Below are 114,168 nucleotides of genomic sequence, written 5' to 3' on the forward strand. Positions count from 1 at the left end.
CGGTCCTTGTAGGCCAGGCCGGTGACCTTCTGGCCGTCGCCTTTGACTTCACTGGTCAGCGCGCTGGTGATCACATCAACGTTAGGCAGGCTGTACAACTTGCGCTGCAATACCGCGTCGGCGCGCAACTTGCTGTCGAACTCCAGCAAGGTCACATGGCTGACGATACCGGCCAGGTCGATGGCCGCTTCAACGCCGGAGTTACCGCCGCCGATTACCGCCACACGCTTGCCCTTGAACAACGGACCATCGCAGTGCGGGCAGAAGCACACGCCCTTGGCCTTGTATTCCTGCTCGCCCGGTACACCCATTTCGCGCCAGCGGGCGCCGGTGGCCAGGATCACGGTCTTGGACTTGAGGGTCGCGCCGCTTTCAAAGCGAATTTCATGCAAGTCACCGGCGTTTTTCGCTGGGCTCAGGCTGCTGGCGCGCTGCAGGTTCATGATGTCCACGTCGTACTGGCGTACGTGGGCTTCCAAGGCGCTGGCCAGTTTCGGCCCTTCGGTTTCCTGTACCGAGATAAAGTTCTCGATGGACATGGTGTCCAGCACCTGGCCGCCAAAGCGTTCGGCGGCAACACCGGTGCGAATACCTTTACGTGCGGCGTAGATGGCCGCTGCGGAACCGGCCGGGCCACCGCCGACGACAAGCACATCAAAGGCATCTTTGGCGCTGATTTTCTCGGCGGCTTTTTCAATGCCGCTGGTGTCGAGCTTGGCGAGGATTTCCTCCAGGCCCATGCGGCCCTGGCCGAAGTTCACGCCATTCAAGTAAACGCTCGGCACTGCCATGATCTGACGTTCGTCGACTTCAGCCTGGAACAGCGCGCCGTCGATGGCGACGTGGCGGATGTTCGGGTTGAGCACGGCCATCAGGTTCAGCGCCTGGACCACGTCCGGGCAGTTCTGGCAGGACAGCGAGAAGTACGTCTCGAAGCTGAACTCGCCTTTAAGGGCGCGGATCTGTTCGATCACTTCGATACTGGCCTTCGACGGGTGGCCACCGACTTGCAGCAGGGCCAGCACCAACGAAGTGAATTCATGGCCCATGGGGATGCCGGCGAAACGCAGGCTGATATCGGCACCCGGGCGGTTGATGGAGAACGATGGCTTACGTGCATCATCGCCATCGGTCTTCAGGGTAATCAGCGTGGTGAGGCTGGTTACGTCCTGCAAAAGGGCAAGCATTTCCTGGGATTTCGCGCCGTCGTCGAGGGAGGCGACGATCTCGATCGGCTGGGTGACCCGTTCCAGGTATGACTTCAACTGAGCTTTAAGATTGGCGTCCAACATACGGGCGATTTCCTATTAATTCGGTTTATTGCAGACAAAAAAACGCCCGAGCGACTCTCGCCCGGGCGTTTTGAGGGCGGATGCAGCTTACTTAAGTGCGGAGTTCCGCCCTTGAGACGTCTTCACAGACTTAGATCTTGCCGACCAGGTCCAGGGACGGAGCCAGAGTAGCCTCGCCTTCTTTCCACTTGGCTGGGCACACTTCGCCTGGGTGGGCAGCTACGTATTGAGCGGCCTTGATTTTGCGCAGCAGCTCGGAAGCGTCACGGCCAACACCGCCGTCGTTCAGTTCAACGATCTTGATCTGACCTTCCGGGTTGATCACGAAGGTACCGCGGTCAGCGAGGCCAGCTTCTTCGATCAGTACGTCGAAGTTGCGGGAGATGGTCAGGGTCGGGTCGCCGATCATGGTGTACTGGATTTTACCGATGGCTGGCGAAGTGTTGTGCCAGGCAGCGTGGGCAAAGTGGGTGTCGGTGGAAACGCTGTAGATTTCGACGCCCAGTTTCTGGAATTCGGCGTAGTTGTCAGCCAGGTCTTCCAGCTCGGTTGGGCAAACGAAGGTGAAGTCGGCTGGGTAGAAGAACACTACCGACCATTTGCCTTTCAGGTCAGCGTCGGTCACATCTACGAAGTTGCCGTTTTTGTATGCAGTCGCTTTGAACGGTTTTACTTGGCTGTTGATGATAGGCATCGTTGACTCTCCGTCAGGGGTTAAGAAGTTGATGAAGTGAATCCTACCCACTCTCTCGGCGGATGGCTCATTGGCAAACCTGATGCTGACGATTGGTTTTCCCTATCAGGTGACGGTATTAATAGAAGAAATCTCAAAGCAGCGGTTGAGTGGCCAATGTCATGCCGAGAAAGGGCGTTGCTTCAACATAGCGCATGGCGGATTTCATGTCGCTCCAGCCGACGTAACTCATCAGCGACTTCAAGTCCCAGCCGCTGCGATGGGCCCAGGTGGCAAACCCCCGGCGCAACGAGTGGCTGGTGTATTGCTCGGCGGCGATGCCCGCACGCTCAAGCGCCTGGCGCAGCAGCGGGATCACGCTGTTGGGGTGCAAGCCCTCCTCCCCCAGATTTCCCCAGCGGTCGATGCCCCGGAATACCGGACCGCGCACCAGGGCCGACGCGCTGAGCCATTCGCTGTAGGCCTGCACCGGACATAGGCGCAGCAACGCCGGGGTGTGATAGGTCTTGCCGAGGTTGTCGCGGTCACTTTTGCTGCGCGGCAGATACAGGCTGATGCCGGCACCGGGTGTGGCCTGCACGTGTTCGATACTTAATCGGCACAACTCATCGCTACGAAAACCGCGCCAGAAGCCCAGCAGGATGAGCGCAGTGTCACGCTTGGCGCGCAGCAATCGCGGTGGATCCTGCGCCTCACTGGCCTCTCGCGCTTCAGCCTCAAGGGAGGCCACTACCTGCTCCAGATGCCTGAGCTGCAATGGCTCGGCCTGCTTCTCCTGCGCCGGGTGCACGGCGCGAATCCCCTTGAGCACCTTGCGCACCACCGGCGCTTTCGTCGGGTCGGGAAAGCCCTGGCTGGTATGCCATTGCGCCAGTGCCGAGAGCCGCAGCTTCAGGGTGTTGACCGCCAGCACACCCGCATGCGCCACCAGATAACGCGCCACGCTGTCGCTGGTAGCGGGCAGAAATCCGCCCCAACTGACTTCGAAGTGTTCGATGGCCGCGCGATAGCTGCGGCGCGTGTTATCGCGGGTGGCGGCGTTGAGGTAACGATCCAGATCGCTCATGGGAGGCCTATTCGTACTGCTGGCAGACATATAAGCGTTCCAGACGCCAATGACACGGGATAATACGCCAATATCCCATCTGTTAAATCATGAATTTAAACGGATTTTTATTCGTGATATGGTATGTATCTACATAATACATACCACAGTACTAAATCGACGGAGACCCCATGGCTCGCGGCGGCATTAATAAAGCAGTAGTTCAAACGGCACGCCTGGCGATCCTTGCCCGTGGCGAGAACCCCAGCATCGACGCGGTACGCATCGAGATGGGTAATACCGGCTCGAAGACCACGATCCACCGCTATTTGAAGGAGCTGGACGACAGCGAAGCCCGCCTGACCATTACCGAAGCCCCGATTGACGACGAGTTGGGTGAACTGGTTGCACGGTTGGCGCTGCGCTTGAAGGAGAAAGCTCAAGAGCCGATTGACCTGGCCCTGGCGCAGTTCGAACAGCAAAAAGCCGCCCTGCTCGCCCAGATCGAGGCGCTTGAAGAAGCTCACGCCGAACTCAAGCAGCAATTCGATATTCAAGCGGCCGCCCTGGCAGAAGAAAGCGCCGCCCTGCAAACCACCAGTACCAGCCTGCAAACCGAGCAAACCCGCAACGCTGGGCTCAGCCAGGCCTGCAGTGATTACGAACTGCGGATCAGCGACAAGGACGAGCAGATTCGCTCGCTGGAAGAAAAGCACCTGCACGCCCGCGAGGCGCTGGAGCACTACCGCAATGCGATCAAAGAGCAGCGCGAGCAGGAACAGCGGCGCCACGAAGGCCAGCTGCAGCAAGTACAGGCAGAACTGCGCCAAGCCCAGCAAAGCGCAATGGTTCGCCAAGATGAGATCACCCAGCTGCATCGCGACAATGAGCGCTTGCTGATCGAGCACCGAGTGACGACAAAGGAATTGGCTGCGCTGCTGGAAGAAACCCGCAAAGGCCAGGCCCAGCAACTGAAACTGAACGAACACGTGAACCAGATCGACAGCGAGCGCACCCTGCTTCAGGAACGCCTGCGGGTGGCCTTGCTTGAAAGCGAGTCACGCCAACAAGCGCTGGCTGAGCACGGGCACACCAACAAGCACCTGGAACTGGAGCTTATGAAGGCCCACGCCACTATCGAAGCGTTGCGCCTGGCGGCCGCCGTTGCAGCGACGCCAGAGGCAACACCACCCACCTGATCAGTCCGCCACAGGCGTGCGCATGGTGACGAACTCTTCCGCCGCCGTGGGATGCACGCCGATGGTTTCATCGAAGTGCTGCTTGGTCGCGCCCGCCTTGAGCGCGATCGCCAGGCCCTGGACGATCTCGCCCGCGTCCGGACCGACCATGTGGCAGCCCAACACCCTGTCGGTGTCGGCATCGACCACCAGCTTCATCAAGGTTTTTTCCTGGCACTCGGTCAAGGTCAGCTTCATCGGGCGGAAACGGCTTTCGAAGATCTGCACCCGGTGCCCATTCTTCTTCGCCTCCTCCTCCGTCAGGCCGACCGTGCCGATATTCGGCAGGCTGAATACCGCTGTCGGGATCATTGCGTAATCCACCGGACGGTATTGCTCGGGCTTGAACAAGCGACGCGCTACTGCCATGCCTTCGGCAAGCGCCACCGGCGTCAGCTGCACACGGCCGATCACATCGCCGATTGCCAGGATCGACGCTTCGGTGGTCTCGTACTGGTCGTTCACCTGGACGAAACCTCGCTCATCCAGTTTGACACCGGTATTTTCCAAGCCCAGGTTATCCAGCATCGGCCGCCGGCCGGTGGCATAGAACACGCAATCGGCCTCCAGCACGCGACCGTCTTTCAAGGTTGCCTTAAGGCTGCCATCGGCTTGTTTGTCGATACGTTCGATATCGGCATTAAATTGCAGGTCCAGGCCACGCTTGGTCAGTTCCTCTTTAAGGTGCGTGCGCACTGAACCATCAAAGCCGCGCAGGAACAGATCGCCGCGATACAGCAATGACGTCTGCGCGCCCAAGCCATGGAAAATCCCGGCGAACTCAACCGCGATATAACCGCCACCTACCACCAGCACACGCTTGGGCAACTCTTTGAGGAAGAACGCCTCATTGGAGCCTATCGCGTGCTCACGTCCCGGAATATCCGGAATCTGCGGCCAGCCCCCGGTAGCGATCAGGATGTGCCTGGCTGTAAAACGCTCGCCATTGATTTCCACCTGGTGCGGATCAACCAGGCGCGCATGGCCTTCATGCAGGGTCACGCCACTGTTGACCAACAGGTTGCGGTAGATGCCATTGAGGCGATTGATCTCGCGATCCTTGTTGGCGATCAGGGTCGCCCAATCAAAATTCGCTTCCCCCAGGGACCAGCCAAAGCCACTGGCTTGCTCGAAGTCTTCGGCAAAATGTGCGCCGTACACCAATAGTTTCTTCGGCACGCAGCCAACGTTTACGCAGGTGCCACCCAGGTAGCGACTTTCCGCCACGGCCACCTTGGCCCCAAAGCCTGCAGCAAAGCGCGCCGCGCGAACACCGCCGGAACCGGCGCCAATTACATACAGGTCAAAATCGTAGGCCATTTCATTCTCCTCGGCAGGACATCAGCATACCGACTTACATGGGGCTGAAAAACGAAAAAGCCACCCGAAGGTGGCTTTTCAAAGGCAGGTCAGCGTGAATCAGTAAGCTTTGCCTGTCTTGTAGAAGTGCTCGTAGCAGAAGTTGGTGGCTTCGATGTAGCCTTCGGCGCCACCGCAGTCAAAACGACGACCCTTAAACTTGTAGGCGATCACGCAACCGTCTTTGGCCTGCTTCAACAGGGCGTCGGTGATCTGGATCTCGCCACCCTTGCCTGGCTCGGTTTCTTCGATCAGCTTGAAGATGTCCGGAGTCAGAATGTAACGACCGATGATCGCCAGGTTAGACGGTGCATCTTCAGGCGCCGGTTTTTCAACCATGTCACGTACGCGGATCAGACCATCACCAATGTCGTCACCGGCAATCACGCCGTACTTGTTGGTCTCTTGAGGATCAACCTCTTGAACCGCAACGATGGTGCAACGGTATTTCTGGTACAGCTTGACCATCTGGGTCAGTACGCCGTCGCCTTCCAGGTTCACACACAGGTCGTCCGCGAGTACGACGGCGAACGGCTCGTCACCAATCAACGGGCGGCCGGTCAGGATGGCGTGGCCCAGACCTTTCATTTGGGTCTGACGGGTGTAGGAGAACGAGCACTCGTCCAGCAGCTTGCGGATGCCGACCAGGTATTTTTCCTTGTCGGTGCCCTTGATTTGGTTTTCCAGCTCGTAGCTGATGTCGAAATGGTCTTCCAGTGCGCGCTTACCGCGACCGGTGACGATAGAGATTTCGTTCAAACCGGCATCCAGTGCCTCTTCGACGCCGTACTGAATCAGTGGCTTGTTTACCACCGGCAGCATCTCTTTGGGCATGGCCTTGGTCGCTGGCAAGAAGCGAGTGCCGTAACCGGCTGCTGGGAACAAGCATTTCTTGATCATATAAGTCCTTACAAAGGGCTGTGCGTACGGAGTTCGGCGCAGTCTAATCAGGCCGCAGTCACCTTACAATGGGTTCTGCTGGCGTTGCGATGTCATCATAGAGAAAAAATGTCGGCGTAAGTTCCGCTGATCTTACAAAGAGCGACTCTGCCGTCACGGTAAAAAAACCCGTTTCCTCATGTTTAAAGGGGCTGCAACCCTTTTAGCACGCTTTTCAGCCCAGAACACTGACCTGGAATAACTTGCGCGGCATTGGGACATTTGGCGCTATCATTACGCCCTTGAATCAGACCACGAGATTGTTAATAGATGTCAGAACCAAAAGGCGTGAACGGCTACCTGATCACCAAGCGAGCGGACGGCTGGCACCTGATCAACTTCCACGGAGACAGCGTCGCGGGCGTGTTCGAGAGCGAAAGCATGGCGATCGCGGTCGCCGAAGTATTTGTGGATGAAGCGGGCCACGCATCGAGCAAAAGGCCGAAGGGCAAGTAAGCCTGCAGGCCTGTGCAAAAAGCCCCGAACCAGGGGCTTTTTTGGGTTTTGCCTGTACCTAGATGGCAGTTCGCTATAATCTTTCAAAAACGCCCCACGACAGTGTCAGCGCCCCTCCCACACCCTCGACGACGAACACACATGAACAAATTTCTGGCACTGACTGCGGTACTGGCACTTGCCGGCTGCACCACCACTTCCGATGTCTACCTCAAAAACGGCGAGCAAGGCCTGACCATCGACTGTTCAGGTGAAGCCAACTCCTGGGCCAGTTGCTACGAAAAAGCCGATGCCTCCTGCGCAGGCACCGGCTATCGCATTGTCGGCACCGAGGGCACGCCATCGCTGAAAGAAAGCGACAAGACCCTGGGCCAGGATGTGGGCAACTACAAAAGTCGCAGTGTGGTGGTGGTCTGCAAGTAACCCCGAGGGTTATAGGTGGATCTCGGCAAATTTGATGCCCAGCTCCCGAAGGATCTCGCTGAGTTCGTCAAGACTGGCAAAGGACTCGACTTCATCCTGATCATCCACCAGAAAAAAGCTGCGACCGCCGCTTTTCTTGAAGAAGACGATCCACTCGCCCAGATCGGCGGGGTTCTGGATGACATGGGTGGCCGAGATTTCACCCTCGGCATGACGGGCTTTGACGTGTTCACGCTTCATATCGGCTTTCCCCAGCGGCATCAACCGGAAATGCACTCTTCACCGGCCTTTTTCACGTCACCCGGGCGGATAGGCACGTTGGACATGCTCTCGTAGAGCTTGATGCTGCTACCGCTGGAGCGCTCTTCAATATCGAAAATTGCCGAAGGATCGGCGGAAAGTTTCTGCGGCACGATGACTTGGACACCGTCTTTATGCGGTTCAATCTGCGGCGGCCGACGGGTGGCCGACAATTTTCTTACCACACACGCGGCGTACTCCTGGGGTTTTTTCCCGGAGATGACGGCCAACGTCGGCGGGGTCTGCTTGATATCTGCAACCGAAGCACACCCACCTATCGCCAAGGCCAGAACCAACACACTCCACTTCATACAAATCCTCCATTAAAGACCCTACGACAGCGGAGATAGTAATTTTCTCCCGCCCACGTAGGATTTATCTCTTATAACTCGGTAAATAACTGTTTTAAATTGTCGACGCCGTTGAAGACGGGCCGATAATAAACGCGCTGGGGCTGATAAACTCCATCTTAACCTACGTATCATTCTGATTTTTCAGAAAAAGCCCTTCTGGAGACACCCTCATGAAATTTATCCACCAGCGCGAGCACCTCAACGAGGGGGACATTGTCGTCATCGAATGCTCGCAGACTTGTAATATTCGCCTGATGAGTGACGCAAATTTTCGCAGTTTCAAGAATGGCGGCCGCCACACGTACCACGGCGGCGCGTTCGACAAGTTCCCCGCCAAGATCACTGCACCCAGCACCGGGTTCTGGAATATCACCCTGGACGTGGTGACACGCCGCGCAATCAGCGTCACGCGCAAGCCTGCGTTGTCCCACAAGATTCGCATCGTACGTCGCACCAGCACCAAGCTGAGCTGACTCGAACAGCCACAGGAAATCACCGTGACCACCACTACCAAATACGTGATCAAGTACAAGCTCAATGGCGAACGCCGCTTTGAGTTCGCCCAACTTACCACCAACAGCGTAGAAGAGGCCCTGCAAGCCCTGGCGAAAATCCACGATACCAGCGATGAAATCACCGACATCAACGTGAGCAAGGCGCTGTAAGGCAATGCCCGGGCCCACAGATGACTTGTTCGCCGATGACGCCCTGCAACAACCAGCAGCACGTGAGCAGATCGGCGAACAGTCCTACGTGCTTAGGGGATATGCCCTGCCCTGGATTGAGCGCCTTCTACCAGAACTGCGCCGTGTGCTGGCGCAATCGCCGTTTCGGCAAATGGTTACGCCCGGTGGCTTTACCATGTCGGCAGCCTTGAGCAGTTGCGGCGCGCTGGGCTGGACCAGCGACACCAGCGGCTACCGCTATACGCCCCTGGACCCTCGCACCCGGCAGCCCTGGCCAGCGCTGCCGGACACCTTGCGCCAACTGGCCATAGAAGCCGCAGCAGACGCTGGGTTTGTCGACTTTGCCCCCGACGCCTGCTTGATCAATCGTTATGTTCCGGGCGCGAAAATGTCCTTGCACCAGGACAAGAATGAACGTCGCTACAGCGAGCCCGTCGTGTCGATATCCCTTGGACTGCCGGCAGTTTTCCTGTTTGGTGGTCACGCGCGTAGTGACAAGACCCGCAAGGTCTCGCTGTTCCATGGTGATGTGGTGGTCTGGGGCGGGGTCGATCGGCTGCGCTTTCATGGGGTGACGCCGATCAAGGAAGGCGTGCACCCGATCATGGGCCCGCAACGTATCAACCTCACTTTTCGCACCGCCGGCTGATTTGACCGCAAGCTTCGGAGTGCCAGGCCACTGCGGCACGGCTAATCTGGCCAGGATCCGTCAAGAGTGCCAACTATGACTACCGAACAAGATCTGCGCTGGGCTGCGATTCTTGCCCGCGATCCGAAAGCCGACGGGCTGTTCGTCTACGGCGTAAAAACCACTGGTGTGTATTGCCGCCCGAGCAGCGCCTCGCGATTGCCCCGCCCGGAAAATATCGAGTTTTTCGACACCCCGGCACAGGCCGAGGCCGCCGGTTATCGCGCCAGTAAACGCGCAGCCGGTGACCAGACGCAGCTGGCTGCGCAGCATGCGCAACTGGTGGCTGACGCGTGCCGGCAGATCGAACACGCCGACACCGCGCCCAGCCTCAACACGCTGGCGAGCCGGGCCGGACTGAGCCCGTTCCATTTCCACCGCGTGTTCAAAGGCGTGACCGGCCTGACGCCCAAGGGTTACGCCAGCGCCCATCGCTCACGCAAGGTGCGCCAGGGGCTCAAGGGCCCGCATTCGGTAACCGATGCGCTGTATGAAGCCGGCTTCAATTCCAACAGCCGCTTTTATGAGTCGGCCAACCAATTGCTCGGCATGACGCCCAGCGACTACAAGGCCGGCGGCACCAACAACCAAATTCTATTTGCCGTCGGGCAATGCTCGTTGGGTGCGATCCTGGTGGCGCAGAGTGCCCGAGGTGTGTGTGCGATTCTATTGGGGGATGACCCGGACAAACTGGTGCGCGACCTGCAGGACCAATTCCCCAAGGCCAACCTCGTGGGCGCCGACCGTCGTTTCGAACAGCTGATCGCCCAAGTGGTGGGGTTTATCGAGGCTCCCGCCCTGGGCCTGGACCTGCCGCTGGACCTGCGCGGCACGGCGTTTCAGGAGCGGGTATGGCAGGCCTTGCGCGAAATCCCGGTGGGCAGCACGGCCAGCTACGCGCAGATCGCCCAGCGTATCGGCGCACCCACGTCTTTTCGCGCGGTGGCCCAAGCCTGCGGAGCGAACAGCCTGGCGGTGGCGATTCCCTGTCATCGGGTGGTGCGCAGCAATGGTGATTTATCCGGCTATCGCTGGGGGGTTGAGCGCAAGCGGCAGCTGCTCGATCGCGAAAAAGACCACTGACGCGCACGAAAAGCCCACCTCGTCCAGTGAATAAAACAGACTGGCCGGGTGCCAGGTACCCTGCTAAAACAGCGAAAAAACCGACTGACGCTGGAGACGCATCCCATGAGCACCTGGCCAGACACCCGCATTCTCGACCTGCTCGGCATCGACGTGCCTATCATCCAGGCGCCGATGGCCGGTGCCACGACCGCCGCCATGGTCATCGCCACCAACGAAGCGGGCGCCCTGGGATCGATGCCGGCGGCCACACTGAGCATCGAGCAACTGCGCGCCGCGCTGACCAGCATTCGCCAGGCGAGTACGCGCCCCATCAACGTCAACTTTTTTTGCCACCAGCCCCCTGCCGCCGACGAAGAACGTGATCGACGCTGGAAGGCTCTGCTGGAGCCCTACTACCGCGAGCTGGGTGCCGATTTTGAGGCGCCAACGCCGGTTTCCGATCGCGCACCGTTCAACGACGCGGCTTGCCAGGTGGTTGAAGCGTTCCGGCCCGAGGTCGTCAGTTTTCACTTTGGCCTGCCGGAAAAATCCCTGCTGGATCGGGTAAAAGCCACCGGCGCCAAGGTGCTGTCGTCAGCCACCACCGTTGAAGAGGCGATCTGGCTGGAGCAGCACGGTTGCGACGCGATTATTGCCATGGGCATTGAAGCCGGGGGGCATCGCGGGATGTTCCTGAGCGACGACCTCAACAGCCAGATAGGCCTGATGGCATTGGTGCCGCAGATCGTCGACGCGGTGACCGTACCAGTGATTGCGGCCGGTGGTATTGGCGATGCACGTGGCATCGTCGCAGCCTTGGCGTTGGGCGCTTCAGCGGTACAGATCGGTACGGCGTATCTGTTCACCCCCGAAGCCACGATCACAGCCTCCCATCACCATGCGCTGCGCCATGCACAGGCCAGCGAAACCGCCCTGACCAACCTGTTCACCGGGCGCCCGGCACGGGGCATCATTAACCGGGCAATGCGTGAGCTGGGAGCGATCAACCCCACGGCACCCGCGTTTCCCAGGTCCGGCGGCGCATTAATACCACTCAAGGCCAAGGACGAAGCAGACTTCAGCAACCTGTGGTCCGGCCAGGCGCTACGCCTGGGTAAAGACACAAGCACCTATGAACTGACCCGCGAATTGGCCGAGCAGGCTTTAGCAAAGCTCAAATAGCGCCTTCACCTGCGGCAACTTTGCACTGTACCGGCAATGGCCAACCGCTATATATTCCCATACACAGCGGTTACATTTTCTACCTATAACAGGCCGTACAGTCCCCAAGGAGCTGCTTCATGAAGATTCACGCCTTACGCCTGACCATGCTGGCCGCCGCGTTCGCTGTCGGTTCGGCCCATGCCGATGAGGTCCAGGTAGCCGTAGCGGCCAACTTCACCGCACCGATCCAGGCGATTGCCGCCGACTTCGAAAAAGACACCGGCCATAAGCTGGTCGCGGCCTACGGCGCCACCGGGCAGTTCTACACCCAGATCAAGAACGGCGCGCCGTTCGAAGTATTCCTGAGTGCCGACGACACCACCCCGCAGAAACTCGAAAGCGAAGGCGACACCGTCAAAGGCTCGCGCTTCACCTACGCCGTGGGCACCCTGGCGCTGTGGTCGGCCAAGGAAGGGTATGTGGACGCCAAGGGTGAGGTCTTGAAGAGAAACGAATTCAAGCACCTGTCCATCGCCAACCCGAAAGCCGCGCCTTATGGCCTCGCCGCTACCCAGGTGCTGGCCAAGGAAGGGTTGACCGAGAAGGTCAAGGACAAGCTCGTCGAAGGCCAGAACATCACTCAGGCCTTTCAGTTTGTCTCCACCGGCAATGCCGAGTTGGGTTTCGTCGCCTTGTCGCAGATCTATAAAGACGGCAAAGTCACCAGCGGTTCGGCCTGGATCGTCCCTGCCACCCTGCACGACCCGATCAAACAAGACGCGGTGATCCTCAACAAGGGCAAAGACAGCGCCGCAGCCAAGGCCCTGGTCGAGTACCTCAAGGGGCCGAAAGCCGCTGCCGTTATCAAGTCCTACGGTTATGAGCTGGCCAAATAAATGCCCCTGTCGAGTGCCGATTTTTCCGCAATCTGGTTGACCCTCAAACTGGCGTCACTGACCACGGTGATCCTGCTGGTCATCGGCACTCCGATCGCCTTGTGGCTGTCGCGCACCCGTTCATGGTGGCGCGGCCCTATCGGCGCGGTGGTGGCCCTGCCGTTGGTACTGCCGCCCACGGTAATCGGTTTCTACCTGCTGTTGACCATGGGGCCCCATGGCTACGTTGGCCAGTTCACCCAATGGCTCGGCCTGGGCACCCTCACCTTCAGCTTCGCCGGGCTGGTGATTGGTTCGGTGATCTATTCCATGCCGTTCGTGGTGCAGCCGTTGCAAAACGCCTTCTCCGCCATCGGCACTCGCCCATTGGAAGTGGCCGCGACCCTACGCGCCAATCCCTGGGACACCTTCTTCACCGTGATCCTGCCCCTGGCGCGCCCGGGATTTGTTACCGCGGCCATTCTGGGCTTTGCGCATACCGTCGGCGAATTCGGCGTGGTGCTGATGATCGGCGGCAATATCCCGGACAAAACCCGTGTGGTCTCGGTGCAGATCTACGATCACGTCGAAGCCATGGAGTATGCCCAGGCCCATTGGCTGGCGGGCGCCATGGTGGTATTCGCGTTCCTCGTGTTGCTGGCGCTCTACTCCAGCCGTAAAACCAAGATGGGCTGGAGCTGATGTCGATGATCAATGTGCGCCTGAACGTGAAGTACCCAGGCTTTGCCCTGGACGTGGACCTGCAGTTGCCCGGCCGTGGGGTGACTGCGCTGTACGGGCACTCGGGCTCCGGCAAGACCACCTGCCTGCGCTGCATCGCCGGGCTGGAGCGCGCCGAAGACGGGTTTATCCAGATCAACGATGAAGTCTGGCAAGACAGCCGCAACGGGCTATTCGTGCCGCCGCACAAGCGCGCGCTCGGCTACGTGTTCCAGGAGCCGAGCCTGTTCCCCCATCTGTCGGTGCGGGCCAACCTGGAGTTCGGTCTCAAACGCATCGCGCGCCCGCAACGCCGGGTGGATATGCTTCAGGCTACGGAGTTGCTGGGGATCGGCCATCTGCTTGAGCGTCACCCCCAACACTTGTCCGGCGGTGAACGCCAGCGTATCGGTATCGCCCGTGCCCTGCTCACCAGCCCAAAACTACTGTTGATGGATGAGCCCCTGGCCGCTCTCGACAGCAAGCGCAAAGGTGAAATCCTGCCCTACCTGGAACGCCTGCACGACGAACTGGACATCCCCATGCTGTACGTCAGCCATGCCCAGGATGAGGTGGCACGCCTGGCCGATCACATCGTGTTGCTCAGCGACGGCAAGGCGCTGGCCAGTGGTCCCATCGGCGAAACCCTGGCGCGGCTCGACCTGCCCCTGGCGTTGGGGGACGACGCGGGCGTGGTGATCAACGGCAGCGTCAGCGCCTACGACGATCACTACCAACTGCTCACGCTGCAACTGCCCGACAGTGCCCAGCATCTGCGCGTGGCCCATGCACCGCTGGCGTTGGGCAAGGCGTTGCGGGTCAAGGTACAGGCGCGCGACGTCAGCCTCAGCCTGCACGCCGGAGAGCACAGCAGCATCCTCAACCGCCTGCCGGTGACGGTTACCCAAGAGATTGCAGCGGATAACAGCGCCCATGTGCTCGTGCGCCTGGACGCGGATGGCACGCCGTTGCTGGCGCGTATCACGCGGTTCTCCCGTGACCAGTTGCAACTGCATCCCGGCCAATCGATGTGGGCACAAATCAAAGCGGTCGCTGTACTGGCGTAAGAAACCTTTTTGGCACGACCGCACACAGCTGCGGTCAATCAGGCATACCGGCCTGTTCTGCTTCCAAGGAAACCGCACCATGCCCGACTCCGCGCTGCCCGCCGACCTGCCCCGCGACCTGCATTACGTTGACGACACCCAGCCCGGCATCCGCCGCAAGAAGCTGCGCGGCAAATTCCAGTACTTCGACGCCAAGGGCGAGCGCATCCAGGACGCCGATGAGATCAAGCGCCTGAACGCCCTCGCCGTCCCTCCGGCCTATACCGACGTGTGGATCTGCGCCGACCCGCGCGGCCACCTGCAAGCCACCGGCCGCGACGCCCGTGGGCGCAAACAGTACCGCTATCACGCGCGCTGGCGCGAGGTGCGTGACAGTGACAAGTACGCTCGGCTGCAGGAATTCGGCAACGCCCTGCCGAAACTGCGCAGACAGCTGGAAGCGCAGATCGCCGAACCCGGCTTCACCCGCGAAAAAGTCCTGGCCACGGTGGTGATGCTGCTGGACGCCACGCTGATCCGTGTCGGCAATACCCAATATGCACGCGACAACAAATCCTACGGGCTGACCACCCTGCGCAACCGCCATGTGGATGTGAAAGGCAGCGAAATCCAGTTCCAGTTTCGCGGCAAGAGTGGCGTGGAGCACCAGGTCAGCGTCAAGGACCGGCGCCTGGCCACAGTGGTCAAGCGCTGCCTGGAGTTACCAGGGCAAAATCTTTTCCAGTACCTGGACGAGGACGGCGAGCGGCACACCGTCAGTTCCCATGACGTCAACGCCTACCTGCACGACCTTACCGGTGCCGACTTCACCGCCAAGGATTACCGCACCTGGGCTGGCACCGCCATGGCGCTGGCGGTGCTGCGGGAGTTGGAATGGCAACCGGAATCCGACGCCAAGCGACATGTGGTGGCGATGGTCAAGGATGTCGCCAAACAGTTGGGCAACACGCCCGCCGTGTGTCGCAAGTGTTATATCCACCCGGCCGTGCTGGAGCATTTCAGCCTGGGTGAATTGTCCAAGCTGCCCAAGCCACGGCTGCGCAAAGGCCTGAAGGCCGAGGAAGTCGCCTTGGCGATGTTCCTTGAGCAACTGGCCGCCGACTTGCCCCAGAAAGCCAAGGCGGGTTAGGCTCTGCCTCCCTTCTGACTCCCGGGACGACCGCCGACGTGAACCACTAAGCCTTCCAAAATGTATCTGCAACAAGCCGCAAGGCGCGCTTGTTGGCCTGTTCGACATTTTTTTGGAGGTGCTGATGACTGACGTCAACCGGCTGCCCGTATTGGTTTCCCTGCAACACCTGTGCTTCGAGTTCGCCAACGGCGAGACCTTGCTGGACGACCTGAGCCTGTCCATCGACCACACACCCACCGGCATAGTGGGGCGCAATGGACGGGGCAAAAGTATCCTCGCCAAACTCATCGCCGGAGTGCTGCTACCCACCAGCGGCTCACTCGATTGCGCGGCCAGCGTGGCCTATGTGCCGCAGTACCTGGCGGTGACCGCAGGGGGAACCGTCGCCCACATTGCCGGGGTCGCCGAGGCATTGGCGGCCCTTGAACGCATGGCCCGGGGCGAAGCGCAGGTCGACGACCTGGCGCTGATCGACGATCGCTGGGACCTTACCGATCGTTTGCGCCGGGCCCTGGATGCAGCAGGTCTGGAACAACTCGGTTTTGCAGCGCCGGCCGAGCGACTCAGTGGCGGCCAATTGGCTCGAGTCGCGGTAATCGGTGCGCTGTTGGCCGCCCCCCAACTGCTGGTGCTGGATGAACCCACCAACCACCTCGACAGGGCTGGCCGCACCTGGTTACTGCGTGTGCTGAAGGATTGGCGCGGCGGCCTGGTGGTGGTCAGCCATGATCGGCAATTGCTCGACACCATGGGCCGCATCGTCGAACTATCGCCCCTCGGACCACAGGTGTATGGCGGTAACTACCAGGCTTATCGCACCCAACACGACGGGCAGCAACAGGCCGCCATCGCTGCGTTGGAACACGCTCGCCAGGCACGCAGCCGCGAACGTCGGCGCCTGCAAATGGACCACGATAACCTGCAACGTAACGCCGCCCAATCGCGCAAACACGCAGAGACCGCCAACGTGGACCGGTTTACCAGGGCTCGGTGGAAAAACGCCGCCACCGAGGTCGTCGACACACGGCACCGCGCACACCTCGCCGACAAAGCCCGGTTGGATGACCTGGTGCGCCAGGCCTATGCGCGCGTCATCGATGAATCCCCCACCTTGTTGGCTTTGCCAGGCTCAGCGGTACCCAATGGCCGACAGGTGTTGGCCCTGGTCAATGCCCGGTTACCGTGGCTGGACCACCCAGCGCTCACCCTTAACCTGATGGGCCCGGTGCGCGTTGCCGTGCGTGGGCCAAACGGCTGCGGAAAATCCACCTTGCTCAAGCTGCTGGCAGGCCAATGGCAGCCGCTCAGCGGTGAATGCCACGTGTTTGTGCCCAGTGCCTATATCGATCAGCACCTGGCGCTGCTGGACGACCGGCGCTCCGTCGTCGAGCAGCTCAACCTGCTCGACACACCACTGGCCGAAGCCGAACTGCGTACGCGCCTGGCGTTGCTGCAACTGGATGCCCTGCGGGTGACACAACCGGCCGCGCACCTCAGCGGCGGCGAGCGTTTGAAAGCCGCGATGGCGATTGCGCTGTGGCGTGAGACACCCGCGCAACTGCTGTTGCTCGACGAGCCAACCAACCACCTGGACCTGGAATCGGTGAACGCTTTCGAGCAGGCGTTGCGAGGTTTTACCGGGGCGATGGTGGCGGTCTCCCATGACGAAGCATTCGTTCAGGCGATCAAGCCGACTCACCTTTTGACGTGGGAGACTGAGGGTTGGCGCCTGGAGAGTGTCTGAGGTCATTGCGCGCGCAATCAAAGCGTCCTAGGGTAGTGGCCGGATAATCTCACCGAGGAAGCCGGCCCTATGTTGCCTTCGCCCCACAAGCCGTATGCCAACGCCGCACTGGCCCATCAAAAGCGCTGGCGGGGCCGCGTCGGCCTGATGCTGGTGGCCAGCCTTTCGGTATTGGCGGGCATGACTGACGCCATCGGCTTTATGGCCAGCGGCGACTTTGTTTCGTTCATGAGCGGCAACACCACGCGCCTGGCAGTGGCCATCAGTGTTGGGGATCTCGGCTTGACCGCACGCCTGCTGTTGCTGGTCGCCACATTCGTCGCCGGTAACGCCTTGGGTGTAGTGGTCAGCCGTCTCAGCCGGCGCCATGCCCTGCCCCTGCTGCTGTGTATTGCAACGTTGCTCTGCGGCGCAGCCTTGTTGCCCTTCGCCGATACATTGCCCGCGCTGCTGGCGGCGATTATCGCGATGGGCATGCTCAACGCAGCCGTGGAAGAGGTCAACGGCTTGCCGGTGGGTCTTACCTACGTCACTGGCGCGCTGTCACGCTTCGGGCGCGGACTGGGACGCTGGATGCTGGGGGAGCGCCGTAATGGCTGGCGGGTGCAACTGATTCCTTGGGCGGGAATGTTTGTAGGCGCGGTGATCGGCGCGTTGCTGGAGCAGCACATGGGGCTGAGGGCGCTGGTGGTCAGCGGTGTATTGGCGGGGGTGTTGGGGCTGGTGTCGCTGAAGATTCCCCGGCGCTGGCATTTGGGTTTTATGCCGCGATAAGGAACAAAGGTGCCCGCCCGACGGTTAGGCCTCGACGTCCGTGTACTGGTAAAGAGCCATTATGTCGGGCGGGCGGATTGAATCATAAGCGAATGTCCAACGGCTGTCCCGCCGGGCGTTTCCCAAAATGACTAAGGCAACGGACTACAGACAAGTCGCGAGTGCGGCCAAACGACGTTTGGCCGGCATCGTATCTTCAACGGCGTAGTACTTGACGGACGAACCGGCGCCGGCGCTTTGCACGTCGACGAAGTAATCGCCACCCGTGGTGTAGACGGTGAAGCCACCGGCGCCGTTCGGCTCTTTGAAGCCTCCGGCGTCGACGCCAAACACGCTTTCGTCCTGCCAGCCAAACTGAATGCACTCGGCAACCACCAGCGTGGCCTTGTCCGATGCCATGGCCTTGTACGGAGCACCCAAGCGCGCCTCGTTCATCTTCGATCCCGCGCAACCGGCCAGTGCTACCAATACCAATGCGCCCATTACCACCTTGTGCATGCCATTGCCTCGTTGGAAAAAACGCGACTGTACCATTGCCGCAAGGCTGACTGACGCCGCCATGAATTTTGTTTCACTGTGGAGCGAGAATGTGCCGCCTATAGTGGCCTGGCTCATTTTCAGAAGCCTTCCTTCTGCCCGCCCTCCCGCGGGCTTTTTTTCGCCTGCGCTTCAGAGCCACCAGCGAAACAGGTAGAACAGCGCCATGCTCAGCAGCACGGTAATCAATACGTTGCGCGTCCAGAACATCAGCGCCACCGCGCAGATACCTGCCAGAAAATACGGATTGGCCGGGCTGAGGTTGAGCTGGTGGTCGGCGAGGAAAATAATCGGCCCGCAGATCGCCGTGAGCATGCCCGGCACCGCAAACCCGAGAAACTCCCGTGCCCCACGGTTGAGGCGCACCGGCAGGCGCGGCTCGATAAACAAATAGCGGTTGAAAAAAACCACCAGGCCCATAGCCACAATCATCAGGTAAATCATCGCTGCCCAACCCCCAGCCGTTTGCAGAAAAAACCTGCGCTCATGCCCAGCACGCCCGACACCACCACGGCCGACTCCCAGTGCAGGAAGCTCAGCCATACGGAAAACAGCAGCGACACCGCCACGCAGACCACCGTCGGCACGTCGCGCACCACCGGGGTGATCAGCGCAATAAAGGTGGCGGCAATCGAGAACTCCAGGCCCAACTGATCGAGGCCGGGGATGCTTTTGCCCAGCACGATACCGGCCAGGGTGAACAGGTTCCAGATGATGTAAAACGTCAAGCCGACGCCCAGGGCATACCAGCGATTAAAGGTTTCGCGGTCATAGTGGCTGACCAGCGCAAAGAACTCATCGGTCATCAGAAAGCCCAGGCTGATGCGCCAGCGCGTCTTGAGCGGCGAAAGAATCGGGCGCAGGTGCATGCCATACAGCAGGTGTTGGGAGGTCAGCAGCAAGGTAGTCAGCACAATGGAAATAAGACTGGCGCCGCTCTTGACCATGCCAATGGCGACCAACTGCGCAGCGCCGGCAAACACAATGGCGGACAAGCCCTGGGCTTGCAGGGGGGTGAATTGCGCATCGATGGCCATGGAGCCGGCCAGCAGCCCCCAGGGCGCACAGGCCAGGGACAAGGGAATGACGGCGATTGCGCCGCGAGCGAACGCGTAATGAGGTAAGGCAGCAGGCATGGAAACGGCTCATCGACAGACAGTCGACAAGCATGCCAGCCCTCTAAGGGGCTTGTCTTGAACGATCTTGCTCAGGCGAGCCTGACCGACACCTGCTCCACCGAATCCCGCGCTTCACGCAGTTCGTGAGCGTCCTGGTTGAGTCGGTGAATCGTGTTGAGCAACCTTTGGCGCAGCACTTCATCGCCGAGCTTTTCGACGGCACGCATCAGGTCGAACGCCGCGGTTTCGTTATTTTCCGCGACGGAATCCAGAGTCTTGCGCAGGTTGCGAGTGGCACGGGTCACGCGGGTCTTCCTTCATCAGCAATGGGGAGGCACTTTAGGACATTCGTGTTTCATTTTAATTTCAATCACTTGTGGCGGTTTTCCGGTGATTTGATCCATATCAACTGAAACAGGATTTGACCTAAATATATGGAAATACGTATATTCGAATCCTCATATATACAGAGATCATGGTCATGTCGGCGCCCCTTACACCGCCCACCTTGTTCAAGTGCCTGGCCGACGCCACTCGGGCGCGGCTGACGTTATTGATTCAGCGTGAAGGCGAACTTTGCGTGTGCGAACTGATCCATGCCTTGGACGACAGCCAGCCAAAAATCTCCCGCCACCTGGCGCAACTGCGCAGTTGCGGGCTGCTGCTGGATCGTCGTCAGGGTCAATGGATCTACTACCGCGTCAACCCGGCACTGCCCGATTGGGTGACCCAGGTGCTGGACATCACCCTGCAAGCCAACCAGCCATGGTTGCACAACGACGTACAGCGTCTGGGTGCAATGGGCGACAGACCACAACGAGCCAGCACCTGCTGCTGAACCACCGGAGCGTTTATTCATGCTTGTCGCAGTCGCCATTTTCATCTTCACCATCGTCCTGGTCATCTGGCAGCCCAAGGGGCTCGGAGTAGGCTGGAGCGCCACACTGGGTGCGATCCTGGCCCTGGCCTGTGGCGTGATCAGCCTGGCGGATATCCCGGCGGTGTGGCACATCATCTGGAATGCCACCGGGACGTTTGTCGCGCTGATCATCATCAGCCTGCTGCTGGATGAGGCCGGGTTCTTTGCCTGGACGGCGCTGCATGTGGCGCGCTGGGGGCGCGGACGTGGCCGGCGATTGTTTGCGTATATGGTGCTGCTCGGGGCGTTGGTGTCGGCGCTGTTTGCCAACGACGGCGCAGCGCTGATCCTCACGCCCATCGTGATGTCGATGCTGCTGGCGCTGCGCTTTTCGCCGGCGGCGACCCTGGCGTTTGTGATGGGCGCGGGGTTTATCGCCGACACGGCGAGCCTGCCGCTGGTGGTGTCGAACCTGGTGAATATCGTCTCGGCGGACTATTTCAAGATCGGCTTCAACGAATATGCCGCCGTCATGGTGCCGGTCAACTTCGTCAGCGTCGCCGCCACCCTGGCAGTACTGCTGTGGTTCTTCCGCCGCGATATTCCGCAGACCTACGACCCGGCCGACCTGGCTGACCCCGCCAGCGCGATCCACGACCGCGCCACCTTCCGCGCCGGCTGGTGGGTGCTGGGCATCCTGCTGATCGGCTGCTTTGCCCTGGAACCGCTGGGCATTCCCATCAGCGCGATTTCCGCGGTGTGCGCCGTGCTCCTGCTGGTGATCGCCGCCAAGGGCCACAAGATCTCCACGCGCAAGGTGCTGAAGGAAGCCCCGTGGCAGATCGTGGTCTTTTCCTTAGGGATGTACCTGGTGGTCTACGGCTTGCGTAACGCCGGCCTCACCACCTACCTGGCGACCTGGCTCGATACCTTTGCCACTTACGGCGTGTGGGGTGCGGCCATGGGCACCGGCGTGCTGACGGCTTTGTTGTCCTCTGCGATGAACAACCTGCCGACAGTATTGATCGGCGCGCTGTCCATCGAGTCCAGCCATGCCGTGGGCGTGGTCAAGGACGCAATGATCTACGCCAACGTGATCGGCAGCGACCTGGGCCCGAAAATTACCCCCATCGGCAGCCTGGCCACTCTGCTGTGGCTGCATATCCTGGCGCGCAAAGGCATCACCATCACCTGGGGCTACTACTTCAAGGTCGGGATTGTGCTGACCTTGCCGGTGCTGCTGATCACCCTCGCCGCCCTCGCGTTGCGCCTGAGTATCTAACGGAGAGACCGCAATGAAAGTCCTGTTCATGTGCACCGCCAACAGCTGTCGCAGCATCTTGTCCGAAGCGATGTTCAACCACCTGGCCCCGCAGGGTTTTGCCGCGATCAGCTCCGGCAGCTTTCCCAAGGGCCAGGTCCTGCCGCGCAGCCTGAGCACGTTGCAGGCGGCGGGCATCCGCACCGAGGGGTTGTACAGCAAGGGCAATGACGCATTTGAAGGCAGCCCGCCGGATGTGGTCATCACCGTCTGCGACAAGGCGGCGGGTGAAGCCTGCCCGGTGTATTTCGGGCCGGCGGTGAAGGCGCATTGGGGCTTGGAAGATCCTTCGGATGTGCAGGGCGATGAAACCAATATCCAAGCCGCATTCGACGCAACGCTGGCGACCATCGCCACCCGTTGCCGGGCGTTTTTCGCCCTGCCCTTTGCCCACCTCAGCCCTGGCGAGCTGAAGGCCGAGCTCGACCGCATTGCGCGGCTGTAAATGACCACGCTCTGACGGCAGGTTGAATCCCCCTGTGGCAAGCGGGCTTGCCACAACAGCGTGTGCAGATATGGATCGCCAGCCCTCTGCCAGCGTATGCTCTCGCACTTTCCTGAAAGGACGCGGGCATGCTGACGATCTTTTTTTACGCGCTGGTATTCGGTTTTGTGTTTTGCCTCTCCCCCGGCGCCGTGCTGGCGGAGACGTTGCGCCGTGGCTTGCTCCACGGTTTCACACCCGCCTTGCTGGTGCAGTTTGGCTCGCTGGTAGGAGACGCAGTCTGGGCGGTGATCGGCCTCACCGGCATCGCGCTGTTGATCCAGCATGACGCCGTGCGCGTGCCGCTGACGATCATCTGCGCGCTGTACCTGGCCTGGTTGGGCGTTCGCAGCCTGATCGACGCCTGGCACTTGCCCGAAGCCGATGATGCACCGGCCAGTACCCGACAAAATGCGCTGGCCGTGGGCGCGGCAATCTCCCTGGCCAACCCGAAAAACATCGTCTACTGGGGAGCACTCGGCAGCGCGCTCTCAGGCATCGTCGGCGCCACGCCCAGTCATGGACAGACGCTGATGTTTTTCGCCGGCTTCATGTTGGCTTCGGTGCTGTCATGCTTTTTGATCGCTGCACTGGTGAACCTGCTGCGCAAGAACGCATCGCCCACTTGGCAGCGCATCAGTTATGGCGCCTGCGGTTTGGTATTGATCTATCTGGCCATTCTCGCCGCACGCGGCATATGAAGTTATATATCGGGTAACTTTCGAAGGCCTCTTGTCTGAATGAACCCTGAACACCGGGCTATCTAATTAATCATGCGCTGACATTGTGTAACTGTCTGAGTAGTTTGCCCGTGCCCGCAACTGGGGCCTTTTTTAACCCTCACAAAAGAAGCCAATGGACACAGTATCCAGTCGCTGTCCGAGCACCGCATTGGCGGGCATCGGGCGCCCAACCCAGAATATGACAGGACTCGCCTCCCCGGTCCGGTAAGCTGCGCTGGAGCTTGATAGTAGAAGTTATCCAAGATCGCGAAGTCAGCGACTCGGCATGCTTTCGCTCGCCTGTATTCAGGTAAGTACCGGGTATGTTTTGTCGAGAGTTGGCGACAGGAGCACAGACAATGAGCGCCGTAAAAAACACGCTACTGCATAAGAAAAGTGGTCCATGACAAACCGCCTCACGCCATCGTCCAGTTCCTGCAGGCACTGAACAATCCGTTCATCTACGTGCTGCTGACCAAGCAGGCGGAACGCCAGCGCAACCATTTCACTGGGCTTGGCCAGTTGCGCCAGGTGCCGTTGCAACTGCGGGTCGTCCAGGTAATTGCCTTATGATGACGGCACCATTGCCAACGAGGGGTAAAGCACGTGGACCGTATCGAACAAATGGCGCTGCTGGCGACCTATAACCAGTGGATGAACCGCAAGGTCTATGACGCGGCGGCCAAGCTCACGGACGATGAATTGCGCGTGGACCGCCGGGCATTTTTCGGCTCGATCTTCGGCACGCTCAACCATCTCACGTTGGGCGACACGGTCTGGCTCAAGCGCTTTACCCTGCACCCCGCAGGCTATGAGGCGCTGGCGCCGCTGAGCGCCATTGCCGCCCCCTCGGACCTCAAGCAACTGGCGTTCGCCGACCTGAGTGAACTCGCGGCCCGGCGGCGTTGGCTGGACCAATTGATCATCGAGTGGGTCCACACCCTGCGCGAGCCCGACCTCGACCATCACCTGCACTACCACAACATGCGCGGCGCGGCGGCCAGCAAGCCGTTTGGCGCCCTGCTGGTACATTTTTTCAATCACCAGACCCACCATCGAGGCCAGGTCACCACGCTGCTGACCCAGGCCGGGCAGGACGTAGGCGATACGGACCTGCTCGCTTTGATTGACTGAACTCAGCGAGCACTGAACTCGGCATAGGCCTGCAACAACCTTACAAAATCCTCGGGTTGCGGCAACTGCTCGAAGCTTTCGACGGCCGGAGTGGAAGCCCAGGCCAGTTTTTCGCGGGTCCAGGTCTCCATAAAGGGCGCGTAATCCGCGGCACTATCCAACAATGTCGCACGCACGTTGACGAACTCATCGATGCCATGGGGCCGGGTAAACAGCCAGCTCATGCAGTGCGGGCAGCAATAGTGACGATCGACCCCGTGCAGGCCGCCGACCACCGGGCAACCCTGGGTCACGGTGAACGCGCTGGCGGGAATCAGCGCGCTGAGGGAGAACGCACTGGCGGTCATCTTCTGGCAACCGGTGCAGTGGCACGCCATGGTAATTACCGGCGCCTGGCTCACGCTGAAGCGCACCCTGTTACAACGGCAACTGCCTTCCAGGGGCAGGGTTTCGACGCTCATCACACACTCCTTTTCATGATCAGTGGCGTGGCAGGTTAGCGTCCAGGCAGGGGTATTGAACAGGTCCAAGGGCAAAACCGAACGCTGCCGCACCCACGGGGTCGAAATTTCAGGTGCCCGGATTTTTAATCCCCGCCCTCCCCGCGTGCATTGTGGGTTTACCGATGCGCGCACCCAATAAGAAGGAGACGCTTACATGGTCATTCACTTCAAGGTTGCCGGGCATCTGGCCTGCGGTCATCACGGCAATAACCTGCCCTCCAGCACCGAGCTGAAACGGGTCAAGTGCCGCACCTGCCGCAACACCGACGCCTTCAAGGAAGCACGCCGCAACCAGCGCAACGCCGCTCGCCGTGCTTCGCGCCAAGCCAAGACCCACACCAGCACCGACTGGCGCAGTGCCTGGACGCAACGCCTGACCGAGCTGACAGGGCTGCAACGCCTGCCACGTGGCTTCGGCGCACAGCCCTTCGTATAAGCCAGAAACGCAGAAGCCCCGGTCAAACCGGGGCTTCGTTTTCAATCAATCATCATTGGACACCGGCCGGTTGCGGGCCTGGTAGCCCGGCAACGTGGCGGCATACGCCAGCGCCTGTTCGCGGGAGTTAAAGGACGCCAGCCGGTCCTGGGGCGTACACACCCGCCATGGCCCGAAATTGACCTGCACGATGTCGTACCCATTCAGATGCAGCTTCTTCAGCAGTGGAGCGCTCATAGTCACCTCGCTTTCCTGAGATTAGCGTTGCACGCCCTACCTTACACCCGAGTCCAGGCTCATGACTGACCGCATGTCGCGGCGGCCACGCTACTTGACCTTGTTGCTCAAGGTATCCACCGTGCGCTTGAGATCATCCAGGCTGCGCTTCAAACCGTCGATGTCGCTTTTCTGCCGTTCGATCGTGCTGTTCTGATTCTCGACCGTGCGCTTGAGGCTCGCCAACTGGCTGTCACTGGAGCTGGCACTCGAACCGTCCCTGCGCTTGAACTCATCGAACGCGCGGTCCTGACCCTCCAGCTTGCTTTTCAGGCCTTGCACCTCGCTATCGGTACGTTTCTGCGCCGCTTGCAGCTGTTCAATATCCCCCACCGAAATGCTCGACGCCTTCAATACATACTGATTGCCGGCCTCCAGCGAAGCCCCCGTCAACCGGTCACCGTCTGACGCACTGAAATCCCCCCACTTCACCGCACTCCCAGCCTGTGCCGTACCGGCCAACAGTCCCATGACACCTGCAACCACCCACCAGGATCGCTTGCGAACACTGAGCATCAACTGATTCCTTTCCAGACTGCCGGGATGGCATATCGCTATGACTGTCATTTATGCCGCTTGTTCCCCTGCGGTAGGAATCCTCTGGTTCGCCTGTTAAAGCCGATGTAGATCACTGATCTGCCAAGCTTTTTCAGGCGCCCCTGAAGCAAGAAAGCGGCAGTCCGACCTTGCGTCGAAGCGCCTGGATCTATATATTCCCAACCCTGTAACAACGCGCTACCGCCCGAATGGCGAAACTGGTAGACGCATGGGACTTAAAATCCCCCGCTCGTAAGGGCGTCCCGGTTCGATTCCGGGTTCGGGCACCATATATATCAAGGGCTTGCATGATGATCTTCATGCAGGCCCTTATCTTTTTTGCTCCGCAATTTCCATTGCTCCGGCGTCCTGCCGACCTAAATCAAATCCCAAGATCAAGCCCCCTGCTAAGCCGTCCACTCCAACGAACAGAAATGCCGAACAGCGGATCTTCGCGTCGATCACCTTGGTGAGGCCGGCAATCTGCATAGTGTCGGAGATTTTGTTGTTGTTCTGGTTAGCAGTCAGTCGAGTGATCCGCAACAGCCGTCCGGTTGTCACGCGCGGCAGATTGACGGCGCGTGCTGCGCTCCTGCTTTTCTCCAGGCAATAAAAAAAGCCCGCCGAAGCGAGCCTTTGATGAAGTGGTGCTGACTATAAGCAGCCTTGCAGCGCGACCAATCGCTTATTCGCAATCCAGTTGGCGACCACCACGTAATAAGTGGGAGCGCATGCTCGCCTCCTTGTACTTCGGTAAGAGGATCACGCCGCGCGGATCTTCGAAGCCGTAGGCGCCTGAAGCCAGGTAAAGGTCGATTCATGCGCCACATAGCCCGCATCCAGCAACGCAAACGTCAAACCTGGCTCGCGCTGCCAGCCAGCGGAATAGAAGAGGTAGGCCTTGGCTGTGACCCAGGAAGAACGAACGGCCAGGCTCGCCGAGAAGCGGCAGGAACTGGGCGATGCGGCACACAGTCCCGTACGGTACCCGGCAAATGCTCGACGAGCTGATGCTCTGGCATTAGCTCGAGGAAGTCAGCGAGGCGGTGCAGCTGCTGGTGCTGAATGGCCGAGCCGAGGATCTTGAGCGCGACGACGTGAACATCAAGGAGACCTTGCGAGGCTCAGCCATAAAGCTGGTGCAGCCGCAAAGGCCGCGAATGATGATGTTCAACTGCGATGGTTGCGGTCGGTTCATAAGCGACGCTCAGCGCTACCGGGAAGACTGCCGGAACTGCGGAACAAGCAACACACCTTAAGGAGCGTTACCGTGCGTGCTTAACGCTGCCTTGCTGAGCGAATTGTTCAAACTCGGCGAGCATGATAACCGCCGTGAACTGCAGTTCCCCGTACTGAGCGGCTATCTCGTCAGTCTGGAACGGCCAGTATTTGTCGTAGAAATCTTCCGCCGCTGCCTCAGCTTCGTCTTTTGCGATTTGAAGCTTATGAAGGCCTGCTTCGTAGTTGTAATCACGCATACATACCTCCTTGATCCGGCTCCATGCCGGTCACCCGTAATACCCTATATCGCTGAATAGCGCCAGACGGCTAGGCTATCAGCGCTTATCGCGAGCTTCGGGATTCCATGCACTGCAGAGAAACATGATCCCAGGAGCAATAAAGATACCCCAATAACCATTGAAGCCTGGATAGAAAAGCGGCCCGAATATCGCAGTGACAAGCAAAGCGAGCCCTGCCCATAACCGCTTACGCGGTGTGAACCACTCGCGGAACGCTTCAAGCTTTTTACCGGCCATTACCACCTCCTTGTTTGATAGGCAGCAAAGCATATCACCCACTTAAACGGATCACGCCAGCCGGCGAGGCGAAGCCATGCCTATCGCCCCGGAATACCTGAAATCGATACTCGCCTACTCGCCAGAATCGGGCATTTTCACCTGGCTTGTCAGCCGAAGCAGAACTGTTGCGGGCAGCCTGGTTTCCAGTGGCTATCTGAAGGTGATGATCGACAGAAAGCGGCACAACCTGCACCGACTCGCATTCGTCTACATGCTCGACCGGCATTTGCTCAATCATAGCAATCGCGATGGGCCTAACCTCGTTCTCCTACACCAGCATCTGGAACGATGGCGCCGGAAGGATAAGCATCACAAGCTACAGCTACGGATTTTACGTTGGATGCTTTCTTTTTTATGGCTTGCCGCCACCTCTGTTATTGAACTTCAACGTGATAAAAGACGCTCACTGACCGCAAGCTCGTAAAACAGGGCTGACATTACAACTCGGTCATGGCGTTTTGCACCTTCGGCACATCACAAAGGTCACGAGGAATGAGCTCACCAGAAAAGGACGCAGCAAGATCTACCGATATATCGATAGCAGTAATAGGTATTGCTCTGGGCCTAGCCGTCGCCGTCTACATAAGCCCTAAAAACCAGTATTTCTTGGGTACTTTTGCATACCTCTGGTTACCGCTGCACAGGTTTGCATCATCCTTTAGGGGCTGAATCTACAGTCTTCCTGGCCAGGCATCCAGTGTGTATGGAATGCCAGTAACTACGTCCATTACGAAATGGTAGCGTTGCGCCACACTAATTCATCAAGCGCATGAGGAAGCCATGGCAATAGGCGACAAGATAAGACAATTCTCTGTAGCGCCCGCCAAAGATCATCAGTGGATCCGGGGGCTGCGCTACGCGATCATGTTAGAAATTGAAGATTTCAAGGACCGCGAGGGTATGCGCTTATCTCGTTCAGCGGAACGGATAAACGCTCTCAAGGGCAACGAACGTTTCGCTCATCGACTTTCGAATCTGCAAGAAATTATGGATCTCATAGCACCTTTAGAAAACGAAGATCCTTTACGGTCAGCCGAATTAGGAAATGAGTTGGCCGACTACCTATCGGCTAGAGAGAACAATCCTGATTGTAGTAGCCCGAACAGGCTCAAAGGCGAGTTGCTAGGGATGGATCTTGGCCTTTGAATTTATGGATTTCCCCAGCCCCGTCGCCCGCAGCCCAAGGAATGGGGAAGTGCCAATACCGGCGCGTTTATGACATGGAAGTCAAATGAGCAAAACACGTTTGCAGTAGCGTCTGGACATCTCGCACATACACCAGCATTGCTGGCTTTAATCCTTAACCTTACCGGGCGCAGCAGCCTGGCGATTACTTGGATGGGACGTGCTCATCTACTCGATCCCCAGTGCTCGTGTCGACAATGATCATGTCCCGCCAGGTATTACTGGGGGCGGTTGTGAGCTGCCAACCGATCGCGAGAAGCTTGAGACACAGTTCCCTTGGATCAACGGCGAGTACATCGAAGCGTTCAACAAGATCGCGACAATCCTCACCAGCCGCAAGGCTTTCGCAAGCGGCGGCCTGCATCGCAAGCCCGAGAGGATTGCCGATCGGCAGTTATCGCGATAGCGACCTGCGAAACCCGCTAGAAAAACTTAAACCATAGAAGTTAGTGATCGGAATGTACTTTTGCGCAGAATTTAGTCATTTAGGGACCTACCTGGCTCAGCCCTCGGCACTTTAAAGTACGCCAATCATTCAACTATCGGCGTCTGTATGAATCTCTGGTTTCGACTTCTCCTCATGCTACTTCGTCGACCTTGGCGCAGACCGGCAAAAGCGCTGGAATCGACCGTCATCCGAATGCGCGTCTGGCCACTGGACCTCGACTTCAATCGACATGTCACCAACGGCCGATATTTCACACTGGCCGATGTCGGACGCATGGATTTCGTTTTGCGCAGTGGCGCCTATCGAGTAGCTATTAGAGCAAAGGCGCTGCCCATCGTTGGAGACACTTGGGGTAAATTTCGTCGTGAGCTTAGACTGTTTGAAGCGTTTGAAATCCACACAAGGATGCTTGGCTGGGACGACAAGTGGAGCTTCATGGAGCATCGATTTGTGAGCAAAGGCAGAGTGATCGGCGTTGTCGTAATGCGAGGTCTATTTCGTTCAGCGAAAGGTGTTATTCCGCCAAGCGAGTTTGTTCGAGAACTGGGACTGCCCGAACGGTCGCCAGAGATGCCGACATGGCTGACCTCGTGGTCGCAGAGCTGCGATGCCATGAGCCGCCAGCTCAGAGATGAAGAAAGCACCCATGATTGACTGACTTGCAGGCAGCCCGTGACCCGTGCGCTATTGGTTTACCCGCCTTAACCGTAAATTAACGCAACCCATTCCGGCGTTGTTCGATGTTCAACGCTTACTCTGCGGCGCATCAAGGGGGATTTCGAGGATGAAGGTTGCGCCCTGCCCAGCCCCGTCGCTGTGCACGGTCAAGCTGCCACCCATTTCCTGCGCGGCGAGCGCGCAGCTGTGCAGGCCGAAACCGTGACCGTCTTTGCGCGTCGTGAAGCCATGGGAAAAGATACGCGTCAGGTGCTCTGGCGTAATTCCGTTGCCATTGTCGGCCACCGTGATACGCAAGACTGTTCCGTCAGCAATGAGGGAGGCGCTGCACGTGATGCACGGGCCGCGATCGACCACGCCGTCCAACGCCTGCCCGGCGTTTCTGATCAGGTTCACCAGAATCAGCAGCACCCGGTGCCGGTCCAGCGACAGCAGGGGCAAGTCGGCAATGTCCTTGACCACTGTCACCTCCTGTTTCATCCGTGAGCCGGCACTCATGCGCCAGGCATCATCGATTAATTCCGAAACCGGTATTGTCTCGACGACACTGACAGCAACGGCATAGGACTGCTGGGCAGCGACAATGGTCTTGATGTGGTCAATGCCTTTGGTGAGTTGCTCGAGTTCTTCGATGATGCCCTGCTGCTCTGCCGCCACCGCCTGCGCCAGCTTGAGCAGGTAGTCGGGCAGCATCTTTCCCCTCTGGTCCTGGGTGAGGAAATCGCTCAACTCATGGATGTGTTCGTTCATCATCTGCGCCACCTTGCCCAGGCCCTGGGCCTTGGAGGTGCGCATCTGGCTGCTGACCAGCTCTGCCGAAACGTTCACGCTGTTGAGGACGTTGCCGACATTGTGCAGCACCGTCGTGGCGATCTCGGCCATACCCGCCTGACGGGATTTCGCATGCAGCTCGGATTGCACCTGGCTCATGCGTAGCGCCGCGCGTACACGAGCCTTGAGCTCCAATGGCGAGAAAGGTTTGGCGATATAGTCATCGGCGCCACTCTCCAGCCCGGAGATGCAAGCCTCGCTGCCGCCGCGGGCCGTCAACAGGATGACGGGCAGATGGGCAAAACCGGCGCTCGCCTTGATTCTGGCGGTCAGGCCGAAGCCATCGAGCTCCGGCATCATCACATCCGAGAGAACGACATTGATCGGTTGGCGCTGCAGTATGGCCCAGGCCTGCTCTCCGTCAGCTGCGGTGACGACACTGTAGTCGTCGCGCAAAAGCTCGCTGAGGTAACTAAGCATTTCCGAGCTGTCATCAACCACCAGAACCCTGGACTGCGAGGCGCGTTCCGGGTGCTGCTCGTTGTCTGCATCACCCATGGACGCTGGGTCGTTGCTACTGCCACGGTGGCCGTCGTCAAACAGCAAGTGGCGCTGCTCGGTTGTGATCATTGCGGTGGGTGACGATCCCTCATGCAGATGGCTGGCTTCGGTCGGTACGGTGTTTTGCTCAGTTCCCCGAGGAAATCGAACAAGGAAGCATGACCCCTTTCCAGGCTCACTGTTGACGCGAACTTCGCCCCCCATCAGCTCGACCAGATCCTTGACCAGGGCCAGACCGATGCCTGTACCGCTGTAATGCCGCGTGGCGGAATTGTCGATCTGGGAAAAACGCTGGAACAGCAGGGGCAATTTGTCAGACGCGATGCCAATGCCCGAGTCTTGCACCGCGAGTTCAAATCGCTCGTCATCAAGCGCAGTGACGGCCAGATGCACGGTACCGCCAGCGGGGGTGAACTTGATGGCATTACTCACCAGGTTGAGCAGAATCTTCTCGAAGTGTCGGGGGTCCAGGAACACGGTTCCGAGGGCAGGATCGATGCTGCAGGTCAACGTGCAGCCTTTGCCCTTGGCCACCATGGCGGCGTCCTCGGCCAGCACGCCCACTGCCTTGTTCAAATCAACGGGCGCCGGACACAGCTCAAACTTGCCTGCTTCGGCCTTGGAGAAGTCAAGGATATCGTTCACGCGGTTCATCAAGCGCAGTGCGTTTCGTTGTGCGCGGTCGATTTGCACGTGCCAGTCCGCCGGCGGGGTCATCGCCACCGAAAGCTGCTCCAACGGGGCGAGAATAAGGGTCAGGGGGGTACGCAGTTCGTGGCTGACCGTGGCGACGAAATCACTCTTTGCCTGGTTGGCCGTCTCGGCCTGGTTGCGCGCCTGAATAAGTGCGACCGCCTGTGCCTCCAGCACCTCGGTCTGTCGGTGCAGCGTGTCGGTCCGTTCGGCGACCATCCTCTCCAGAGAGGCCTGCACCTGTTGTCTTTCGGCTTCGGCCTCGGCCTCCAGCACCCGGATGCGCAAAGCATTCTCCTGGAACACCCGGACGGCCCGCGTCATGATCCCAATCTCATCGCCGCGTCCAGCGCTGGCGATCTCGGCGGTCAGGTCACCGGCAGCAAGCCGGCGCATGACCGAGGCCAGGGCGACGATGGGCTGCGCGACAAACCGCGAGGTGCTCCAGGCGATGGCACCGGCCAGCAGGATGGCGACGGTACCCGCGATGATCGCCGCAAGCATGCCGCGATCCTTGTGGGCCAAGGCGTCTGAGCGCGCCTCGCCAGCGAAGCGCGCAACCAACAGGCCCGCGCTCCGTGCCTCATTGCGAACTTGGTCGCGCGCGTCGCTCAAGGCGTTGCTCGCCTGATGGAACCTGGCAAATGCCGCTCGGTAGCCAGCGATCTGATCGCTGACCGTCAGGGGCGTAGCGTTGGCCTGCGGCCCCACAGAAGAAGGGAGAACCCGCGCGAGACGGGAGAGCTCATCGAGGATGACGCCTACAGAGCTGGCGACCTCGGCCGACGGCGCCAGGCGAAACGACAAGGTCTGCGCCTCCAGGGTGGCAACACGTTCGGCGAAACGCTTGGACAACGCGGCTGCATTTTGCAGTAAACCGGTGGCGGCCTGAATGTCACTTGCGTCATGGGCAATATGCTCGTCCACTTCAGCCAACATGACTTCAAGGCGCTCTGCCACACCTCCAACAGCACCCAGATACCGCAAAGCCTCGCCTCCCCGAAGCTTGGGAGCCTCGCCAAGCTGCTCGAGCGCCAGGCTGGCTGCAGCCACCGCCTTCGCCAACTGCTCCAGGGTCTCCACCTGCTGCGGCGCTCCCATCAACTCGCGCAATTGCTCGACCACAGGCGGCAGCGCCGCACAGGCGCTGCGCGCCGCAGTGGCGGCCGCACCATCACCGGTCACCAACACCTTGGCTACATTGGCGGTAATGATGCGTTCACCGTTGCGCAGGATATCCAGGATGCGATGGGCGCTCTGGGCGTTGCTCACCCGCGCCTCGTGGTCGGCGGCGCGGGAATCCAGGCCCTTCAGCCCATCGGCGATACCCTGCTCAACGAGGGCCGTCGCCTCTCGCATCCGGGCGTAATGGGCCGTCATATTCTCGGTTTCGCCATCCATGGTCAGGGTCGCCGCCCGCAAGGACGCGATCGCTGCAGCGAGCCTCTCCAGGCTGCCCTTGAGCGATTGCGCCTCTGCCGCCGGAATAGCGTTAAGGCCGCTGATAGCGGTCGCTACCAAGCCTTCGGCCTGGGATAAGCTTTCCTGGTCGCGGGTGGCAATGAAGTTTTCCACCCGCCCGGTGGCCCCGTTGACCGAGGCCAGAATTTCCGCGGAATGGCTGGCGGAATCCACCGCACGTACCATGCCTCGCAGACCGTAGAGGTTCACGAGCGATACCGCCAGCATCAGCAACACCAGTGCGGCAACCGCCAGGCCAATCCTGACGGCAATAGGCCTGGCCGTGGCTGATTTGAATGTCAACATGGACCTCGCCCGCCGCTACTGCTTCGGCACCTCCGGCAAAAACGCCGGCGGCGCCGTATGGTTGATGGCCGCATCGATCATCGCCGCAACGGAAGCCTGGCCGTAGAAAGGATTGGCGGCGCCCCCCACCGGCATGGTGGCGAGCCAGGCGTCCAGGTCTTTGGCATCAATACGTACCAGCGGCACCTCGACGAACTTCGGCACCTGCTTGCCCGCCAGTATCTGCTGGGCCACCCAGAACCCCATCTGGGAGACGCTCGGGGAGGCAGAAACAGAGACGGTCTCGTAGCCATTGGCATCGCGTTCCTGTTTCCACAGGGCAAGTTCGTCCTGACGGTTCCCCATCACAATGATCGGCAAAGGGCGTCCCGCCGCCTTGAACGCCATGGCCGCGCCATATCCGTCGCCACCCTGAGTCGCCACGGCATCAATAGTGGGCAGCGACGGCAGCGCCAGCGTCACTTCCTTGCGGGCGACAGAAGCCGTCCAGTTCCCGTATACGGTCTTGACGAATTTCAGGCCCGGATAGTCGCTGGCGGCCTTGCGAATGCCATCGCTGATGTTTTTATCCGTGGCATCGCCAGCGATGCCACGGATCTCCAGCAACGTCCCGTTCCCCTTCAGGCGCTCGGCGATGTAATCCATTTCCACACGGCCCATGGCGGACCAGTTGTAATCCACGGTATAGACACAGGGCTCGGTGACCAGGCTGGCCATGACAACCACCACGATACCGGCGTTGCAGGCATCGCGGATCACCCCGTTGAGGGCCGTGTCAGAGGCAGCGAGGACCACGATGGCATCGACGCCCTTGACGATCATGTCCTGGATATGGGCCGCCTGCTCCGAAGCCGAGTTATTGGCGCTGACGACGGGAGCCTCACGGATCAAGCCGTCTTTTTGCGCCTGGAGCGCAATTTCCTGCCAGTTGCGCACCATCACCTTGCGAAAATCGCTGCCCGCATAGGAATTACTGAAGGCAATGCTATAGCTTGCGGTAGGGCCGCTGGCGATGCCGTCGTCGGCAGCATGGGCTGGGTTGGCGGCAACTATCGCCAGCCCCGCCACGCAGCCGGCGAAGCGCCCCAAGATCGTGTAGATCGGTTTGGTGTTCATGCTGTTCTCCATCATGCTTGGCATTTACCAACAGTCATCCATCTGCACCTGCCTACAGCCTGGATCGACGGCTTGTCCTGGTTGGAGCGGTTGGCCCCCGGGTTTGGAGATTTTCGAACATGTAGGTTTGGGGCAGGCATTGAACGTTTCCCCATATGCCGCGTGCAGGTTGTTGCGTAGTGCCGTTGAAAAAGCCCGAAGCCCACCCCCCGGCTGTCTTGCCGATACAAGGCTGCTGGCCAACGTCAATGATTTCGATAAGGTCAGTGCCCTTGGCAGCCGAACATTGAAACCCGTATAGGGCTCGCATTGGCAATGAGCATAGTATCAAAGTGCCCGCTACGCCCGCGGTCTGTGAACGGATACGGCGTTCTGAGCCACGGTTATGTGTTTACTGCTGCCCTACTCAAACCCGCTTGCTGTTCTACGCTTGCTGCTTGACCCACTTATCGGAGACCCGACATGAACCCACACACCACCGCCCTTGTGCTGATCGAATACCAAAACGACTTCACCACCGAAGGCGGCGTGTTCCATGACGCCGTCAAAGACGTGATGCACACGTCCAATATGCTCGCGAACACCGCCACCACGGTTGAACAGGCGCGCATGCTCGGCGTGAAGATCATCTACCTGCCGATCCAATTCGCCGAGGGCTACCCGGAGCTGACCACCCGCGACTACGGGATTCTCAAGGGCGTTGCCGATGGCAGCGCCTTTCGCACCGGCAGTTGGGGCGCCGACATCAGCGAAGCGATTACCCGGGAAGCCGGCGACATCCTCGTGGAAGGCAAGCGCGGGCTGGACGGTTTCGCCACCACGGGCCTGGATTTGGTGCTGCGCAACAACGGCATCCAGACCCTGGTGGTGGCGGGCTTCCTGACCAACTGCTGTGTCGAAGGCACGGTTCGATCAGGTTATGAGAAGGGCTATAACGTGGTAACGCTGATCGATTGCACCGCGACCTTCACCGACGAGCAACAACAGGCTGCCGAACGCTTCACGCTGCCGATGTTTTCCAGGACGTTGCAACACACCGAGTTTCTCAACGGGCTGAACGCCCGCTAGCCATCGCCCAGGAGGCGGCTTTACAGCCGCCTTCGGATTCGCAGTCACCTGCGACACCCTGGCCGGGTTCGTTGAACTGAAACACCTCAGTTGTCAGGGTGTTCGCTCGCCACTGAATCGGCGGCGTCCACATCAGACATATCCTCTTCAAGGGGGGCATCGTCGTCCGGCGGCAGCGGGATCTTATCCTCATCACGCTTCGGGTCGTGCCCTGTCTCGTTGTCCGTGCCGCGCGTTACAGCCTGCTGTGAAATGTTGCCCGGGGCATTCTCATTGATTTCCATGCTGGCTCTCCGTTCTTGGGCTCGGGATATCCGTGCTTAAGGTTGAGAAACGCCATGCCCCCCAGAGTGCCGGGCAACAGACGAATGGACGCGCCCAGACTGGCACAAGGTGACCCTGCCGGTGTGTATTTCGATCCATTCGGCGCCGTGGGTATTTCCTGGATGGCGCGGCTGGAGGCATTGCGATGTGGGGAACTGAAATTGGATGAGTCATCCAGCAGGCTCCAGCGGGGCTGCGTAAACGGTAGCACTAACGCCAGACGGCCTGGTCCGGTACCCACCGGTAAACGTCAGCACCTGGCTCGCGCCCGGCCGGCATCAGAATCAGATGCTGAGGCCCTGCGCGCATTTCCCGGTCATCCCATTGCAACAGTTTTTCCCCCTGCCGCACTCGACACAAGGTGGTCACGAATACCGGCACCTTTGGCAAGGTAAGGGCATGTCGCGCCCGTATGACAGATGCATCGATAATATTTTCCCGGTGCTGTATGCCGTCCCAACGGCGCATCGTGCTTAACGTCCGTAAGTTGAAGTAATGGTCGCTTTGGCCAGGACGTTGGCGTTGAGCATGTAACCTACCAAGGCTCCGCTGGCCTGGTTGTCGAGCGGTAGCTTGTCGGCTTTCAAGGCCCACACGGTGAATTGATAGCGATGGGGTTTATCCTCGACAGGAGGGCAAGCGCCACCGAACCCCGGCTGGTCAGTGAGAAATCCGCAGCGTAGCCACTGAGTGTTACGGCCATGGAGAGTGCAGGCAGGATTAATCTGATGTCCATCGCGGCTCCAGCTGAGTCTGAAAGTGAAGCTCGAGTCTAGGTTGAACAAAGACGGGGGACTGTGCCGAAATGCTCGATAACAGTGCCGAAATGCTCGATTGTCCGGGCGAACGATGACTCTCGTCCTGCCTGACAGCCTTCAGATACTCAAGAGCTCGCTGACGGGCAGTCGATGGGTGGTCTTCATCTCGCGCAGGGAGAGGTTCGAGCGAATACTTGAAACCCCAGGGAGCTTCCTCAGCACTGTTTCGACAAAGCGGCTATAGCTGTCCAAGTCCCGTGCAACCACCTCAAGTAGAAAGTCCGCCTCCCCCGTTGTGTTATGGCAACTCAATACCTGCGGGGCCGCCTGAATAATCTTTTCAAACCTTGCCGTGGCTTCTTCGCTGTGATCCGTGCAGGAGATCTGGACAAAGGCCTTCAGGCCCAACCCGAGTTTCTTTCGATTGAGAATGGCTTGGTATCCCTCGATAACCCCGCATTCTTCCAGCCGTCTTTGCTTGCGCCAACAGGACGCTTCGCTGAGGGACAACTGCTCGGCCAGCTTGACATTCGACAGCTTGCCGTCCCGCTGCAAACGCTCCGATATTGCAATGTCCGCCTTATCGAGCTGCTCAATCATGAAATAACTCCTCAAATTCTGGCTTTAAAATGAAGGTTAATTTCAATTCTTGCGTTCGGTCAATTGCAACTTGAAAGGTAATTTCAAGGCGCTCATTCATAATGGCAATACCTGAATCGCCCCTCCAAGCCTAGGTAATTTGAATGAAAGCAGTCGTCTACGAAGCCTTTTCCAAGCCGCCGCGCCTTATGAACGTGGCAGACCCATCCCCGGAACGTCATGGTGTGGTGATCCAGGTGCTTGGCACCGGGGTGTGCCGCAGCGACTGGCATGGCTGGAAAGGTCACGACCCCGACATTGAACTGCCCCATGTACCGGGTCATGAACTGGCGGGCATCGTGGCCGAAGTGGGCAACGACGTCACGCGGTGGAAGGTCGGTGACCGCGTGACCGTGCCGTTCGTGGGCGGGTGTGGTGCTTGTGCGCAGTGCAACAGCGGCAATCAGCAGGTCTGCCACACGCAATTTCAGCCGGGCTTCACTCATTGGGGTTCTTTTGCCGAGTACGTCGGCATACACCAGGCCGATCTGAACCTGGTCGCGCTGCCTGAGAGCATGGACTTCGCTACCGCCGCAAGCCTGGGTTGTCGCTTCGCCACCTCGTTCCGTGCAATCGTCGACCAAGGCAACGTCAGCGCCGGTCAGTGGGTAGCGGTTCACGGCTGTGGTGGCGTAGGCCTGTCTGCGGTGATGATCGCCCAGGCCATTGGCGCAAACGTGATCGCCATCGATATTTCCCAGGAAAAACTCGACCTGGCACGCGCGCTCGGCGCTGTCGCCACCCTTAATGCCCAGTGCGTCGCAGACGTCACCGAAGCCGTGCTGGAAATCACCCAGGGCGGTGCCCACGTCTCGCTGGACGCATTGGGCCACCCAACCACCTGTTTCAACTCCATCAACAACCTGCGCCGTCGCGGCAAGCACGTCCAGGTCGGGCTGATGCTCGCTGATCACGCCACGCCGGCAATCCCCATGAGCAAGGTTATCGCCCATGAACTTGAGATCTACGGTAGCCACGGGATGCAAGCGCATCGCTATGGCGCCATGATCGAGATGATCACATCAGGCAAGCTGGCACCTGAAAAACTCGTGGGTAAAACCATCAGCCTGGCGCAGTCCATCGATGCGTTGACGAACATGGACCGCTTCGAGACGGCAGGTGTAACCGTCATAACCGAGTTTTAACGCATGACGCCACCCTGAGCCGCACTGAACAATAGTTTAGAAATCTCTGAACTATCTATTTGCACTTCCCTATTCTTTCCGCCAACCGCCCCTCCCTACTATTGGCGGCAACAAAGGAGCCTTTCCACAGAGATGCGGCCCGAAGATTGCCTTTTCTGATTGTCACTGCCGTTTTTTGTGTGTTTCGGTTAGCGCCGCAACGCCGCTGTGTCAATCATGCGAAGGCACCTTTGGAGCAGATCGATGAAGTTGGAAATATTCCGAACGTTGTGGGGCTACACCGCGAGCAAGGCACAAGCGCTGGAGGAGCTGCTTGAAGCCGGGTTCGATGGCATGGAAGCTCGCCTGCCCATGACCGCCAGCGAACGCGCCGAGTTCGCAGCCTTTCTACGCGCCAACCACGTCAGCTATATCAGTACCGTCTTCAGCGCCTACGATGTTCTGCCGCAACAATCGGCGAGCGTCGACGAACACCTTCTGGACCTCGATAAAAAACTCGCTTGGGCGGCTGAGTTGTCGCCGCGCTTCATCAACCTGCTGGCTGGCAACGACCGCTGGCCACTGGCACAGCAAGTCGACTTCTTTGGCCGCGCGATGGACGTCGCGCGCAAGCACGGCCAGGTATGCGCCTTTGAAACCCATCGTGCGCGCTCGTTGTTCAACCCCTGGGTCACCCTCGAGATGATTCGTCAACTGCCGGACCTGCGCTTCACCAGCGACATCAGTCATTGGGTCGTCACCTGCGAGCGCCTGCTCAACGATCCGGAAGACGACCTCAGCGCCTTCGTCGAACGCGTTCACCACATTCAAGCCCGGGTCGGTTATGACCAGGGGCCCCAGGTTCCCCACCCCGCCGCCCCCGAGTATGCCCAGGCGCTGGCCTTCCATCAGCAACATTGGGAGGCCATCTGGCGATCCCAGGAAAACCGCGGCTATCAGGTCAGCACGCTGACACCGGAGTTCGGTGCCGACGGCTATCTGCATCACCTGCCCTTCACCAATGTGCCGGTGGCCGACCTGTGGTCGCTGAATGTGTGGATGGCAAACACCGAGCGCGAGCATTTCCGCCGCTTCAGCGGTGCCTCAACCCGATAAGGAGCGTTCCCTCATGCCTGACAAAACGCCAAAGGCCGCCAACTTCAATCGCATTCCGCTGGTGGACATCGCCGGGCTGTACAGCGACGACATCACACAGCGCCAGGCAGTGGCCGAAGAGCTCGGTAACGCCGCCCGCGCAGTGGGTTTTCTGTACATCAAGAACCACGGCATCGAGTCGTCGCTGATCGACGGCTTGCGTCACGCGGCAAAGGACCTGTTTGCGCAATCCCTTGCGTACAAGATGCAGCACTACATCGGCACCTCCCGCAGCCACAAGGGTTTTGTGCCTGAAGGCGAAGAGGTCTATGCCAAAGGCAAACCCGATCACAAGGAAGCCTTCGATGTCGGTTTTGAAGTAGGCGAAGACGATCCGCTGGTCATGGCCGGGACCCCATTGATCGGCGCCAATGAATGGCCAGACCTGCCGGGTTTCCGTCCCGCCGTCGAAGCTTACTACGCAGCGGTGTTTGCGTTGGGTCGTCGCCTGTTCAAGGGCTTCGCGCTCGCATTGGGCCTGGAAGAGGACTATTTCGAAGCACTGGTTACCCGCCCACCGTCGAAACTGCGCCTGATTCACTACCCATTTGACCTGGCCGCCCAAGACGCACCCGGCATTGGTGCGCATACCGACTATGAGTGCTTCACCATTTTGCTTGCCGACAAGCCAGGCCTCGAGGTGATGAACGATCAGGGGCACTGGATTGATGCGCCACCCGTGGAAGGTGCCTTTGTGGTCAACATCGGCGACATGCTGGAGGTCATGACTGCGGGTACGTTCGTCGCTACGGCTCACCGAGTGCGAACCGTCAGTGAAGAGCGCTACGCCTTCCCACTCTTCTACGCATGCGACTTCCATACGCAGATCAAGCCACTGCCACAGTTTCTTGAAGGCGCTAAGGATTACGAGGAAATCACCATCGGTGAGCACATGTTCGGCCAAGCGCTGCAGACCTATCAGTACCTGCGCCGCAAAGTCGAACGAGGCGAACTCAAGCTGTACGAGAAAGCGCGCAAGCCATCGAGCTTCGGTCACTTAAAAAGCCAGGCGCAGGACGCGTCCTGATACAACCCTCAGCCTGGTCACACCGCCTGTTTAACCACCCGCCCAGCCCTACTTTACCGACGTGGAGTCATCGATGATGCGCAATCCAATCAATAATGCTGTCCGCTTGACCCTGCTGGCCGTCGCACTCCTTGGTGCAGCTGGCGCCCATGCCGCAACGACGGTGACACCCGGCATACTCAAGGTCGGCATGGAAATCACCTATCCGCCCTTCGAGTCATACGACGAACATAAAAACGTCGTCGGTTCCGACCCCGAGCTGGCGCACCTGCTCGCCAAGCACCTGGACCTCAAGGCCGACTTCGTTGACACCAAGTTTTCCAACCTGATCCTCAGCCTGAACGCCGGTCACTACGACGCGATCATCTCCGGCATGTACATCACGCCCCAGCGGCAGACGCAAGCGCAAACCATCCCGTACGCCAAGACCGGCGCAGCGATCATGGTGCTTAAAGACAGCCCGCTGAAACCGAAAGTACCGGAAGACCTCTGCGGCCTGAAAGTCGGCCTGGAAAAAGGCACCACGTGGGTGGCGCAGTTCAACACGCTCTCGACGGACTACTGCACCCCGAATAACAAGGGCGCGATTATGGTCAGCGAGTTCCCGTCCGCACCCGAAGTGACCCAGGCGCTGCTGTCCGGCAATGTGCAGGCTCAGGTCGAGATCGACGGCGCCGCCGGCATGATCGCAGAACGTACCAAGGGTCGCGTCGTGGTCAGCACCGAGCACTCGATCTACCAGCAGACGCTGGGTATTTACGTCAAGAAAGGCAACGACGCGCTCTATCAGGCACTGCTCAAGGCCTTTGAGGCGAGCAAGGCGTCCGGTGAGTACGCCGCCCTGTTGAAGAAATACAACCTCGAAGAACCGACTAACTGACTCAGTGCAGCCCTGTGGGAGCGAAGCCGCTCCCACCGTCGGCGGCTTTCGCTTGACTGCCCGGCCCAGGTGAAGCCTGCGTCGACGCCAGCAGTTGGAGGTACACATGCAATTTGAATGGCCTTACTTTTTTTCTCTGTTTTCGCTCTCGGACTTCTGGAAAGCCTGCATTACGGTGGTGGAGCTCAGCACGCTGGCCTGGTTCATCGGCATGCTGCTGGGCTTCCTGCTGGCTTCGGCCAAGCTTTCGGCCACGCGTTGGATCAGCGTGCCGGCGTCGATTTATATCTGGTTCTTTCGCAGCGTGCCGCTGCTGGTATTGGTGGTGTTCGTCTATAACCTGCCGCAGATGTTCCCGGTCACCCGGGGGATACTGTCCAACCCGTTCTATTCCGGCCTGTTGGCCCTGGTGGTCACCGAAGCGGCCTATATGGCGGAAATCCACCGTGGCGGCTTGATATCCGTGGCCAAAGGACAAAAAGAGGCCGGCCGCGCGCTGGGCATCGGCCTGCTCGGTTTACAGCGTCTGATCGTGATCCCACAGGCGTTCCGCATTTCCCTGCCGACGCTGATCAACGAATACATCACCGTGGTGAAACTGACCTCGCTGGTCTCGGTGATTTCCTTGACCGAACTGTTGACCGTGGGCCAGCGCCTTTACGCGCAAAACTTCCTGGTCATGGAAACCCTCTCGGCTGTGGCGGTGTATTACGTGCTGATCGTGACCGTGCTCGGCTGGCTGTTTCATTGGCTGGAGCACCACCTGGAACTCAACAACCGCACACCCCAAACGCTCGATGACATCAGCGTGGGGCGTCTACGCGCGTCACGGGCGACGCCCCCTTCGACAAGCGCTGGCAAAGCGCCTGGGCCTGGCTCCGCACCCGCCCTGCAACTGGTCAACATTCACAAGCGCTACGGCCAGCATGCTGTGCTCAAGGGCATCAACCTTGATGTAAATGTGGGTCAGGTGATTTCCATCATCGGCCCCTCGGGCTCGGGAAAAACCTCGCTGATTCGCACCGTCAACGCCCTGGAAAGCATCGACCAGGGCGAGATCATTCTGTTCGGCGAAAGCTATATCCACGCCGGTGACAACACCAACACGCAACAAGTACGCCGTGGGGTACAGCACATCGGCATGGTGTTCCAGAGCTTCAACCTGTTTCCTCATCGCACGATTCTCGACAACGTTACCCTCGCGCCGCGCTATCACGGCCGCGACCAACTCATCAGCGAACAGCGCGCCTACGCCCTGCTGGACAAGGTCGGACTGCTGGCTCACGCACAAAAATATCCGCATCAGTTGTCTGGGGGTCAGCAACAACGCGTGGCAATCGCCCGCGCATTGGCCATGGACCCGCACATCATGCTGTTTGATGAGCCGACGTCAGCCCTTGACCCAGAACTGGTGGGCGACGTGCTCAAGGTCATCGGCGACCTGGCAAAAGAAGGCATGACCATGCTGATCGTGACCCACGAGATGGACTTCGCCCTGTCCATTTCCGACCGGGTGATTTTCATGGAAGACGGCCTGGTTGCGCTGGATGCGGCGCCTGGGATGATTCGTGCCGATCAGTGCGGCGAGAGAATCAAGGCATTCATGCGGGTTTAAACCCGGCGTGAGTGGGGCCTGAAACTCGAAACGCAAGCGTCGCTGATCAGCGCTCACACCCACTCACTGTGCTCTCAGCTCCGTGCCTTGAGCCGGACACTGGCAAACGTCGATTCCCCCCGCGCCTGCTCCAAGGCACTCATCGGCATCGGCATCGGTACGGCGCGAATCATCGGCTTCAGAATGACGGCTCGCTCTCCTGCCGTCACCAGGCGCTCGTCACTGGGCGGCACACCAAAGTACTCGCGGTAGCATTTGGAGAAGTGCGGTGTGGACACAAACCCGCAGAGCAAGGCCAGCTCCACGATCGAAATGGGGGTTTGCTTGAGCAACTGGCGCGCGCGGATCAGCCGCAACCGCAGGTAGTAGCGCGAGGGTGAACAGTGCAGGTACTTCTGGAACATTCGCTCAAGCTGACGCCGTGACAGGGCCACATACTCCGCCAGTTCATCCAGGTTGATCGGTTCTTCCAGGTTGGCCTCCATCAGCGCGACGATTTCCTGCAGCTTCGGTTGCTGGGTGCCGAGCATGTGCTTGAGCGGCACGCGCTGATGGTCTTGCTCATTGCGCATGCGCTCGTACACGAACATGTCCGAAATCGCCGCCGACAGCTCGTGCCCATGCTCACGCCCAATCAGGTGCAACATCATATCCATGGGCGCGGTGCCGCCCGAGCTGGTCAGGCGATCGCGGTCGAGGGTAAACACGCTGGCGCTGAGGCTCACCCGTGGAAAGGCTTCCTGCATGGCCGCCAGCCATTCCCAATGCACACTGCATTCAAACCCGTCGAGCAACCCCGCCCGGGCCAATACCCAACTGCCGGTACAAATACCACCCAGACGCTTCGAATAACGTGCCTGGGTACGCAACCACTTCATCAATTCGTCGGTCACCGTGCCTTGAATGCCCGTACCGCCGCACACCAGCACGATATCGGCGCAAGGCGCACTGCCTATCGAACAGTCAGGTGTGATGGGCATGCCATCGCTCGCCCAAACGGGATTACCGTCGGTGCTGGCCGTCTGCCAAGAGTAGAGTTCCTGGCCTGCTAGCTGGTTGGCCATGCGCAGCGGCTCTACGGCAGACGCCAGTGAGATCAGGGTGAACTGGTCCAGCAACACAAACACCAGGCGGGTCACCGGCCGAGCGTTCATGGCTGCGAGGCGACCGGCATCGGCTTGCGCTCAGGTTCGGGTTGGCGTGCAGTCAGGACGCCGACCAAGGAAATCAGCAAGGCCAGGATGATCGTCGAAGACACCTCGAAGCGATGCTCGGGGGTCAACAGCATCACCGCCAATGCGCAACAGATGAAGACAATGACCACCCAGGTCAGCCAGGGAAACAGCCACATCTTGAACGTCAGCGTGACATTGCGGCGCTGCAGGACCTTGCGCATGCGCAGCTGCGAAACGGCGATCACCAGGTACACCAGCAAGGCGATGGCCCCCGAACTGGCCAGCAGAAACTGGAACAGCCCGGCCGGCATGAAGTAACTGAGCAAGGTCACACCGGCACCTAGGACCGTGCTGGCGATCACGGCGGCCCTTGGCACACTCGCCGCCGAGGTCTTTTTCATCAGCGCTGGCGCGTCCCCGCGCTTGCCCAGGGAATACAGCATGCGCGAAGCAATGTAGATGGACGAGTTCATGCAACTGGCCACGGCGATCAACACCACCACGTCCACCAGTAACTTGGCGTGGGGAATGTTCATCAGTTCCAGGGCACGTTGATAAGAGCCTACCGACGCCAACAGCGGGTCATTCCACGGCACCACGGAAATCACCACAAAGATCGACAACACGTAAAACACGCCGATACGCCACATCACCGAACGCGTGGCCCGGGCGATATTCTGCGCCGGGTTGCTGGACTCGGCTGCCGCAATGGTGACGGCTTCCGTGCCAATAAAGCTGAACATGATGGTAATGAAAGCCCCGACCACCGCAGACAGGCCGTTAGGTGCGAAACCACCGTGTTCTTCCATCAAGCGACTCAAGCCGCTGGCCTCCCGCTCGGGAATCCAGCCCATCAACACTGCGCCTCCCAGGCCGATAAAGCCGATGATCGCCACGACCTTGGCCATGGCAAACCAGAACTCGAATTCGCCGTACTTGGAGACGCTGAACAAATTGGTGACCACCAACAAAAAGATCGACAACAAGGCAAACAGCCAAGCGTCGATCTGGGGGAACCACTGGTTGAGGATATGCCCGGCGGCCAAGGCTTCGATGGGAATCACCAGCACCCAGAACCACCAGTACAACCAGCCGATCGTAAACCCGGCCCAGCGGCCGATGGCCTGGTCGGCGTAGGTCGAGAATGAGCCGGTGTCCGGATTGGCCACCGCCATCTCCCCCAGCATGCGCATGACCAGCACGACCAACAGGCCGGAAAACAGATACGCCAGCATCACCGCCGGCCCCGCCGCCGCAATGGCGTGCCCGGACCCGACAAACAACCCCGCGCCGATAATGCCTGCGATGGAGAGCATGGTGACATGGCGCGGCTTGAAGCCCTGCGCCAACTGGCCGTTTGAATCCTTGGAACTCAGGCTATTCATCGTTGTTTTTATTCTCTGTGATCGACGTTAAGACGTACTGACTGGAGGGTCAGGCGATCATCGTTTCTTAATGACGAGTCACAGTACGCGGCATCCCTGCCGCGAAAACAGCCTGATAACGGCACTCAGTCGCCTGATATCGACATCGAGACAGGCTGCTTAGTCGCATTGCAGAGCCTCGCTAACCACAGCACACCTGGGACTACTGCCACCCTCCCCCCATCACCTTATACAAACTCACCCGATTACTCTGCTCTGCCAGGCGCAGGGTGATCAGGTCCTGCTGGGCGCTGTACAGCGAGCGCTGGGAGTCCAGGGCTTCGAGGTAGCTTTGCGAGCCGGCGCGGTAGAGCGCGTCGGACAGGTCGTAGCTCTTCTGGCTCGCCTCGGTCAGCGCTTGCTGGGCGGTGAGGCGCTGGTCCAGGGTGCTGCGCACGGCCAGGGCATCGGCGACTTCCTTGAACGCGGTTTGCAGGGTTTGCTGGTAGGTCTGCACCTGGATCTCTTTCTCGACTTTGGCGGCATCCAGGGTCGCGCGGTTACTGCCGGCATCGAAGATCGGCACGCTGATGCTCGGGGTAAAGGTCCAGGCGCCGCTGCCGGCCTTGAACAGGCTGGACAGTGACGAACTGGCGGAGCCCGCATTCGCGGTGAGGCTGATGCTGGGGAAAAACGCCGCACGGGCCGCGCCAATGTCAATATTCGCGGACTTGAGGCTGTATTCCGCCGCGAGTACATCGGGGCGTCGCTGCAACAGGCTCGACGGCAGTTCGGCCGGCACCTGCACCAACGCCGCCGCCGATTGCAGGTGGGCGTCGGGCAGCAAGGCGTCTGGGATGTCGCTGCCAACCAGCAGGCGCAAGGCGTTGCGGTCCTGGAGAATCTGGCTCTGATACTCGGCCACATCGACCCGCGCCGACTCGACGGTGGTCTGCGCCTGGGCCACGGCCAACGCCGTCGAACCACCCAGGGCGTGGCTGCGCTGGGTCAATTCGTAGGTGGATTGCTGGCTGGCCAGGGTCTCCTCGGCCAGGTGCAGGTGCTCGTTGTCGGCGGCCAGGGTCAGCCAGGCGGTGGCCACTTCGGCCACCAGGCTGATTTGCGTACTGCGCCGGGTTTCGGTCAGCGCCAGGTAGTCTTCCAGCGCTTCGTCCTGCAGGTTCTGCACGCGGCCGAACACGTCGACTTCATAGCTGCTCAGCCCCAGTTGCGCACTGTAGTCGTGGCTGGTGACGGCCGTGCCGCTGCTGGACAGCGAACCCGGCGTGCGGCTATGGGTACCGCTGACACTGGCGTCGATGGTCGGGAACGCCGCGGCGCGCTGGATGCGGTATTGCGCCTGGGCCTTCTCGATATTCAGGCTGGCCAGGCGCAGGTCGCGGTTATTGGCCAGGGCCAGGGTTTGCAGGTTTGCCAAGCGGCGGTCGGTAAAGAACTGCTGCCACTGGATGTCGGCCGGCACCTCACCCTGCACACCCGCTTGCCATTCGCCAGGCACCGGAGCCTCGGGCTGCTGATAGTGAGGCGCCAGGTTGATGCAGCCACTCAGGACCAATGCGGCCACTAATGGGCAGAGAAAGCGAATCATGCGTCACCTTTTTCGACAATGGGCGTCGTGCTGACACGGCCAAATCGGCGGCGGATCAACACAAAAAACAGCGGTACAAAGAAGATCCCCAGCACCGTGGCGCTGAACATGCCGCCCAGCACGCCGGTACCGATGGCCCGACGCCCAGCGGAACCTGCGCCACTGCTCACGGCCAGGGGCAGCACGCCGAACATGAAGGCCAGGGAGGTCATCAGGATCGGCCGCAAGCGCTGGCGCACGGCGATCAGCGTCGCCTCGCGCAGGCTGTTGCCCTGCTCTTGCAGGTGCTTGGCAAACTCAACGATCAGGATCGCGTTCTTCGCCGCCAGCCCTACGGTACTCAGCAGGCCGACCTGGAAGTACACGTCATTGCTCAACCCGGTCAATCGCGTGGCCAACACCGCGCCGACGATGCCCAGCGGCACTACCAGAATCACAGAGAATGGCACCGACCAACTCTCGTACAGTGCGGCCAGGCACAGGAACACAAACAGGATGGACACCGCATACAGCAAAGGCGCCTGGGACCCGGACAGACGCAACTGGTAGGACTGGCCGGTCCATTCGTAACCGATGCCATCGGGCAGTTGCCGGGCAATCGCTTCCACCGCGTCCATCGCAGCGCCGGAGCTCACGCCGGGCGCCGGGTCGCCGACCACTTCCAGGGAGGATGTGCCGTTGTAGCGCTCCAGCAAAGGCGAGCCATAGCTCCAGGCACTGCTGGCAAATGACGAAAACGGCACCATTTCATCGTTGCTGTTGCGCACGAACCAGTGATCCAGATCCGCCGCTTGCATGCGGGTGCTGGCCTCGCCCTGCACGTAAACCTTCTTCACGCGGCCCTGGTTGAGGAAGTCGTTCACATACGTACCACCCAACGCCGTGGACAAGGTGCTGTTGATGTCGCTGGTGCTCAGGCTCAAGGCCCCCGCCTTGCGGTCATCGATGCTGATTTTGAGTTGCGGTGCGTCGTCCAGGCCATTGCTGCGCACGCCCAGCAGGCGCGGGTCTTGCCTGGCCAGCGCGATAAACTGCTCGCGCGCCGCCACCAGCGCATCGTGGCCAAGACCGGCGAGGTCCTTGAGCTGCAAATCAAACCCTGAACTCTGGCCCAGGCCTCGTACGGCGGGCGGTTGCATCACGAACACATCGGCATCGCCAATGCTTGCCAGGGCCAACGTGGCGCGTTGGGCAATCGTGGCGGCATCGTCTGAGCGCTCACTCCAGTCTTTCAAGCGAATAAACGCACGCGCGGTGTTCTGGCTGTTGCCGCCCATACCCAAGCCGCTGATGCTGATCATCGCCTCGACTTCCGGCTGCTTGAGCATGTACTGCTCGAACTGGTGCAACACCGCCTGGGTACGGCTGTCGGTGGCCCCCACTGGCAGCTGGATTTGCGCCATGAGAATGCCCTGATCCTCATCCGGCAGAAACGAGGTGGGCAAGCTGGCGTAGCCCGCAGCCATGGCTGCGGCGATCAGCGCGTACACCACCAGGCTGGGCCGTGAGCGCTGCAGGACAGCGCCGACCAACGCTTCATACGCGCTGGAGCAACGCTCAAAAGAACGGTTGAACCAGCCGAAAAAACCCCGTTGAACTGCGTGCCCCGGCTTGAGCAACGTGGCGCATAGTGCCGGCGTGAGGGTCATCGCGACCACCACCGAAAGCACCATGGCCGAGACGATGGTCACCGAAAACTGCCGATAGATAATCCCGGTGGAACCCCCAAAAAACGCCATGGGAATAAACACCGCACTCAACACCAGGGCGACGCCGACCAGTGCACTGGTGATTTCATCCATCGATTGCCGCGTGGCCGCCAGGGCCGACAAGCCCTGCTCGGCCATCACCCGTTCGACGTTTTCCACCACCACGATCGCATCGTCGACCAGCAACCCAATGGCCAGGACCATGGCAAACATGGTCAGGGTATTGATCGAGTACCCGAACAACGCCAACACACCCAACGTGCCCAGCAGGACCACCGGCACAGTGATCGCCGGGATCAGCGTGGCCCGCAGGTTTTGCAGGAACAGGAACATGATCAGCACCACCAGCACGATGGCCTCGCCCAGGGACTTGACCACTTCCTCAATGGACAGGCTCACAAAGGGCGTGGTGTCGTAGGCGATCACGTTCTTCAATTGCATTTCAGTGGGGTAAAACGGCGCCAGCTCCTTGAGCTTGGCCTTGACTGCCTCGCCCACGTCCAGCGCATTGGCGCCCGCCGCCAGTTGCACGCCCATGGCGGCGGCCGGCTTGCCATTGAGGGCCGAGTTGATGTCATAGCTCTCGCTGCCCAACTCTACGGTCGCCACGTCGCCGAGCAGCACTACCGCGCCGTCGCTGCTGGATTTGACCACCACATTGCGGAACGCTTCGGCCGTTTGCAGTTTGCTGCGCGCGCTGATGGTGGCATTGAGTTGCTGGCCCTTCACCGCCGGCAATGCGCCGAGCTGGCCGGCTGACACTTCGGTGTTTTGCGCCTCCAGCGCGGCGCTCACATCCGACGGCATCAGCGCGTATTTTTCCAGCAGCGCCGGGTTCAGCCAGATGCGCATGGCGTAGCCCGAACCGAGGGTCTGTACGTCCCCCACCCCATCGATACGGCTGATGGAATCGAGCAAGGTGCTGGAGATGTAGTCACCGATCTGGGTGCCGGTGACACTGGGATTATCCGAGGCCAGGGCGGCAATCATCAAAAAGTCCGAGCCGCCCTTGGTCACGGTCAGGCCTTCGCTCTGCACCGATTGCGGCAAGCGCGACTCGGCCTGTTGCAGCTTGTTCTGCACCTGCATCTGCGCCACATCCGGGTCGGTGCCGGCGCCAAAGGTCAGGCTGATACTGGCACTGCCCGCCGAACTGCTGGAGGCCGACATGTAGGTCAGGTTGTCCAGGCCTTTCATTTGCTGCTCGATGACCTGGGTCACCGAGTCCTCGACGGTCTTGGCCGAAGCGCCGGTGTAGGTGGCGGAAATACGCACGGTGGGCGGCGCGATGTCCGGGTACTGTTCCAGCGGCAACTGGCTGATGGATAACGCGCCGCCGAGCATGATCACAATGGCGATGACCCAGGCGAAAATCGGTCGATCAATAAAGAAACGTGCCATGTTCAACCCTCCTGCGCCAGGGCGCCGGCATCTGCGGCCTGGGTCTGGACCACGGCGCCGATGCGGACTTTTTGCCCACCCTCGACGATCACCTGGTCACCGGCCTTCAAACCGGCGGTGACCCACCACTGGTTGCCCACGGCGCGGTCAACGGTGAGCACGCGTTGCTCGACCTTGCCGTCAACCACCAGCAACACCGAGGTCACGCCGCTGGCGCTGCGGCTCACGGCTTTTTGCGGGACCAGGATCGCCTGGTCATCGCGGGCCTGCTCTAACACGCCGCGCACGTACATGCCGGGCATCAGCAAATGCTCCGGGTTGTCGAACACTGCACGCAAGGTCACGGTGCCGGTGCCCTGGTTGACGCTCACCCCGCTGAACTTGAGACGGCCGTCGTGGTTGTAGGCGCTGCCGTCATCCAGCTTGAGGCTGATGCGGGCCTCGCCGTCTCCATTGGCCTGCAATACGCCACGGGCCAGGTCGCGCTTGAGGGCGAGCAACTCAGTGGTGGACTGGGTCACATCCACATAGATCGGGTCGAGTTGCTGCACGGTGGTCAGCGCGGTGTCTTGGTTGGCCACCACCAATGCACCGGGGGTGACCGTGGAGGTCTCAATGCGCCCGGCCACCGGCGAGCTGATGCGGGTGTAGGCCAGGTTGATGCGAGCGGTGTCGAGGTCGGCCTGGGCCACTTGAACATCAGCGGCGGCGGTCAGCAGGGTGGCCTGTGAGTCCTCGTTGGTTTGCTGGCTGATGGCGTCGATCTTCACCAACTGGGCATTACGCGCGGCGGTGGCCTGAGCCGACTTCAAGGTGGCGCGCGCCTTGGCCAGGCTCGCCTGCGCCTCAGCCAGCGCCGCCTTGTACGGTGCCGCATCCAGTTGGTACAGCGCCTGCCCGGCTTTCACCTCGGCGCCTTCGACAAACAGGCGCTGTTGCACGATACCGCCGACCTGCGGGCGAATCTCGGCGACCATAAAGGCCTGGGTACGCCCGGCCAGTTCAGTGGTCCGCACCTGGCTCTTGGGTTGCACGGTGATCACCGAGACTTTGGGGGTGGCGACGTCGGGCGCGGGGTCGCCAGCCGAGCAGCCGCCGAGCAGCACCAGAATGATGAAGGACATGAGAACCGCGGCGGTTACCAGGTATTTGGCGAAAAATTTAGTCGACATAGTTGCCTCTGCAAGACGGGGTGGTGCAAGCCTCACCCTCATGCTGAAAGGCAAATGTGCAGGAAAATTGAAGATTGCCGGCCTGGGTTGAATCTTTCGTCCGTGGGGGCCTAAATGGACGCGTCCCTTTGGTTACGGCCCCCATTCATGAAGTTGAGTATCTCCACCAAGTTGTTTGTCGCTGTGCTGGCCGGTGTGTTGCTGGTCATCCTGAGCATGGGCCTGGCCACCAGTTGGAGTTTTGGTCGCGGGTTCCTGGGCTTTATCAATGAGCAGGCAATGGAGCGCATGGCCCAGGTGGTGCCGCGCCTGGCCACGGCTTACCAACGTGAGGGCAACTGGGACTTTCTGCGCAATCGGCCGGATCGCTGGTTTGACGTCATGCGGCCTGACCCGGATGCCGCGCGTGCATCGGATGATTTCCGCCCGCCGCTGGCCTCGGACTTGACCGGTGCACTGTTTCGCATCGCCCTCCTCGATAAAGACAAGAAACGCGTCACCGGCTACCCGGCCATTGGCGAGGATGCGCTGATACAGCCCGTGGTGGTGAACAGCGAAACCGTCGGCTGGCTGGCCGTCACGCCGTTCCAGAGCGTGACCGAAGCCGGTGGCGAACGCTTCCAGCAGTACCAACTGCGCACCAGCCTGGTGATGGGCGTGTTCTCGTTGCTGCTGGCGATGCTGATAGCCTGGTGGATCGCCCGCACGCTGCTGGAGCCGGTCAAGCGCGTGGCCGCCGCCACCCACCGTCTGGCCAGCGGCGATTACGGCAGCCGCGTGGCCGTGGCCTCCGACGACGAAGTCGGCCAATTGTCCCGCGACTTCAACCAATTGGCCTACACCCTGGAGCGCAACGAAAAAATGCGCCGGGAGTTCATGGCTGATGTCTCCCACGAACTGCGCACGCCGCTGTCGGTGCTGCGCGGCGAACTGGAGGCGATCGAGGACGGTGTGCGCAGCCTTGACCAAAGCTCAATGAAGTCGCTGCAAGGCGAAGTCAGCATGCTCAGCAAGCTGGTGGATGACCTGTATGAACTGTCGCTGGCGGACGTGGGCGCCCTGACCTACCGCAAGGCCCCATGTCGGCTGAACGATTTGCTCGAAAACAGCCTGGCGATGTACCGGGAGCGCTTCACCGCCCGCCAGTTGCAGATCGACCTGGAGCTGCCGCGCCAGCCCGTGGAGCTGCTGGCGGATGCCAGTCGCTTGCAGCAATTGTTTTCCAACCTGCTGGAAAATGCCGTGCGCTACACCGACGTCAACGGCACGTTGCGCATCAGTGTCGGTGTCGACCGCGACACGGTGCGTATCGACTTTCTCGACTCCGGGCCGGGCGTGTCCGCCAGCCAGTTGCCACGCTTGTTCGAGCGGTTCTACCGCGGCGAGTCATCGCGCAACCGCGAGCATGGCGGCGCGGGCCTGGGCCTGGCAATCTGCCGTAGCATCGCCAACGCCCACGATGGCAGCCTGGTTGCCGACCACTCGCCCTACGGCGGCCTGTGGCTGATCCTGCGCCTGCCCCGGAGCCTGTGAACCATGAACGATGAACAGCCGATCCTGATCGTCGAAGACGAACCCAAGCTCGCGGCCCTGATGCGGGACTACCTCGAGGCGGCCGGCTACACCACCCTGTGCCTGGACAATGGCCTGCACGTGGTGCCCGCCGTGCGCGCCCACGAACCCAAATTGGTCCTGCTCGACTTGATGCTGCCCGGCCGTGACGGCATGCAGCTGTGCCAGGACCTGCGTGGTTTCAGCGCGGTGCCGATCATCATGATCACCGCCCGCGTCGAAGAAGTGGACCGCCTGCTTGGCCTGGAACTCGGCGCCGACGATTACATCTGCAAGCCCTTCAGCCCCCGTGAAGTGGTGGCCCGGGTCAAGGCCATCCTGCGCCGCAGCCCGCAGTTGCTGGACACCAGCGCGCCACGCCTGCTGATCGACGAGGCCCGCTACCAGGCCTCGCTGGACGGCATCACGCTGGACCTCACGCCTCTGGAGTTGCGCCTGCTCAACACCTTTGCCCGCGCCGCCGGCCGCGTATTTTCCCGCGACCAATTACTGGATCACATCTACTCCGACCACCGCGTGGTGACCGACCGCACGGTGGACAGCCATATCCGCAATCTGCGGCGCAAGCTGGAACAGGTGTGCCCGGGGGAAACGCCGATTGAGTCGTTGTATGGGGTGGGATATCGGTTTCAGTTGGCTGAAAAGCAGCCACATGCCTGAAAACACCCCCTCCCACATTGGATTCTTCGGTATTTGGAGGATTGGGGTTACATCGGCGTGCTGCCGATAACCCGCAGCGCCAACCCCTCGTACGCATCCAGAGTAATGGTGAACTCACCCTCTGCAGTCAGGTCCCCTTCTACCCGTTCGTTGATGATGTCCACCACCATCCCCGCCGCGATGTCCGGCAGGTGCAGGGTTTCGGTGATCGGCGTGGCGCCGAAGTTCAGCGCGGTGATTTGCGTGCCTTTGTTGGCCGGCAGTTCGTGGACCATGATCAACAGCCCAGGGTTCTGTACGTCTGGCACCAGTATCTGGCGGCTGGCGGCGATGTCGTAGGCACGGCGCACGGCGAGGATTTTTTGCAGTTGCGAGGCAAACGATTCCGGGTCCTGCAACTGACTGTTGAGGCTGCCGTAGAGGCTTTTCGAGCGCGGCATCTGGCCGGCCGACAATTCTGCGTCCGGGTTCAGGTCCACCAGGTCGTAGGCGCCGCGATGAATCCAGCGGGTGTCGCCATCCTGCATCAAGTGCGCGACTTCCCCGGCGGCCAACGGCAGCGCGCCTACCAGGTCCCAGCCGGACAAGGCGAACACCCCCGGCTGCATGGCGTTGTACATCACCAGCAGCAAGTGGATCTGGCGAATCTGTTGAATGTCCGCAGCACTGATCGCCTCCAGGTCGCGAATGCCCAGCGCCGCCGTGATGATGCTGGCGGTGGTGCAGGACACCCCATTGGTGACGAACTTAAGGTTATACGGCGCGTGCTCGCCGGCCAGGCGCTCGTACATCTGCTCGCGGATATGCTCACGCAGGATATTGCCCGGGAACGTCTGGCCCTGGTAAAGGAAGGTGTCGTGGGCATGCAGCGTCCAGAAGTGCACCAGCTCCAGGGTCAGCTCATCGTGGTTCTGCAACGCATGGATCAGCGAGCCGGGGTCGATGCCCTGGCGATGCATTTCGCGCAGCATCAGGCGCAGGAATTCGGCGTCGCCCATCAACAGCGCGTGCTGGTACGCCGGGCGGGTGATGAAGTCATAGGACAGGTCGGCACCGCCATGGGACATCGACGCAATGTCATCCACCGTGAGGTTCAACTCCTGGAAGCTGAAACCGCCCGCCTTGCGAATCGCCCCGCCCAGCAACTGGTTGCCGGTAATCGACAGCGGATGGCTCTCGGACCAGGCCGTGCCATCGAGGGTGCGTTCCACGCCGAGGAAACCATTGGCGTCCAGGCGCAGGATTTTCGCGCCCATCACGTCAATGGCGTGCAAGGCGTCGCCGATGATCATCTGCTGCGCGGCGAAGGTCGGGTCGAGCCAGTTCAGCGAGGGCTGGCCTTCCTTGAAGTAGTGCAGGTACACCCAGCGACGCGGCTTGCCATCCACGCCGATGACCACGGGCGTGGTGCTCCAGTCCGTTTCCTTGACGCCGGGCTCGAAGAAAATCACCCGCTGCAACTGGCCGACAATATAGTGCTTGTCGCGCAGGGCATCGACTTGCAGCGGGCTGAGGTTCTGCGCGTCGCGGCCCTCGGCTACATCGGGCAGCAACGGCCAGTCTTCCTCGCGGATCTCCACCATGTGGTAAAGGCCGGGGTAATCCTCGTAGGCCATCTCCGCCAGGCGAAAGTCCGCGCCCTTGCCGGTGTGGGACGGAATCACGTCGTCGATGATCACCGCGTTGTGCGCCGCCGCCATGCGCGTCAACGCCTGCAACTGCGCCTCGGTGCCCAACTGCGGGTCGATCTCGAAGCTGATGCGGTCGAAATTGCCGTCAATGGTTGGCGTGTGCTGGTTGCCGGTGAGGCCACCGGATTTTTTCAGCGGGCCGTTATGAATGCCCTGGATGCCGATTTTCGACAGCGCGTGCCACAGCGTCTCGTCCCCCAGCGCCTCCAGCACCGTACCGCCCTCGCGCGTCACAATCGACGCCGGGTAGGCGGTAAACCACACCGACGACAAAGCCGAAGCATCACGCGGCCGGGTCTGCGCATACGGCTGTTGCCACAACCGGCCCTGGCCCGAATAGAGCTTGGCGCGCTGGCGTGCTGCGTGCAGCATCGATTGTTCCACCAGCCAGTTCACATGGTTGTTTTCAGCCGCGGTCATAAGCTTGGTACCTGTCGTCGTTAAACATTACTCGTGAACATATGAGGGTTCGGCGGGCCATTCGTTGCATTGCAATGTGGCTTGCCTGAACGGGGGCTCGGGCGTTCAGCAGGTTTCCCGATACTGCCTCGGCGTAAACCCCGTCGACGCCTTGAACTGCCGCGTAAATGCGCTGTGGTCGGTATAGCCGCACTGCAGCGCGACTTCGGTAATCGGCATGTCGCTGTGCAACAACCGATGGGCGTGTTCCAAGCGTACTTTCTGGATCATCTGCCGGGGTGTCAGGTGGAACACGCGTTTGCAGTAGCGCTCCAGTTGCGCCACGGAAATCCCGGCGATGCGCGTCAGTTCGGCGAGGGTGACGCGGCGGTTGAAGTGCGTGCGGATGTGCTCGTCCACGGCGGCCAGGCGTTGGTAGGCCGGGTGGGTTTGGCTGGCCGATTGCAGGTCGACCGAGATGCCGGCCAGGCCGATGATGCGGCCTTCGTGGTTGTACAGCGGCCATTTGTGGGTGAGGCACCAGCCGGGTTCGCGGCTGCCGTAGAGGTGCAGTTCGAGTTGGTCCTCCAACACAAAGCCCTGCTCCAGCACGCGCCGATCCTGCTCGGTGTAGCCCGGCCCCAATTGTGCAGGAAAGACGTCGGCGCTGGTCTTGCCCAGCAACGGTTGCAACTGCTTGAGGCCGCAGCGCTGCACCAGGGTGCGGTTGGCGAGGACGTAACGGGCGTCCAGGTCCTTGATGAAGATGGCGGCATTGGGGATCACATCCAGCATCGGCAGCAGCTGCGCCACACCGGCCAATAGCTGCTCGATGCTGTGGGGAGGGCTTGCCCCGTGCCCTTGGCAAAGGCTCGCAAACGCGCTTTGAAGCATGAGTGTCACTCCCCGTTTTCACCTCGATGGCAAGCAGATTGCCCCATGCCCGGGGTGCTGTCGAGCAGGGCGGACTGTGCTGAATTCGTCATCGATGCCAGCAAAAAACATCAATCGCCGCCGTGCTTGCGCGTTCACGATAGGGCCACTGCATGCCTATCCATACACTCACAAGAAGGCCCCCCACAGCCTTCATAGAGGGAGCGCGTTATGAAGCGACTGCATGTGATCGACTCCCACACCGGCGGCGAACCGACGCGTCTGGTGATGACCGGCTTCCCCGCGCTCAAGGGCGCGAGCATTGCCGACCAGCTGGAAAACCTGCGCACCGAGCACGACCCGTGGCGCCGCGCCTGCCTGCTGGAACCCCGTGGCAATGACGTCCTGGTCGGCGCGCTCTACTGCGCGCCCGTCACCCCAGGCGCCACCTGCGGGGTGATCTTCTTCAACAACGCCGGTTACCTGGGCATGTGCGGCCACGGCACCATCGGCCTGGTGGCGTCTTTGCACCACTTGGGGCGCATCCAGCCGGGCGTGCACACCCTCGACACCCCGGTGGGGCCGGTGGCCGCGACCTTGCACGACGACGGCGCCGTGACCCTGCGCAACGTGCCTGCCTATCGCTATCGCCAGCAGGTGACGGTGGATGTACCGGGCCACGGTGCAGTCCAGGGCGATATTGCCTGGGGCGGCAACTGGTTCTTCCTGGTGTCCGAGCACGGCATGGCGCTGGAGATGGACAACGTCGACGCCCTCACCGACTACACCTGGGCGATGCTCAAGGCCCTCGAGGCCCAGGGCATCCACGGCGCAGAAGGCGCCCTGATCGACCATATCGAACTGTTCGCCGACGATGCCCACGCCGACAGCCGCAACTTCGTCATGTGCCCCGGCAAAGCCTACGACCGCTCACCCTGCGGCACCGGCACCAGCGCCAAGCTGGCGTGCCTGGCCGCCGATGGAAAACTCGGCCCCGGCGAAACCTGGGTACAGGCCAGCATCACCGGCAGCCGCTTCGAAGGCCGTTATGAATGGGACGGCCAATGTGTCATCCCCTTCATCACCGGCCGCGCCTACATGACCGCCGACAGCACCTTGCTGATCGACGAGCAGGACCCGTTTGCCTGGGGCATCTGAGCCCATCCCTTTTGATTGAACGCTGCAAGGAGCTAGGACAATGAGCGATAACGTCTTCACCGGTTGCATCCCCGCGCTGATGACCCCGTGCACCGCCGCGCGCAAGCCGGACTTCGACGCGCTGGTCGCCAAGGGCCGCGAGCTGATAGATATCGGCATGAGCGCCGTGGTGTACTGCGGTTCCATGGGCGACTGGCCGTTGCTCACCGAAGCCGAACGCCAGGAAGGCGTGGCGCGCCTGGTGGCGGCCGGCGTGCCGACCATTGTCGGTACCGGTGCGGTGAACAGCCGCGAGGCGGTGGCCCACGCCGCCCACGCGGCCAAGGTCGGCGCCCATGGCTTGATGGTGATCCCACGCGTGCTGTCCCGTGGTGCTTCGGTCACCGCGCAAAAGGCGCATTTCTCGGCGATCCTCAAGGCCGCGCCCAACCTGCCGGCGGTGATCTACAACAGCCCCTACTACGGCTTTGCCACCCGCGCGGAGTTGTTCTTCGAACTGCGCCGCGAACACCCGAACCTGATCGGCTTCAAGGAGTTCGGTGGCGCTGCCGACCTGCGCTACGCCGCCGAGCACATCACCTCCCAGGACGACAGCGTGACCCTGATGGTCGGCGTCGATACTCAGGTGGTGCACGGTTTCGTCAACTGCAACGCCACGGGCGCGATCACCGGCGTCGGCAATGCCTTGCCCCGCGAAGTGCTGCACCTGGTGGCCCTGAGCAAGCAAGCCGCCAAGGGCGATGCCAAGGCCCGGCGCCTGGCCCGCGAGCTGGAAGCGGCGCTGGCGGTGTTGTCGTCCTTCGATGAAGGTTGCGACCTGGTGCTGTATTACAAGCACCTGATGGTACTCAACGGCGACCAGGGCTACGCCCTGCACTTCAACGAGACCGACGTGCTCAGCGATGCCCAGCGGCGTTACGCAGAAACCCAGTACGCGCTGTTTCGCCAGTGGTACGCCAACTGGTCGAGAGAGGCGTAGCTGATGCACGACCCTGACCCTGCAGATATCGCCGTAATCGGAGCCGGCATCATTGGCGTTGCCTGCGCCCTGCAGCTGGCGCGCCAGGGGCGGAAAGTGCTGGTGATCGACCAGCAGGCACCCGGCATGGGCGCCTCCTACGGCAATGCTGGGCACCTGGCGACCGAACAGGTGTTCCCGATCGCCGACCTGTCGATCCTCAAGCGCTTGCCCGCCATGCTCATGGACCCCATGGGCCCGCTGCGCCTGGACTGGAAATACCTGCCGCGCGCCCTGCCCTGGTTCATCCGCCTGCTGCTGAACCTGCGCCCGGCGAGTTACCAGCGCACGGTGGAGGGTATTCGCGCGCTCAATGAAGCGAGCCTCGGCGCCTGGCAGCGTTTGCTGGCAAGCATTCAACGCGGGCATCTGTTGCGTGAAGACGGCTCGCTGCTGGTGTTCGAACGTACAGACTCCCGCACCGCCATTGATGAGTTGCAACGCCGCATGCAGGCGCAAAACGTGCCGGTGGATTTCTGGTCGGGGGATGCCATACGCGAGGTTGCCCCGCAATTGAGCGCGCAGATCCAGGGCGGCCTGTTTTTCCCGGGTACAGGGCACTTCCTCGACCCTTACCGGTTGGTCTGCGAATTGGTGGATGCGGCCAACGCCAATGGCGTGCAGTTCCTCCAACGCCAGGTGCTGGATGCACGGGTTGAAGGCGACGGCGTCAGCGTGAGCACCGATCAAGGCACCTTTGCCGCCCGCCAGGTCCTGATCGCCTGTGGCGCCCACTCGGCCAGACTCACCGCCGCCCTGACCGGCAAAAAAGTCCCGCTGGACACCGAACGGGGCTATCACCTGATGCTGCCCCATGAACAGCAACGCCTGCCGTTTGCCGTCACGTCCCTGGAACGCAAGTTCATCATGACGCCGATGGCAGGCGGCCTGCGCCTGGCCGGCACGGTGGAATTCGCCGGCCTCGACCGCCCACCGAACATGGCACGCGCGTGGCAGTTGCATCGGTTGAGCCAGGGGCTGTTTCGTGAGGACCTGAGTGCAGAGGATGCGACACCGTGGATGGGTTTCAGACCGTCGCTGCCGGATTCGCTGCCGGTTATTGATCGGGTGTGTGACGGGAAGGTGCTGCTTGCGTTCGGGCATCAACATCTGGGGCTGACGCAGGCGGCGGTGACGGCGGAGATGGTGGGGCAATTGGCGTCGGGGGCGCCTGCGCTTTCAGGGTTGCCGGCGCTAGGGCCGTATCGACTGGGGAGGTTTTGAGAAGAACCGCCACGTCCAAGAACAGCAACTTGCACAAGCTATTTCAAACGCGTGCTTTTTGTGGTGAGCTCGACAACTCCCACATTTGATCTTCATGGTTTTGCAGACGGTGCTCGCTTCACTGAACGAGACTACCGGTCGAAGCTGCCAACAGGGCATCCGCCATGCCTTGGATTTCCTCGCGCATCCACAGCTTTTCCAACCAGCGGCCAGGAATCGCTTGGGCGCCATAATACGCACCGGCCAGTTGGCCGACGATGGCTGCGGTGGTGTCGGCGTCATCGCCCAAATTGGCCGCCATCAGCACTGCCGCCGCAAAGCTGTCGGTATGGTGGAAGCACCAGAGTGCGGCTTCAAGGGACGCCACGGCGTAGCCGGTGCCGACGATGTCGTCACGGGACTTCTCCAGGTAATTGCCCTGCGCAAGTGCGGCGACTTTGGCTGTCGCGAGGTCCATCTGCGCCAACTGCAATACCTGATCCTTTGAAACCCCCTCAAGCGCATTGCTGATTGCCTGGGCCAGCACCAGGCAGCACTCGATTGCTTCCTGAGCAGCGTGGGTGGTGCGCGAGCTTTCGGCGGCGTAATGGCGGATACGTTGAAGGTCCGGAAAGTAAAACAACACCACCGGGGCAAGGCGCATCATCGAGCCATTGCCGGCGGAATACGGATCCGTAGAACCTGAAAAGGGGTTTGCACTGTCTTGATACGCTGTGAGCGCTTTGCTAACGGTCAGGCCGATATCGAAGCAGTCGCCGGTGGAGCTCAAATAGCCCCATTTCCACCAATTCAGATAGCGGCCCATCTGATCTGCCGCGTCAAACCCCTCTTTGCGCAGCAGACTTTCGGCCAGGCACAGCGCCATTGAGGTGTCGTCGGTCCACTGGCCAGGCTTGAGGTTGAATGGCCCTCCTCCCACCATATCGGTGAGCGGTGTAAAGGTGCCACGGGGCATGAACTCGACCGTGGTACCGACTGCATCGCCGCAGGCCAAGCCCAGCAAACTGCCGCGATAACGATCCAAACGTGTAAGAGACATGGGTCCTCCTTGAAAAATCATGCCAGCGTGCATAGAGCGGCAGCCACTTTACTTGACCAACCGCTTCTCCTTGGAGGGGCGATATCCGAAATACGAGCTGTAGCACTTGCTGAAATGGCTCGGCGAGACAAACCCGCACGCCACCAGCACCTCCACCTGTGACAGTTCGGTGTGCTGCAACAGCCGGCGTGCTTCGGTGACGCGCAGCTCCATGTAGTAGCGCTGCGGCGTGGTGCCCAGTTGTTCCTTGAACAGGCGCTCCAGTTGGCGGCGCGAGCGGCCGGCATAGACAGCGAGTTGGTCGAGTTCCAGCGGCTCTTCGAGGTTGGCGTCCATCAGCTTGACCACTTCGCGCAGGGGCGCGCTGACGCTGACGTTTTCGGTGGGTTTGATCCGTCGATAACGCGATTCTTCGAAGGCCAGGATGTCTTCGATCCCTTCGACCAGGGCTTTGTCATGCAAGCTTTTGATCCAGTCCAGGGCCATGTGGAAGGCACCGGAGGGGCTCGACGCGGTGAGGCGGTCGCGGTCGATCACGTAGGGTTCGCTGGTAACGTGGGTGGCCTTGGACACTTCCGCCAGGGCCGGGCGGTGTTCGGGGTGGATGGCGCAGCGGTAGCCTTGCAGCAGGCCGGCGCGGCCGAGGAACCATGCGCCGTTCCACAACCCTGCGAGGCTCACGCCCTGCTCGGCGGCCGTACGCAGCAGCTGGATCAAGGGGTCGCCAGCCTTGAGTTCGGTGCGAAAGCCGCCGCAGATCACCAGCAGATCCAAGCCTTGCAGCGCCGGGGCATCGAGACGCGCATCCGGGCGGATCACCAGGCCCAGGTCGCTGATGACTTCGCCGTCATCACAACCGTAGGTGCGCGAAGCGAACAGATCAGGACGCAGCAGGTTGGCAGTGACCACGGTGTCGAGGGTCTGGGTGAAGGCAGGCAGGGAGAAGTGTTCGAGCAGCAGGAAGCCGACGCGGGTGACCGATGCCGGCTGGGAGGTTTCGTTGAGGTAGCGCAGGTTCTTGCCTTTCATGCCACCGCTGAACTGACGTCTTTCCATCGAGGGTTGGCCCAGTTTTATTGTTGATGCAATGGGCGCCATCTTAGGGGGAAAAGCCGTGGTTGTCCCAGGCACTGATCTTGAAAAAATCGCAGCCCCCCAAAGCCCGTAGCAGAACAGTCGCAAGCGCATCTGATACGGTTTTTTCTTTGCTATCTGCGCCTGTATTGAAATGCCGCCTGGGCGGACAATAGCCCACATCCCCACCCCCTTCCCTTCGGAGGCCGTATGACCAAGATGGCGATTTTCCTGTTCGGTTTTTTAGTGCTGACCATCGGCATCGGCCTGCTGGCGACCATCTCGCCGGTCTGACGCCTAGCCGGCAAACAACATCGGGTACAGCGACAGCACCAACAGCCCGGCCATTGACCAATTGAACAGTCTCAACCAGCGCGGCTCGCGCAGCACATTACGCAAGCCGCTGCCACATCCGACCCACACGCACACGCTGGGCAGGTTGACCACGGCAAAGACCAGCGCAATCACCAGCACGTTGGTGACATAGCCCTCAGCGGGCGTATAGGTGGTGATGGCCCCCAGCGCCATGATCCACGCCTTGGGGTTCACCCACTGAAACGCCGCCGCGCCGAGGAAGGTCATGGGCTTGCCGTGTTCATCATTACTATCGGACATGCCGCCCGCCGTGGCGATCTTCCAGGCCAGGTACAGCAAGTACGCCGCGCCCACGTAGCGCAACACCGTGTAGGCCCACGGGAACACCTTGAACACTTCGCCCAGGCCCAGGCCCACCGAAATCACCAACAGCATGAAGCCGATACTGATCCCCAGCGCATGGGGCATCGAGCGGCGAAACCCGAAGTTCACCCCCGAAGCGAGCAACATGGTGTTATTCGGACCCGGGGTGATCGAGGACACGAAGGCGAACAGCACAAAGGCTGAGAGCAGGCTGGTAGACATGACCATGGTGCGGCATCCGAGCGGTGTGATATGCCTGTGACAGTAGTGGGTTATGCCCCTCGGCGCCCCGTACAGCCAGGCACGGATCGAGGCATACACTTCAGGCGCAAATAATTCAGGCGCTTTCACAAACCTTTCACAGACGCCCCCTTATGGTGAATCCAGCTCCTAATGAACATCCCTTTTAGCCCGTGCTCCCCATCGCGGGCTTTTCTTTGCCTGGGATTTAAGCCGGGCAAAAAAAGAGGCAGGCCATTGTTCATGGCCTGCCTCTCGTTGACTAACTATTAACGCGGACCGCCGCCAGGGCCGCCGCCTTGACCATGCCCCCCACCGCCATGGCCACCACCCCCGCCACCGCCCGGCGGCATGAATATCCAGCAGCCCGACAAGGTCGACAACAGCGCGACAACAACAGCCGCCTTGGTTAGGTAATTCAACTTCATGACAACGCTCTCTGCTTTACAAGGTTGGGTGTACGTAAAGTAAGACCGCCGCAACTGAAGTCCGTCACGGGTTTCGTGTAACGTCTTGGTAGGGTTTGTGTAGGGGTGGATACACGTCAATTCATTGATGCGAGTTAATCCGGAGTGACGGAAATGAAGGAGTTGATACAGGGCCTCGACGGACCGAGAACTGCCCAGCAGGAATTGTTTTACGACCTGGAAGATGCAGCGGCGGTCATCGGCTGGTCCGTGGTTGAGCTGACAGCCCTGGCAAACAGCAGCAGGACGCCGAGTGAAGCGGTGGCGTTGATGAAGGTCTGTACGTTGCTGACAACTCAGCAGGAGAAACTGGCCAAGTACGCGGGTGAAGTGAAGGAGCAGCGCATCAGCAGGTCCGAGACTGAGTGCTGAAAATTGAGGTCAGTGCGGTCAAGAATGGGGGCCTCGAGTCGGAATCGTAGTCGGCCCCCAATTCTTTACGTCGGTGAATAGCGCGAGCCAGCTGCAGCCGACTGGCTCGAACAGGTCGTTCGACAGCAGATTTACGTTGAGCGGCTATCGCCAGGACTATGTTGTTTTTTTACGCCCGTCCCCGTCTTTCGCTCGTATTGATAATGAAAAAACCAAACGACCAAAAGCAGCATCGCCAGACCAAAAACGAATAGCATCAGCTCTATCGCGGGACCTTCGTGTGAAAACATTTTCGTTCCTCATCCTGAAGTAGCGTGACCCGAAAACGGTCACAACCGAAACTGTTCGTAACAATACGAACAGTTTCAGGGTAGTCGCCAACACAGGCCGTGACAACCTTAAAAGCCGCCTAACCCTTGATCTAGACACGTCACTCGTCGAAAAACCCTGCGAGCTCGTTAAGGGACACGGCACATCGTTCTATTCAAAGAGAAGGAAATGGCGCCTGCACGGGCTGCCTATCGCACGTTCAGGCAAGAACAACTGCCTATGTCAGACCCTAAAGCGCGCCACCAGGTGATTCAACTCAATTGCCAGGTTGGAATGCTGGTGAGGTTTTGGTCGGCCTCACGGGCCACCTGCGCCTGTTCTTGGGAGGCGGTGGCGATCAAAAGCCGCCAGTCGCGAACAACAGCAGTCGGCCAGAAGCGGGCCCGCACCGAACACCCCTCACGCGTGGCGCTTATACGTCAGGTAATCATGGGCACCGGTACCGGTGCATAAAAACCCCGCCTTCTCGTACATCCTCTTCGCGGGGTTATCAGGTCGCACACTCAACCGCAACTGCGTGAATCCGTGCCGTGCCGCGTCCAGTGCATAGGCTTCCAAGAGGGCCATTCCCACCCCGTTACGTCGATGTTCTGGACTTACATGGATAGTGCAAAGTTCTGCGTAACTCTGCTCAGGTATCCAGAGTGAGTAACCTGCGAAGGCATTACCCATGAACGCGACGTTCAGACGGTCAAAATTCTCTACCCAACGCGTCAGGTGCCGTTCCAGTTGGGCTCGCCACGATGCTTCATGCTCGGGCTCCCAACAGCGGATATAGCTCTCCTCGCCTCTGTAGATGGCCGGAAGATCGGTAACACGTGCTTGTCTGAGTTGTAGTGCCATTCCATTAGCCTTTGATGACGTGAAGGTATGGCCTGCCTGACATTTCGCAAAGCCTGACGATGGGTCGCGATCCGGGTGCAGCGCGAGGTTACAGGTGGCTAACAGCCGGTCATGAAAGGCTGCTTCTGGCCCAGGCTGTGTAAAAACGCAGACACTGTTTTGAAGCCTGCGTCGCTACGTAAAACTTGCCAATGATTGGTGTATCAGCGGACCTGAAATTTGCGTAGGAACGCGATTTTCGTTTTGGTTCTGACTGTCAAACCTGCTCTAAACCGTTTTTACACAGCCTCGGCCATAAGTGGACGTTTGGAAACGCACGCTACCGGCCCATTAGCGGGCGTTGTCACTGCACCAAGCGTATAAAAAATCTGGAAGACTCAGAGTGCTATTTTTCGAATCTCCTGGGCTTGTCGCATATAGTCTTCGTCTCTGCGTTTCAGGCATAACTTTAGGACTCGGAAACGTCCAAGACGAACACATCAACTAGCCCAGCTAGCTCAGGCGGGAGCGTCTCTTCGATGCTGGCCTTCAGTTCCGAAGCGGAGTTTAAGGTTGTATTTTTTGTTTGCGACCAGTTCATCGCCGCCGAACCAGATCACAAGATAAATTCCCTGCTGCTCTGCGTCGGGATGGATGGAATATCGGTCATACAATTGCGCAGATGCGGCTGTGTATAGTCCTTTATGTCACTGACCTTTTCGCAACTATCACCGTAGACCGAAGGCGGCCTTTTTTTATTTTTTTGTAATCAGATCAGCCTGTTAGCTGTTAAGTAAGTGCCATTCAAATCTGTCCCCCTTTCCCCTTTTCCTTCTTGTGTTATTTACCATTAAGCGCTGCCAGCAGTTTCCTCTCTAGAGCCTGAGCATATTCGACAGCGCGAGGCTCCACAGCAATAAGCTCTTTATCTCGCCTCAGAATATTCAATATTTTTTGCGTCAGCAGTAAATTTTTCGCCCAGACTGCCTCCGATAATTTTGAGGTTCCTTTTAGCAACTCGGCGTCATCCAGAAATCCTACCAGCACTTCCTTATCCAACTCGCGAACCACGATAGGCAATAATTCCGACGTATACATATCTTGCCTGACCGATCTGCAAAGGTCGCCGATATCGAGCTCAGTTATCGGAGTGTCCAGAATCGACCTGTGCCATGACTCAAGCGAAGACTCATCAGGATCAGGCTCAACTTCCCACTTAAACCCATTACTCTCATCTATTTGACGAAATGTCTTTTTCATATACCCGCACCATTTAGAGGTCAGAGATACGTTTTAAAGTATCTAAAGCTGCCTGTCGGGCCGCTTGCGCCTCTGGGCTAATTACATTCTTAAGCGTTTCGGCATGACTGGTAAGCCCTCTTAGCCATCCAAGCAGTTTCTCAGAGTGGCAGTATGCCTTCTCAATGCTGGGTAGTGATGTGCTTTCGAGCAGCCAGTGTCTGATCGCCGAGCTAATTGGCCTTCTCAACCGAGATTCCATCCTCACCTTTGAGCTCATTGGACCGTTTGGTGCCGTGGGCCGAGTGGCTGCTTCTGGCCCTTAGTAGACGCTCAGGCTCCTTAGCCTCGAGCACAATCCCACGTCCAATCGCGGAGAGGCATACCGATAACGGCGTCTTAAATTTCCCGAAAAAAAGTAGGGATGCGGAAGCGCATCCGAAAAATTGCGGAAGCGATGACCAAACCGCAGACAATAAAAAACCCCGTAGACGTTAATCTACGGGGTTTTTAAGAGTGGAGGCCGAGGTCGGAATCGAACCGGCGTAGGCGGATTTGCAATCCGCTGCATAACCATTTTGCTACTCGGCCTCAAACGATCAATGCCTTTGCTGCTGACATTCACCGCATAAAAACTTGAGTGGGCTATAGAACCCTGCCTCTACTCTAACTCATTGAATACATTGAAGTTTTTAATGCTTCGTTGCGTTCGATGGGCGCCATTATGTACTCATTTGCTTTTGCCTGCAACCCCTTGATTTCAAAAATATTTCGTATTGGCATCAAGGGGTTGCGTGCCTGCCCTACTCCTTGATGAGCTGCTGCTGGTACTGCGGGTCGGCCTTGATCTGGGCGTCGGTGAACGGCAGCGGGCGGAGTTTTTTCTGTGAGAACGCTTGGGTCTGGTCCTTGGCGTAGGGGGATGCCGGGTTGCTGGACAGGGAAAACGCGAGCACGCCTTGGGCGTGTGGGCCCTGGTCGTCGAAGGTGACGATCTGAAGGTAGCTGCTGCCGCTGACCACTTCACGCTTGCCGTCCGCCCGTGGCACGGTTTGCATGGCGTTGTAGACCCCCAGTTCCTGCGGGCCGCCGTGGATCGGGGTTTGGCCGCTGACCTGGATATCGCTCCACTTGCTATCGGCGCCAAGACCGAGCTTGGCGACGGCTGCGGTGGAGGCCAGCATGGCTTCGCGCAGGGCCTTGGCCACGGGTGCACGCTCGATGGCCAGGCCACGTGGGGTGGTGAGGGGCTGGGCCGGGTCGAACGCGACGCGCCAGGCATCGGGGATTTGCTGCAGGTGTTCGATCAGATTGATGAAGTGCACCAGGCCCAGGCCGCTGTCGAGGTTGGCGTGTCGGTCCCAGACGTTGAAGCTGGTGCAGAGCGGCTTCAGCGCAGCCGCGTCGGTGCCCAGGTGTTTGGCGCAGAATTCCAGCAGGTCGGGCATGACCTGACCGGCGAGGTAGACCTCGTTGTCCATGACCATGTTTTGCAGGTCGGTGACGCTGATCGGTTGCGTCTCCAGGGATTGCAGGCGTTGCAAGGCAACGCGTGCGCGCGGGCCGAGGCCGACGTGGTCCTGGCTGATCACCGGGGAGAAGCCGGTCAATGGTGCCTTGGGGTTGGCCAGCCACGCCGAATCGTTAGAGTGCTGCACGTAGTCGCTACGCTCCAGCTGCGGCAACTGGTCGGCGGGGAAGATGCCGGCCTGGGCGGCCCGCGGGTCGACGTCCCAGGCACAGGCACTGCGGGCGCCGTCGAGCATGATCATCTGCAGGCCGGCACGTGGGTCGCTGCATTGCGCCAGTTTGGCCGCGCTGACGTTGGGCACCACCGACAGGTTCATGTACAGGCTCTGGCCCTGGTCATCGGCGGCCAGGGTATTGACCCACGGGATGCCTTGCAGGGTGTGCACCGAGGTTTGCAGGTCCTTGAGGCTGGCCGCGCGGTTCATTGCGTACCACTGTTGCAGCACGCGGTCGTTGCCCAGGTTGGCATCGCGTAGGCTGAAGGCGTGGTGACTGTCCCAATCCAGCTTGCCGGGCCATTGCACCACGGGTCCGAACTGCGAGCTATAGACCGGATGGGTCACCGGTTTCACGCTGCCGTCCGCTTGCCTGACCTGCACCGTCACCGAGGTTTTTTCCAGGGGGATGGATTTTCCATCCAGCATATAGCGCGTGGAATCCTTGGGATCCAACGTCAGGCGATACAGGGTGAAATGCTTGGACGTGTCCACCGTGTGGGTCCATGCCACATGCTGGTTGAAGCCGATATTGATCACCGGCAGGCCGGGCAACGCGGCGCCCATCACATCCAGCTGGCCGGGAATGGTCAGGTGCATTTCATAAAAGCGCATGCCGCCCACCCACGGGAAATGAGGGTTGGCCAGCAACATGCCCCGACCATTGAACGAACGGTCGCGGCCCACCGCCACGGCATTGCTGCCACGATCGAGGCTGAAGCGCTGTTGATTGGCGGCGGCCAGTTCAAACGCCTTGGCGCTGGGCTGCACACTCGCCGTTGCCTGAGGCGGCTTGGCGCCGACCAGGGCTTCGGCGAATTGGCCGACACCGCCCTCCACCAATAGCCTGCGGGTCAATTTCACCAGGTCCTCAACCATCAGCGGCCGCACCCTGGCGGCCTGGCACTGGGCTGGCGTGCCGTGCTCTCTCAGGTAGCGGTTGTAACCGGCCACGTAACCTTGCATGCGCTGTTGGATCTGCGGGCTCTGCGCCTTCCAGAAAGCAGCCACTGCATCCGGTGTGTTCAGCCAGGTGAAAAACACATCGCTGGCCAGGTTGTTGCGCTCTTCCAGGGTCGACTGTTCAGGGCCGAAGTACCTGGCTCGCTCGCCGTTCACGGTAACGACTTCATTGGCCAGCAGGCACAGATTGTCCTGGGCATACGCGTAACCGATGCCGAAACCCAGGCCGCGCTCATCGTGGGCGCGAATGTGCGGCACGCCGAAGCTGGTGCGCCGGATATCCGCCGAGGCCTGCATCATCGACTCCCGTGCTGTTGCAGCCAGGCTCACCCCCAGCAACAGCCCTGCCACGCATACCCTGGACAACCCGTTGGAAATAATCACGCAGACTCCACAGTCAAATTGAACACCCTCATCGGGGGCAACTACCCCACCGTAAGGACGCAAATAACCGGGAAAAATTTAACCCTGACGCGGGTTTATTCAAGGCGCTGCAGATGTGACAAAACCGATACCGACAAATTTTCTACATCCTGCACTTCATGATTTCGCTCGCTCGTTCGTCTTATTGACTAAGAGCGCCATCATTTTCCTGATCAGGCTCTGATAAGGAGTTTTTGCATGTACAACCCGCAAGTGCCCACGGACGGACATTCATCCGCAGTCGATGCTCAATTTGGCAACGGCGCACAACCGTTCAGGAAAACGCCCGAACAGCAAGGCAACCAGCGTATTCGCCATTTGCTCAAGTGTTTCGGTCTGCGCACCAGCCTGATTCGGCTGAAGGTCATCGACGCCTTGCTCACCGCCGCCGACAACCAGCGCACCCTGGGCGTGCGCGGCGTGCACAGCCATTTACTGGAGCTGGGTATCCCGTTGTCGTTCCTGAGTGTGCGCGAGGTGCTCAAGCGCCTGTGCAGCGAGGGTGTGATCACCCTCAACGCCGATAAAAGCTACAGCCTCCATGAAGAGGCTGCGAAGGTACTCGACGCTCGAAGCTGAGGTAGACCTTAAAGCTTGACCTTGCGGCGCATGATGCCGTTGATCACCACTACGACCACTGCGACGGCAATGGCGATGGTCTGGAACGTCTTCTCACTGATAAACCCGATGTTCTGCAGGTAGGACAGGCCAAACATCGTCGCCAGTACGGCCAGGGCGATCAGAATCGAGTATTTCAAGCGTTGCTTTTGGGTCATGACGGGTTCCTGAACCGGAAGAGTTATCCACTGTGTAGCGCCGAACAGGCCAGGCACATACCCGGGCGACGGGATGCACCGAGGTCGACAGGGGCTTATGTTACAGGTGATGAAAAACTTTGGCTCGTCCGGCGTGCCGCTCACTCCGACGGCAGTGGGCCGCTGGGCTTGCACGATAGATGGACGAGTGCATTGAAACACTCGCGCGAGCATCTACATCCTACCTTACACACTGCATGCCTTCGAGAAGGAACCCCGGCGGGTGTTTTCCGCACCCAAAAGGGGCGTCTGGGGAACAGGGAACCTCCTAATAACAGGCGCCTTTGTTGATATGTCAAAAAAGGTACCCACCCATGCAGACTCCCTCTTCCGTATCCATCCACCCGCCTCACTCTTTTCTGCCCTCCCCCCAAAATGATAGCCAAAGCCAGCCAGCGCCCGACCAGTCGTCCACCGCCCCACAACCCGCCACGCCCCTGCATTTACACCGCCACAAGCGTGTTGCCAATGCCGGTTTGGAGCAGGCGCAGGCAGACAAGCACAACCTGCGGACCCTGGGGCAAACACTCAACGAAACCGCCAAACGCCTGGGCGCGGACGCAACGCCCCAGGCCATCCTGGGCGCGCTGAAAACGACGACCATCGATATTCATCCCGAGTCCTCCTCGTCCGAAGCCGGTGCCACCGTCACGCTTGAGGCTTACATCAGGTCGTCCGGCTTGAGCGTACCCACCAGCCACTTTGCCCTGACCGCCCTGGCGGACGCGGTGCTCAACAGAGCCCAGGAACACCCTCTGGGCAATTTTGGCGGCGCGCTGTCCTGGCCACTACCGTTGGGGGCCGCTGGGCAACGTTCGCTGGTGGACGCCGCCCGGCGCTATGCGACCCAGCATTCGAACCCACCACGGATGGGGGTAAGCCCGAGTGTGCTGGAGTACTTGAACAGCAACCAGCCACTTTCCGCCGAGGCCATCAAAGATCCGGCCAAGGCGCTGGAAACGCTCCTTGGCACGCCACGCGCGCAAGCGTTGGGCAAATTCTTGCAGACTCAGTTGAACGGTATTGCCACCGACTCCAGCGTGAACGACTACCTGTTGGCCACCATGCATCTGCTGCTGGATCCGTCATCCATTGCCGAGACCCAGCCGAACAAGGTTGCCGGCTTCGATCTGGCACAGCGAGATCACTGGGGCAAACCCGCTTCAGCGCTGTTGGGCAGCCTCAGCGCGCATTTGGATAACGAAGGCCACACCACGCCTGGAATGGCCAAGGTCGGCGCTTACCTGTTACTGGCGAGGAAAGCCCCCGAACTGCTGATCAAAGACATCCCTGCCAACGTGACCTATGGAAGTCCAACCTGGGTGAGCCTGTCCATCGCAGCGGCAACGATAGAAGCCCAGACACCGGGTAAAGTCCCCAATATGACCTTTGCCCAAGTCATGCTGGAAGCCGAAAATGCCGGCCTGCAAGACCTGGACGTGACCCAGCAGGCACAGACCGCCGCGCTGCGGATCTGGGGCGTCGTCAACGGCGTGCTCTCTGAAGATGAAGCCGCTCGGTACAACACCAGCGACATTGAAAAGGTCAGAGGCGCCTTCAACCTGCAGGCCGATGCGCGGGTAAATGCCAGCGACCAGATCGAAGCCAAAATCCCCAGTCGCAGGGAAATCGCCCTGGCCAAGCTGAAAGAAAGGTTTGGCGAGAACGTGCCTTTTGAAGAGAAACTCCTGACCGTAAAGAGCACCACACAGCCCTACGTCCAACCGCTCTATGACCCCAATCGGGCGCCCGCCGGCCCACACTCGTTGCTGGATATCGCGATGAGCGGGCTGCATCAGTATGAGTGGGAATCCACAGACGATCGGATCATCGATGCCACACGAGGCAAGTCCCTGCAATTCGACGTAAACCAAGTGTTCGACGCAGAACTCACCCAGGCCATGACCACTCGGAAAAAAGGCATCGCCACGGCCGTCAAGCAAATGATCAGTCAGCTTCCGCTCAAAGACCGGGAGAATCTGGAATATGGGAAACTTGAGTTCTATCAAAACCATACCTACACCCTGGGTATGGGCTTTACCGACCGAACCCTGACGGAAAAAAATCACAGGTTATTGATCAAGTCCACGGGGGTGAATAGCCAAACGGTTTATGAAGTGGATTTAAAGCAAGGCACTGTTAAACCCGTTCCCGACACCGTATTGACCCAAGAGCGCGAGCGCAACGCCAACCGGGTCTACCCCATAGAGGCGTTCCCCCCCAAAGGTATGGCTGAAACGGTGTTTGAACACAGCCAGAAAGCCCAAAACCCACTGCCCGTTCCCAACAGTTTCTCCAGTACCCGGACGCAGGCCCTCACTGACGTGTTTATCCAACACTTGGATATCGATAACGAAGATGTGATCAAGGAGGCCAAGGGAGCGACCACCTTCGACCGGCAAATGGAAACCCAGTCGAAACTCGCCAATTTCTTCCTTGACCTGATTCCGTTCAAATCGGCGATCCAGAACTTTGTCGAGGGCAACTACCTGGATGGCGCCGTCGACCTGGGCATGGATATCTTCGGCTTTGTCACTGCCGGTGTGGGCACGGCCGCGAAAGTGGCCAAAGTCGGCGCCAAGGCGGTCAGCGCGACGACCAAGGCCCTCAAGATCGCCAGAATCCTCGGCACCACCCTTATCGGCGAACTCAATCCTGTCAGTGGGGTGGGCAATCTCATCGAGGGTAGCGTCAAGATGATCGGCAAGGGCGTGGACAAGATCAAGGCCACCAGTGGCACGTTAATCCAGGCTGTCAGCCGCGAGCATGGACCCATCACACGCGGCACGTTCAAGATCGCGGACCAGACCTATGAGGCCGACACGATCCTCTCTAATGGACAACGGTATGCCTACGACGCGGCCAAGATGAAACCCTACGGGACGCCCCTGAACGATTTCAACCCGCTTGACACACTGTCACCCAGGTCGCCATTGACGCACTCACCCAGGCAGCGTCATGGGCAGAGATTCAACCCCATTGACAGCAGCGGCCGGTCGCTACGTGTTCGAAAACCATTGCCCGAGGGCGACTATGTCGAAAGCATGCGGGGGAAACTGGAGGCGGACCATTTCAAACCGGATACCAAGCTGGCAACGATGAACAAATTCAAACAGGAAATGGACGATTACTACGATGCGCTGAAGCATTCGGGGCTTCCGGCACGCCCAACCCTGCCACTGATGCCGAAAGAGGTGTCTGTACCCGAGCTGATTGAAGAGGCCTATAAAGCCTCGGACGGCGTGGTGTTTGGGGAAAGCCATAAACAGATGGCGAGTTTCCGGACAATTTTCGAAAACGTCGAAACGTTAAAAACCCAAGGCGTCAAAAAATTCTATTTCGAAGGCTTGATCGATATGCCCCACGGGCTTGTGGATGACGGCATTGGCATCATCGGGCAAACCAAAACCCCTCGCACTAACCCGACCTTTGAAGAGCTGAAAAAAAAGCTCAGTGACAACGGCATAGAAGTCTTGCCGCTCGACCACTATTACCTCACACGGCATAAGGACCTTCACGACGCGCGCGTGCCAACCACCACAGGCGCCGGCTCTGAAAAACGACTCAGAGAGTTCAACTACTATGCCGCAGAAACCATCCAGGCAAATTCCGGCACTGAAAAATGGGCGGCGTTGGTGGGGCATTCACACATGAATACCTCCGAAGGCGTCCCCGGCCTGGCTGAGTTGACTGGTGGCATCGGCGTTGGTGTCTACACCCATCCAAAATACTCAGCCCCTACGGGCATGAGGCTGAGGAACCATGCGACAGACCCTGCCAAACCGGTAAATGCTGGAGGCGTTCCGGGGGATCTACAGATATACCGGACGCAGTAGGTTTCCCCCACGCGAAAACCATAGCCCAGGGCCAGACCCCCAATGGCCCCGAGCATTTCGCATGGCACCAGCACGCCCGACAACATCCCGATGGCCAGCCGCACGCCGGTCAGCACGTGGCCCAGGCCTAGCGTTGCAAACCGGTGCCTGGCTGGCTGCACAGCTCAACCAGCCAATCCACAAACACCCTCACCCGCTGCGACAACTGGCGATGCGGCGGATACAGCGCCGTCAGTGCCATTTTCGGCACCGGCAATTGCGCCAGCACGGGCACCAGGCTGCCTTGGGCCAGTTGCCGCATCGCGTGATAGTGCGGCGCCTGAATCAGGCCGTAGCCGGCTTCGCACGCGGCGAAATAGCCGTCGGAGCTGTTGACCGCCACGCGCTTGGGCAAATGGATCGGGCGCACGGCGTTGTCGACCAGAAACTCCAGGCCGAACCGCTTGCCGCTGGCCGTGGAGACATACTCGACCATCTGGTGATTGGCCAGATCCTCAAGGGACGCGGGTACGCCCATGCGTTCCAGATACCCGGGGCTCGCCAAGGTCAACTGGTCCATCATTGCCAAAGGCCTGGCTACCAGCGACTCATCCAGGGCCAGGCCGCCACGCAGCACACAATCGACACCTTCGCGGATCAGGTCCACCGGGCGGTCGTTCAGGCCTATGTCCAATTCGATCTGCGGATAGCGCGCGGTGAACGCCGGCAACGCGGGAATCACAATCAAGCGCCCGATGCCCGAAGGCATGTCCACACTCAAGGTGCCGCGCGGGTTCTGGCGGCGAGTGGAGAACACCGCCTCGGTTTCTTCCAGGTCGGTGAGCAACTGTACGCAGCGCTGGTAATACGCGGCGCCATCCAGGGTCGGGCTCACCTGGCGCGTGGTGCGTTGCAGCAACTGCACGCCCAGGTGCGCTTCCAATTGCTTGATCAGGATAGTCACCGAAGCGCGCGGCAGTTGCAGGCTGTCGGCGGCCTTGGCAAACCCGCCCAGTTCAACAATTCGGGTAAATACGCGCATCGCGTTGAAACGGTCCACGGGCGACTCCTTACGCGGATTATTTAGATATTACGAATAGTGATAGTGCTTTTAGCCGGTTTATCCCAATTTTGTCGAGAGTAACAATGGAGCCCTTCCCCACTCAGGAGCTGAACCCATGCACACTCGTCAACTCGGAAAAAACGGCCCACGGGTCTCTGCCATCGGCCTCGGCTGCATGGGCATGACCGACTTCTACACCCCCGGCACCGACACCACGGAGGCAACCGCCACCCTGCATCGCGCCTTGGAGTTGGGCGTCAACTTTCTCGATACCGCGGATATGTACGGCCCCCATACCAATGAGCAACTGATCGGCAAAGCCATTGCCGGTAAACGTGACCAGGTGTTCCTGGCGAGCAAGTTCGGCATCGTGCGTGACCCAACCAACCCGGCGTTGCGTGGGGTAAACGGGCGCCCCGAGTACATTCGCGATGCCATCAACGGCACCTTGCAGCGCCTGGGGGTGGACACCCTGGATCTCTACTACCAGCACCGTATCGACCCACAGGTGGCCATCGAAGAAACCGTCGGTGCCATGGCCGAACTGGTGCAGCAAGGCAAGGTGCGTTACCTGGGGCTGAGCGAGGCATCCGCCGCCACGCTGGAACGCGCCCATAACGTGCACCCGATCAGCGCCCTGCAGAGCGAATATTCCCTGTGGAGCCGCGACCAGGAAAGCAACGGCTGCCTCGCGGCCTGCCAACGCCTGGGGATTGCGTTTGTGCCTTACAGCCCACTGGGCCGAGGATTCCTGACCGGCGCCCTGAAAAGCCCGGATGACTTCGATGCCGATGACTACCGCCGCACCAACCCGCGCTTCCAGGGCGAAAATTTCGCGAAGAACCTGGCGTTGGTGAAGCAGGTTCAAACCCTCGCGGCAGACAAAGGCGTAACCGCCGGGCAACTGGCATTGGCGTGGGTATTGGCACAAGGCGACTTCATCATTCCGATCCCCGGCACCAAGCAACGCAAGTACCTGGAGGAGAACGTCGCGGCCGTATCGCTCGACCTCAGCTCGACCGAGCGGGCGGCACTCAATGCGATCTTTCCCGCAGAGGCAACCGCCGGCCTGCGCTATCCCGCAGACGTGATGGCCATGCTGGATATCTGACGGCCAAGCTCACAGGGGGCACCTGGATTGCGGTGCCCCAACGACGAAACCTGGTGCACTAAATCTGCCCCGAGCGCCTGGAACGTTTGCGGTCGGAACTCCACGTAATAGCAACCCTGATGCGAAGTCAGGCTTCTATTACGCGTCGACCCAAAAGGACATGCCCATGTTATCTGCGCTTGCGCACTCCTTGACCTCCCAACTAAACGCCCAGCTACCCACGCCTCTCGATAAGACAGACGCCTCGCCCTACACGCCCCCGACCGACCTGACGCCAGGCATCATTAACCGCAGGACGCACCTGCTGTTCGCCGAAGGTGACATCAAAATCAGCAGGATCGTCGACTGGGACGCAAGTGACCCCGCAAAACCGGAGATCCTGAATAATTATCTGCAAGTGGAAACCGGTGATCGCGCTGACCATCTCCATGTGCGCAGTTGGCCGGGCGACAAGCTGCAAATACTGATCAACGGCAAGCCCCACGTAATTGATATCAAAGTAGAAAGAGACCGCAATCAAGAACTGTGGATCGACACCACTGGCGGTGACGACACAGTCATCATCGACGATGACGTCAACCTTCGTGTGACCGTTGAAGGCGGTGATGGCCATGACTTCATCCAGGCGGGAGGTGGCCGCAGCAGGCTCTACGGCGGGCTTGGCAACGATACCTTGCGCCTGGGCAGCGGCCTCGGTTATGCCGAGGGCAACGACGGCAACGACACGCTTATCGGTGGCAGCGGCAATACTGTCATGTACGGAAATAAAGGCAGTGACTTGCTTCTCGCGGGCTTTGGCCCTACTCATAAACAGAGTTATCTGGACGGCGGGGATGACGGCGACGTACTGGTCTCAGGCAGCGGACATACCGTTGCACATGGCGGCAATCAGAATGACGTGTTGATCGGCAACCACTTCGGTCGCACCACGTTTTACACCGGCAAAGGCAATAACGAGATCTGGAATAACCAGCGGCACGACCGTATTTACGCCAGCGCCAACGATCGGTTTGACCGTACGACAGGCTCTGCCTTTACCGAGGTGAAACCGAGCAATGTCGGCGAGCAGGGGTTTACGGCAGAAGGAGTAACAGGTGCCTCTGAGGAGCAGCAGCAGGCATTCAGACAACGCGTTGCCGACGATTTCGAATTTCTACGCAGCTCACCCATCGGCCAACAGGCCCTCACCAAAATGGATGAACTCGCAGTGACGAATGGTGGGAAGGTCACTGTTCGGCAAGAGGGTAATGCCAATACTTCCTACCTGTTTGACGCCTCGCAAGAGCACGAAGAATCATATGTTGAAGAAGCAAGCTCGACAGCGGATGACGTGCCAGAAGACACTGGGGTTCCCGCGAGTTACTTCATCGAGAATGGCGTTGCAGGTGATGCGCGGGCTGATCTCGCCACGATCACTTATGACCCGGCGGCCACCAGGGAGCGCGCTGATGGTAAACACACGTGGGTTCCCGTAACCCAACTCTTCCATGAGATTGGCCACGCGTACAACGGCGCTACCGGAACCTTCCTGGATGGTGTAACCACCGAGCATCTGCACCCGGGCAAAGAGTTGCAGGTCAACAATTTTGAGCGCCAAGTTGTTGGTTTACCTAACGACGCCGACCCCTTCGACTTCGATAACGACCCCTCGACAGCACCGGGCACAATCAATCCGAAACCGTTCACCGAGAACGCCTTGAGCGAAGAGATGGGCAAGCCATTGAGGCGTTTTGTCACTCTTGAGACCAGCGAACAAGGCGACGGTACCTAGTAGAACGCTTATAGATCAGCCTATATAGCGAGGAAAGCCGTCAACCTCGCTGTATAGCCGTTCTTGAACTTCGCACCAGGATACCTAAAGCTCTTCCTCGCCAAGCCGATAGCCCTACGAAGCTCCAAAAAGCCGCGTCGATAATAAACGCTTCGTAAGGACGACCCCCATGCCCCCACTGCGCTCCATCCAAGCTCGCTATACCCTGTTTCTGGTGCTGTTCGTCCTGGTGCTATTCGTGTTGACCGTCGTCGGTATCGGCCAGTTGGTCGCGCCCACGCTGCGCCATACCGAAGAACAGGTGGTGCTCAACCGCATCAGTGAGGTGGCCGAACAGATCCAGGGCGAACTGAACAAGGTTCAGTCCCAGCAACGCACCATCACCCAAACCATCCCGCTGCTCGACAGCGATGCCATCGACAAGGTCCTGCCCGGCCTGGTCGACCAATATGGTGAGCTGAAGGTCTTCGGTGGGGGTATCTGGCCGCTGCCCAACCAGCGCACGCCGGGGCGCAATAAACACAGCACCTTCTGGCACCGTGATGCGGCGGGCAAGCTGGCAGTGAACACGTTCTGGAACAGCGACCCCGCCCCCAACTATTACGACCAGAGCTGGTACAAGGGCGGCCTCGCTTCGCCACGCGGCCAATGTGCCTGGGCCGCGGCATACAAGGACGACGCCAGCCAGGAGCCACGCACCAACTGCGCCATGGCGATCCAGCGTGACGGCGCGGCGTACGGCGTGGCCACCATCGACGTGACCCTGGGCTTCTTCAACGAACTGGTTGCGAGCAAGGAAAAGGACATCGGCGGGCAGATGCTGATCGTCGAAGGCGACGGCAAGATCATCAGCAACAGCACACGCCTGAGCAGTCCCGTGGTCCTGAAGAACATCAGTGAATTGACCGGCACCTCAGCCTTTGCCACCCAGGTCAGCAAAGCCCTCGCCCATCGCGACCAGGCCTTGCAGCGCAGCGAGTTCGACAACCAGGGCGTGGCCAGCACCTTCTACATGCGCCCCATCGAAGGCACACCGTGGTTCCTAGCGACCGCCCTGCCCACCTCGCTGATCACCGCCCAGCGCGATGACGTGCTCGGCAGCCTGGCCCTGCTGCAGATTCCCATGGTGTTGCTGCTGGTGCTGCTGGCGGTGTATGCGATCCGCCAACTGGTGCAGCGCATGAAAACCCTGAAGACCAACATCGACGCGCTGTCCACCGGCGATGCCGACCTGACGCGGCGCATCACCATCCGCGCCGAAGACGAACTGGGCGCCATCGGCCATTCGGTGAACCGCTTTATCGTCTACCTGCAAGACATGATCGGCGAAGTGACCCAGGCCACCGGGGCCATGTCATCGGGCCTTGAGCAATTGCAGCACACCTCGGCGCACACCAACAGCATCCTGGTGCGCCACGCCTCGGAGACCGACCAGACCGTCACCGCGATCACCGAAATGAGCTCCACCGCCGACACCGTGGCGCAAAACGCAGCGGAAACCGCCTCGTTCACCCAACGCGCCAACGAACATGCCGACCGCTCCCGCGTGGTGGTGGGTGAAGCGTCCACCAGTGTCAGCGCGCTGATCGGCGAAGTCGCCAGTGCCACCCACACCGTCGAGAACATGCGCCAGGACGCCGCGCGCATCACCGAAACCCTCGGCGTGATCGGCGCGATTGCCGGCCAGACCAACCTGCTGGCCCTCAACGCCGCGATTGAAGCCGCGCGGGCTGGCGAGCAAGGCCGTGGTTTTGCGGTGGTGGCAGACGAAGTCCGCGCACTGGCGGCGCGTACCCAGGCCAGCACCTCGCAGATCAATGAGATGCTCGCGCGCCTGACCACCGGTGTGAGTTCGTCGGTAGCGGCCATGGAAAACACCCAGGCCAGCTGCCAGTCGGCGGCGGATGCCACGGCGCGGGTGAACAGCGGCCTCGACGAGATGGCCGGTTCGGTCAGCCATATCAATAACCTCAGCACCCAGATCGCCACCGCTGCCGAGCAGCAAAGTGCGGTGACCGAAGAGATCAACCGCAGCATGGTGCATATCCGACATATGGTCGAAGAGCTGGTGCAAAGCGGGCATGCCACGGAAACCAATACGCAAAGCCTGCTGGACGCCAATGGCCGGGTGATTGCATTGATGAGCCGTTTCAAGGTGCGCTGATAAATGGCTGAAACACTCCCGTGCAATGTGCGGGAGTGGGACTATTCTGACAGTTCCAAGTGTTCAGCCCCGCCACACAGGAGGTGTGCCATGCGCGCTGCCGAGCAGTCGGTCCGATTGGAGCGGATCAGTCAGGAACGTTTTATCCAGGCCCCTATCGATGCCGTTTACGACTATGTGACCCAACCGGATCGCTGGCACGAATGGCACCCCACTTCCCTCGGTGCCGACACCGGCACCACCGGCCCACTCCACGCCGGTGCACGCTTTACCGAAATGATCGACTTGCTGGGCGTACGCGTGCCCATGAGCTACCGCGTGCAGATCGCCCGGCGTCCCGACGAGTTCAAGACGGTGTTCACCTCACTGGCGGTCGACGGCTCGATTCACTACTTTTTGCAGGCCTTTCGCGACGGCACCCTGTTCAAGCGCGTGCTGACCTATGAAACCGAATTGCAGTTGGCCAGCCTCCATGAACGGATGATCGAGCTGTCGGCGATTGCACTGGACCGTCTCAAGCAGCGGATGGAAAACGCGCACTCTGTATAATTTTGAAACATTACCGCGACGCCCTCTGCGAAAAAGCAGGGAGAATGCCCCGCCTACTGCCCGGTATTGGACGAGACCTCGATGAAAACCCCCTTGCGATTGGCCCTGCTTTCAGCGCTGCTCACCACCACCTTGGCCCAGGCCGCCGACCTGATCCCCATCGATGTGCACCGCGACGCCAATTGCGGCTGCTGCAAAAAGTGGATCAGCCATCTGGAAAGCAACGGCTTCAAGGTCAACGACCATGTCGAAGCCGACATGAGCGCCGTCAAGCGACGCCTCGGCGTGGCCCCGCGCCTGGGCTCGTGCCATACCGCCGTGATCGACGGCAAGTTCGTCGAAGGCCATGTGCCCGCCGAGCAGGTATTGGCCTTGCGCAAGCGCGACGACCTGCTGGGAATCGCCGCACCGGGCATGCCCATGGGTTCGCCCGGCATGGAAATGGAGGGTCATGCCGAGGCGTATCAAGTCATCGGCCTGACCCGCGACGGTCAGGATGTGGTGGTGGCGGACTACCCGGCGCACTGATCGGTGCCGGTGGGTTACCTGGGGCTGTTTCTCGCCGCATTCGGCGCGGCGACGTTACTGCCGCTGCAATCGGAGGCGGTGCTGGTCGGCCTGTTGATCAGCGGGCATTACAGCCTGTGGTTACTGCTGGGGATTGCCACCTTGGGCAATGTCCTCGGCTCGCTGGTCAATTGGTGGCTGGGACGCTGGGTGGAGCACTTCAAGCAGCGCCGCTGGTTTCCGGTCAGCGACAAGCAGTTGGAAAAAGCCCGCCACCATTACCAACGCTGGGGGCACTGGACGCTGCTGCTCAGTTGGGTGCCTGTCATAGGCGACCCGCTGACGTTAGTGGCCGGGGTGATGCGTGAGCCGTTGTGGCGGTTCCTGCTGCTGGTGACCCTGGCCAAGGGCCTGCGATACGCGGTACTCGCCGCTATCACCTTGCAGTGGGTGTTAATCCCCCGTTAATCCCCCGCAAACAGCATCCGAGCACCCTACTCGGAGCCCCGCCCATGCCTCTATCCCGTGCTTTTTGCATCGCCGGCCTGCTGACGGCCAGCATCGCCCCGGCGTTCGCCGCCAGCTATGGCCCTGAGCTGCAAGGCTTCCAATACCCCTATCCCCTCGAACATTTCCAATTCCAATCCCAGGGTAAATCCCTGCAAATGGGCTACATGGACGTGCCGGCCAAGGGGCAACCCAACGGTCGCAGCGTAGTGCTGATGCATGGCAAGAACTTTTGCGGCGCCACCTGGGAAAGCACGATCAAGGCCTTGAGCGACGCCGGTTACCGGGTGATTGCACCGGACCAGATCGGCTTCTGCAGTTCCAGCAAGCCCGACCACTACCAGTACAGCTTCCAGCAGTTGGCCCTCAACACCCACCAACTGCTGGAAAAACTCGGCATTCAGAAGGCCACGCTGCTCGGCCATTCCACCGGCGGCATGCTCGCCACCCGTTACGCGCTGATGTACCCCGAGCAGACCGAACAGCTCGGGCTGGTCAATCCCATTGGCCTGGAAGACTGGAAAGCCTTGGGCGTGCCCTCGCTCAGCGTCGACCAATGGTATGCGCGGGAGCAAAAAGTCAGCGCCGAGGGGATTCGCAAGTACCAGCTCAACACCTATTACGTCGGGCGCTGGAAGCCTGAGTACGAGCGTTGGGTAGACATGTATGCGGGCCTGAGCAATGGCCCCGGGCACACGCTGGTCGCATGGAACTCGGCGTTGATTTACGACATGATCTTCACCCAGCCGGTGTACTACGAGTTCAAGAACCTGCAGATGCCCACCCTACTGCTCATCGGTACTGCCGACACCACCGCCATCGGCAAAGACATTGCGCCGCCGGCGGTCAAGGCCAGGATCGGCAACTACGCGGTATTGGGCAAGCAAGTGGCCAAACTGATTCCCCACGCCACACTGGTGGAGTTTCCAGGCCTGGGCCATGCACCGCAGATGGAAGAGCCCGCGAAGTTTCACCAGGCGCTGTTGCAGGGGTTGAACGCCCTTTAATCCAACTTTTTCGAGGCACGCGTGCATGTCGGTACAGATCGCAGTCATTGATGATTGGCAGAATGTGGCCAGTGGCGTGGTGGATTGGTCGGTGCTGGAGGCCGTGGGGCAGGTGCATTTCCTGCACGATTACCCGGCAGATACCGCCACGATGATTGAGCGTTTGAAGGGGTTCACGGTTATTTGCGTCATGCGTGAACGCTCGACCTTCGACAGAGCCCTGCTGCAGGGTCTGCCCAACCTCAAGTTGCTGGTCACCGGCGGCATGCGCAATGCCGCCATAGACCTTGCCGCCGCCAAGGCCCTGGGCATCCAGGTGTGCGGCACCGACAGCTATAAGCAAGCGGCGCCGGAACTGACCTGGGCGCTGATCATGGCGTCTACGCGCAATCTGCTGGCCGAAGCCAGCTCACTGCGCGCGGGTGGCTGGCAGGTGGGCCTGGGCGGCGACCTGTATGGCAAGACCCTGGGGATTCTCGGGTTGGGCAGTATTGGCCAGAAGGTCGCGCAGTTCGCCCAAGTCTTCGGCATGCGCGTGATTGCCTGGAGCGAAAACCTCACGCCGGAGCGCGCGGCGCAAGCCGGGGTGACCTGGGTCAGCAAGCGCGAGCTGTTTGAGCAGGCCGACATTCTCACGATTCATTTGGTGCTCAGCGACCGCAGCCGTGACCTGGTCGACGCCGAGGCATTGAGCTGGATGAAACCGACGGCCCGGTTGGTGAATACCGCGCGCGGGCCGATTGTGGATGAACAGGCGCTGGTGCAGGCATTGACCGCTGGTCGCCTGGCAGGCGCGGCACTGGATGTGTACGCCGAAGAGCCGCTGCCGGTCGACCACCCGTTCCGCCACTTGCCCAACGTACTCGCCACGCCGCATGTGGGCTATGTAAGCGAGCAGAACTACCGGCAGTTCTATCAGCAGATGATTGAAGACATCCAGGCCTGGACCAAGGGCGCGCCCATTCGCGTGCTCGGCTGACGCACCATTACAGGGCAGCTGCGCTACTGTGGAGAGGGAGCTTGCTCCCGCTGGGGCGCGAAGCGGCGCTGAAATCCAGGGAGCGCTTCGCATTCCAGCGGGAGCAAGCTCCCTCGCCACAGGCCCACCGCCCCCCACAAAAATCTCGTCGCGTACAACTTCGCATATCGTTACAAGTTTTTTGTCCTACAAAATTCCCACATAAACCCTACAGGCTCTGGGATCTGTCCTAGACTGATGACCGATGGGTCCGTTCCAAAACAAAAACCCCGCAAAAAATCGAAACTTTCGAACTCTGCCGTAGGTCCAGTTTTAAGGTAAGGCGCGCGCATACGGTTCACAGCCCGATGCCCGTCTATCCAATCTATTTAAGCCGACCGTGCAACTGGCATAAGCCTTGCCAGTTTGTATAGCGCTTGTGCGCCTGGCCGCAGGATGCGGTCTTCGGAGCTAGTGGCAGCGGGCCATTAGCCAACCAACATTGGGAGAGAACTATGATCAGTGCCGCTGTAGATACTCAGGGAGAGCGTTTTAGTAAGGCGGCAGAGGGGCCAACGTCACTGGCCGACCTGCCCAACACTGTGCGGCCGATCGTGAGTAATAATCCCAATCGAAAGAAGGTATTGTTCGTCACCTCCGAGTTCGCCGACCTGGTGAAAACCGGTGGCCTGGGCGACGTGTCCGCGGCCCTGCCGCGCGCCATGGCTCATTTGCACGATGTTCGCGTCCTGATCCCCGGTTATCCGCAGGTGATGGAAAGCGACAACCCGATCCATATCATCGGTGAGCTGGGTGGCCACGCCGCGTTGCCGCCGTGCAAGATCGGGCGCATGGACCTCAAGGACGGCCTGGTCATCTATGTGCTGATCTGCCCCGAGCTCTACGAGCGCGAAGGCACGCCGTACGGCGCCAACAACGGTCGCGACTGGCCGGACAACCATATTCGCTTCGCCCGCCTGGGCCTGGCCGCTGCCGACATGGCCGCCAACCTCGCCCAGATCCACTGGTGCCCGGACCTGGTGCACGCCCATGACTGGCCCGCTGGCCTGGCACCCGCCTATATGCACTGGCGTGGGTCACGCACACCGACCCTGTTCACCATTCATAACCTCGCCTATCAGGGCGTGGTTAGCCTGGCCTCTACACCGGAGCTGGGCATTCCGCCGCACGCCCTGCAGCAGGAAGGCATGGAGTTCTACGGCAAGATGTCGTTCCTCAAGGCGGGCATGGCGTATTCCAGCCACATCACCACCGTGAGCGCGACCTACGCCCAGGAAATCACCACGCCGGAATTCGGCTGTGGTCTCGACGGTTTCCTCGCCGCCAAGACCCAGCAAGGCCTGCTCAGTGGCATCCCCAACGGCATCGATGAAAGCTGGGAAACCTCCACCGACACGCACCTGACCCATAACTTCAATATCGGTGACTGGGAAGGCAAGGCCGTCAATGCCGACCACGTGCGCGAACTGTTCGGCCTGCATGCTTCCACCGGCCCGCTGTTCGCGGTGGTCTCGCGCCTGGTTTACCAGAAGGGCCTGGACCTCACCGAAGCAGTAGCCAGCTTTATCGTCGAAAACGGCGGCCAGATCGCCATTATCGGGCGCGGCGAGCCGGAAGAAGAACAGGCCATGCGTGAACTGGCGCTGCGCTTCCCAGGCCAGGTCGGTGTGCGCATCGGCTTCAACGAGACCGATGCGCGGCGCATGTTCGCCGGCAGTGACTTCCTGCTGATGCCTTCGCGCTACGAGCCCTGCGGCCTGAGCCAGATGTATGCCCAGCGCTTCGGCTCGCTGCCGGTGGCACGTAATACCGGCGGGCTGGCGGACACCATCGAGAATGGCGTCACCGGCTTCCTGTTCAATGAGTCCACCGTAGAAAGCTACGAAGAAGCCCTGAGCCGCGCGTTCCGGGTATTCGCCAATAAAGGCCTGCTCAACGCCATGCGCAGCCGCGCCATGACCCAACCCTTCAACTGGTGCCAGGCGGTGGAACCGTACGCCGAGCTGTATGAACAACTGGTGGCCAAGGCCTTGGGGAAATCGACTAAATAATCAAGGGAGGTCTTCATAGATGCCGTTACGGACTTTGGAAACCTGGCCCCACGGCGCAATCATGCTGGACGCGCAACACACGCGTTTTGCCTTGTGGGCGCCAGACGCGTTTTATGTCAGCGTTGAATTGGAAAACGGTAAATCCATCGCCATGCTGCCCCAGGCAGATGGCTGGTTCGAGACTGAAGTAAAGTGCCCGGCGGGCACGCGCTACCGCTACAACATTGATGGGGAAATGGATGTTCCCGACCCCGCGTCCCGGGCCCAGGCCTCGGACGTGCATGGTTGGAGCCTGGTAGTCGACCCGCTCGCCTACCCATGGCGCCACGCCAATTGGCAAGGCCGTCCCTGGCACGAAGCGGTGATCTACGAATTGCACGTAGGCGCGATGGGCGGCTACGCCGAAGTCGAAAAGCACCTGCCACGCCTGGCCGAGCTGGGCGTCACCGCGCTTGAATTGATGCCGCTGGCGCAATTTCCCGGTGAGCGCAACTGGGGTTATGACGGCGTGCTGCCCTACGCACCGCACTCCTCCTACGGCTCGCCCGAGCAACTTAAACACCTGATCGACAGCGCCCACGAGCACGGCCTCGCCGTGATCCTCGACGTGGTTTACAACCACTTCGGCCCTGACGGCAATTACCTGGGCCAATACGCCAAGGGCTTCTTCCAGGAAGACGTGCACACGCCGTGGGGTGCCGGTATCGACTTCGAGCGTCGTGAAGTGCGGAATTTCTTCCTCGACAACGCGCTGATGTGGCTGCTCGAGTACCGCTTCGACGGCCTGCGCCTGGACGCGGTGCACGCTATCGACAACCCCGGTTTCCTCCAGGAACTCGCGCATCGGGTACGCCAGCAGGTGGATACCGGTCGTCATGTGTGGCTGGTGCTGGAAAACGAGCTGAACCAGGCCAGCCTGCTCAAGGAGGATTTCGACGCGCAATGGAATGATGACTTCCATAACGTGCTGCACGTGTTGCTAACCGGCGAAACCGATGCCTATTACAGCGACTTTGCCCAGGACCCCACGACCAAACTCGCCCGCTGCCTGGGCGAAGGGTTTATCTATCAGGGCCACACCACCCGCCATGGTCATGAACGTGGCGAGCCGAGCAGTGAACTGCGGCCCACGGCCTTTGTGTCCTTCCTGCAGAACCACGACCAGATCGGCAACCGCGCCCTGGGCGAACGCCTGCACCAGCTTTGCTCGCCCCAGGCGCTCAAGGCTGCAACCGCCCTGCTGCTGTTGTCGCCGATGATTCCGCTGATGTTCATGGGGGATGAGGCGAACGCCAGCGAGCCGTTCCTGTTTTTTACCGACCACCACGGTGAACTGGCCGAAGCGGTGCGTGAAGGCCGGCGCAATGAGTTTGCCGACTTCGCAGCGTTCCACGATCCCGAGCGACGTGAACGCATCCCCGACCCCAACGCGCTGTCGACATTCGAGCAATCGGCCCCAGTGATCGCCGGCAACGAACACGCTCAGCTCTATCGCCAACTGCTCAGCCTGCGCCATCGGCATATCGTGCCGCACCTGCCTGGCGCCGAGGCATTGGGCGCGCAGGTGCTTGCCTACGCGGCCGTCAGTGCGCGCTGGCGCCTGGGTAACGGCAGCCTGCTGCAGATCGACCTGAACCTGAGCGCCACGCCGCTGGATCACCCGGCGACCGCGCCGGTCCTGTTTGAAACGCCGGCCCTACAAGGTGCGCAACTGCCGCCCTTCAGCGCCCGCGTCACTTTATCCCCTGTTGGAGAGCACCCTTGAGCGAAGCGAACCTGGAAATCCTCGCCAGCCGCGCGGGCCTGGCCGTCGATTGGATCGATGCAAACGGCCGCCCGCAACGAGTGACACCCGACGCCCTGCGCGCGGTTCTCAAAGGCCTGGGCCACCCGGCCGACAGCGATGCCGACATCAACGCCAGCCTGCTTGAACTGGAGCGCGTGCAACAAGACAAGCACCTGCCGCCCCTGATGACCGTCGACAGCGGTGAAGGCCTCGACCTGGCGCGCTACTTCGAACCTGACACCCTGTGCCGGGTCAACCTCGAAGGCGGCGAGACCCTGGAGCTGCGCCTCGACGGCGACTCCGTATTGCCCGGCGTTATCGCCCTGGGCTACCACCAGGTGCATATCGACGACCAAAGCTTCACCTTGGCCGTCGCGCCCACCCATTGCTACAGCGTGGCCGAAGCGGTGGACACCCGGCCCGCCCGCGCCTGGGGCCTGAGCGCCCAGCTGTATTCACTGCGCCGCTTGGGCGATGGCGGTTTCGGCGACACCCTGGCCCTGGAACACCTGGCCCGCTCCGCCGCCGAACGCGGCGCCGATGCCCTCGCGATCAGCCCGATGCACGCGATGTTCAGTGCCGACACCGAACGCTACAGCCCTTACTCGCCGTCCAGCCGCCTGTTCCTCAACAGCCTGTATGCCTCGCCCGCCTGTATTCTGGGTGAACGCGAGGTGCGCAATGCGATTGAAGCCATTGGCCTGGAAGAAGAGTTGCACGCGCTGGAACAGCACACCCTGATCGACTGGCCTGTCGCCGCCCAGGCCAAACAGCGCATGCTACGCGCGCTGTATGAAGATTTCCGCCACGGCCATCACCCGCAGCACGCCGACTTTCTGAGCTTTCGCCAGGCCGGTGGCGAGGCCCTGGAGAACCATTGCCGCTTCGAAGCCGTGCAGGCTGTGCGCGCCGCTGCAGGCGAGGACCTTGACTGGCGCCACTGGCCCGAAGAGTGGCGTTCGCCGCAGAGCCCTGCGCTGGTTGCGTTCGCCGAAGAGCATCACGCCGAGATCGGCTTCTACGCCTTCGGCCAATGGCTGATCGCCCGTTGCCTGGAGCGCGCCCAACAAGCCGCCAAAGGCAGCGGCATGGGGGTCGGCTTGATCGCTGACCTGGCCGTCGGCGCCGACGGCGGTGGCAGCCAGGCCTGGAGCCGCCAGGATGAGTTGCTGGCCGACCTGACCGTGGGCGCGCCACCCGACATCCTTAACCGCGCCGGCCAGGGCTGGGGCATTTCCGCGTTCTCGCCCGAGGGTCTCAAGCGCAACGGCTTCCGCGCGTTTATCGAGATGCTGCGGGCCAACTTCGCCCATGCCGGCGGCTTGCGCATCGACCATGTAATGGGCCTGCAACGCCTGTGGGTGATTCCCATGGACGCCTCGCCGCGTGAAGGCGCTTACCTGTATTACCCGGTAGACGACCTGTTGCGCCTGCTGGCGCTGGAATCCCACCGCCACCAGGCCATCGTGCTCGGAGAAGACCTCGGCACGGTGCCCGATGGGCTGCGCGAAAAACTCATCGCCCGCTCGATCCTCGGCATGCGCGTGCTGTTGTTCGAACAGGGCCACGATGGCCAGTTCAACCCGATCCTGGACTGGCCGGATAACGCCCTGGCCACCACCAGCACCCACGATTTGCCGACCCTCAACGGTTGGTGGCACAGCCGTGATATCGACTGGAACGTCCAGCTGGGCCTGATCGATGCCCCTACCGTGGAGCAATGGAGCGAACACCGCCTGCGTGAACGCCAGGCGCTGCGCCAGGCCTTGAGCCAGGACCCGCAGAACTTCGTCGATGAGATCCGCAACGAAACCGACCACATGATCGACGCCAGCGTGCGCTACCTCGGCCACACCCGTGCGCCGCTGGTGCTGTTGCCGCTGGAAGACGCGCTGGGCCTCGAAGAACAAGCCAACCTGCCCGGCACCACCGACACCCACCCTAATTGGCGCCGTCGTTTACCGGGCGAGGCCTCCAGCCTCCTCGACAACGCCGGTGCCGCGCGCCGCCTCGAACTGCTGGCCGTCGCGCGCAACCAAGCCTATGAGCGAGACCGATGAAAGCCCTACCCTTGCGCGCTACCCAGCGCCTGCAATTCCACAAAGGTTTTACCCTGGATGACGCGGTACCCCTGGTGCCGTATTTCGCCCAATTGGGCATCAGCCACCTGTATGCCTCGCCATTGTTGAGCGCCCGCGCCGGCTCCATGCATGGCTACGATGTGGTCGACCCCACCAGCGTTAACCCCGAGCTGGGCGGCGAACCGGCCTTGCGCCGTCTGGTCGCAGCCCTACGCGAACACGATATGGGGCTGATCCTCGATATCGTGTCCAACCATATGGCTGTGGGCGGCGCCGACAACCCTTGGTGGCTGGACCTGTTGGAATGGGGCCGCTTGAGCCCCTACAGCGAATTCTTCGACATCCAATGGCATTCGCCCGACCCGCTGCTCAAGGGCCAATTGCTTATGCCCTTCCTCGGCAGCGACTACGGCGAAGCTTTGCAGAGCGGTACGCTGACGCTGCATTTCGATGCGGCCCACGGCGTGTTTTACGTTGAGCACTACGAACACCGCTTCCCTATCTGCCCACGGGATTACGCGGCCATCCTCGGTGCCGACGAGCGGCTCAAACCTCTGGCCGACCGCTTCAGCGCCCTGGCCTATCAGGATGATGCCTACGCCGAAGCCGCCTGGCTCAAGCAGGTATTGGCCGAACGCGCCACAGAAGTCCTGGAGACTATCGAACAGCGGCTGACCGAGTTCGACGGACGCACGCCGGAGGGCTTCAACCGTCTGCACCACCTGCTCGAGCAACAGGCCTATCGCCTGGCCAGCTGGCGCACGGCGGCAGACGACATCAACTGGCGGCGCTTCTTCGACGTCAACGAACTCGGCGGGTTGCGCGTGGAGCGCACCGCTGTGTTCGAAGCCACCCACGGCAAGATCTTCGAACTGATCAGCGAAGGCCTGGTGGATGGCCTGCGCATCGACCACATCGACGGCCTGGCCGATCCGCGCGGTTACTGCCGCAAGCTGCGGCGTCGGGTGGATTCGCTGTCGCCCGAGCGGCACTTGCCGATCTTCGTGGAAAAAATCCTCGGCGAGGGCGAAACCCTGCGCGAAGACTGGCAAGTGGACGGCACCACCGGCTACGAATTCATGAACCAGTTGTCGCTGCTGCAACACCATCCCGAGGGCTTTGCGCCGCTGGCGGACTTATGGACGCGGCACAGCGAACGGCCCTCGGCGTTTATCGAAGAGGCGCGGCTGGCCCGCCAGCAAATCCTCAACGGCTCCCTCGGCGGCGACTTTGAAAGCGTGGCCCAGGCCCTGTTGCAAGTGGCCCGCGACGATGTGATGACCCGCGACCTGACCCTCGGCGCGATCCGTCGCGCGTTGCAGGAGCTGATCGTGCATTTCCCGGTGTACCGCACCTATATCAGCGCCCGCGGCCGTAGCGCCGACGACGACAAAGTGTTCCAGCAGGCCCTGGACGGCGCCCGTACGACACTTGGCGAGGGCGACTGGCCGGTGCTCGAACACCTGGAAAAATGGCTCGGCGGCCAACCCTGGCGCAATCGCCCGGTGGGCCGTGAGCGCAAGATCCTTAAGCATGCCTGTGTGCGCTTCCAGCAACTGACCTCGCCGGCTGCCGCCAAGGCCGTGGAAGACACCGCGTTCTACCGCTCGGCCGTGCTGCTGTCGCGCAACGATGTGGGCTTCAGTACCGAGCAGTTCAGCGCGCCGTTGGCCGAGTTTCACGCCATCAATCAACAGCGTTTGCAGGCCTTCCCCGACAACCTGCTGGCCACCGCCACCCATGACCACAAGCGTGGCGAAGACACCCGTGCGCGCCTGGCCGTGCTCAGCGAGTGCGCGCCGTGGTACGTCGAGCAAGTGGAGCATTGGCGCACCCTGGCAGCACCGTTGCGCGACGACGCGACCACACCGTCGGCCGGCGATGAGCTGATCCTGTATCAGGTGCTGCTGGGCAGTTGGCCGCTGGACCAGGCCGAAGACTTCGAGGGCTATCACCAGCGCCTGTGGCAGTGGCAACAAAAAGCCCTGCGCGAAGCCAAGTTGCAGAGCAGTTGGAGCGCGCCCAACGAGGCGTATGAACAGGGGGTCGAAGCCTTTCTCACACGTCTGCTGCTCAGTGATGAAGGTCAGCCGCTGCGCAGCGCAATCGGCAGCGCCGCCCAGGCCATCGCCCCCGCCGGCGCGGTCAACGGACTGGCGCAAACCTTGCTTCGCATTACCGTGCCGGGTGTGCCGGACCTGTACCAGGGCGATGAGTTCTGGGACTTCAGCCTGGTGGACCCGGACAACCGTCGTCCGGTGGATTTCACCGCGCGGCAACAGGCACTCACTACCCCGCCGGACATCGGCGAACTGTTGTTCAACTGGCGTGACGGGCGTATCAAGCAAACATTGATTGCCCACGTACTGGCCTTGCGCAAGGCCCATCCGGACGTGTTCCGCAACGGCCGCTATACAGCACTGGAAGTCGTCGGCCGACACGCCGAACGGGTGGTCGCGTTCTGCCGCGAACACCAGGGCAAACGCCTGCTGGTGGTGGTGCCACGTTGGTCCCATGACCTGCTTGAAAACGGTGTGCATCCCCAGATCAATGCGCAGGTTTGGGGCGATACCCGGGTGAAATTACCGTTCGCCGTGCCAACGCAAAACTGGAAGGGACTTTTTCATACAGGCGCAGTCACACCAGACAAGGAGCTGTTGATCAGCACTGCCCTGGGGGATTTCCCGGTCAATGTCTTTATCAATTCTGATGATCAAGAAAGCTGAAAATTTTCTGTGAGGAGCATTGTGATGAGTACTGAAGACAAACGCATACGCGAACTGGCGCATCAGATCTGGGAGTCTGAAGGCAAACCCCACGGGGAAGACGCGCGCCACTGGGAGATGGCGCGCAAGCTGGCCGAAGCCGAAGCACTGACGCCGAGCAAACCCAAGCCCGCCGCCAAGCCCAAGACCGCCCCCAAGCCTGCGGCAAAGGCCAAGCCACCTGCGCCCACCGCGAGCAAACCGGCGCCCCCGGCGGCCAAGAAGCCGCCAGCGCCGAAAAAGCCCAAGGCTTAACGCGCACGGCGTCACGAACCTTTTGCCGGCGCTGTCGGCAAAAGGCGACTTCACTCTTCTTCTCATCCGCTGAACACACGTCAGCAGGGCCGCGTTCGGCCCGAAAAAATAGCCTTGCAGGAGCAACTCAATGAGCAAACCCCATAAGACCCCATCGACGCCGGGTAACGAGCCGTCGCGGATTCGTGAAGGTTTGCCCTTCCCCCTCGGCGCTACCTGGGATGGCCTGGGTGTGAACTTCGCGCTGTTCTCGGCCAACGCCGAGAAAGTCGAACTTTGCCTGTTCGACGACACCGGCGAAGTGGAACTCGAGCGCATCGAATTGCCCGAATACACCGACGAAATATTCCACGGTTACTTGCCCGACGCCCACCCTGGGCTGATCTACGGCTACCGTGTGTACGGCGCTTATGATCCGGCCAATGGTCATCGTTTCAACCACAACAAATTGCTGATCGACCCCTACGCCAAACAGCTGGTGGGCGAACTCAAATGGTCCGAAGCGCTGTTCGGCTACACCATCGGCCACCCGGATGACGACCTCAGTTTCGACGAGCGTGACAGCGCACCGTTCGTGCCCAAGTGCAAGGTCATCGACCCGGCGCACACCTGGGGCAACGACCAGCCGGTGCGGGTGCCATGGGACCGTACGATCATTTACGAAACCCACTTGCGCGGCATCAGCATGCGTCACCCTTCGGTCGGCGAAGACGTGCGCGGCACCTGTGCCGGGTTGATGGAAGATGACGTGCTCAAGCACATCCGCCAGTTGGGCATCTCGTCGGTGGAACTGCTGCCGGTGCACGCCTTCGTGAACGACCAGCACCTGCTGGAAAAAGGCATGACCAACTACTGGGGCTACAACAGCATTGCGTTCTTCGCCCCCGACCCGCGTTACCTGGCCAGCGGCAAGATCGCCGAGTTCAAGGAGATGGTTGCGCACCTGCACGAGCAGAAGCTGGAAGTGATCCTCGACGTGGTCTACAACCACACCGCCGAGGGCAACGAGCGGGGCCCGACCCTGTCCATGCGCGGCATCGACAACGCTTCGTACTACCGGCTGATGCCCGACGACAAGCGCTTCTACATCAACGATTCCGGCACCGGCAACACCCTGGACCTGAGCCACCCCTGCGTGCTGCAAATGGTTACCGACTCCCTGCGCTACTGGGCTACCGAAATGCACGTCGATGGCTTCCGCTTCGACCTGGCGACCATTCTTGGGCGCTACCGCGACGGTTTTGACGAGCGCCACAGTTTCCTCGTGGCCTGCCGCCAGGACCCGGTGCTGCGCCAGTTGAAAATGATCGCTGAGCCATGGGACTGCGGTCCCGGCGGCTACCAGGTGGGCAACTTCCCACCGGGCTGGGTTGAATGGAACGACCGTTTCCGCGACACCGTACGTGCCTTCTGGAAAGGCGATGACGGCCAACTGGCAGACTTCGCCGGGCGCATGACCGCCTCGGGCGAGATGTTCAACCATCGTGGCCGCCGCCCCTACAGCTCGGTGAATTTCATCACCGCCCACGACGGTTTCACCCTGCATGACCTGGTGTCTTACAACGACAAGCACAACGAAGACAACGACGAGAACAACCAGGACGGCAGCAACAACAACCTGTCCTGGAACCACGGCGTGGAAGGCCCGACCGACGACCCGGAAATCAACGCACTGCGCCTGCGCCAGATGCGCAACTTCTTTGCCACGCTGCTGCTGGCCCAGGGCACGCCGATGATCGTGGCCGGAGATGAATTCGCCCGCACCCAGCACGGCAACAACAACGCCTACTGCCAGGACAGCGAGATCGGCTGGGTCAACTGGGAACTGGACGATGACGGCAAGGCGTTGCTCAAGTTCGTCAAGCGCCTGATCAAGCTGCGCCTGGCCTACCCGATCCTGCGTCGTGGCCGCTTCCTGGTGGGCGACTACAACGAAGACATCGGCGTCAAGGACGTCACCTGGTTGTCGCCGGACGGCAACGAGATGACCACCGAACAGTGGGAAGACAGCCACGGCCGTTGCCTGGGCATGCTGATGGATGGCCGCGCCCAGGAAACCGGGATTCGCCGCGCCGGTGCCGACGCCACTCTGTTGCTGGTGGTGAACGCCCACCACGACGTGGTCAATTTCCGTCTGCCGCCGGTGCCAGAGGGTGAGTTCTGGACCTGCATGCTGGATACCAACGAGCCAGCAGTGCGTGGCCAGGAACGCTTTGAGTTCGACCACGAGTACGGCGTGACCGGGCGCTCGCTGCTGCTGTTCGAACTGCAGCGTGACGACGAGGTGTGACATGGCACTGCATGGATTCCTTCAAGGCTTCCAGGACTATGCGGACACGCAGGACCTGGGCAAGGCCCTGAGGGCACTTCAGGAGGTTGGCCTGGATCAGTTGCCACTGCCTGGCAGCGGCGACACACTGGGGCGGTTCAGCCGCCTTGCACAAGTGGCAGGCCATGACCTGCGCTTATGCAAACTGTTCGAAGGCCACACCGACGCATTGGCGATCATTGCCGAACTCGACAGCCCGCTGCCGCCCCTGGGCAGCCTCTGGGGCATGTGGGCTGCAGAACCGCCGAGCGCCAAAGTGCAGGTGCGCCGCGATGGTCATCGCCTGCGCCTGGACGGGCGTAAAGCCTGGTGTTCCGGGGCGGCGGTGGTCAGCCATGGTTTGTTGACGGCTTGGGATGAACAAGGCAGCCAGCAATTGGTGGCGGTGCAGATGGATCAGCCGGGCATCACTGTCACCAACGACGGTTGGAATGCCGTGGGTATGGCCGCCACTGGCAGCGTCGAGGTCGTCTTTGACGGCGCTCATGGCATTGCCGTGGGCGGCCCCGGCGACTACCTCTCGCGCCCTGGGTTCTGGCAAGGCGGCATTGGCATTGCCGCCTGCTGGTACGGTGCGGCACAACGCCTGGCAGAGGTGCTGCGCGATCACTGCAGCAAGCGCCCGGAACCCCATGCCCTCGCGCACCTCGGCGCCGTTGACAGTGCACTGAACGGCGCGGCCTGTGTGCTGCGCGCCAGCGCTCTGCAGATCGACCGCGAACCCAAGGCTGACGCCCGGCAACTGGCCCAGCAGGTACGCGCGTGCATCGAGGACAGCGTCGAGCAGGTCATGCGGCATGTCGGCCGAGCTGTGGGCGCAGGGCCGTACTGCAAGGATCCGCACTTTGCCCAGTTGATGGCGGACCTGCCGGTGTATGTCCGCCAGAGCCATGCCGAACGCGACCTGGCCGGCCTCGGCGAACTGGTCGCCGGGGACCCCACAGGCAGGTGGCAATTATGAAACCCAACCCGATTGTAGGCCAGGGCACGCCACTGCACCGCTGGCAGGACTCGGCGCTGATGGCCGAACTGCCGCAGATCAGCGTCGAACAACTGGTACCCGAGGGCCACCGCGCGGTGATCATCGCCCCGCACCCGGATGACGAAGTGTTGGGCTGTGGCGGCCTGTTGCAAGGCTTGGCCGAGTTGGGCCGGCCCATTCAATTGATTTCGGTCACCGATGGCAGCGCCAGTCACCCCGGTTCCACACACTGGTCGGTGGAGCGCTTGAGCGTGGTACGCCCGCAGGAGTCGGCACAGGCCCTGCATCGCCTCGGCGTGCCGTTGCACAGCCTGAAATGGTTGCGGGCCGGCTTCAGCGACGGCCAGGTGGCGGCGCGGGAAGAGCAGCTCAGCGCCTTCATCCAGCGCCACCTCAAACCCGCGGATGTGGTGTTTACCACCTGGCGCGAAGACGGCCATTGCGATCACGAGGCCGTTGGCCGCGCGAGCGCCAAGGCGGCGCACGCGGTGGGTGCGGCCCTCTATGAGCTGCCGGTGTGGACCTGGCACTGGGCATCTCCCGAGAACAGCCTGGTGCCCTGGCACCGCGCCCGCAAGCTCCCGCTGAGCTGTGAAGCCGTCGCGCGTAAACGCCACGCCATCCACGCGTTCGCCAGCCAGTTGGAGGGTGACCCGCAGATCGGACTGCCGCCGGTGCTGGCGCCCTATGTGGTGGAGCGTCTGCTGCAACCTTTTGAAGTGGTATTTGTATGAGTGTGGCGACGCCGTATTTCGATCAACTGTTTGCCGGTAACGACGACCCCTGGGCCTTTCGACAACGCTGGTACGAGCGACGCAAACGTGCGCTGACCCTGGCGCTGTTGACTCGGCCGCGCTATGCCTCGGTGTTCGAACCCGGCTGCGCCAATGGCGAATTGAGCTTCGAGCTGGCCCCGCGCTGTGACCACCTGCTGTGTTGCGACACGGCCTCGGCCGCCGTCGCCCTGGCACGCAGCCGCTTGCTGGGGTTTGCCCATGCCCAGGTGGAGCAGAGCCGCCTGCCCGAGCAATGGCCGACAGGCGAATTCGATCTGATCGTCTTGAGCGAACTGTGCTACTACCTCGACAGCGATGACCTGTGCCGCTTGATCGATCGCGTCCTCAGCAGCCTCACCGCCAATGGCCAGGTGCTGGCCTGCCACTGGCGCCCGGCTATCGACGGTTGCCCGCAAACCGCCGAACAGGTGCATGCCCTGCTCCATGAGCGGCTGGCGATGCCCTTGGTCGCCACCCACCACGAACACGATTTCCTGCTCGACCTGTGGAGCCGTGACGGCACTTCGGTCGCCACCCTCGAGGGCCTGCGATGATCGGCATTCTGATCCCGGTACATAACGAAGAGGCGTTGCTCGGCGGCTGTCTGGAGGCAGCATTGGTCGCGGCCAGCCACCCAGGCTTGCTGGGCGAAACAGTGCAGATCCTGGTGGTGCTCGACAGTTGCAGCGATGCCAGTGCCGCGATTGCCGAGGGTTTCCCGGTGCAGCGCCTGGAAGTCCAGGCACGTAACGTCGGCCACGTGCGCGGGGTAGGCGCGCGGCACCTGCTCAACCAGGGCGCACGCTGGATTTCGTGCACCGACGCCGACAGCCGCGTGGCCCCCGATTGGCTGGTAGCCCAGCTGGCACTGGGCGCCGACGCGGTGTGCGGCACGGTGACCGTCGACGCCTGGAGCGAAGGGTTCGAGCCGGCGGCGCAGATCCGTTACCAGCAGGCATACCAGGCCCGGGACGGTCATCGTCATATCCACGGCGCCAACCTGGGCATCAGTGCCGGGGCGTATGTGCGCGCCGGAGGGTTCGAACCGCTGCCCTGTCACGAAGATGTGCAATTGGTGCGCGACCTCGAGCGCTGCGGTGCGTCCATCGCCTGGAGCCACGCCCCGCAAGTCATCACCAGCGCGCGCCTGGAGGCCCGTGCCCAAGGCGGGTTCGGCGATTATTTAAAGAGCCTGATGTGCGCGTCTTGAAAAAAACGACATTGCAAAATGTAAAAGCGACCAATCCTTGTCTATGCTGATGACGCCTTGCTGGTAATTCAGGGTTGGATTGCCATGCGCACACCACGGCGGAGTCTGTGGTGAATAAATAGAGTCGTCCCATCAACGGGGCATGACCCAGCATCAACCGACAAGGATGTAATTCCCATGAAGCCTGCCTCTCTTAGTGAAGGCCATCGCGGCCCCGCGCAAATCTGGAACAGCGCACCGCAGCTGGCGCAAATCCCGCCTATCTCTACCGCTTCGCTGGTGCCCGCCGGCGCGCGCGTGGTGATCATCGCGCCCCATCCCGGCGACGAGGTGGTGGCCTGCGGTGGTCTACTGCAATTGCTCAGCACCCTGGAACACCCTCTGCAACTGATCTCCATCACTGACGGCAGCGCCAGCCACCCGGGCTCCTGCGTATGGCCGGCCAGACGCCTGAGTGTGGTGCGCCCCCAGGAAAGCGCCGAAGCGCTGCGCCGCCTGGGCATGCCCTTGCACAGCCTGAAGTGGATTCGCGGCGGTTTCTGCGACAACGCCCTCGCCGCTCGCGAGCCGCAGTTGAGCCAATTTATCGCGCGCTACCTGCAACCGGGCGACGTGGTGTTTACCACGTGGCGCAACGACGGCAATGACGACCATGACGTCGTCGGCCGTGCCAGCGCCAAAGCCTGCAGCCTGGTGGGTGCGCAACTGTATGAACTGCCGATCTGGGCCTGGCACTGCCCCGCCCGCGAGGGTGCGATGATCCCCTGGCAGCGGGCACGCAAGGTACGCCTGGACACCTGGACTGTGGCGCGCAAGCTCCACGCCGCCCATGCGTATGCCAGCCAGTTGGCGGGCGACCCGCAGATTGGCCTGGCGCCGATATTGGCCCAGGTACTGCTGGAGCGTATGCGCGAGCCTTACGAAATTGTGTTTGTGTAATCGCCCACTCGTCTGTACCTGTTATTTCTGACAGTGGCGCCCCGCACGATGTGTGGCTATGGTGCAAAAAGCGCTGCACAGCTTGAGGTGCAGTCGAGAAAGCCATGCCAACCCTTTGCATTGGCCGGTGTTTTCGAACAGGTAACCCGTCGTCCCTGATCCGTATCGCGCGTCACGTTGTCATGGTCTGGCCTGCACCTGCCTTTGCCGGTATCGGTGCAACTCTCCCCTCGCGCGAGGACGGATCATGCGTTCACAGACTTTGCCCCTGCTGTACCTGATTGCCTTGGCGACGTTGCCGTCCGCGTCTTACGGGGCGTGTACCATCAGCAACACCGCCGGCGATGACCTCTCTTCCTGCGACAGCGGCACGGCGCCGGGGTTTACCGACAGCGCGGGCAACAACACCCTGAACATCAGCGCCACGGGGCGAGTCACCGGGAATGTGACCTATGGCGCCGGCAACGATCTGGTGGATGTGAACGGGCCGAGTGCCGGGATCGACGGCAACCTCAACCAGGGCGATGGCAGTAATATTTTCCGCCTGAATCTGGGCAGCATCACCGGCAGCGTAAGCCAGGGCTCGGGCGCGGATGTGGCACAGATCAGCGGCGGCCAGGCCGGCGCCGTCACCCAAGGCGCAGGTGTCGACAGCTACGCCCAGAGCGGCGGCACCATTGCTTCACTGGCCCAAGGCGATGGCCTGGATACCTTCAACATGAGTGGCGGCACCATCACCGGAGCCTTCGAGGATGGCGACCAGGCCAAGATGAGCGGTGGCAGCATCGGCCGGGTCGACATGAAGCTCGACAACAACCTGTTCGATATGTCGGGTGGCAGGATCATCGGCAACCTGGTGGCCGGCTTCGGCAACGACACCATCCTGATCTCGGGCACGGCCTTTGTCGGCGGCAACATCAGTGTCAGCGGTGGCAACGACGTCGTGACCGTCTCGGGTGGCGACGTCAACGGGCAGATACTCCTCAGCTTTGGCAACGACGAGTTCGGCTGGACGGGCGGAAACCTGCACTCGTTCGTGCTGATGGGCGCGGGTGACGATACTGCGGTGCTGCAAAACCTGGTCAATGCCCAACTGGCTGCGGCGCAATTGGTCGACGGCGGCCTGGGTGTCGACACGCTCACACTGGACAATACCAAGGCAGGCGATCCGGGCCTGTTTCCCAACTGGGAAAGCATTCGTCTGGACAACCAGTCGCAGCTGACCCTGGGCGGAACGCTGAAACTGGGTGACAGCGCCACCGGCACCGGCAGCCTGAGCATCGACGGGACCAGTGAACTGTTGATCGGCACAGGGGTGATCGACCCATTTACGGCTGGCCAATGGGTGAACGTCACTAACAGCGGCACCCTCAACATGACCACCGGCAACACCCGTACCAGCGACACCCTGACCATCAATGGCAATTACACCGGCGACAACGGGCGGCTTGCACTGCAAAGCGCCTTGGGTGCGGATGATTCCCCCAGCGACAAACTCATTATCAACCAGGGCACCCTCGCCGGTACCACCGCCCTCAACGTCACGAACCTCGGCGGCGCGGGGGCGGCGACCCTGCAGGACGGCATCCAGGTGGTGCAGGCCCTCAACGGCGCCTCTGGCAGCGGTAACGCGTTTACGCTGGCCGGGCCGGTGTCCGCCGGGGCGTTCGACTACTACCTGTTCAAGGGCGGCGTAACGGCCGGTACGGCGGAGAACTACTACCTGCGCTCGACGATCCCCGTGGTACCGCCTGGCCCGGTGATTATCGTGCCGTTACCCACCCCGGTTCCCGGTGAACCACCGCTGCCGCCCAATCCCGGGACCGAACCGATCCCTATTTATCGTCCGGAAGTGCCGATCTACGCTGCATTGTTTCCCGCCGCACAGCAACTCGTGCAGGGCATGCTCGGCACCTTCCACCAGCGTATGGGTGACCAAAGCCAACAGTTGCACACCGGCCCATTCACGTCGGGCTGGGGACGGACCTACGGTAATAGCACGCGCCAGAGTTTTACCGGGACGGTCAGCCCGTCGCTCGACAGTTCGGTGACCGGCTTCCAAGTGGGTAGCGACCTGTACGCCAGCACCTACGACAATGGCCTGACCCAACGCAGCGGGTTCTTCGTCGGCCACAGCACCCTCAAAGGCAATATCAAAGGCTTCAACGGTGGCTGGCAGGACAAGGACGCCGGCAAGACCACCTTGCGCGGGGACAGCCTGGGGGTTTACTGGACACTGATCAGGGCCAACCAGGCCTACCTCGACCTGGTCTTGATGGGCACCCGCTTCGACGGCAATAACGAGTCGGATCGTGGCGTGAAGATGGACACCCGGGGGCACAATGTCACGGCGTCCGCCGAAGTCGGCTGGCCGTTTGCCGGGATGGGTAACTGGGTGGTTGAACCCCAGGCGCAACTGATCGTCGGCAAGACCAAACTGGATAAGCAAAACGACGGGATCTCTGACGTCTCCTATGACGCCGACACCATCGTCACCAGCCGCCTGGGTGTACGCCTGCGCGGTGACTATCAGGTCCGCAGCATGCCGCTTCAACCCTACGTACGGGCGAATGTCTGGCACACCAGTGCCGGGCAGAACACCGTCACCTTCAACGACGTGACAGCGATCGACACTGAGCAGAAGTCCACCACCCTGGACCTGAGCGCCGGCGCCACGCTGAAGGTGGCCACGGGCATCAGCCTGTACGCCGAGGTGGGCTACAACCGCAACCTGGACAGCAACACCTTCAACGGCCGCCAGGGCACGGTCGGCCTGAGAATGGAGTTCTAATCACCTATGACCGGGATTGACCACCCCGGCCGCCTTGAAGCGTGAAAACTGAAAGGCAATGCCCAGCCAGATAAACCAAGCCGGCATTACGCATAGCGCCAAGCGTGTATCCGGCCGCAACGCCAGCAGGCACAACACGAAGGCCAGGAACGCCAGGGAAAACCAGGCCATCGGCACACCGCCGGGCATCTTGTAGAGGGATTTGGCGTGCAGGTCTGGGCGTTTTTTGCGATAGGCGATATAGGAGGCGAGGATGGTCGACCAGGTGAAAATCACCAGGATCGCCGACACCGTCGACACAATCGTGAAGGCAGTCATCACCTCCGGCACCACAAACAGCAGCGCCAGGCCGAGCAGCATCAAAAACGTGGTAAATGCCAGGCTGATAAACGGCACGCTGCTTTTCGACAGCCGACCGAAGATACCCGGTGCGTCCCCCAGGTCAGCCAGGCCGAATAACATGCGGCTGGCGGAAAACACCCCACTGTTGGCCGACGATGCCGCCGAGGTCAGCACCACGAAATTGACGATCCCCGCCGCAGCCGGAAAGCCTGCTACCAAAAACAACTCAACGAACGGACTTTTGCTCGGCGACACCTGTTGCCACGACGTCACCGCAATGATGCACGCCAGGGCCAGCACGTAGAACAGGATGATGCGCAGCGGTATCGAGTTGATCGCCTTGGGCAAGGTCTTCTCCGGCGCACGGGTTTCAGCCGCTGCGGTGCCGATCAGTTCGGTGCCGGCAAAGGAAAAGATCGCCATCTGGAACCCGGCGAAAAAGCCGAACAGGCCATTGGGAAACGCCGCCTGTTTATCCAGCAGGTGGCTCAAGGACGCCGTGACGCCAGTGGGCGAGACAAACGAGCTGGCAATCAGCACCACACTCACACCGATCAGGGTCAGCACCGCGATGATCTTGATGATCGCGAACCAGAACTCCACTTCACCGAACAGTTTTACCGTCAGCACGTTCAACGCGAACAGCGTCAGCAGCATGCCCACCGCCGGGATCCACGCCGGCACATGCGGGAACCAGTACTGGAAAAACCCGCCGACCACCACCGCATCCCCCACCACCGCCACGCTCCAGCTCAGCCAGTACGACCAGCCGAGAAAGAACGCCGCACGCGGCCCCAGGTAAGCGCCGGCAAAGTCGGCGAAGCTCTTGAAGTTGAGGTTGGACAGCAGCAGCTCACCCATGGCGCGCATCACGAAATACACGAACAGCCCGATGATCATGTAGATCAGGATGATCGAGGTACCGGACAACGCGATGATCTTGCCGGAGCCCATGAACAGGCCGGTGCCGATCGCACCGCCCATGGCCATCAACTGGATATGGCGGTTGCTCAGGGTGCGTTGCAATGCAGGCTTTTCACAAAGCCCGGACGTGGTTGTTTTCATCACAAAACCTCTTGTTATGTTTTTTGAGTTTTGGCAGAAAAAAAGAATCGAGCGTGTGTTGTTATTGGCTCAGGCGGTCTTGCTTTCGAAGCCGTGCAGGACGTTGACGGCATTGATGCCGATCTCATCGACCATGTAGCCGCCTTCCATCACGAACAGTGTCGGGACGCCGACGCTGGCGATGAGCTCGCCCATGCTGAGGAAGTCCTGGCTGTCGAGCAGGAAGTGGCTGATGGGGTCGTCCTTGAAAGTGTCGACGCCGAGGGAGATCACCAGCACGTCGGGGGCGAAGTGTTTCAGTTGCTGGCAAGCGTGGATCAGCGCGGTTTTGTACTGACCCCACGTGGTGTTTTTCGGCAAAGGGTAATTAAGGTTGAAGCCCTCCCCGGCACCTGCGCCGCGTTCGCTGGCGGCGCCGGAAAAATACGGATAGGACACCGAAGGCTCGCCGTGCAGGGAGATGAACAGCACATCCGGGCGGTCGTAGAAAATATTCTGCGTACCGTTACCGTGGTGGAAATCCACATCCAGTACCGCGACGCGCTTGGCGCCTTGGGTGATGGCCTGTTGCGCGGCAATCGCGGCGTTGTTGAGGTAGCAATAGCCGCCCATGTATTCGCGGGCCGCATGGTGCCCCGGTGGGCGGCACAGGGCGAAGGCGCTGTTGTGGCCTTCGTCGATCAGCGCGAGGCCGGTGAGCGCAATATCTGCGCTGGTCTTGACGGCGTGCCAGGTGGTGGCGGTGATCGGCGAGCCGGCGTCCATGGCGAAAAAGCCCAGCTTGCCGTCGATAAAGTCCGGCACCTGGTGATTGGCCAGGTCGCGCACCGGCCATACCAGCGGCAGCGCGTCATGGCTGCGGCCGATGGCGGTCCATTCGGCCCAGGCGGTTTCGAGGAAGCTGACGTAGCGTTCGCTGTGGGCGTTGACGTAACAGGCACGCTCAAAGCTGCGCGGCACGATGATATCGCCCAGCCCAACGTGTCGGACGCGGTCACGCACGGTGTCGGCGCGGCTGGGTTGTTCGAATGAGGGCTTGAGCACGCCGTCCTTGAGTTCGGTGCCGTGGTGCAAACGGTGGTCATCACTAAAAACAGTCAGCATTTGGATACATCCGCCAGTAAAAGACAGGGTCTATTTTGTTCTGGCAGCGCAGGGCTTTCTTTGCTTTTACTTCTGACGCTGATAGCTTTATCGGGTGTTTTTACCCATGCGATAGCCAAATATGAAAAATAAAACCAAACAGGTCGTTCTTGACGACACCGATCTCGCCATCCTCGCCCTGCTGCAGGAAGACGCGAGTATTTCCAACGCCCAACTGAGCGAGCGTCTGTCCCTGAGCCTCACCCCCTGCTGGCGCCGGCGCAAACGCTTGGAAGAAGAAGGTGTGATCAAGGACTACCAGGCCAACCTGGATCGCAAGCTGCTCGGCCTGGACATCATGGCGTTTGTACACGTGCGTTTTGCGATCCACACCGACCATGCGCCGGATGCGTTTGAAGCGGTGATCAAAGAGCTGCCTCAGGTGCTGTCTTGCCACAAGATCACTGGCGATGCGGACTATCTGTTGCAGGTATTGGCGGAGGATCTGGACAGCTACAGCGAGTTTGTCGAGAGCGTGCTGCGGCGGCAGCTGGGGATTGCGTCGATCCAGTCGAGCCTGGCGTTGCGCGAGGTGAAGGCGACGAGTCGGGTGGCGATTCCAAAACGCGATTGAACGCGCTAAAGAAGACATTGAACACGGCAGGTGATGGCTAAAAGCCTGCCCTCAGCATGTGAAAAATTCGTTAACTAATTCTCCCCAAAGGCTTTTTTACTTCAAGTCATTGCGGCACAATAATGCGAATAATTATCAACAGATTTATTATTCGCCAAGGACGGCACTTAGGGGAGAGTCCGTTCCATGTCAGTGCAACAACACGGCGGTAAAGGTTTTACACTCACTCTGATCGCTTTGGCGGTGTGTCTTGCCACCTCGCACGCGGCCTTCGCGGCCGATGCTGAAACGCCGACAACCACCTTGGAACTGGGCGCTACCCAGATCTCCGGCGAGCAGCAATTGGGCGAAACCACCGAGGGCACGCAGTCCTACACCACCGGCGCGATGAAAACCGCGACCAAACTGCCCCTCACCTTGCGTGAAACCCCGCAGGCCGTCACCGTCATCACACGCCAGCGCATGGATGACCAGGCGATGACCAGCATCAACGACGTGGTCAACGCCACGCCTGGGTTGTTCCTCAATTATTCCAACGGCCCAGGCCGGCAGTCCTATACCTCACGCGGTTTCGACATCGACAACCTGATGTACGACGGCATCCCCAGCGGCTACAACGGCGTTTCCGTAGGCGCCCAGCCGAACCTGGCGATGTTCGACCGTGTCGAGGTAGTGCGTGGCGCCACCGGCCTGGTGACCGGTGCGGGCAACCCTTCGGCGGCCATCAACCTGGTCCGCAAGCGGCCGCTGGACGAACAGAAAGTCACCCTCACCGGCGCCGCCGGCAGCTGGGATGACTACCGTGGCGAGCTCGACGCCTCCAGCCCGCTCAATGACAGCGGCACCTGGCGCGGCCGGGTGGTCACCTCCTACCGCGACGCCAACAGTTTCATCGACAACGCCGAGTCCTATCACGGCCTGTTCTATGCCGTCACCGAAGCCGACCTGAGCGAAGACACCACCCTCACCCTCGGCTTCTCGAACCAGAAGGACAAGACCAACTACTTCTGGGGCTCGTCGATGATCGGCCAGGACGGCCATCACCTCGACCTGCCACGCTCCTACAACCCCGGTACCGACTGGGAGAACAAGGACCAGGAAATCAACACGGTATTCGCCGAACTGCGCCAACGCCTGGCCTATGACTGGAAGCTTCAGGTCAACGCCAACTACGCCGAACAGAACGCGTTATTTTCCGGCTCTTATCAGTCGCGCTGGGTCAACAACACCCTGGCGCGGACGGTCTACCAGGCCGCCTACGACGAAAACCAGGCTGGCGTCGACGCCTTTGCCAGCGGCCCGTTCCAGGCATTCGGACGTACCCATGAACTGGTGGTGGGTGCCAGCCGACGCATCTACGACATGACCACCCATAACTACAGCCCCTACGACACCAACTGGCCCCTCACCGCGGGCAAACCGGACTTCGTCCACACCACCAACGACCGTGAGGTCACCACCCAGGACGGTGTCTACGTGACCACGCGCCTGAGCCTGGCGGACCCGTTGAAGCTGATCCTCGGCGGGCGCCTGGACTGGTATGACTACGACGCCCATGGCAGCAACACCAGCGACTACAAGGTCACGCGCAACCTCACGCGCTATGCGGGGCTGATCTACGAGCTGGACGACCAACATTCGGTCTACGTCAGCTACAGCGACATCTTCACGCCGCAGAGTTCCAAGGACACCTCCGGCACCCCGGTCAAACCTATTGTCGGTAAGAACTACGAGGTCGGCATCAAGGGCGAATACCTGGGTGGCGCGCTGAATGCGAGCGTGGCGCTGTTCCGTGTCGACCAGGAAAACCGCGCCACGCAAGTGACCGTGCAAAACTGCCCACAGACGGAATGCTATGAAGCCTCCGGCGAGATTCGCAGCCAGGGTATCGACTTCGAACTGCAAGGCGCGCTGACCGAAAACTGGCAGGTCGGCGGTGGCTACACCTACGCCCGCACCCACACCATCAAGGACGAGGCCAACCCACAGAAGGTCAACAAGCAGTACGACACGGACGTTCCGGAGCACCTGTTCAAGCTGACCACCCGCTACAACTTCCAAGGCCCGCTGGAAAAACTGCGCGTGGGCGGCAACATCTCTTGGCAGAGTCGCATGTACAACGACGTCAAACTGGCGGATGGCAGCACCTACCGCCTCCAACAGGGCGCCTACGCCGTCACCGACCTGATGGCCGGCTACAAGGTCAACGACCACCTCGACCTGCAGCTCAACGCCAACAACATCTTCGACCGCCGCTATTACTCCACCATCGCCAACTCCGTGAGCTACGGCGGCGACGCCTACGGCACCCCACGCAACATGATGCTGACGGCCAAGTACAGCTTCTGATCCACCTCGCGTCCTCGGCTGCCCGCTCGGACAGCCGCTCAGCGAACTCTTTCCCCGTGGCGAACGGGGGCCCTCATGTGGGAGGTGGCTTGCTCCCGATAGCGGTGGGTCAGTCAATGATGCTGTGACTGTGCTACCGCTATCGGGAGCAAGCCCCCTCCCACATTGCCCCCCCGCTTGTCACCAGGAATGTCGTCTGCCCCCTCTGAACGCACTCGCGCTTAAAGTCCCCTCCCCCAAAGCCGATAAGCTTTTTGGTTTCCCTGCACCCGCAAGTGCCTGAACGCGGGCCGTAGTGGCACGCCGCATGCTTTGATCCTGGCCAGACCACATGGAGTAAGAGTGAATGCTCGCACGCGCACGTTTCCTGGAGCACTACCGCAAGGCCGACCGCATCATGCTGGCACTTATCTGGCTGATGTTCCTGTTCTCCGTCGGCCTGGCGTTTTGGCACGACACGTTACTCCAGGCCATAGTCGTGGGTGGTGGCACCAGCGTGGTGCTCTCCGCGCTCTATCGAGCCATCAGCGGCACCCGTGTGATGCGTTGCGTCTTGGGCGCTGGCCTGATGGTGATGGCAGCTCTGCAGATCAACCAGGCACAAGGCGTGATCGAAGCGCACTTCGGGATTTTCGCGCTGCTGGCAGTGCTGACGTTCTATCGAGACTGGCTGCCGATCCTGGTGGCGGCGCTCACCATTGCCGTGCACCACGTGGTGTTCCACGCCTTGCAACATCAAGGCTTCCCGGTATTCGTGATGGCGCATCACGGCGGTTGGACCATGGTGTTCGTCCACGCCTTCTACGTGGTGATGGAAACCGTCGCCCTGCTCTACCTCGCCGTACACAGCCAGGCCGAAGCCGTCGAGAGCCAGGAAATGCTCGAGAAGATGCTCGCCGTCACGTCCCAGTTCACCGGAGAAAGCACTCAGGGTGAAGGCAAGGTACGCGTGTCCCTTGCAAGGCGTTTCGAGCACTTCCTGCAGCAACTCACCCACCTGATCGACGGTGTCGCCCGCGACTCCCATGGCTTGGGCCAACTGGGCCAGGAACTGGCCAGCGCCAGCGGCACCCTGGAAAAAGGAGCGCGGCACCAACTGGCGGAAATCACCCAGATGACCGGCTCGATGCAACGCATGGAAGACGCCATGGGCCACATCGCCGTGCATGTCGAACAAGCGGTGGAACACGCCGGCAAAGCCAGCAAACAAATCCTGCGCGGCCAGGAAAGCGTCGGCCGCGCCCAGCATGAAATCACCCAACTCGCCTCACGCCTGGAAGGCACCAACCAGACCGTCCAAGGCCTGGCCACGCAAACCGAGCAAATCGGCTCCGTGCTCGAAGTCATCAGCAGCATCGCCAACCAGACCAACCTCCTCGCCCTCAACGCCGCCATCGAAGCCGCCCGCGCCGGCGAACAAGGCCGCGGCTTCGCGGTCGTCGCCGACGAAGTACGCAACCTGGCGCAACGCACCGCCGTCTCCACCCAAGAAATCAAAACCATCATCGAAGGCCTGCAACAAGGCAGCCGCCAGGCCGTGGAAGCCATGCACGACAGCCGCCAGGGCGTGGAACGGTGTGTGGAGGACAGTCAACTGGCAGTGGAAATGCTGCAAGCGGTAGGCAATGACATTACCCAGATCGACGAGTTGAATGGCCGGATCGTGATCACCACGCAGGAACAGACCTCTGCGAACCTGGAGATTGTCGGGCGGTTGCAGTCGGTGCAGAGCATTGCTCAAAACACCGCTGACGAGGTGGAGATGCTGGCCAGGAGCAGCGAGCAGTTGCCGCCGATTGCGGTGCGGTTGGATGCGTTGGGGAGGCGGTTTCACCCCTGATAGTTTGGGGCTCGCAATCAGCCGGAAGCCATCACGGGGCTCGTCTTGATGACCCGGGCCGCCGCAGGTCCTGAACGTTCGCTTAGTCTTGCTTGACCAGCTCGACCCTGCGGTTTTCAGCTTTGCCTGCCTCGGTGGCGTTGTCGGCCACCGGGTCAGCCTCGCCAAATCCGGCCGCAGATAACCTCGCCGCGTCGATGCCCTTGGCGGTGATGGCGGCCTCAACGGCCTTGGCGCTGCCGTATGACAGTGTCTTGTTGTGCGCGGGATCACCGGTGTGATCGGTGTAGCCGTTAATGGCCAGTTTCAACGATGTATTTTGCTTGAGTAACAACAACACTTGCTCGATCTGTGGCTGTGAACCCGGAAGGATGCGGGTCTGGTCAGTCGCAAAGTTGATGTGCGATGCCACCTTGCCGGTTTTATCTATCTGCGCTTTCAGTTCACTGGCCGGCAACAGGCTGGCAGTTATTTGCAACGGTTTGGTTTCGGCAATTAGCAGGCCGCCGCCGAACGCGTAGCTGCACAAATGAATCCAGATATCGCGGTCGGCGCGATGGATAACAAACACCTGCGCGGCGTTATTCCAAATGTCCCCCAGGCCACTGTTGTATTTGAGCGCGAAGTCCCGCGGCCATTCTTTGATCTTCTGGCCAGGGTCTTCCGGAATCCTGCCATCGAAGATCTTGCTGCCGCCCAACGAGGACACGACGGACTCGAGGTTGCGTTGCAATTCCAAGTCGGAGAACGCCTTGTCCTGCGCGGCGTCGATATGGGCTGACCAGACCTTGCCGTGGTGATGGTCGAGCGGATAAAGGGTGCTGCTATCGTTGGCTGCTTATAAAACCGGGGCTATCGAGATAACTCAATAGCACAGCTGCCCTATTGCATCGCGCTTTAGCGCTGGATCACAGTTGTTCGCGCTCTAATACGTCTTTTTTTACGCTATTCGACGCTGCCGATCGTATTGAACAGGGATGCTTTTTTTGAAACCTATAACCACCAGAAAAATTGAAATGAACGCTGCGCTGGCGATGGCCTTGATCTCGCTGTTAACCACCAGCGCTACTTGGACCGAGGCAGCCGTTGGTGCAACAGCCTCCTCGGCACCGTGTACCAATGAAGCGGATTTCCAGGCCGGCACCGTTGTGGAGTCTGAAAGTCGCGACAACACCTCTGCCGTAACCAATCGTAGTAAAACCGAAACGCTGGGCCATGAAGACTTCGCAGGGGCCAACCCAGTGGCGTCATTACACACCACGTTCATAAGCAATTCGCCGGTGTATTTAACGACCACCTTTGCGCAAATCAAGGACGGCCAGTTGATTCGCTATGGTGATCGGCACGGTGCCGGGCCTTCGTTGACCACTACTCTTTATACCCCTCCTCCCACCACGCCGCTGGATTTACAACCCGGGCAGACAGTCGCCGTCAGTTACAAGAACCAGGTCGTCAGCGGCGGCAACACGCTTGAGTTTGAGGTATCAGAAAAGCTGACCTACAACGGCCGCGAGACGATCAAGACAGCACTCGGGACGTTCGAAACCTGTCGCTTCACCAATGAAATTTCCACTGGATCAACGTCCGGTCAACAACCGACCCAGAAGGTCGTGGTGCAGAATTGGTTTGCTGCCGAAGGGCCCTACCGTGGGCAATCAATCAGGTCGGCCAGTCTCTCCGGCACGAATGGTGGACAGGAGCGGCTCGTTGAAGTGGTCAAGATGCGATATGAGACGCGAGCCAACTAGGTATCTTTATGCCCAGGCGATGAGAAGGAGGATAGAACTGCCCTTCCTGGCAACGGGTTCAAGCACGCTGTTTGTGCCGCAGTTGTATCGACGAAAATATACTTAATTGCTTAATGGCTTTTAGTAACTAGTACAGGTGTACTAGTTCAGCTGTTCTATATCATAAGTTGCATGAGTCGGACATGATCAAAGCGTGTTTTCATTGATCTGAACGGGTTGTGCTTGCTGATATGAGTTGCCGAATTGTGGTGGCGGACGAACACCCACTTTATCGAGAGGGCATGACAGGATTACTGGAGTGCTTAATACCTGGAGCAAAAATAAAACAGGCAGGAAACCTGGAGGAAGTCTGGGTTCTCCTGGATCGCTGGCAACCTGTCGCCATGCTCTTTATCGAAGTATATTTGCCAGGGCTTTGCTCCTTGAAAGAGCTTGCAAAACTGTGTGGGGAAAGAGGCACTACTGCAGTCGTTGTTGTTTCGACAGTCGATGACAGCGTGATCATTACGCGAGTAATGGAGGCTGGCGCCAAAGGGTTTATTGGCAAGAACATTTCAGCCGAAGAGGTACGTAACGCCATCAACGATATTCGTAATGGCCAAGTAGTGGTCAAATACGAACCGACCGAATCACCATCATTTGAAAGTGATCACGCGATGGGCAAACTGACGTCGCGGCAGCGGGAAGTCTGGAATTTGATCGCACAAGGTAAAACCAACAAGGAAATTGCCGCTGAACTGGAAATCTCTCCCTATACCGTGCGTATTCACGTGTCTTCGCTGATACGTGCCCTGAACGTACCCAACAGAGCAGTAGCCGCCGCGCGTTTCGCAGGGCGCTACACCTGCTAGTCCCGTAATGGATCTAAGGGTAACTCACACTTCATTGACTTGACCTGTTCAAGCAACACGTTACGCAGTTCCGGCGGTCGCACGGGTTTTGCCAGTACCGAGATATTAAATGCATGCAGTGATTGACGGATGCGCTCGATTTCGTGCCCGGTGATGAACATCGACATTGAGCAACTGGCTGATGCGCTTGACGATGGACAAGCCCAACCCCAGGCCCTCAACATCTTGTCGCGTGCGTGGCGCACCCGGTAAAACTCTTTGAATGCGTCCGGCAAATGTTCAGCGGCGATACCGCAGCCCTTATCGTAAACAACCACGGCCAAGCCCTTTGCCTGGCGTCTGACACCGATCAGCACGGGCTCCCCCGATGCGTACTTGATCGCATTGGACACCAGGTTTTGCACCATGGTGGTCAATAGCCCCCCCCCCATTGACGTTCACCCAATGCCGACAAGGGTGCAGGCGCAACTCAACCCCGGCCCAGCGGGTGGCCTCGATGTTCTGTTTGACAACCTCCTGCAGCAGTGCGCCCAGGTTCACCGGCTCCGCTTGCGGTTCCAGCTTTCCGTTATCGAGGGTGTAGATATCCCAAATCGAACGGAACAGTTGAGAGACGGTATGCAGCGAGCGGTCGATGTTGTCCACCAGTCGCAATTCTTCACCGCCCAGATTCGCGTCACGCAGGCACGCGGTGAACAGGCCGATGGAGTGGATGGGCTGGCGCAGGTCGTGGCTGGCCAGGGCCAGATAGTGTGAGCCGAAACGCATGCCATTACCCAGGGTCACCCAGAGCAGCGCAGCATAGATAGGCAATGCACCTTCGCCTCCCAGCGCCATGGCGAAAGCGATACCGGTGTAGTCATGAAGCATGGAGAGCAAGCGCCGCCAAAAAAGTGTCCTGGCCAGCGCTTGATCGCCATGCGCAGGAATATCGACACCACGATGAATGTCGAGATATACACAATGATGGGCGTGTAGGCTGCGGTATCACTGGGGCGCAACCCGCTCAGTACGATGATGTACAGCAACGCACAGGCGCTAACGGTCAGGCGTAACGTGGCCTGATTGAGTTCGCTGCTCTTTTCCACGCGTTCAACCTCATGGACCATGGGGGATGCATCGCTGGATGCCGCCCCCTTGAGAACAATAAGGCGTAGGTTGGCGTGTTAAGGCATCAAACGACACGGCGTGTCGTATCAGAAGTGGAACGTGTCAGTAAAGCCTGTAGTAATCCACCACGTCATCCACGAAGTAAATTATCAACCTCGTTCCCTGGGTCTGGCTTTGAGCTTTTTTCGTGCCCGTCACACTGCCGACATCATTGGCGACACCTTGAGCCTTGGACACTTGCGACGAGGCGTCGTACATCTTCAGGCTTGTCTCGGTCGAGACATATTTGTGGGCCAGGGTCATGTACTTTTCCAGACCCTCCTGGTTTTTATCATAGGTCCAGTTGGACCCGTTGCTTCTGCTCGTTGAATCAAGTTCCTCTTCGGCTGGAGCGCCGAACAATTGTGTCACCTGACTCTTGGTAGTTTTTCCCGGGATGATGGTTTTCTTCAGGTAAGCAACATCGTACTTTTGTGCTCCAGGATTTAAGGAATTCATCAAATCCCCAGTGTTAGCACAGCCTCCCAAGCCTGCGGTCAGTAAGCACAGAGCGAATCCGATTCTAATTAGTTTTCCATATCTTAAGCACATAGACTTACCTTGAGTTGTGTTTAATACCATTCCATTTCGACCGGATGCACGGTGAAGTTGACACAGCGTAGTGCAACTAATCGAGCCTTTTAATTGACAGGCGGGCAAACACACTGGAACACCTCGACGTTGAAGTTCAAGTGCGTTCCGGTGTGCGCTCTGGCTCAAAGCCTTTAAGACTTTTTCGAGCGTGTACAGCTTATGGGCGCGCGTGAGCTGACGCTATAGTACAAGTGTGCTATAGGCGGCCAATAGGAACTTGTCTAGCATAGCTAGATGGACATTAACGGCTTGAATTAATGTAATAAATTGCTTGCCAGTTGATGTAATGTCGGA

104 protein-coding genes, 2 tRNA genes and 7 pseudogenes (1 of these 113 cut by a window edge) are annotated in these 114,168 nt (G+C 60.3%); 65 read left to right on the forward strand and 48 right to left on the reverse strand.

The genetic code is table 11. The annotated features are described in order from the left end of the window. From ahpF to M2397_RS08145, 3 genes are all read right to left on the reverse strand, one after another. Positions 1 to 1,292, reverse strand: the 5' portion of a protein-coding gene (ahpF, locus tag M2397_RS08135) for an alkyl hydroperoxide reductase subunit F (RefSeq protein ID WP_259242615.1). Its footprint begins 274 nt before the window's first position; only the first 1,292 of its 1,566 coding nucleotides appear in the window; it begins with the start codon at positions 1,290 to 1,292; its stop codon lies off the left edge, out of view. A 130-nt stretch (positions 1,293 to 1,422) separates the two neighbouring features. Beyond that, positions 1,423 to 1,986: an alkyl hydroperoxide reductase subunit C gene (gene ahpC / locus M2397_RS08140; RefSeq protein ID WP_003173835.1), complete on the reverse strand. Its 564-nt coding sequence runs from the start codon at positions 1,984 to 1,986 to the stop codon at positions 1,423 to 1,425. A gap of 133 nt (positions 1,987 to 2,119) precedes the next feature. Next, positions 2,120 to 3,052 carry a site-specific integrase gene (locus tag M2397_RS08145; RefSeq protein WP_131696221.1) on the reverse strand — a complete coding sequence of 311 codons (933 nt, stop codon included), beginning with the start codon at positions 3,050 to 3,052 and terminating at the stop codon, positions 2,120 to 2,122. A gap of 170 nt (positions 3,053 to 3,222) precedes the next feature. On the opposite strand from M2397_RS08145, the gene M2397_RS08150 reads away from it, so the two are divergent. Then, on the forward strand, positions 3,223 to 4,230 hold the full coding sequence (locus tag M2397_RS08150; RefSeq protein ID WP_184742328.1) for a DNA-binding protein: 1,008 nt from the start codon (positions 3,223 to 3,225) through the stop codon (positions 4,228 to 4,230). Here the strand turns inward: M2397_RS08150 and gorA are convergent, their stop codons facing one another. Both gorA and galU read right to left on the reverse strand, forming a co-directional pair. Next, positions 4,231 to 5,589 (reverse strand): glutathione-disulfide reductase, encoded by a 1,359-nt coding sequence (gene gorA, locus M2397_RS08155; RefSeq protein ID WP_131696219.1) that lies wholly within the window; start codon positions 5,587 to 5,589, stop codon positions 4,231 to 4,233. A 99-nt stretch (positions 5,590 to 5,688) separates the two neighbouring features. Next, positions 5,689 to 6,528 (reverse strand): UTP--glucose-1-phosphate uridylyltransferase GalU, encoded by an 840-nt coding sequence (gene galU, locus M2397_RS08160; protein WP_003212579.1) that lies wholly within the window; start codon positions 6,526 to 6,528, stop codon positions 5,689 to 5,691. 309 nt (positions 6,529 to 6,837) lie between these two features. Here galU and M2397_RS08165 point away from each other — a divergent pair, with 309 nt between their 5' ends. Both M2397_RS08165 and M2397_RS08170 read left to right on the forward strand, forming a co-directional pair. After that, complete coding sequence (locus M2397_RS08165) at positions 6,838 to 7,023, forward strand: hypothetical protein (protein ID WP_131696218.1); 186 nt, start codon at positions 6,838 to 6,840, stop codon at positions 7,021 to 7,023. 141 nt (positions 7,024 to 7,164) lie between these two features. Further along, positions 7,165 to 7,446 carry a hypothetical protein gene (locus tag M2397_RS08170; RefSeq protein WP_027606590.1) on the forward strand — a complete coding sequence of 94 codons (282 nt, stop codon included), beginning with the start codon at positions 7,165 to 7,167 and terminating at the stop codon, positions 7,444 to 7,446. A gap of 9 nt (positions 7,447 to 7,455) precedes the next feature. Here M2397_RS08170 and M2397_RS08175 read toward each other — a convergent pair whose 3' ends face one another. Both M2397_RS08175 and M2397_RS08180 read right to left on the reverse strand, forming a co-directional pair. Then, the gene (locus M2397_RS08175; RefSeq protein WP_027606591.1) at positions 7,456 to 7,686 is read right to left on the reverse strand and encodes a hypothetical protein; all 231 of its coding nucleotides are present in this window, start codon (positions 7,684 to 7,686) and stop codon (positions 7,456 to 7,458) included. A 20-nt stretch (positions 7,687 to 7,706) separates the two neighbouring features. Next, positions 7,707 to 8,057: a hypothetical protein gene (locus M2397_RS08180; protein ID WP_131696217.1), complete on the reverse strand. Its 351-nt coding sequence runs from the start codon at positions 8,055 to 8,057 to the stop codon at positions 7,707 to 7,709. Positions 8,058 to 8,269: 212 nt separating this feature from the next. On the opposite strand from M2397_RS08180, the gene M2397_RS08185 reads away from it, so the two are divergent. The 11 genes from M2397_RS08185 to M2397_RS08235 all read left to right on the forward strand — a co-directional run bounded on the left by M2397_RS08185 (position 8,270) and on the right by M2397_RS08235 (position 18,014). After that, the gene (locus tag M2397_RS08185) at positions 8,270 to 8,572 is read left to right on the forward strand and encodes a DUF1883 domain-containing protein (RefSeq protein ID WP_003173824.1); all 303 of its coding nucleotides are present in this window, start codon (positions 8,270 to 8,272) and stop codon (positions 8,570 to 8,572) included. 24 nt (positions 8,573 to 8,596) lie between these two features. Continuing rightward, positions 8,597 to 8,764, forward strand: coding sequence for a hypothetical protein (locus M2397_RS08190; RefSeq protein WP_167656289.1), 168 nt, complete (start codon positions 8,597 to 8,599; stop codon positions 8,762 to 8,764). A gap of 4 nt (positions 8,765 to 8,768) precedes the next feature. Next, positions 8,769 to 9,434: a DNA oxidative demethylase AlkB gene (gene alkB / locus M2397_RS08195; RefSeq protein ID WP_131696216.1), complete on the forward strand. Its 666-nt coding sequence runs from the start codon at positions 8,769 to 8,771 to the stop codon at positions 9,432 to 9,434. 75 nt (positions 9,435 to 9,509) lie between these two features. Continuing rightward, entirely contained in the window at positions 9,510 to 10,556 is a 1,047-nt protein-coding gene (gene ada / locus M2397_RS08200; RefSeq protein ID WP_131696215.1) for a bifunctional DNA-binding transcriptional regulator/O6-methylguanine-DNA methyltransferase Ada, read from the forward strand. Between the two features lie 105 nt (positions 10,557 to 10,661). Beyond that, positions 10,662 to 11,720 carry a nitronate monooxygenase family protein gene (locus tag M2397_RS08205; RefSeq protein WP_259242616.1) on the forward strand — a complete coding sequence of 353 codons (1,059 nt, stop codon included), beginning with the start codon at positions 10,662 to 10,664 and terminating at the stop codon, positions 11,718 to 11,720. Between the two features lie 119 nt (positions 11,721 to 11,839). Beyond that, a complete protein-coding gene (gene modA / locus M2397_RS08210) occupies positions 11,840 to 12,598 on the forward strand; it encodes a molybdate ABC transporter substrate-binding protein (protein ID WP_167656287.1) in 759 nt (252 codons plus the stop codon). Further along, positions 12,599 to 13,279 carry a molybdate ABC transporter permease subunit gene (gene modB, locus M2397_RS08215; protein WP_131696212.1) on the forward strand — a complete coding sequence of 227 codons (681 nt, stop codon included), beginning with the start codon at positions 12,599 to 12,601 and terminating at the stop codon, positions 13,277 to 13,279. Between the two features lie 5 nt (positions 13,280 to 13,284). Further along, entirely contained in the window at positions 13,285 to 14,364 is a 1,080-nt protein-coding gene (gene modC, locus M2397_RS08220) for a molybdenum ABC transporter ATP-binding protein (protein ID WP_131696641.1), read from the forward strand. A gap of 79 nt (positions 14,365 to 14,443) precedes the next feature. After that, positions 14,444 to 15,493, forward strand: coding sequence for a DNA topoisomerase IB (locus M2397_RS08225; protein ID WP_131696211.1), 1,050 nt, complete (start codon positions 14,444 to 14,446; stop codon positions 15,491 to 15,493). A 124-nt stretch (positions 15,494 to 15,617) separates the two neighbouring features. Further along, positions 15,618 to 17,240: an ABC-F family ATP-binding cassette domain-containing protein gene (locus M2397_RS08230; protein WP_259242617.1), complete on the forward strand. Its 1,623-nt coding sequence runs from the start codon at positions 15,618 to 15,620 to the stop codon at positions 17,238 to 17,240. A gap of 69 nt (positions 17,241 to 17,309) precedes the next feature. After that, a complete protein-coding gene (locus M2397_RS08235; protein WP_131696209.1) occupies positions 17,310 to 18,014 on the forward strand; it encodes a YoaK family protein in 705 nt (234 codons plus the stop codon). Positions 18,015 to 18,158: 144 nt separating this feature from the next. Here M2397_RS08235 and M2397_RS08240 read toward each other — a convergent pair whose 3' ends face one another. The 4 genes from M2397_RS08240 to M2397_RS08255 form a co-directional block, all read right to left on the reverse strand. Further along, positions 18,159 to 18,512: a hypothetical protein gene (locus tag M2397_RS08240; RefSeq protein ID WP_131696208.1), complete on the reverse strand. Its 354-nt coding sequence runs from the start codon at positions 18,510 to 18,512 to the stop codon at positions 18,159 to 18,161. A 171-nt stretch (positions 18,513 to 18,683) separates the two neighbouring features. Next, complete coding sequence (locus M2397_RS08245) at positions 18,684 to 18,995, reverse strand: AzlD domain-containing protein (RefSeq protein ID WP_131696207.1); 312 nt, start codon at positions 18,993 to 18,995, stop codon at positions 18,684 to 18,686. Next, positions 18,992 to 19,687, reverse strand: a complete 696-nt coding sequence (locus M2397_RS08250) for an AzlC family ABC transporter permease (protein ID WP_131696206.1) — start codon at positions 19,685 to 19,687, stop codon at positions 18,992 to 18,994. The genes M2397_RS08245 and M2397_RS08250 overlap by 4 nt, the downstream gene beginning before the upstream one ends. 71 nt (positions 19,688 to 19,758) lie before the next feature. Then, positions 19,759 to 19,974 (reverse strand): hypothetical protein, encoded by a 216-nt coding sequence (locus M2397_RS08255; RefSeq protein ID WP_025856028.1) that lies wholly within the window; start codon positions 19,972 to 19,974, stop codon positions 19,759 to 19,761. Between the two features lie 176 nt (positions 19,975 to 20,150). Here M2397_RS08255 and M2397_RS08260 point away from each other — a divergent pair, with 176 nt between their 5' ends. The 6 genes and pseudogenes from M2397_RS08260 (at position 20,151) to M2397_RS08285 (ending at position 24,189) form a co-directional block, all read left to right on the forward strand. Next, positions 20,151 to 20,507: a metalloregulator ArsR/SmtB family transcription factor gene (locus M2397_RS08260; RefSeq protein ID WP_259242618.1), complete on the forward strand. Its 357-nt coding sequence runs from the start codon at positions 20,151 to 20,153 to the stop codon at positions 20,505 to 20,507. A gap of 19 nt (positions 20,508 to 20,526) precedes the next feature. After that, the gene (locus tag M2397_RS08265) at positions 20,527 to 21,810 is read left to right on the forward strand and encodes an arsenic transporter (RefSeq protein WP_259242619.1); all 1,284 of its coding nucleotides are present in this window, start codon (positions 20,527 to 20,529) and stop codon (positions 21,808 to 21,810) included. A gap of 13 nt (positions 21,811 to 21,823) precedes the next feature. Beyond that, positions 21,824 to 22,294, forward strand: a complete 471-nt coding sequence (locus tag M2397_RS08270; protein WP_259242620.1) for an arsenate reductase ArsC — start codon at positions 21,824 to 21,826, stop codon at positions 22,292 to 22,294. 128 nt (positions 22,295 to 22,422) lie between these two features. Next, positions 22,423 to 23,034, forward strand: coding sequence for a LysE family transporter (locus tag M2397_RS08275; RefSeq protein ID WP_131696202.1), 612 nt, complete (start codon positions 22,423 to 22,425; stop codon positions 23,032 to 23,034). Positions 23,035 to 23,448: 414 nt separating this feature from the next. Further along, positions 23,449 to 23,532, forward strand: a pseudogene (locus M2397_RS30450) (cation-transporting P-type ATPase); the annotation flags it as partial. A 129-nt stretch (positions 23,533 to 23,661) separates the two neighbouring features. Further along, positions 23,662 to 24,189: a DinB family protein gene (locus M2397_RS08285; RefSeq protein ID WP_259242621.1), complete on the forward strand. Its 528-nt coding sequence runs from the start codon at positions 23,662 to 23,664 to the stop codon at positions 24,187 to 24,189. Between the two features lie 2 nt (positions 24,190 to 24,191). Here M2397_RS08285 and M2397_RS08290 read toward each other — a convergent pair whose 3' ends face one another. Continuing rightward, a complete protein-coding gene (locus M2397_RS08290; RefSeq protein WP_259242622.1) occupies positions 24,192 to 24,650 on the reverse strand; it encodes a GFA family protein in 459 nt (152 codons plus the stop codon). 196 nt (positions 24,651 to 24,846) lie between these two features. On the opposite strand from M2397_RS08290, the gene M2397_RS08295 reads away from it, so the two are divergent. Beyond that, positions 24,847 to 25,128 carry a hypothetical protein gene (locus tag M2397_RS08295; protein ID WP_131696199.1) on the forward strand — a complete coding sequence of 94 codons (282 nt, stop codon included), beginning with the start codon at positions 24,847 to 24,849 and terminating at the stop codon, positions 25,126 to 25,128. Between the two features lie 45 nt (positions 25,129 to 25,173). Here the strand turns inward: M2397_RS08295 and M2397_RS08300 are convergent, their stop codons facing one another. After that, positions 25,174 to 25,365, reverse strand: coding sequence for a hypothetical protein (locus M2397_RS08300; RefSeq protein ID WP_027606617.1), 192 nt, complete (start codon positions 25,363 to 25,365; stop codon positions 25,174 to 25,176). Between the two features lie 90 nt (positions 25,366 to 25,455). Then, a complete protein-coding gene (locus M2397_RS08305; RefSeq protein WP_259242623.1) occupies positions 25,456 to 25,920 on the reverse strand; it encodes a hypothetical protein in 465 nt (154 codons plus the stop codon). Between the two features lie 224 nt (positions 25,921 to 26,144). Between M2397_RS08305 and M2397_RS08310 the strand changes: the two genes are divergently transcribed. Beyond that, a tRNA-Leu gene (locus M2397_RS08310) sits at positions 26,145 to 26,231 on the forward strand. Positions 26,232 to 26,385: 154 nt separating this feature from the next. Here M2397_RS08310 and M2397_RS30455 read toward each other — a convergent pair. The 3 genes and pseudogenes from M2397_RS30455 to M2397_RS08325 form a co-directional block, all read right to left on the reverse strand. Then, a pseudogene (locus M2397_RS30455) lies at positions 26,386 to 26,511 on the reverse strand (host specificity protein); the annotation flags it as partial. A gap of 695 nt (positions 26,512 to 27,206) precedes the next feature. Next, positions 27,207 to 27,419 (reverse strand): hypothetical protein, encoded by a 213-nt coding sequence (locus M2397_RS08320; RefSeq protein ID WP_167656281.1) that lies wholly within the window; start codon positions 27,417 to 27,419, stop codon positions 27,207 to 27,209. Between the two features lie 78 nt (positions 27,420 to 27,497). Then, on the reverse strand, positions 27,498 to 27,698 hold the full coding sequence (locus tag M2397_RS08325; RefSeq protein WP_259242625.1) for a hypothetical protein: 201 nt from the start codon (positions 27,696 to 27,698) through the stop codon (positions 27,498 to 27,500). Between the two features lie 76 nt (positions 27,699 to 27,774). Here M2397_RS08325 and M2397_RS08330 point away from each other — a divergent pair, with 76 nt between their 5' ends. From M2397_RS08330 to M2397_RS08345, 4 genes are all read left to right on the forward strand, one after another. Continuing rightward, positions 27,775 to 28,164 (forward strand): hypothetical protein, encoded by a 390-nt coding sequence (locus tag M2397_RS08330; protein ID WP_259242626.1) that lies wholly within the window; start codon positions 27,775 to 27,777, stop codon positions 28,162 to 28,164. A gap of 356 nt (positions 28,165 to 28,520) precedes the next feature. Beyond that, positions 28,521 to 28,886, forward strand: a complete 366-nt coding sequence (locus M2397_RS08335) for a hypothetical protein (protein WP_259242627.1) — start codon at positions 28,521 to 28,523, stop codon at positions 28,884 to 28,886. Positions 28,887 to 29,085: 199 nt separating this feature from the next. Continuing rightward, positions 29,086 to 29,331, forward strand: a complete 246-nt coding sequence (locus M2397_RS08340; RefSeq protein WP_259242628.1) for a hypothetical protein — start codon at positions 29,086 to 29,088, stop codon at positions 29,329 to 29,331. Positions 29,332 to 29,478: 147 nt separating this feature from the next. Beyond that, positions 29,479 to 30,027 carry a thioesterase family protein gene (locus M2397_RS08345; RefSeq protein WP_131696189.1) on the forward strand — a complete coding sequence of 183 codons (549 nt, stop codon included), beginning with the start codon at positions 29,479 to 29,481 and terminating at the stop codon, positions 30,025 to 30,027. Positions 30,028 to 30,117: 90 nt separating this feature from the next. Here the strand turns inward: M2397_RS08345 and M2397_RS30460 are convergent, their stop codons facing one another. From M2397_RS30460 to M2397_RS08355, 4 genes and pseudogenes are all read right to left on the reverse strand, one after another. Continuing rightward, entirely contained in the window at positions 30,118 to 30,981 is an 864-nt protein-coding gene (locus M2397_RS30460) for a sensor histidine kinase (RefSeq protein ID WP_371920992.1), read from the reverse strand. Then, a pseudogene (locus tag M2397_RS30465) lies at positions 30,982 to 31,452 on the reverse strand (response regulator transcription factor); the annotation flags it as partial. A 78-nt stretch (positions 31,453 to 31,530) separates the two neighbouring features. Further along, positions 31,531 to 33,843, reverse strand: a pseudogene (locus tag M2397_RS30470) (ATP-binding protein); the annotation flags it as partial. Positions 33,844 to 33,858: 15 nt separating this feature from the next. Beyond that, a complete protein-coding gene (locus M2397_RS08355) occupies positions 33,859 to 34,959 on the reverse strand; it encodes an ABC transporter substrate-binding protein (protein WP_145337777.1) in 1,101 nt (366 codons plus the stop codon). A gap of 462 nt (positions 34,960 to 35,421) precedes the next feature. Here M2397_RS08355 and M2397_RS08360 point away from each other — a divergent pair, with 462 nt between their 5' ends. Further along, positions 35,422 to 36,027, forward strand: coding sequence for a cysteine hydrolase (locus tag M2397_RS08360; protein ID WP_259242630.1), 606 nt, complete (start codon positions 35,422 to 35,424; stop codon positions 36,025 to 36,027). An 86-nt stretch (positions 36,028 to 36,113) separates the two neighbouring features. Here M2397_RS08360 and M2397_RS08365 read toward each other — a convergent pair whose 3' ends face one another. From M2397_RS08365 to M2397_RS08380, 4 genes and pseudogenes are all read right to left on the reverse strand, one after another. Next, positions 36,114 to 36,311 carry a hypothetical protein gene (locus M2397_RS08365; protein WP_027606646.1) on the reverse strand — a complete coding sequence of 66 codons (198 nt, stop codon included), beginning with the start codon at positions 36,309 to 36,311 and terminating at the stop codon, positions 36,114 to 36,116. Between the two features lie 295 nt (positions 36,312 to 36,606). Continuing rightward, a pseudogene (locus M2397_RS08370) lies at positions 36,607 to 36,819 on the reverse strand (AraC family transcriptional regulator); the annotation flags it as partial. A gap of 5 nt (positions 36,820 to 36,824) precedes the next feature. Further along, a complete protein-coding gene (locus M2397_RS30475) occupies positions 36,825 to 37,136 on the reverse strand; it encodes a hypothetical protein (RefSeq protein ID WP_405046412.1) in 312 nt (103 codons plus the stop codon). 90 nt (positions 37,137 to 37,226) lie between these two features. Continuing rightward, on the reverse strand, positions 37,227 to 37,709 hold the full coding sequence (locus M2397_RS08380) for an Lrp/AsnC family transcriptional regulator (RefSeq protein ID WP_131696185.1): 483 nt from the start codon (positions 37,707 to 37,709) through the stop codon (positions 37,227 to 37,229). Positions 37,710 to 37,852: 143 nt separating this feature from the next. On the opposite strand from M2397_RS08380, the gene M2397_RS08385 reads away from it, so the two are divergent. The 5 genes from M2397_RS08385 (at position 37,853) to M2397_RS08405 (ending at position 43,549) form a co-directional block, all read left to right on the forward strand. Beyond that, entirely contained in the window at positions 37,853 to 38,893 is a 1,041-nt protein-coding gene (locus tag M2397_RS08385) for a zinc-dependent alcohol dehydrogenase family protein (RefSeq protein WP_145337776.1), read from the forward strand. A gap of 243 nt (positions 38,894 to 39,136) precedes the next feature. After that, on the forward strand, positions 39,137 to 39,988 hold the full coding sequence (locus tag M2397_RS08390; protein WP_259242631.1) for a sugar phosphate isomerase/epimerase: 852 nt from the start codon (positions 39,137 to 39,139) through the stop codon (positions 39,986 to 39,988). A 13-nt stretch (positions 39,989 to 40,001) separates the two neighbouring features. Continuing rightward, positions 40,002 to 41,054 carry an isopenicillin N synthase family oxygenase gene (locus M2397_RS08395; RefSeq protein ID WP_145337775.1) on the forward strand — a complete coding sequence of 351 codons (1,053 nt, stop codon included), beginning with the start codon at positions 40,002 to 40,004 and terminating at the stop codon, positions 41,052 to 41,054. A gap of 76 nt (positions 41,055 to 41,130) precedes the next feature. Then, entirely contained in the window at positions 41,131 to 41,934 is an 804-nt protein-coding gene (locus tag M2397_RS08400; RefSeq protein ID WP_131696639.1) for an ABC transporter substrate-binding protein, read from the forward strand. 106 nt (positions 41,935 to 42,040) lie between these two features. Next, the gene (locus M2397_RS08405) at positions 42,041 to 43,549 is read left to right on the forward strand and encodes an amino acid ABC transporter permease/ATP-binding protein (protein ID WP_184742359.1); all 1,509 of its coding nucleotides are present in this window, start codon (positions 42,041 to 42,043) and stop codon (positions 43,547 to 43,549) included. Between the two features lie 74 nt (positions 43,550 to 43,623). On the opposite strand, the gene M2397_RS08410 is transcribed toward M2397_RS08405, so the two are convergent. The 5 genes from M2397_RS08410 to M2397_RS08430 form a co-directional block, all read right to left on the reverse strand. After that, on the reverse strand, positions 43,624 to 44,703 hold the full coding sequence (locus M2397_RS08410; RefSeq protein WP_131696180.1) for a GlxA family transcriptional regulator: 1,080 nt from the start codon (positions 44,701 to 44,703) through the stop codon (positions 43,624 to 43,626). Next, a complete protein-coding gene (gene gabP, locus M2397_RS08415) occupies positions 44,700 to 46,109 on the reverse strand; it encodes a GABA permease (protein WP_131696179.1) in 1,410 nt (469 codons plus the stop codon). The genes M2397_RS08410 and gabP overlap by 4 nt, the downstream gene beginning before the upstream one ends. 202 nt (positions 46,110 to 46,311) lie before the next feature. Further along, positions 46,312 to 47,697: an efflux transporter outer membrane subunit gene (locus M2397_RS08420; protein WP_259242632.1), complete on the reverse strand. Its 1,386-nt coding sequence runs from the start codon at positions 47,695 to 47,697 to the stop codon at positions 46,312 to 46,314. Next, the gene (locus tag M2397_RS08425) at positions 47,694 to 50,807 is read right to left on the reverse strand and encodes an efflux RND transporter permease subunit (RefSeq protein ID WP_259242633.1); all 3,114 of its coding nucleotides are present in this window, start codon (positions 50,805 to 50,807) and stop codon (positions 47,694 to 47,696) included. Before M2397_RS08425 ends, M2397_RS08420 begins: the two co-directional genes overlap by 4 nt. 2 nt (positions 50,808 to 50,809) lie before the next feature. Continuing rightward, on the reverse strand, positions 50,810 to 51,979 hold the full coding sequence (locus tag M2397_RS08430) for an efflux RND transporter periplasmic adaptor subunit (RefSeq protein WP_259242634.1): 1,170 nt from the start codon (positions 51,977 to 51,979) through the stop codon (positions 50,810 to 50,812). A 147-nt stretch (positions 51,980 to 52,126) separates the two neighbouring features. Between M2397_RS08430 and baeS the strand changes: the two genes are divergently transcribed. After that, positions 52,127 to 53,512, forward strand: coding sequence for a sensor histidine kinase efflux regulator BaeS (baeS, locus tag M2397_RS08435; protein WP_131696175.1), 1,386 nt, complete (start codon positions 52,127 to 52,129; stop codon positions 53,510 to 53,512). A gap of 3 nt (positions 53,513 to 53,515) precedes the next feature. Beyond that, on the forward strand, positions 53,516 to 54,211 hold the full coding sequence (locus M2397_RS08440) for a response regulator (RefSeq protein WP_131696174.1): 696 nt from the start codon (positions 53,516 to 53,518) through the stop codon (positions 54,209 to 54,211). A gap of 47 nt (positions 54,212 to 54,258) precedes the next feature. Here the strand turns inward: M2397_RS08440 and treS are convergent, their stop codons facing one another. Beyond that, the gene (gene treS / locus M2397_RS08445; RefSeq protein ID WP_259242635.1) at positions 54,259 to 56,322 is read right to left on the reverse strand and encodes a maltose alpha-D-glucosyltransferase; all 2,064 of its coding nucleotides are present in this window, start codon (positions 56,320 to 56,322) and stop codon (positions 54,259 to 54,261) included. Between the two features lie 105 nt (positions 56,323 to 56,427). Next, entirely contained in the window at positions 56,428 to 57,195 is a 768-nt protein-coding gene (locus M2397_RS08450; RefSeq protein ID WP_259242636.1) for an AraC family transcriptional regulator, read from the reverse strand. Positions 57,196 to 57,405: 210 nt separating this feature from the next. On the opposite strand from M2397_RS08450, the gene M2397_RS08455 reads away from it, so the two are divergent. The 3 genes from M2397_RS08455 to M2397_RS08465 are packed head-to-tail and all read left to right on the forward strand — an operon-like array spanning position 57,406 to position 60,574. Continuing rightward, complete coding sequence (locus M2397_RS08455; protein ID WP_259242637.1) at positions 57,406 to 58,332, forward strand: 4-hydroxyproline epimerase; 927 nt, start codon at positions 57,406 to 57,408, stop codon at positions 58,330 to 58,332. Between the two features lie 40 nt (positions 58,333 to 58,372). Beyond that, positions 58,373 to 59,311, forward strand: a complete 939-nt coding sequence (locus M2397_RS08460) for a dihydrodipicolinate synthase family protein (RefSeq protein ID WP_145337766.1) — start codon at positions 58,373 to 58,375, stop codon at positions 59,309 to 59,311. Positions 59,312 to 59,314: 3 nt separating this feature from the next. Beyond that, positions 59,315 to 60,574: an FAD-binding oxidoreductase gene (locus M2397_RS08465; protein ID WP_259242638.1), complete on the forward strand. Its 1,260-nt coding sequence runs from the start codon at positions 59,315 to 59,317 to the stop codon at positions 60,572 to 60,574. 118 nt (positions 60,575 to 60,692) lie between these two features. On the opposite strand, the gene M2397_RS08470 is transcribed toward M2397_RS08465, so the two are convergent. The 4 genes from M2397_RS08470 to M2397_RS08485 all read right to left on the reverse strand — a co-directional run bounded on the left by M2397_RS08470 (position 60,693) and on the right by M2397_RS08485 (position 64,033). After that, entirely contained in the window at positions 60,693 to 61,613 is a 921-nt protein-coding gene (locus M2397_RS08470; RefSeq protein ID WP_259242639.1) for an ADP-ribosylglycohydrolase family protein, read from the reverse strand. 48 nt (positions 61,614 to 61,661) lie between these two features. Next, positions 61,662 to 62,669: a GlxA family transcriptional regulator gene (locus M2397_RS08475; protein ID WP_131696167.1), complete on the reverse strand. Its 1,008-nt coding sequence runs from the start codon at positions 62,667 to 62,669 to the stop codon at positions 61,662 to 61,664. Between the two features lie 315 nt (positions 62,670 to 62,984). After that, positions 62,985 to 63,593 (reverse strand): LysE family translocator, encoded by a 609-nt coding sequence (locus M2397_RS08480; RefSeq protein ID WP_259242640.1) that lies wholly within the window; start codon positions 63,591 to 63,593, stop codon positions 62,985 to 62,987. Positions 63,594 to 63,874: 281 nt separating this feature from the next. Then, positions 63,875 to 64,033 carry a hypothetical protein gene (locus M2397_RS08485; RefSeq protein WP_167361111.1) on the reverse strand — a complete coding sequence of 53 codons (159 nt, stop codon included), beginning with the start codon at positions 64,031 to 64,033 and terminating at the stop codon, positions 63,875 to 63,877. A 153-nt stretch (positions 64,034 to 64,186) separates the two neighbouring features. Between M2397_RS08485 and M2397_RS08490 the strand changes: the two genes are divergently transcribed. Beyond that, positions 64,187 to 64,444 (forward strand): hypothetical protein, encoded by a 258-nt coding sequence (locus M2397_RS08490; RefSeq protein WP_131696165.1) that lies wholly within the window; start codon positions 64,187 to 64,189, stop codon positions 64,442 to 64,444. Between the two features lie 729 nt (positions 64,445 to 65,173). Here the strand turns inward: M2397_RS08490 and M2397_RS08495 are convergent. From M2397_RS08495 to M2397_RS08510, 4 genes are all read right to left on the reverse strand, one after another. Then, positions 65,174 to 65,617, reverse strand: coding sequence for a GNAT family N-acetyltransferase (locus M2397_RS08495; protein WP_259242641.1), 444 nt, complete (start codon positions 65,615 to 65,617; stop codon positions 65,174 to 65,176). An 819-nt stretch (positions 65,618 to 66,436) separates the two neighbouring features. Next, a complete protein-coding gene (locus M2397_RS08500) occupies positions 66,437 to 66,856 on the reverse strand; it encodes a contact-dependent growth inhibition system immunity protein (RefSeq protein ID WP_259242642.1) in 420 nt (139 codons plus the stop codon). Positions 66,857 to 67,352: 496 nt separating this feature from the next. Next, positions 67,353 to 67,426: transfer RNA gene (locus M2397_RS08505), tRNA-Cys, on the reverse strand. Positions 67,427 to 67,638: 212 nt separating this feature from the next. Next, positions 67,639 to 69,927, reverse strand: a complete 2,289-nt coding sequence (locus M2397_RS08510; RefSeq protein ID WP_259242643.1) for an acylase — start codon at positions 69,925 to 69,927, stop codon at positions 67,639 to 67,641. Positions 69,928 to 70,164: 237 nt separating this feature from the next. On the opposite strand from M2397_RS08510, the gene M2397_RS08515 reads away from it, so the two are divergent. Continuing rightward, positions 70,165 to 70,545 carry a fe2+ zn2+ uptake regulation protein gene (locus M2397_RS08515; protein ID WP_145337761.1) on the forward strand — a complete coding sequence of 127 codons (381 nt, stop codon included), beginning with the start codon at positions 70,165 to 70,167 and terminating at the stop codon, positions 70,543 to 70,545. Positions 70,546 to 70,553: 8 nt separating this feature from the next. On the opposite strand, the gene M2397_RS08520 is transcribed toward M2397_RS08515, so the two are convergent. Continuing rightward, entirely contained in the window at positions 70,554 to 70,742 is a 189-nt protein-coding gene (locus M2397_RS08520) for a hypothetical protein (RefSeq protein WP_027606724.1), read from the reverse strand. A 353-nt stretch (positions 70,743 to 71,095) separates the two neighbouring features. Here M2397_RS08520 and M2397_RS08525 point away from each other — a divergent pair, with 353 nt between their 5' ends. Then, complete coding sequence (locus tag M2397_RS08525) at positions 71,096 to 74,617, forward strand: membrane-targeted effector domain-containing toxin (RefSeq protein WP_259242644.1); 3,522 nt, start codon at positions 71,096 to 71,098, stop codon at positions 74,615 to 74,617. Between the two features lie 32 nt (positions 74,618 to 74,649). Here M2397_RS08525 and M2397_RS08530 read toward each other — a convergent pair. Both M2397_RS08530 and M2397_RS08535 read right to left on the reverse strand, forming a co-directional pair. After that, positions 74,650 to 74,742, reverse strand: a pseudogene (locus M2397_RS08530) (ABC transporter permease); the annotation flags it as partial. A gap of 2 nt (positions 74,743 to 74,744) precedes the next feature. Continuing rightward, entirely contained in the window at positions 74,745 to 75,656 is a 912-nt protein-coding gene (locus M2397_RS08535) for a LysR family transcriptional regulator (protein WP_131696161.1), read from the reverse strand. A gap of 118 nt (positions 75,657 to 75,774) precedes the next feature. Here M2397_RS08535 and M2397_RS08540 point away from each other — a divergent pair, with 118 nt between their 5' ends. The 20 genes from M2397_RS08540 to M2397_RS08640 all read left to right on the forward strand — a co-directional run bounded on the left by M2397_RS08540 (position 75,775) and on the right by M2397_RS08640 (position 102,219). After that, positions 75,775 to 76,770: an aldo/keto reductase gene (locus tag M2397_RS08540; RefSeq protein ID WP_167656751.1), complete on the forward strand. Its 996-nt coding sequence runs from the start codon at positions 75,775 to 75,777 to the stop codon at positions 76,768 to 76,770. Between the two features lie 166 nt (positions 76,771 to 76,936). Further along, positions 76,937 to 78,541, forward strand: a complete 1,605-nt coding sequence (locus M2397_RS30285; RefSeq protein ID WP_310521612.1) for a M91 family zinc metallopeptidase — start codon at positions 76,937 to 76,939, stop codon at positions 78,539 to 78,541. Positions 78,542 to 78,710: 169 nt separating this feature from the next. Further along, positions 78,711 to 80,705, forward strand: a complete 1,995-nt coding sequence (locus M2397_RS08555; RefSeq protein WP_131696159.1) for a methyl-accepting chemotaxis protein — start codon at positions 78,711 to 78,713, stop codon at positions 80,703 to 80,705. Positions 80,706 to 80,795: 90 nt separating this feature from the next. Further along, positions 80,796 to 81,254: an SRPBCC family protein gene (locus tag M2397_RS08560; RefSeq protein WP_259242645.1), complete on the forward strand. Its 459-nt coding sequence runs from the start codon at positions 80,796 to 80,798 to the stop codon at positions 81,252 to 81,254. An 81-nt stretch (positions 81,255 to 81,335) separates the two neighbouring features. Next, positions 81,336 to 81,782: a DUF411 domain-containing protein gene (locus M2397_RS08565; protein WP_145337757.1), complete on the forward strand. Its 447-nt coding sequence runs from the start codon at positions 81,336 to 81,338 to the stop codon at positions 81,780 to 81,782. Positions 81,783 to 81,785: 3 nt separating this feature from the next. Then, a complete protein-coding gene (locus M2397_RS08570) occupies positions 81,786 to 82,229 on the forward strand; it encodes a YqaA family protein (RefSeq protein ID WP_131696156.1) in 444 nt (147 codons plus the stop codon). 44 nt (positions 82,230 to 82,273) lie between these two features. After that, positions 82,274 to 83,275, forward strand: a complete 1,002-nt coding sequence (locus M2397_RS08575; protein WP_145337755.1) for an alpha/beta fold hydrolase — start codon at positions 82,274 to 82,276, stop codon at positions 83,273 to 83,275. Positions 83,276 to 83,300: 25 nt separating this feature from the next. Next, the gene (locus tag M2397_RS08580; protein ID WP_259242646.1) at positions 83,301 to 84,254 is read left to right on the forward strand and encodes a D-2-hydroxyacid dehydrogenase family protein; all 954 of its coding nucleotides are present in this window, start codon (positions 83,301 to 83,303) and stop codon (positions 84,252 to 84,254) included. A 494-nt stretch (positions 84,255 to 84,748) separates the two neighbouring features. Continuing rightward, the gene (glgA, locus tag M2397_RS08585; RefSeq protein WP_131696153.1) at positions 84,749 to 86,305 is read left to right on the forward strand and encodes a glycogen synthase GlgA; all 1,557 of its coding nucleotides are present in this window, start codon (positions 84,749 to 84,751) and stop codon (positions 86,303 to 86,305) included. 19 nt (positions 86,306 to 86,324) lie between these two features. Then, positions 86,325 to 88,070, forward strand: coding sequence for a malto-oligosyltrehalose trehalohydrolase (treZ, locus tag M2397_RS08590; protein ID WP_184742389.1), 1,746 nt, complete (start codon positions 86,325 to 86,327; stop codon positions 88,068 to 88,070). Next, positions 88,067 to 90,151, forward strand: coding sequence for a 4-alpha-glucanotransferase (gene malQ / locus M2397_RS08595; RefSeq protein WP_259242647.1), 2,085 nt, complete (start codon positions 88,067 to 88,069; stop codon positions 90,149 to 90,151). Before treZ ends, malQ begins: the two co-directional genes overlap by 4 nt. Beyond that, positions 90,148 to 92,898 (forward strand): malto-oligosyltrehalose synthase, encoded by a 2,751-nt coding sequence (locus M2397_RS08600; RefSeq protein WP_259242648.1) that lies wholly within the window; start codon positions 90,148 to 90,150, stop codon positions 92,896 to 92,898. Before malQ ends, M2397_RS08600 begins: the two co-directional genes overlap by 4 nt. A 24-nt stretch (positions 92,899 to 92,922) precedes the next feature. Beyond that, entirely contained in the window at positions 92,923 to 93,192 is a 270-nt protein-coding gene (locus M2397_RS08605) for a DUF2934 domain-containing protein (protein ID WP_131696149.1), read from the forward strand. A gap of 130 nt (positions 93,193 to 93,322) precedes the next feature. Then, a complete protein-coding gene (glgX, locus tag M2397_RS08610; RefSeq protein WP_131696148.1) occupies positions 93,323 to 95,482 on the forward strand; it encodes a glycogen debranching protein GlgX in 2,160 nt (719 codons plus the stop codon). Between the two features lies 1 nt (position 95,483). After that, entirely contained in the window at positions 95,484 to 96,482 is a 999-nt protein-coding gene (locus tag M2397_RS08615) for an acyl-CoA dehydrogenase family protein (RefSeq protein WP_167656746.1), read from the forward strand. Beyond that, positions 96,479 to 97,237: a PIG-L deacetylase family protein gene (locus M2397_RS08620; RefSeq protein WP_131696146.1), complete on the forward strand. Its 759-nt coding sequence runs from the start codon at positions 96,479 to 96,481 to the stop codon at positions 97,235 to 97,237. Before M2397_RS08615 ends, M2397_RS08620 begins: the two co-directional genes overlap by 4 nt. Continuing rightward, entirely contained in the window at positions 97,234 to 97,833 is a 600-nt protein-coding gene (locus M2397_RS08625) for an SAM-dependent methyltransferase (protein ID WP_131696145.1), read from the forward strand. The genes M2397_RS08620 and M2397_RS08625 overlap by 4 nt, the downstream gene beginning before the upstream one ends. Then, entirely contained in the window at positions 97,830 to 98,489 is a 660-nt protein-coding gene (locus tag M2397_RS08630) for a glycosyltransferase family 2 protein (protein ID WP_131696144.1), read from the forward strand. The genes M2397_RS08625 and M2397_RS08630 overlap by 4 nt, the downstream gene beginning before the upstream one ends. 177 nt (positions 98,490 to 98,666) lie before the next feature. After that, complete coding sequence (locus M2397_RS08635) at positions 98,667 to 99,428, forward strand: PIG-L deacetylase family protein (protein ID WP_131696143.1); 762 nt, start codon at positions 98,667 to 98,669, stop codon at positions 99,426 to 99,428. Between the two features lie 247 nt (positions 99,429 to 99,675). Beyond that, positions 99,676 to 102,219, forward strand: a complete 2,544-nt coding sequence (locus tag M2397_RS08640) for an autotransporter outer membrane beta-barrel domain-containing protein (protein ID WP_259242649.1) — start codon at positions 99,676 to 99,678, stop codon at positions 102,217 to 102,219. Here the strand turns inward: M2397_RS08640 and M2397_RS08645 are convergent, their stop codons facing one another. Together M2397_RS08645 and M2397_RS08650 are read right to left on the reverse strand one after the other, a co-directional pair. Further along, positions 102,220 to 103,626, reverse strand: a complete 1,407-nt coding sequence (locus M2397_RS08645) for an amino acid permease (RefSeq protein ID WP_131696141.1) — start codon at positions 103,624 to 103,626, stop codon at positions 102,220 to 102,222. Positions 103,627 to 103,695: 69 nt separating this feature from the next. After that, positions 103,696 to 104,730, reverse strand: a complete 1,035-nt coding sequence (locus M2397_RS08650; protein ID WP_259242650.1) for a histone deacetylase family protein — start codon at positions 104,728 to 104,730, stop codon at positions 103,696 to 103,698. Positions 104,731 to 104,851: 121 nt separating this feature from the next. Here M2397_RS08650 and M2397_RS08655 point away from each other — a divergent pair, with 121 nt between their 5' ends. The 3 genes from M2397_RS08655 (at position 104,852) to M2397_RS30290 (ending at position 109,532) form a co-directional block, all read left to right on the forward strand. Next, the gene (locus M2397_RS08655) at positions 104,852 to 105,343 is read left to right on the forward strand and encodes an Lrp/AsnC family transcriptional regulator (RefSeq protein ID WP_131696139.1); all 492 of its coding nucleotides are present in this window, start codon (positions 104,852 to 104,854) and stop codon (positions 105,341 to 105,343) included. Positions 105,344 to 105,529: 186 nt separating this feature from the next. Then, entirely contained in the window at positions 105,530 to 107,692 is a 2,163-nt protein-coding gene (locus tag M2397_RS08660) for a TonB-dependent siderophore receptor (RefSeq protein WP_131696138.1), read from the forward strand. Between the two features lie 346 nt (positions 107,693 to 108,038). Next, the gene (locus M2397_RS30290; RefSeq protein ID WP_310521622.1) at positions 108,039 to 109,532 is read left to right on the forward strand and encodes a methyl-accepting chemotaxis protein; all 1,494 of its coding nucleotides are present in this window, start codon (positions 108,039 to 108,041) and stop codon (positions 109,530 to 109,532) included. Between the two features lie 82 nt (positions 109,533 to 109,614). Here M2397_RS30290 and M2397_RS08670 read toward each other — a convergent pair whose 3' ends face one another. Continuing rightward, positions 109,615 to 110,271, reverse strand: coding sequence for an OmpA family protein (locus M2397_RS08670; protein ID WP_256663566.1), 657 nt, complete (start codon positions 110,269 to 110,271; stop codon positions 109,615 to 109,617). A gap of 295 nt (positions 110,272 to 110,566) precedes the next feature. On the opposite strand from M2397_RS08670, the gene M2397_RS08675 reads away from it, so the two are divergent. Both M2397_RS08675 and M2397_RS08680 read left to right on the forward strand, forming a co-directional pair. Beyond that, the gene (locus tag M2397_RS08675) at positions 110,567 to 111,280 is read left to right on the forward strand and encodes a hypothetical protein (RefSeq protein WP_405046420.1); all 714 of its coding nucleotides are present in this window, start codon (positions 110,567 to 110,569) and stop codon (positions 111,278 to 111,280) included. Between the two features lie 230 nt (positions 111,281 to 111,510). After that, positions 111,511 to 112,131, forward strand: a complete 621-nt coding sequence (locus M2397_RS08680) for a response regulator transcription factor (protein ID WP_259242787.1) — start codon at positions 111,511 to 111,513, stop codon at positions 112,129 to 112,131. A gap of 141 nt (positions 112,132 to 112,272) precedes the next feature. Here M2397_RS08680 and M2397_RS08685 read toward each other — a convergent pair. Beyond that, positions 112,273 to 113,240 (reverse strand): annotated as a pseudogene (locus tag M2397_RS08685) (sensor histidine kinase); the annotation flags it as partial. 103 nt (positions 113,241 to 113,343) lie between these two features. Continuing rightward, complete coding sequence (locus tag M2397_RS08690) at positions 113,344 to 113,739, reverse strand: hypothetical protein (protein ID WP_145337742.1); 396 nt, start codon at positions 113,737 to 113,739, stop codon at positions 113,344 to 113,346. Between the last annotated feature and the right edge of the window lie 429 nt (positions 113,740 to 114,168).

The organism is Pseudomonas sp. BIGb0381, assembly GCF_024809815.1.
Classification (GTDB): Bacteria; Pseudomonadota; Gammaproteobacteria; order Pseudomonadales; family Pseudomonadaceae; genus Aquipseudomonas.

What these genes read in the sequence shown, in the direction of transcription:
- M2397_RS08355 (WP_145337777.1), bottom strand. Translation starts at nt 34,959, where the DNA reads ATGAACACCAAACCGATCTACACGATCTTGGGGCGCTTCGCCGGCTGC.
- M2397_RS08515 (WP_145337761.1), top strand. Translation starts at nt 70,165, where the DNA reads ATGTACAACCCGCAAGTGCCCACGGACGGACATTCATCCGCAGTCGAT.
- M2397_RS08680 (WP_259242787.1), top strand. Translation starts at nt 111,511, where the DNA reads ATGAGTTGCCGAATTGTGGTGGCGGACGAACACCCACTTTATCGAGAG.
- M2397_RS08465 (WP_259242638.1), top strand. Translation starts at nt 59,315, where the DNA reads ATGCACGACCCTGACCCTGCAGATATCGCCGTAATCGGAGCCGGCATC.
- M2397_RS08635 (WP_131696143.1), top strand. Translation starts at nt 98,667, where the DNA reads ATGAAGCCTGCCTCTCTTAGTGAAGGCCATCGCGGCCCCGCGCAAATC.
- M2397_RS08460 (WP_145337766.1), top strand. Translation starts at nt 58,373, where the DNA reads ATGAGCGATAACGTCTTCACCGGTTGCATCCCCGCGCTGATGACCCCG.
- M2397_RS08300 (WP_027606617.1), bottom strand. Translation starts at nt 25,365, where the DNA reads ATGAGCGCTCCACTGCTGAAGAAGCTGCATCTGAATGGGTACGACATC.
- M2397_RS08330 (WP_259242626.1), top strand. Translation starts at nt 27,775, where the DNA reads ATGCCTATCGCCCCGGAATACCTGAAATCGATACTCGCCTACTCGCCA.
- M2397_RS08450 (WP_259242636.1), bottom strand. Translation starts at nt 57,195, where the DNA reads ATGCTTCAAAGCGCGTTTGCGAGCCTTTGCCAAGGGCACGGGGCAAGC.
- M2397_RS08270 (WP_259242620.1), top strand. Translation starts at nt 21,824, where the DNA reads ATGAAAGTCCTGTTCATGTGCACCGCCAACAGCTGTCGCAGCATCTTG.
- M2397_RS08245 (WP_131696207.1), bottom strand. Translation starts at nt 18,995, where the DNA reads ATGATTTACCTGATGATTGTGGCTATGGGCCTGGTGGTTTTTTTCAAC.
- M2397_RS08145 (WP_131696221.1), bottom strand. Translation starts at nt 3,052, where the DNA reads ATGAGCGATCTGGATCGTTACCTCAACGCCGCCACCCGCGATAACACG.
- M2397_RS08485 (WP_167361111.1), bottom strand. Translation starts at nt 64,033, where the DNA reads ATGAAGTTGAATTACCTAACCAAGGCGGCTGTTGTTGTCGCGCTGTTG.
- M2397_RS08525 (WP_259242644.1), top strand. Translation starts at nt 71,096, where the DNA reads ATGCAGACTCCCTCTTCCGTATCCATCCACCCGCCTCACTCTTTTCTG.
- M2397_RS08575 (WP_145337755.1), top strand. Translation starts at nt 82,274, where the DNA reads ATGCCTCTATCCCGTGCTTTTTGCATCGCCGGCCTGCTGACGGCCAGC.
- M2397_RS08325 (WP_259242625.1), bottom strand. Translation starts at nt 27,698, where the DNA reads ATGGCCGGTAAAAAGCTTGAAGCGTTCCGCGAGTGGTTCACACCGCGT.
- M2397_RS08320 (WP_167656281.1), bottom strand. Translation starts at nt 27,419, where the DNA reads ATGCGTGATTACAACTACGAAGCAGGCCTTCATAAGCTTCAAATCGCA.
- M2397_RS08335 (WP_259242627.1), top strand. Translation starts at nt 28,521, where the DNA reads ATGGCAATAGGCGACAAGATAAGACAATTCTCTGTAGCGCCCGCCAAA.
- M2397_RS08240 (WP_131696208.1), bottom strand. Translation starts at nt 18,512, where the DNA reads ATGCACAAGGTGGTAATGGGCGCATTGGTATTGGTAGCACTGGCCGGT.
- M2397_RS08655 (WP_131696139.1), top strand. Translation starts at nt 104,852, where the DNA reads ATGAAAAATAAAACCAAACAGGTCGTTCTTGACGACACCGATCTCGCC.
- M2397_RS08180 (WP_131696217.1), bottom strand. Translation starts at nt 8,057, where the DNA reads ATGAAGTGGAGTGTGTTGGTTCTGGCCTTGGCGATAGGTGGGTGTGCT.
- M2397_RS08175 (WP_027606591.1), bottom strand. Translation starts at nt 7,686, where the DNA reads ATGAAGCGTGAACACGTCAAAGCCCGTCATGCCGAGGGTGAAATCTCG.
- M2397_RS08620 (WP_131696146.1), top strand. Translation starts at nt 96,479, where the DNA reads ATGAAACCCAACCCGATTGTAGGCCAGGGCACGCCACTGCACCGCTGG.
- glgA (WP_131696153.1), top strand. Translation starts at nt 84,749, where the DNA reads ATGATCAGTGCCGCTGTAGATACTCAGGGAGAGCGTTTTAGTAAGGCG.
- M2397_RS08640 (WP_259242649.1), top strand. Translation starts at nt 99,676, where the DNA reads ATGCGTTCACAGACTTTGCCCCTGCTGTACCTGATTGCCTTGGCGACG.
- M2397_RS08400 (WP_131696639.1), top strand. Translation starts at nt 41,131, where the DNA reads ATGCGCAATCCAATCAATAATGCTGTCCGCTTGACCCTGCTGGCCGTC.
- M2397_RS08290 (WP_259242622.1), bottom strand. Translation starts at nt 24,650, where the DNA reads ATGAGCGTCGAAACCCTGCCCCTGGAAGGCAGTTGCCGTTGTAACAGG.
- alkB (WP_131696216.1), top strand. Translation starts at nt 8,769, where the DNA reads ATGCCCGGGCCCACAGATGACTTGTTCGCCGATGACGCCCTGCAACAA.
- M2397_RS30460 (WP_371920992.1), bottom strand. Translation starts at nt 30,981, where the DNA reads ATGAGCCAGGTGCAATCCGAGCTGCATGCGAAATCCCGTCAGGCGGGT.
- M2397_RS08420 (WP_259242632.1), bottom strand. Translation starts at nt 47,697, where the DNA reads ATGATTCGCTTTCTCTGCCCATTAGTGGCCGCATTGGTCCTGAGTGGC.
- modB (WP_131696212.1), top strand. Translation starts at nt 12,599, where the DNA reads ATGCCCCTGTCGAGTGCCGATTTTTCCGCAATCTGGTTGACCCTCAAA.
- modA (WP_167656287.1), top strand. Translation starts at nt 11,840, where the DNA reads ATGAAGATTCACGCCTTACGCCTGACCATGCTGGCCGCCGCGTTCGCT.
- M2397_RS08470 (WP_259242639.1), bottom strand. Translation starts at nt 61,613, where the DNA reads ATGTCTCTTACACGTTTGGATCGTTATCGCGGCAGTTTGCTGGGCTTG.
- M2397_RS08430 (WP_259242634.1), bottom strand. Translation starts at nt 51,979, where the DNA reads ATGTCGACTAAATTTTTCGCCAAATACCTGGTAACCGCCGCGGTTCTC.
- modC (WP_131696641.1), top strand. Translation starts at nt 13,285, where the DNA reads ATGATCAATGTGCGCCTGAACGTGAAGTACCCAGGCTTTGCCCTGGAC.
- M2397_RS08650 (WP_259242650.1), bottom strand. Translation starts at nt 104,730, where the DNA reads ATGCTGACTGTTTTTAGTGATGACCACCGTTTGCACCACGGCACCGAA.
- M2397_RS08275 (WP_131696202.1), top strand. Translation starts at nt 22,423, where the DNA reads ATGCTGACGATCTTTTTTTACGCGCTGGTATTCGGTTTTGTGTTTTGC.
- M2397_RS30290 (WP_310521622.1), top strand. Translation starts at nt 108,039, where the DNA reads ATGCTCGCACGCGCACGTTTCCTGGAGCACTACCGCAAGGCCGACCGC.
- M2397_RS08495 (WP_259242641.1), bottom strand. Translation starts at nt 65,617, where the DNA reads ATGGCACTACAACTCAGACAAGCACGTGTTACCGATCTTCCGGCCATC.
- baeS (WP_131696175.1), top strand. Translation starts at nt 52,127, where the DNA reads ATGAAGTTGAGTATCTCCACCAAGTTGTTTGTCGCTGTGCTGGCCGGT.
- M2397_RS30285 (WP_310521612.1), top strand. Translation starts at nt 76,937, where the DNA reads ATGTTATCTGCGCTTGCGCACTCCTTGACCTCCCAACTAAACGCCCAG.
- M2397_RS08345 (WP_131696189.1), top strand. Translation starts at nt 29,479, where the DNA reads ATGAATCTCTGGTTTCGACTTCTCCTCATGCTACTTCGTCGACCTTGG.
- gabP (WP_131696179.1), bottom strand. Translation starts at nt 46,109, where the DNA reads ATGAATAGCCTGAGTTCCAAGGATTCAAACGGCCAGTTGGCGCAGGGC.
- M2397_RS08690 (WP_145337742.1), bottom strand. Translation starts at nt 113,739, where the DNA reads ATGAATTCCTTAAATCCTGGAGCACAAAAGTACGATGTTGCTTACCTG.
- M2397_RS08660 (WP_131696138.1), top strand. Translation starts at nt 105,530, where the DNA reads ATGTCAGTGCAACAACACGGCGGTAAAGGTTTTACACTCACTCTGATC.
- M2397_RS08305 (WP_259242623.1), bottom strand. Translation starts at nt 25,920, where the DNA reads ATGCTCAGTGTTCGCAAGCGATCCTGGTGGGTGGTTGCAGGTGTCATG.
- treZ (WP_184742389.1), top strand. Translation starts at nt 86,325, where the DNA reads ATGCCGTTACGGACTTTGGAAACCTGGCCCCACGGCGCAATCATGCTG.
- M2397_RS08230 (WP_259242617.1), top strand. Translation starts at nt 15,618, where the DNA reads ATGACTGACGTCAACCGGCTGCCCGTATTGGTTTCCCTGCAACACCTG.
- M2397_RS08165 (WP_131696218.1), top strand. Translation starts at nt 6,838, where the DNA reads ATGTCAGAACCAAAAGGCGTGAACGGCTACCTGATCACCAAGCGAGCG.
- M2397_RS08565 (WP_145337757.1), top strand. Translation starts at nt 81,336, where the DNA reads ATGAAAACCCCCTTGCGATTGGCCCTGCTTTCAGCGCTGCTCACCACC.
- M2397_RS08295 (WP_131696199.1), top strand. Translation starts at nt 24,847, where the DNA reads ATGGTCATTCACTTCAAGGTTGCCGGGCATCTGGCCTGCGGTCATCAC.
- M2397_RS08500 (WP_259242642.1), bottom strand. Translation starts at nt 66,856, where the DNA reads ATGAAAAAGACATTTCGTCAAATAGATGAGAGTAATGGGTTTAAGTGG.
- M2397_RS08170 (WP_027606590.1), top strand. Translation starts at nt 7,165, where the DNA reads ATGAACAAATTTCTGGCACTGACTGCGGTACTGGCACTTGCCGGCTGC.
- M2397_RS08360 (WP_259242630.1), top strand. Translation starts at nt 35,422, where the DNA reads ATGAACCCACACACCACCGCCCTTGTGCTGATCGAATACCAAAACGAC.
- M2397_RS08380 (WP_131696185.1), bottom strand. Translation starts at nt 37,709, where the DNA reads ATGATTGAGCAGCTCGATAAGGCGGACATTGCAATATCGGAGCGTTTG.
- M2397_RS08540 (WP_167656751.1), top strand. Translation starts at nt 75,775, where the DNA reads ATGCACACTCGTCAACTCGGAAAAAACGGCCCACGGGTCTCTGCCATC.
- M2397_RS08600 (WP_259242648.1), top strand. Translation starts at nt 90,148, where the DNA reads ATGAAAGCCCTACCCTTGCGCGCTACCCAGCGCCTGCAATTCCACAAA.
- M2397_RS08440 (WP_131696174.1), top strand. Translation starts at nt 53,516, where the DNA reads ATGAACGATGAACAGCCGATCCTGATCGTCGAAGACGAACCCAAGCTC.
- M2397_RS08645 (WP_131696141.1), bottom strand. Translation starts at nt 103,626, where the DNA reads ATGAAAACAACCACGTCCGGGCTTTGTGAAAAGCCTGCATTGCAACGC.
- M2397_RS08250 (WP_131696206.1), bottom strand. Translation starts at nt 19,687, where the DNA reads ATGCCTGCTGCCTTACCTCATTACGCGTTCGCTCGCGGCGCAATCGCC.
- M2397_RS08405 (WP_184742359.1), top strand. Translation starts at nt 42,041, where the DNA reads ATGCAATTTGAATGGCCTTACTTTTTTTCTCTGTTTTCGCTCTCGGAC.
- gorA (WP_131696219.1), bottom strand. Translation starts at nt 5,589, where the DNA reads ATGGCCTACGATTTTGACCTGTATGTAATTGGCGCCGGTTCCGGCGGT.
- M2397_RS08605 (WP_131696149.1), top strand. Translation starts at nt 92,923, where the DNA reads ATGAGTACTGAAGACAAACGCATACGCGAACTGGCGCATCAGATCTGG.
- M2397_RS08630 (WP_131696144.1), top strand. Translation starts at nt 97,830, where the DNA reads ATGATCGGCATTCTGATCCCGGTACATAACGAAGAGGCGTTGCTCGGC.
- glgX (WP_131696148.1), top strand. Translation starts at nt 93,323, where the DNA reads ATGAGCAAACCCCATAAGACCCCATCGACGCCGGGTAACGAGCCGTCG.
- M2397_RS08150 (WP_184742328.1), top strand. Translation starts at nt 3,223, where the DNA reads ATGGCTCGCGGCGGCATTAATAAAGCAGTAGTTCAAACGGCACGCCTG.
- M2397_RS08235 (WP_131696209.1), top strand. Translation starts at nt 17,310, where the DNA reads ATGTTGCCTTCGCCCCACAAGCCGTATGCCAACGCCGCACTGGCCCAT.
- M2397_RS08385 (WP_145337776.1), top strand. Translation starts at nt 37,853, where the DNA reads ATGAAAGCAGTCGTCTACGAAGCCTTTTCCAAGCCGCCGCGCCTTATG.
- ahpC (WP_003173835.1), bottom strand. Translation starts at nt 1,986, where the DNA reads ATGCCTATCATCAACAGCCAAGTAAAACCGTTCAAAGCGACTGCATAC.
- M2397_RS08520 (WP_027606724.1), bottom strand. Translation starts at nt 70,742, where the DNA reads ATGACCCAAAAGCAACGCTTGAAATACTCGATTCTGATCGCCCTGGCC.
- M2397_RS08675 (WP_405046420.1), top strand. Translation starts at nt 110,567, where the DNA reads ATGGCCTTGATCTCGCTGTTAACCACCAGCGCTACTTGGACCGAGGCA.
- M2397_RS08185 (WP_003173824.1), top strand. Translation starts at nt 8,270, where the DNA reads ATGAAATTTATCCACCAGCGCGAGCACCTCAACGAGGGGGACATTGTC.
- M2397_RS08480 (WP_259242640.1), bottom strand. Translation starts at nt 63,593, where the DNA reads ATGGTCATGTCTACCAGCCTGCTCTCAGCCTTTGTGCTGTTCGCCTTC.
- M2397_RS08555 (WP_131696159.1), top strand. Translation starts at nt 78,711, where the DNA reads ATGCCCCCACTGCGCTCCATCCAAGCTCGCTATACCCTGTTTCTGGTG.
- M2397_RS08625 (WP_131696145.1), top strand. Translation starts at nt 97,234, where the DNA reads ATGAGTGTGGCGACGCCGTATTTCGATCAACTGTTTGCCGGTAACGAC.
- M2397_RS08425 (WP_259242633.1), bottom strand. Translation starts at nt 50,807, where the DNA reads ATGGCACGTTTCTTTATTGATCGACCGATTTTCGCCTGGGTCATCGCC.
- M2397_RS08260 (WP_259242618.1), top strand. Translation starts at nt 20,151, where the DNA reads ATGTCGGCGCCCCTTACACCGCCCACCTTGTTCAAGTGCCTGGCCGAC.
- M2397_RS08490 (WP_131696165.1), top strand. Translation starts at nt 64,187, where the DNA reads ATGAAGGAGTTGATACAGGGCCTCGACGGACCGAGAACTGCCCAGCAG.
- M2397_RS08410 (WP_131696180.1), bottom strand. Translation starts at nt 44,703, where the DNA reads ATGAACGCTCGGCCGGTGACCCGCCTGGTGTTTGTGTTGCTGGACCAG.
- M2397_RS08395 (WP_145337775.1), top strand. Translation starts at nt 40,002, where the DNA reads ATGCCTGACAAAACGCCAAAGGCCGCCAACTTCAATCGCATTCCGCTG.
- M2397_RS08455 (WP_259242637.1), top strand. Translation starts at nt 57,406, where the DNA reads ATGAAGCGACTGCATGTGATCGACTCCCACACCGGCGGCGAACCGACG.
- M2397_RS08225 (WP_131696211.1), top strand. Translation starts at nt 14,444, where the DNA reads ATGCCCGACTCCGCGCTGCCCGCCGACCTGCCCCGCGACCTGCATTAC.
- treS (WP_259242635.1), bottom strand. Translation starts at nt 56,322, where the DNA reads ATGACCGCGGCTGAAAACAACCATGTGAACTGGCTGGTGGAACAATCG.
- ada (WP_131696215.1), top strand. Translation starts at nt 9,510, where the DNA reads ATGACTACCGAACAAGATCTGCGCTGGGCTGCGATTCTTGCCCGCGAT.
- M2397_RS08205 (WP_259242616.1), top strand. Translation starts at nt 10,662, where the DNA reads ATGAGCACCTGGCCAGACACCCGCATTCTCGACCTGCTCGGCATCGAC.
- M2397_RS08475 (WP_131696167.1), bottom strand. Translation starts at nt 62,669, where the DNA reads ATGGAAAGACGTCAGTTCAGCGGTGGCATGAAAGGCAAGAACCTGCGC.
- M2397_RS08365 (WP_027606646.1), bottom strand. Translation starts at nt 36,311, where the DNA reads ATGGAAATCAATGAGAATGCCCCGGGCAACATTTCACAGCAGGCTGTA.
- M2397_RS08560 (WP_259242645.1), top strand. Translation starts at nt 80,796, where the DNA reads ATGCGCGCTGCCGAGCAGTCGGTCCGATTGGAGCGGATCAGTCAGGAA.
- M2397_RS08580 (WP_259242646.1), top strand. Translation starts at nt 83,301, where the DNA reads ATGTCGGTACAGATCGCAGTCATTGATGATTGGCAGAATGTGGCCAGT.
- M2397_RS08390 (WP_259242631.1), top strand. Translation starts at nt 39,137, where the DNA reads ATGAAGTTGGAAATATTCCGAACGTTGTGGGGCTACACCGCGAGCAAG.
- M2397_RS08265 (WP_259242619.1), top strand. Translation starts at nt 20,527, where the DNA reads ATGCTTGTCGCAGTCGCCATTTTCATCTTCACCATCGTCCTGGTCATC.
- galU (WP_003212579.1), bottom strand. Translation starts at nt 6,528, where the DNA reads ATGATCAAGAAATGCTTGTTCCCAGCAGCCGGTTACGGCACTCGCTTC.
- M2397_RS08615 (WP_167656746.1), top strand. Translation starts at nt 95,484, where the DNA reads ATGGCACTGCATGGATTCCTTCAAGGCTTCCAGGACTATGCGGACACG.